General features: G+C 47.8%; 92 protein-coding genes and 1 riboswitch (1 of these 93 running past the window's edge). Of the genes, 76 read left to right on the forward strand and 16 right to left on the reverse strand.

The features are described from left to right. Positions 1-470: the end of a VanW family protein gene (locus AC0YNZ_RS14520; protein ID WP_475827264.1), read on the forward strand. The gene continues 472 nt to the left of window position 1, outside the view; only the last 470 of its 942 coding nucleotides appear in the window; the start codon falls outside the window, past its left edge; the stop codon is at positions 468-470. A 120-nt stretch (positions 471-590) separates the two neighbouring features. Here AC0YNZ_RS14520 and AC0YNZ_RS14525 read toward each other — a convergent pair whose 3' ends face one another. Then, positions 591-1,043, reverse strand: coding sequence for a helix-turn-helix domain-containing protein (locus tag AC0YNZ_RS14525; protein WP_475827265.1), 453 nt, complete (start codon positions 1,041-1,043; stop codon positions 591-593). A 685-nt stretch (positions 1,044-1,728) separates the two neighbouring features. Between AC0YNZ_RS14525 and AC0YNZ_RS14530 the strand changes: the two genes are divergently transcribed. From AC0YNZ_RS14530 to AC0YNZ_RS14610, 17 genes are all read left to right on the forward strand, one after another. Beyond that, positions 1,729-2,016 (forward strand): HesB/YadR/YfhF family protein, encoded by a 288-nt coding sequence (locus AC0YNZ_RS14530; RefSeq protein WP_475827266.1) that lies wholly within the window; start codon positions 1,729-1,731, stop codon positions 2,014-2,016. A gap of 234 nt (positions 2,017-2,250) precedes the next feature. Further along, positions 2,251-3,033: a formate/nitrite transporter family protein gene (locus AC0YNZ_RS14535; RefSeq protein WP_475827267.1), complete on the forward strand. Its 783-nt coding sequence runs from the start codon at positions 2,251-2,253 to the stop codon at positions 3,031-3,033. A 2-nt stretch (positions 3,034-3,035) separates the two neighbouring features. Next, on the forward strand, positions 3,036-3,950 hold the full coding sequence (locus tag AC0YNZ_RS14540; RefSeq protein ID WP_475827268.1) for an L-lactate dehydrogenase: 915 nt from the start codon (positions 3,036-3,038) through the stop codon (positions 3,948-3,950). A 111-nt stretch (positions 3,951-4,061) separates the two neighbouring features. Next, complete coding sequence (locus tag AC0YNZ_RS14545; protein WP_475827269.1) at positions 4,062-4,595, forward strand: DoxX family protein; 534 nt, start codon at positions 4,062-4,064, stop codon at positions 4,593-4,595. Between the two features lie 235 nt (positions 4,596-4,830). After that, complete coding sequence (locus AC0YNZ_RS14550; protein WP_475827363.1) at positions 4,831-5,733, forward strand: LysR family transcriptional regulator; 903 nt, start codon at positions 4,831-4,833, stop codon at positions 5,731-5,733. A 1,405-nt stretch (positions 5,734-7,138) separates the two neighbouring features. After that, a complete protein-coding gene (locus AC0YNZ_RS14555; protein WP_475827270.1) occupies positions 7,139-7,975 on the forward strand; it encodes a transporter substrate-binding domain-containing protein in 837 nt (278 codons plus the stop codon). A gap of 26 nt (positions 7,976-8,001) precedes the next feature. Further along, positions 8,002-8,790: an amino acid ABC transporter permease gene (locus tag AC0YNZ_RS14560; RefSeq protein ID WP_475827364.1), complete on the forward strand. Its 789-nt coding sequence runs from the start codon at positions 8,002-8,004 to the stop codon at positions 8,788-8,790. Further along, positions 8,780-9,490 carry an amino acid ABC transporter permease gene (locus AC0YNZ_RS14565; protein ID WP_475827271.1) on the forward strand — a complete coding sequence of 237 codons (711 nt, stop codon included), beginning with the start codon at positions 8,780-8,782 and terminating at the stop codon, positions 9,488-9,490. The genes AC0YNZ_RS14560 and AC0YNZ_RS14565 overlap by 11 nt, the downstream gene beginning before the upstream one ends. After that, the gene (locus tag AC0YNZ_RS14570) at positions 9,487-10,239 is read left to right on the forward strand and encodes an amino acid ABC transporter ATP-binding protein (RefSeq protein ID WP_475827272.1); all 753 of its coding nucleotides are present in this window, start codon (positions 9,487-9,489) and stop codon (positions 10,237-10,239) included. The genes AC0YNZ_RS14565 and AC0YNZ_RS14570 overlap by 4 nt, the downstream gene beginning before the upstream one ends. Positions 10,240-10,260: 21 nt before the next feature. Then, positions 10,261-11,271 (forward strand): LLM class flavin-dependent oxidoreductase, encoded by a 1,011-nt coding sequence (locus AC0YNZ_RS14575; protein WP_475827273.1) that lies wholly within the window; start codon positions 10,261-10,263, stop codon positions 11,269-11,271. Then, entirely contained in the window at positions 11,268-12,458 is a 1,191-nt protein-coding gene (locus tag AC0YNZ_RS14580) for an amidohydrolase (RefSeq protein WP_475827274.1), read from the forward strand. Before AC0YNZ_RS14575 ends, AC0YNZ_RS14580 begins: the two co-directional genes overlap by 4 nt. Before the next feature lie 4 nt (positions 12,459-12,462). After that, positions 12,463-13,578, forward strand: a complete 1,116-nt coding sequence (gene solA, locus AC0YNZ_RS14585) for an N-methyl-L-tryptophan oxidase (RefSeq protein ID WP_475827365.1) — start codon at positions 12,463-12,465, stop codon at positions 13,576-13,578. 37 nt (positions 13,579-13,615) lie between these two features. Continuing rightward, positions 13,616-14,110, forward strand: a complete 495-nt coding sequence (locus AC0YNZ_RS14590) for a DinB family protein (protein ID WP_475827275.1) — start codon at positions 13,616-13,618, stop codon at positions 14,108-14,110. 39 nt (positions 14,111-14,149) lie between these two features. Next, on the forward strand, positions 14,150-14,683 hold the full coding sequence (locus AC0YNZ_RS14595) for a GNAT family N-acetyltransferase (RefSeq protein ID WP_475827276.1): 534 nt from the start codon (positions 14,150-14,152) through the stop codon (positions 14,681-14,683). Positions 14,684-14,736: 53 nt separating this feature from the next. Continuing rightward, positions 14,737-16,071, forward strand: a complete 1,335-nt coding sequence (locus tag AC0YNZ_RS14600) for an LLM class flavin-dependent oxidoreductase (RefSeq protein ID WP_475827277.1) — start codon at positions 14,737-14,739, stop codon at positions 16,069-16,071. A gap of 94 nt (positions 16,072-16,165) precedes the next feature. After that, positions 16,166-16,381, forward strand: coding sequence for a helix-turn-helix domain-containing protein (locus AC0YNZ_RS14605; protein ID WP_475827278.1), 216 nt, complete (start codon positions 16,166-16,168; stop codon positions 16,379-16,381). A gap of 151 nt (positions 16,382-16,532) precedes the next feature. Further along, the gene (locus AC0YNZ_RS14610) at positions 16,533-16,820 is read left to right on the forward strand and encodes a 4a-hydroxytetrahydrobiopterin dehydratase (RefSeq protein ID WP_475827279.1); all 288 of its coding nucleotides are present in this window, start codon (positions 16,533-16,535) and stop codon (positions 16,818-16,820) included. 123 nt (positions 16,821-16,943) lie between these two features. Here AC0YNZ_RS14610 and AC0YNZ_RS14615 read toward each other — a convergent pair whose 3' ends face one another. The 4 genes from AC0YNZ_RS14615 to AC0YNZ_RS14630 form a co-directional block, all read right to left on the reverse strand. Continuing rightward, positions 16,944-17,075 carry a DUF6254 family protein gene (locus tag AC0YNZ_RS14615; protein ID WP_220038994.1) on the reverse strand — a complete coding sequence of 44 codons (132 nt, stop codon included), beginning with the start codon at positions 17,073-17,075 and terminating at the stop codon, positions 16,944-16,946. 115 nt (positions 17,076-17,190) lie between these two features. Beyond that, on the reverse strand, positions 17,191-18,045 hold the full coding sequence (locus AC0YNZ_RS14620; RefSeq protein WP_475827280.1) for an SDR family oxidoreductase: 855 nt from the start codon (positions 18,043-18,045) through the stop codon (positions 17,191-17,193). Continuing rightward, positions 18,042-19,133, reverse strand: coding sequence for a mannonate dehydratase (gene uxuA / locus AC0YNZ_RS14625; protein WP_475827281.1), 1,092 nt, complete (start codon positions 19,131-19,133; stop codon positions 18,042-18,044). Before uxuA ends, AC0YNZ_RS14620 begins: the two co-directional genes overlap by 4 nt. A gap of 20 nt (positions 19,134-19,153) precedes the next feature. Further along, complete coding sequence (locus tag AC0YNZ_RS14630) at positions 19,154-19,840, reverse strand: GntR family transcriptional regulator (RefSeq protein WP_475827282.1); 687 nt, start codon at positions 19,838-19,840, stop codon at positions 19,154-19,156. 276 nt (positions 19,841-20,116) lie between these two features. Between AC0YNZ_RS14630 and AC0YNZ_RS14635 the strand changes: the two genes are divergently transcribed. From AC0YNZ_RS14635 to AC0YNZ_RS14650, 4 genes are all read left to right on the forward strand, one after another. Beyond that, complete coding sequence (locus tag AC0YNZ_RS14635; RefSeq protein ID WP_475827283.1) at positions 20,117-21,436, forward strand: ABC transporter substrate-binding protein; 1,320 nt, start codon at positions 20,117-20,119, stop codon at positions 21,434-21,436. Between the two features lie 4 nt (positions 21,437-21,440). After that, the gene (locus AC0YNZ_RS14640; RefSeq protein ID WP_475827284.1) at positions 21,441-23,228 is read left to right on the forward strand and encodes a sensor histidine kinase; all 1,788 of its coding nucleotides are present in this window, start codon (positions 21,441-21,443) and stop codon (positions 23,226-23,228) included. Continuing rightward, the gene (locus tag AC0YNZ_RS14645) at positions 23,203-24,819 is read left to right on the forward strand and encodes a response regulator transcription factor (RefSeq protein ID WP_475827285.1); all 1,617 of its coding nucleotides are present in this window, start codon (positions 23,203-23,205) and stop codon (positions 24,817-24,819) included. Before AC0YNZ_RS14640 ends, AC0YNZ_RS14645 begins: the two co-directional genes overlap by 26 nt. A 77-nt stretch (positions 24,820-24,896) precedes the next feature. Continuing rightward, positions 24,897-26,243 carry a GntP family permease gene (locus tag AC0YNZ_RS14650; RefSeq protein ID WP_475827286.1) on the forward strand — a complete coding sequence of 449 codons (1,347 nt, stop codon included), beginning with the start codon at positions 24,897-24,899 and terminating at the stop codon, positions 26,241-26,243. A gap of 384 nt (positions 26,244-26,627) precedes the next feature. Here the strand turns inward: AC0YNZ_RS14650 and AC0YNZ_RS14655 are convergent, their stop codons facing one another. Beyond that, positions 26,628-27,479, reverse strand: coding sequence for an alpha/beta fold hydrolase (locus AC0YNZ_RS14655; RefSeq protein ID WP_475827287.1), 852 nt, complete (start codon positions 27,477-27,479; stop codon positions 26,628-26,630). Between the two features lie 216 nt (positions 27,480-27,695). Between AC0YNZ_RS14655 and AC0YNZ_RS14660 the strand changes: the two genes are divergently transcribed. The 6 genes from AC0YNZ_RS14660 (at position 27,696) to AC0YNZ_RS14685 (ending at position 31,194) form a co-directional block, all read left to right on the forward strand. After that, the gene (locus tag AC0YNZ_RS14660) at positions 27,696-27,860 is read left to right on the forward strand and encodes a DUF1328 domain-containing protein (protein ID WP_475827288.1); all 165 of its coding nucleotides are present in this window, start codon (positions 27,696-27,698) and stop codon (positions 27,858-27,860) included. A 98-nt stretch (positions 27,861-27,958) separates the two neighbouring features. Continuing rightward, on the forward strand, positions 27,959-28,357 hold the full coding sequence (locus AC0YNZ_RS14665) for a YflT domain-containing protein (RefSeq protein WP_475827289.1): 399 nt from the start codon (positions 27,959-27,961) through the stop codon (positions 28,355-28,357). A gap of 150 nt (positions 28,358-28,507) precedes the next feature. Beyond that, complete coding sequence (locus AC0YNZ_RS14670; RefSeq protein ID WP_475827290.1) at positions 28,508-29,644, forward strand: PP2C family protein-serine/threonine phosphatase; 1,137 nt, start codon at positions 28,508-28,510, stop codon at positions 29,642-29,644. Positions 29,645-29,738: 94 nt separating this feature from the next. Further along, on the forward strand, positions 29,739-30,350 hold the full coding sequence (locus AC0YNZ_RS14675) for a hypothetical protein (RefSeq protein WP_475827291.1): 612 nt from the start codon (positions 29,739-29,741) through the stop codon (positions 30,348-30,350). A gap of 77 nt (positions 30,351-30,427) precedes the next feature. Continuing rightward, positions 30,428-30,760 carry an STAS domain-containing protein gene (locus tag AC0YNZ_RS14680; RefSeq protein ID WP_475827292.1) on the forward strand — a complete coding sequence of 111 codons (333 nt, stop codon included), beginning with the start codon at positions 30,428-30,430 and terminating at the stop codon, positions 30,758-30,760. After that, the gene (locus AC0YNZ_RS14685; RefSeq protein ID WP_475827293.1) at positions 30,757-31,194 is read left to right on the forward strand and encodes an ATP-binding protein; all 438 of its coding nucleotides are present in this window, start codon (positions 30,757-30,759) and stop codon (positions 31,192-31,194) included. The genes AC0YNZ_RS14680 and AC0YNZ_RS14685 overlap by 4 nt, the downstream gene beginning before the upstream one ends. Before the next feature lie 64 nt (positions 31,195-31,258). Here AC0YNZ_RS14685 and AC0YNZ_RS14690 read toward each other — a convergent pair whose 3' ends face one another. Next, positions 31,259-32,149, reverse strand: a complete 891-nt coding sequence (locus AC0YNZ_RS14690; protein ID WP_475827294.1) for a CheR family methyltransferase — start codon at positions 32,147-32,149, stop codon at positions 31,259-31,261. Next, complete coding sequence (locus tag AC0YNZ_RS14695) at positions 32,122-34,872, reverse strand: ATP-binding protein (RefSeq protein WP_475827295.1); 2,751 nt, start codon at positions 34,870-34,872, stop codon at positions 32,122-32,124. The genes AC0YNZ_RS14690 and AC0YNZ_RS14695 overlap by 28 nt, the downstream gene beginning before the upstream one ends. Positions 34,873-35,026: 154 nt before the next feature. On the opposite strand from AC0YNZ_RS14695, the gene AC0YNZ_RS14700 reads away from it, so the two are divergent. Genes AC0YNZ_RS14700 through AC0YNZ_RS14710 form a run of 3 tightly spaced genes read left to right on the forward strand, consistent with a single transcriptional unit; the run spans position 35,027 to position 36,722 of the window. Then, positions 35,027-35,464 (forward strand): DUF948 domain-containing protein, encoded by a 438-nt coding sequence (locus tag AC0YNZ_RS14700; RefSeq protein ID WP_475827296.1) that lies wholly within the window; start codon positions 35,027-35,029, stop codon positions 35,462-35,464. Positions 35,465-35,502: 38 nt separating this feature from the next. Next, a complete protein-coding gene (rsbW, locus tag AC0YNZ_RS14705; RefSeq protein ID WP_475827297.1) occupies positions 35,503-35,943 on the forward strand; it encodes an anti-sigma B factor RsbW in 441 nt (146 codons plus the stop codon). After that, positions 35,940-36,722: a sigma-70 family RNA polymerase sigma factor gene (locus AC0YNZ_RS14710; protein WP_475827298.1), complete on the forward strand. Its 783-nt coding sequence runs from the start codon at positions 35,940-35,942 to the stop codon at positions 36,720-36,722. Before rsbW ends, AC0YNZ_RS14710 begins: the two co-directional genes overlap by 4 nt. Positions 36,723-36,794: 72 nt before the next feature. Here AC0YNZ_RS14710 and AC0YNZ_RS14715 read toward each other — a convergent pair whose 3' ends face one another. After that, the gene (locus tag AC0YNZ_RS14715) at positions 36,795-36,974 is read right to left on the reverse strand and encodes a hypothetical protein (RefSeq protein WP_475827299.1); all 180 of its coding nucleotides are present in this window, start codon (positions 36,972-36,974) and stop codon (positions 36,795-36,797) included. Next, the gene (locus AC0YNZ_RS14720; RefSeq protein WP_475827300.1) at positions 36,949-37,305 is read right to left on the reverse strand and encodes a YtxH domain-containing protein; all 357 of its coding nucleotides are present in this window, start codon (positions 37,303-37,305) and stop codon (positions 36,949-36,951) included. Before AC0YNZ_RS14720 ends, AC0YNZ_RS14715 begins: the two co-directional genes overlap by 26 nt. A 298-nt stretch (positions 37,306-37,603) precedes the next feature. Then, positions 37,604-37,701, forward strand: a riboswitch (guanidine-I (ykkC/yxkD leader). Between the two features lie 81 nt (positions 37,702-37,782). On the opposite strand from AC0YNZ_RS14720, the gene AC0YNZ_RS14725 reads away from it, so the two are divergent. From AC0YNZ_RS14725 to AC0YNZ_RS14810, 18 genes are all read left to right on the forward strand, one after another. After that, positions 37,783-39,096 carry an APC family permease gene (locus AC0YNZ_RS14725; protein ID WP_475827301.1) on the forward strand — a complete coding sequence of 438 codons (1,314 nt, stop codon included), beginning with the start codon at positions 37,783-37,785 and terminating at the stop codon, positions 39,094-39,096. A gap of 223 nt (positions 39,097-39,319) precedes the next feature. Next, the gene (locus tag AC0YNZ_RS14730; RefSeq protein WP_475827302.1) at positions 39,320-39,949 is read left to right on the forward strand and encodes a nitroreductase family protein; all 630 of its coding nucleotides are present in this window, start codon (positions 39,320-39,322) and stop codon (positions 39,947-39,949) included. A gap of 61 nt (positions 39,950-40,010) precedes the next feature. Further along, positions 40,011-40,196: a YezD family protein gene (locus AC0YNZ_RS14735; protein WP_475827303.1), complete on the forward strand. Its 186-nt coding sequence runs from the start codon at positions 40,011-40,013 to the stop codon at positions 40,194-40,196. Positions 40,197-40,207: 11 nt separating this feature from the next. Continuing rightward, entirely contained in the window at positions 40,208-40,516 is a 309-nt protein-coding gene (locus AC0YNZ_RS14740; RefSeq protein WP_475827304.1) for a hypothetical protein, read from the forward strand. 179 nt (positions 40,517-40,695) lie between these two features. Further along, positions 40,696-41,664: an aldo/keto reductase gene (locus tag AC0YNZ_RS14745; protein ID WP_475827305.1), complete on the forward strand. Its 969-nt coding sequence runs from the start codon at positions 40,696-40,698 to the stop codon at positions 41,662-41,664. Positions 41,665-41,780: 116 nt separating this feature from the next. Next, positions 41,781-42,890 carry an ABC transporter ATP-binding protein gene (locus AC0YNZ_RS14750; RefSeq protein WP_475827306.1) on the forward strand — a complete coding sequence of 370 codons (1,110 nt, stop codon included), beginning with the start codon at positions 41,781-41,783 and terminating at the stop codon, positions 42,888-42,890. Between the two features lie 36 nt (positions 42,891-42,926). Continuing rightward, positions 42,927-45,884, forward strand: a complete 2,958-nt coding sequence (locus tag AC0YNZ_RS14755) for an extracellular solute-binding protein (protein ID WP_475827307.1) — start codon at positions 42,927-42,929, stop codon at positions 45,882-45,884. Next, positions 45,874-46,770: a carbohydrate ABC transporter permease gene (locus AC0YNZ_RS14760; RefSeq protein WP_110771218.1), complete on the forward strand. Its 897-nt coding sequence runs from the start codon at positions 45,874-45,876 to the stop codon at positions 46,768-46,770. Before AC0YNZ_RS14755 ends, AC0YNZ_RS14760 begins: the two co-directional genes overlap by 11 nt. A 57-nt stretch (positions 46,771-46,827) precedes the next feature. Further along, a complete protein-coding gene (locus AC0YNZ_RS14765; RefSeq protein WP_475827308.1) occupies positions 46,828-47,622 on the forward strand; it encodes a carbohydrate ABC transporter permease in 795 nt (264 codons plus the stop codon). 16 nt (positions 47,623-47,638) lie between these two features. Further along, complete coding sequence (locus AC0YNZ_RS14770) at positions 47,639-49,786, forward strand: YIP1 family protein (RefSeq protein WP_475827309.1); 2,148 nt, start codon at positions 47,639-47,641, stop codon at positions 49,784-49,786. Beyond that, positions 49,783-52,053, forward strand: coding sequence for a DUF5696 domain-containing protein (locus AC0YNZ_RS14775; protein WP_475827310.1), 2,271 nt, complete (start codon positions 49,783-49,785; stop codon positions 52,051-52,053). Before AC0YNZ_RS14770 ends, AC0YNZ_RS14775 begins: the two co-directional genes overlap by 4 nt. Beyond that, a complete protein-coding gene (locus AC0YNZ_RS14780) occupies positions 52,050-52,916 on the forward strand; it encodes a carbohydrate ABC transporter permease (protein WP_475827311.1) in 867 nt (288 codons plus the stop codon). Before AC0YNZ_RS14775 ends, AC0YNZ_RS14780 begins: the two co-directional genes overlap by 4 nt. A 22-nt stretch (positions 52,917-52,938) precedes the next feature. Continuing rightward, entirely contained in the window at positions 52,939-53,913 is a 975-nt protein-coding gene (locus AC0YNZ_RS14785) for a carbohydrate ABC transporter permease (protein WP_475827312.1), read from the forward strand. A gap of 175 nt (positions 53,914-54,088) precedes the next feature. Next, complete coding sequence (locus tag AC0YNZ_RS14790; RefSeq protein WP_475827313.1) at positions 54,089-55,423, forward strand: LLM class flavin-dependent oxidoreductase; 1,335 nt, start codon at positions 54,089-54,091, stop codon at positions 55,421-55,423. After that, the gene (locus AC0YNZ_RS14795) at positions 55,423-56,739 is read left to right on the forward strand and encodes an LLM class flavin-dependent oxidoreductase (RefSeq protein ID WP_475827314.1); all 1,317 of its coding nucleotides are present in this window, start codon (positions 55,423-55,425) and stop codon (positions 56,737-56,739) included. Before AC0YNZ_RS14790 ends, AC0YNZ_RS14795 begins: the two co-directional genes overlap by 1 nt. 40 nt (positions 56,740-56,779) lie before the next feature. Then, positions 56,780-58,141: an ABC transporter substrate-binding protein gene (locus AC0YNZ_RS14800; protein WP_475827315.1), complete on the forward strand. Its 1,362-nt coding sequence runs from the start codon at positions 56,780-56,782 to the stop codon at positions 58,139-58,141. Positions 58,142-58,161: 20 nt separating this feature from the next. Next, positions 58,162-59,484 (forward strand): LLM class flavin-dependent oxidoreductase, encoded by a 1,323-nt coding sequence (locus AC0YNZ_RS14805; protein WP_475827316.1) that lies wholly within the window; start codon positions 58,162-58,164, stop codon positions 59,482-59,484. Positions 59,485-59,498: 14 nt separating this feature from the next. After that, positions 59,499-60,893 (forward strand): ABC transporter substrate-binding protein, encoded by a 1,395-nt coding sequence (locus AC0YNZ_RS14810; RefSeq protein ID WP_475827317.1) that lies wholly within the window; start codon positions 59,499-59,501, stop codon positions 60,891-60,893. 56 nt (positions 60,894-60,949) lie between these two features. Here the strand turns inward: AC0YNZ_RS14810 and AC0YNZ_RS14815 are convergent, their stop codons facing one another. Then, positions 60,950-62,107 (reverse strand): NAD(P)-binding domain-containing protein, encoded by a 1,158-nt coding sequence (locus AC0YNZ_RS14815; protein WP_475827318.1) that lies wholly within the window; start codon positions 62,105-62,107, stop codon positions 60,950-60,952. A gap of 235 nt (positions 62,108-62,342) precedes the next feature. Between AC0YNZ_RS14815 and nfsA the strand changes: the two genes are divergently transcribed. From nfsA to cysK, 8 genes are all read left to right on the forward strand, one after another. Continuing rightward, positions 62,343-63,095: an oxygen-insensitive NADPH nitroreductase gene (gene nfsA, locus AC0YNZ_RS14820; protein ID WP_475827319.1), complete on the forward strand. Its 753-nt coding sequence runs from the start codon at positions 62,343-62,345 to the stop codon at positions 63,093-63,095. A 171-nt stretch (positions 63,096-63,266) separates the two neighbouring features. Next, positions 63,267-64,634 (forward strand): LLM class flavin-dependent oxidoreductase, encoded by a 1,368-nt coding sequence (locus AC0YNZ_RS14825; protein ID WP_475827320.1) that lies wholly within the window; start codon positions 63,267-63,269, stop codon positions 64,632-64,634. 65 nt (positions 64,635-64,699) lie between these two features. Further along, complete coding sequence (locus AC0YNZ_RS14830) at positions 64,700-65,674, forward strand: aldo/keto reductase family protein (protein ID WP_475827321.1); 975 nt, start codon at positions 64,700-64,702, stop codon at positions 65,672-65,674. A gap of 176 nt (positions 65,675-65,850) precedes the next feature. Beyond that, positions 65,851-66,441: a PadR family transcriptional regulator gene (locus AC0YNZ_RS14835; protein ID WP_475827322.1), complete on the forward strand. Its 591-nt coding sequence runs from the start codon at positions 65,851-65,853 to the stop codon at positions 66,439-66,441. After that, positions 66,438-68,264: an ABC transporter ATP-binding protein gene (locus AC0YNZ_RS14840; protein WP_475827323.1), complete on the forward strand. Its 1,827-nt coding sequence runs from the start codon at positions 66,438-66,440 to the stop codon at positions 68,262-68,264. Before AC0YNZ_RS14835 ends, AC0YNZ_RS14840 begins: the two co-directional genes overlap by 4 nt. Positions 68,265-68,294: 30 nt before the next feature. Beyond that, on the forward strand, positions 68,295-70,058 hold the full coding sequence (locus AC0YNZ_RS14845; RefSeq protein WP_475827324.1) for an ABC transporter ATP-binding protein: 1,764 nt from the start codon (positions 68,295-68,297) through the stop codon (positions 70,056-70,058). Further along, positions 70,033-71,916 (forward strand): ABC transporter ATP-binding protein, encoded by a 1,884-nt coding sequence (locus tag AC0YNZ_RS14850; RefSeq protein WP_475827325.1) that lies wholly within the window; start codon positions 70,033-70,035, stop codon positions 71,914-71,916. Before AC0YNZ_RS14845 ends, AC0YNZ_RS14850 begins: the two co-directional genes overlap by 26 nt. Positions 71,917-71,988: 72 nt before the next feature. After that, positions 71,989-72,933, forward strand: a complete 945-nt coding sequence (cysK, locus tag AC0YNZ_RS14855; protein WP_475827326.1) for a cysteine synthase A — start codon at positions 71,989-71,991, stop codon at positions 72,931-72,933. A gap of 147 nt (positions 72,934-73,080) precedes the next feature. On the opposite strand, the gene AC0YNZ_RS14860 is transcribed toward cysK, so the two are convergent. After that, the gene (locus AC0YNZ_RS14860) at positions 73,081-74,028 is read right to left on the reverse strand and encodes an IS3 family transposase (RefSeq protein ID WP_475827366.1); all 948 of its coding nucleotides are present in this window, start codon (positions 74,026-74,028) and stop codon (positions 73,081-73,083) included. Continuing rightward, the gene (locus AC0YNZ_RS14865; RefSeq protein ID WP_475827327.1) at positions 73,977-74,405 is read right to left on the reverse strand and encodes an HTH domain-containing protein; all 429 of its coding nucleotides are present in this window, start codon (positions 74,403-74,405) and stop codon (positions 73,977-73,979) included. The genes AC0YNZ_RS14860 and AC0YNZ_RS14865 overlap by 52 nt, the downstream gene beginning before the upstream one ends. A gap of 644 nt (positions 74,406-75,049) precedes the next feature. On the opposite strand from AC0YNZ_RS14865, the gene AC0YNZ_RS14870 reads away from it, so the two are divergent. Together AC0YNZ_RS14870 and AC0YNZ_RS14875 are read left to right on the forward strand one after the other, a co-directional pair. Beyond that, a complete protein-coding gene (locus AC0YNZ_RS14870) occupies positions 75,050-75,982 on the forward strand; it encodes an AEC family transporter (protein WP_475827328.1) in 933 nt (310 codons plus the stop codon). A 223-nt stretch (positions 75,983-76,205) separates the two neighbouring features. Further along, positions 76,206-76,472, forward strand: a complete 267-nt coding sequence (locus AC0YNZ_RS14875) for a hypothetical protein (protein WP_475827329.1) — start codon at positions 76,206-76,208, stop codon at positions 76,470-76,472. A 102-nt stretch (positions 76,473-76,574) separates the two neighbouring features. On the opposite strand, the gene AC0YNZ_RS14880 is transcribed toward AC0YNZ_RS14875, so the two are convergent. Next, positions 76,575-76,730 (reverse strand): hypothetical protein, encoded by a 156-nt coding sequence (locus tag AC0YNZ_RS14880; RefSeq protein WP_475827330.1) that lies wholly within the window; start codon positions 76,728-76,730, stop codon positions 76,575-76,577. 247 nt (positions 76,731-76,977) lie between these two features. On the opposite strand from AC0YNZ_RS14880, the gene AC0YNZ_RS14885 reads away from it, so the two are divergent. The 6 genes from AC0YNZ_RS14885 to AC0YNZ_RS14910 all read left to right on the forward strand — a co-directional run bounded on the left by AC0YNZ_RS14885 (position 76,978) and on the right by AC0YNZ_RS14910 (position 83,340). Further along, entirely contained in the window at positions 76,978-77,454 is a 477-nt protein-coding gene (locus AC0YNZ_RS14885) for a UPF0158 family protein (protein WP_475827331.1), read from the forward strand. A gap of 46 nt (positions 77,455-77,500) precedes the next feature. Further along, entirely contained in the window at positions 77,501-78,118 is a 618-nt protein-coding gene (locus AC0YNZ_RS14890; RefSeq protein ID WP_475827332.1) for an NUDIX hydrolase, read from the forward strand. Positions 78,119-78,328: 210 nt separating this feature from the next. Further along, positions 78,329-79,009 carry a serine/threonine protein kinase gene (locus tag AC0YNZ_RS14895; RefSeq protein WP_475827333.1) on the forward strand — a complete coding sequence of 227 codons (681 nt, stop codon included), beginning with the start codon at positions 78,329-78,331 and terminating at the stop codon, positions 79,007-79,009. 600 nt (positions 79,010-79,609) lie between these two features. Next, entirely contained in the window at positions 79,610-81,691 is a 2,082-nt protein-coding gene (locus tag AC0YNZ_RS14900; RefSeq protein ID WP_475827334.1) for a hypothetical protein, read from the forward strand. Between the two features lie 306 nt (positions 81,692-81,997). Further along, positions 81,998-82,507 (forward strand): GNAT family N-acetyltransferase, encoded by a 510-nt coding sequence (locus AC0YNZ_RS14905; protein WP_475827335.1) that lies wholly within the window; start codon positions 81,998-82,000, stop codon positions 82,505-82,507. 188 nt (positions 82,508-82,695) lie between these two features. Next, positions 82,696-83,340: a formylglycine-generating enzyme family protein gene (locus tag AC0YNZ_RS14910; RefSeq protein WP_475827367.1), complete on the forward strand. Its 645-nt coding sequence runs from the start codon at positions 82,696-82,698 to the stop codon at positions 83,338-83,340. Positions 83,341-83,514: 174 nt separating this feature from the next. On the opposite strand, the gene AC0YNZ_RS14915 is transcribed toward AC0YNZ_RS14910, so the two are convergent. After that, positions 83,515-83,832, reverse strand: coding sequence for a hypothetical protein (locus AC0YNZ_RS14915; RefSeq protein WP_475827336.1), 318 nt, complete (start codon positions 83,830-83,832; stop codon positions 83,515-83,517). Positions 83,833-84,126: 294 nt separating this feature from the next. Here AC0YNZ_RS14915 and AC0YNZ_RS14920 point away from each other — a divergent pair, with 294 nt between their 5' ends. The 6 genes from AC0YNZ_RS14920 (at position 84,127) to AC0YNZ_RS14945 (ending at position 88,140) form a co-directional block, all read left to right on the forward strand. Beyond that, positions 84,127-84,666, forward strand: coding sequence for a histidine phosphatase family protein (locus AC0YNZ_RS14920; protein WP_475827337.1), 540 nt, complete (start codon positions 84,127-84,129; stop codon positions 84,664-84,666). Positions 84,667-85,001: 335 nt separating this feature from the next. Beyond that, positions 85,002-85,433, forward strand: a complete 432-nt coding sequence (locus AC0YNZ_RS14925) for a GNAT family N-acetyltransferase (RefSeq protein WP_475827338.1) — start codon at positions 85,002-85,004, stop codon at positions 85,431-85,433. A 248-nt stretch (positions 85,434-85,681) separates the two neighbouring features. Then, positions 85,682-86,215 carry a hypothetical protein gene (locus tag AC0YNZ_RS14930; RefSeq protein WP_475827339.1) on the forward strand — a complete coding sequence of 178 codons (534 nt, stop codon included), beginning with the start codon at positions 85,682-85,684 and terminating at the stop codon, positions 86,213-86,215. A 193-nt stretch (positions 86,216-86,408) separates the two neighbouring features. Beyond that, entirely contained in the window at positions 86,409-86,861 is a 453-nt protein-coding gene (locus AC0YNZ_RS14935; RefSeq protein WP_475827340.1) for an oxidoreductase, read from the forward strand. 249 nt (positions 86,862-87,110) lie between these two features. Beyond that, the gene (locus tag AC0YNZ_RS14940) at positions 87,111-87,521 is read left to right on the forward strand and encodes a GNAT family N-acetyltransferase (protein WP_475827341.1); all 411 of its coding nucleotides are present in this window, start codon (positions 87,111-87,113) and stop codon (positions 87,519-87,521) included. Positions 87,522-87,669: 148 nt separating this feature from the next. Next, positions 87,670-88,140: a DUF3888 domain-containing protein gene (locus tag AC0YNZ_RS14945; protein WP_475827342.1), complete on the forward strand. Its 471-nt coding sequence runs from the start codon at positions 87,670-87,672 to the stop codon at positions 88,138-88,140. A 185-nt stretch (positions 88,141-88,325) separates the two neighbouring features. On the opposite strand, the gene AC0YNZ_RS14950 is transcribed toward AC0YNZ_RS14945, so the two are convergent. Next, positions 88,326-88,619, reverse strand: coding sequence for a Dabb family protein (locus AC0YNZ_RS14950; RefSeq protein WP_475827343.1), 294 nt, complete (start codon positions 88,617-88,619; stop codon positions 88,326-88,328). Between the two features lie 229 nt (positions 88,620-88,848). On the opposite strand from AC0YNZ_RS14950, the gene AC0YNZ_RS14955 reads away from it, so the two are divergent. The 5 genes from AC0YNZ_RS14955 to AC0YNZ_RS14975 all read left to right on the forward strand — a co-directional run. Continuing rightward, positions 88,849-89,385 carry a DinB family protein gene (locus AC0YNZ_RS14955; RefSeq protein ID WP_475827344.1) on the forward strand — a complete coding sequence of 179 codons (537 nt, stop codon included), beginning with the start codon at positions 88,849-88,851 and terminating at the stop codon, positions 89,383-89,385. A gap of 112 nt (positions 89,386-89,497) precedes the next feature. After that, the gene (locus AC0YNZ_RS14960) at positions 89,498-90,208 is read left to right on the forward strand and encodes a hypothetical protein (RefSeq protein WP_475827345.1); all 711 of its coding nucleotides are present in this window, start codon (positions 89,498-89,500) and stop codon (positions 90,206-90,208) included. A 452-nt stretch (positions 90,209-90,660) separates the two neighbouring features. Beyond that, entirely contained in the window at positions 90,661-91,722 is a 1,062-nt protein-coding gene (locus tag AC0YNZ_RS14965) for an S-layer homology domain-containing protein (protein ID WP_475827346.1), read from the forward strand. Positions 91,723-92,090: 368 nt separating this feature from the next. Further along, a complete protein-coding gene (locus tag AC0YNZ_RS14970; RefSeq protein WP_475827368.1) occupies positions 92,091-92,666 on the forward strand; it encodes an HAD-IIIA family hydrolase in 576 nt (191 codons plus the stop codon). 134 nt (positions 92,667-92,800) lie between these two features. Next, on the forward strand, positions 92,801-93,386 hold a 586-nt coding region (locus tag AC0YNZ_RS14975), incomplete at its 3' end, for a transposase (protein WP_475827347.1).

Below are 93,386 nucleotides of genomic sequence, written 5' to 3' on the forward strand. Positions count from 1 at the left end.
CGATCAACAATACCGTCGTGTTTCCCGGAGAGCGGTTTTCATTCAATCAGGTTGTCGGAAAGCGTACGAAGGAAAAGGGTTATCTCCGTGCTCCGGTTATCGTCAGAGGGGAGATGTCGGAGGATATCGGCGGTGGCATATGCCAAATATCGTCGACGCTCTTCAATGCCGTAGATCGTGCCGGTCTGAAAATAATCGAGCGCTATTCCCATAGCCGGAATGTCAAATATGTGCCGCCCGGGCGTGATGCGACCGTAAGCTGGTATGGCCCCGATTTTGTATTCCAAAATAAATACAACCAGCCGATTCTAATCCGGGCCTATGCGCATGGCGGACAGGTGAGCATCGTCATTTGCTCTTCCGACGACATTAATGAGAAAACCAGACAAGTACCGAGCGCCTCGAAAAAACTTCCGGAGGAAGTGAAGCTGGAGATGGATGCCGGCGGCTTGAAGCGGAAACACAATTAAGGAATGGAAGCAAACCGGCTGGGCGGGTTTGCTTTTTTTGCTGTTTTTTGAATGCTGGGCATGTTCAGTAGTTTGTTCTTTAAAGAACTTGGACCTCTGTCATCTAGCTCCACTGCACCCTTATTCAAGTAATTTTATGGAAAAATAAATCTGAAAACGCTCATCCCCGTTATCCAGCGTAGCCCCCGTAAGTTGCTTGATTTTGTTGATTCTGTAGAACAAAGTATTGCGATGAATATTAAGGACCTTCTCGGCCTCATTCGGGGAATCTGTGTAATACAGATAAGGCTTCAACGTCTCTACGAAAACCGTTCCATGAATTCGGTCCTCTTCTCTTAGTTTCATAACAGCCGGATGGCAGAAATCAGAAATATCTCTCTGGGAAATAATCAGCTCCGTAAGAAAACTCAACATATACTTTTCATACAAACAAAAGTCCAGACGGTTTCTTTGAGCATATTCGCCCGCTTTCAGAGCCTGCGCATAATACTTCCTGTTTTCGGACAATTTCGTGAAAGGCAGGCTGATTCCTGCAAATAACTCGTTAACGTGCAAATATTCAATAAACTCCACATTTGATTTTTCCAGAATAGAAGCTCTGATGGCATTATCCATAAAAACAACTAGTCCGGTCTTGTGGGAATACGTCAAACAGGCCGGAAATTTTATCAGAATCAACCTGTTGCTAAATCAGGAACACAACGAATATAAAGAAATCAAGCTGCTTGATTTCAAGTCCATTGGCGGCGATATTGTTCAGTTGCGTTATTCGCTAAATCCTGCATAAGCCTCACAAGGAAAGCGTGATCCATGAAATGATGCTCAGCGAAAAAATATAGACCTGAAAGAAACGGCTGATCATATGCAATTCATTCTAATTGTTCTCGACATTGCTAATAAGCAGACTTCCAAGGATTTGAAGCTTCCTGAATTTTTCATTGATCAGGCTATAGAACACGATAGCAAACTGTATTAGAGGAAATAGTAATTAACACTGGGAATGTTGATAGAAGTATCTGAAGCTCTTATCGGTTATATATCAATCATTATGCGAAGCGGATCGAAAATAAGCAGATTTAAACAGAGGAAGACCACAATGCGGCATAACTGCCCGTATAGTGGTCTTTTTTTACACTCCGGATGGAAAAGGCATTCATAGAGACTAGCTTATTCACGTAAGTTTATAATTGAAGGGTTGACACCTTCAAGCTTATTCGTAATGATGGAATTAAGTATGCAGTGGGAGGAGATGACCGCGATGAAATTAGTGGTGGAGCAGTCAGCAGCGCGTTGGTATAAGACGGAAATGGGTCTTTCCGACGGAGAATTCATTCGCATTTATGTCCGTTTGGGCGGATGCGGCAGCGTTCATCCGGGTCTTTCGCTTGGCGTCGTTAAAGATGAGCCAAGGAGCATTGGCCTAAGCGTGAACGAGGAGGGCGTTACTTTTTATATAGAAGAAGATAATTTGTGGTATCTGGACAATAAGACGCTTCGGATCTCATTTGACGAGAAGTATGAAGAAATTCAAATGACTGTAGCGTAACAAAAACTTATGCCAAGAAATAGTTACCCCAAAAAACAAGGGCTGTGTTCGCACCCTTGTTTTTTTATGTTCATTTGCAAAAAAAATCGGGGAACCTCCCTATATATCTCGCGGCTTTCACGTAAAAACCCTGAAATATAGTTCAGGGAGTTCCCCGACATACAAATGGAAAATAACCCCTTAGAATAAAGGTATGGCAATGGAAATTGCACGAAACTTTAGGAGGCAATCAAGGTGGAGCATGCTCCTTTGAGAAGGGTCGAACAGCTTGCTTTGAAGAAGCAAAAGGTGTTTCTTACAAGCAAGCTGAGGTATATATTGCGAGCGATGCTGGCCAGTATGTTTATCGGGTTCGGCGTAATCGTAGCATTCAAGACAGGCAGCTTCTTCTATGTCACGCATAGTCCGCTCACCTATCCGATGGCGGCGATCACGTTCGGAGCAGCGATTGTTCTGATAGTCTACGGCGGAGGAGACCTGTTTACCGGCAATACTTTTTACTATACCTTCACCGCGCTCCGTGGCAAAATGCGCTGGGCTAACGTGTTGAAGCTATGGTGCGCGAGCTACGCGGGTAATTTTCTAGGGGCAGTAGCTTTCGCACTGCTAATCTGGGCAACCGGATTGTTCAAGGATGCATCGGTTAACGGATTTTTGCTCAGCGTTGTTGAGAAGAAGCTTCACGCTCCGGTAATGGAATTGTTTTTCCGTGGACTGCTTTGCAACTGGCTCGTCTGCTTGGCATTTTTCGTTCCGATGTCGCTGCGGGGAGATGGTCCGAAGCTGTTCGCCATGATGCTGTTCGTGTTCTGTTTCTTCATCTCCGGCTATGAGCACAGCATAGCTAATCTTTGCACCTTCGCGATTGCGCTCGTCCTGCACCATCCGGGCACGATTTCGGTTGGAGGCATGATTCATAATCTGCTGCCGGTGACGCTCGGTAATTTATTTGGCGGTTCGATCCTTATGGGAGTTATGTATTATTTCGTAAATAAACCATTTGAAGAGGTGGAATAACAATGAAAAAAACAAAGGTTGTCGTTATTGGCGTAGGTGCGGTGGGGTCTACAACAGCATACACGCTGCTGCTTCGCAGCCGGATGGATGAACTTGTGCTTATAGATGCGAATGCGGGCAAAGCCGTCGGGGACGTGCTCGATATGAATCACGGGCTGCCGTTTCTGGGACAGACCAAGGTTTGGGCTGGCACCTACGAGGACTGCAAGGATGCGGATATCGTTATCATTACCGCCGGAGCGGCGCAGAAGCCCGGAGAGCCCCGATTAAATCTATTGAAGCGTAATGTTGCAATTTATGAAAGCATCGTCTCGGAAGTGTTGAAATACAATGAAGACGGCATTCTGCTGATTGCGACGAATCCGGTAGATATTATGAGCTATTTTTGCTGGCAAAAGTCGGGTTGGCCGGCCCGTCGCGTCATCGGCTCCGGCACGCTGCTAGACAGCGCTCGTTTCCGTTACCTCATTGGCGAGCGGCTGCAGCTGGACCCGAGAAGCGTCCATGCTCATATTATCGGGGAGCATGGCGATTCCGAGCTGCCGGTATGGAGCCTGGCCAATGTGGCAGGTTCGCCACTAACGCTCAGCGAGGAAGAAAAATCGGATATATTCGCACATACGAGAGATGCGGCTTATGAAATCATTGAAGCGAAGGGCGCGACTTATTATGCGATTGCCCTTGCATTAGACCGGGTCGTAACGGCGATTCTGCGCAATGAGTCGGCTGTGCTCAATGTGTCTACGCTAGTCGAGCAGTACCACGGTTTATCCGGTGTGTATATGGGCGTTCCTTGTGTCGTCGACCGACAAGGGGTGAGAGAAGTGCTGGATATTCCGATTACGGAGGAAGAAAGGGCCTTGCTGCATCGCTCGGCGAGCAAGCTGCAGGAGCTTATTGAAACGATCTCGGTATAAGAAGAGAAATAGAAAAGGCATATCGATTATGCTGTATTGTGAATTAGACCGCATACTAGCGGTCGTGCAGGCGGATAGTGAGGACCGATCATAGCAAAGGAGCTGATCGTCATGGCAATCAGATGGCTAAGCGAAAACAAATATGCAGCCGGATTTCTGCTTTTGCTGCGCGTATACTTGGGCTGGCAATGGTTGAGCGCGGGATGGCATAAGCTGGGAGGCTTCGATGCCAGCGGATTTTTGAAGGGAGCTATCGGCAGCCCGGTGGTGGATAGAGGAACGAATGAGTTAGTATATCCGACGTTTACCGCGTTTCTTGAGCATTTTGCGCTGCCGAATGCAAAAGTAATTAATGTAATCATCCCGTTTGGCGAAATTTTGGTGGGAATAGGGCTCATCCTTGGTGCGCTTACGACAACCGCCGCTTTCTTTGGTCTATTGATGAACTTCATGTTTATGTTTGCAGGCACCGTATCGACCAACCCATGGCTCATGCTGATCGGAATGCTCATATTCGCGGCTGGGGCGAACGCGGGGAAATTCGGCTGTGATTTCCTTGTACTGCCTTATCTGCGCAAGCTTCTTCTGAGATTCAGAGGCGATAACGGCAGCGGCCAAATAAGCAATAAGTCGTTACCGCGCTAAAGCTGATGAGTGAAATGAGCTGCATATCAATCGAGGTTCATAACGATAGAAACAGATATATAAGGATTGAATTCGTAATAGGTTGAAGCCGTGGGTGAACGATGTTCATTCAACGGCTTTTTTTGTTTCAGCGATTTCCGAGCAGCCTTTATTGACAGCTGGCCTTTCGTTTGTTATTTTAAATTAATATATTCATACTGGTTTAGTTGGTATTGAAGGAGCGGGGGTGTTTCAAATCAATATTGAAAATATCGAGGCGTTCGTCTACGTCATACATTGCGGAAGTTTTAATAAAGCGGCTGACGCGCTTTATTTGTCCCAGCCTTCTGTAACGGCACGGATTAAGTCGCTTGAGCAGGAGCTCGACTGCAAGCTGTTCGACCGGCAGGGGAAGCAGGTCCAAATTACAGAGGATGGCAAACGGTTTTTGCCGTATGCGCAGCAGCTGCTGCTCATTTACCAGAAGGGTAAGCTGCATATCAATCAGAAGAAGTCGCTTCCGAATGAAATCCGAATCGGCTGTACCGTATCGGTCTCCAATTATATCATTCCCGACCTGCTGCCCCGGTTAAAGCAGAAGTTTCCGAATACTCATTATAAGTTCGTCACAAGCACTACGGATGAGATTATGAATAAGGTGCTTAGCCAGGAAGTCGATATTGGCTTTGTCCGCAATGTGAATCATCCCAGTCTGCAATCGGTCAAGTTTTATGAAGACCCGATCCGGCTTTATGTATATGACGGGCATCCTTTTTTAACGTTGGAGAACCTGACGATCGAAGCGATCGCTGAGCAGCCGCTCGTATTTTTTGAATGCGGCTCCTTGGATTGGCTTCGTATTCATCGTATTTTCGAGCATCTGGATATACCGCCCAATATTCAAATCCAAACGGATAATTCCGAAATGGCTAAGAAGCTCGTTATTCAGAAGGCGGGTATCGGTTTTCTTCCGGGCTTGTGCGCCCAGCAGGAAATGCATGCCGGCAAGCTTTATCCGATTCTCGTGCCCGAGACAGAAGGCATTTCCTTGCAAACCAATCTCATCTCGCATCATGGCGAGCATCTTGAATTGCTTGATGCGATTACGGATATTGGCAAGCAATTAGCTGATGCGAAGCTGAGCTTATCGGCAATTTGAAAGCTGCAATAGAAAAGCTCTATTATCCGATGAGCGGCTGCCATGATACATTTATTTTGTCAGTAAAGCCGATTGGAATAGTGTGATTATGCATGTTCGTCCGCTGCTCTTTCTGAAGCAGCGGACTTTTTTATTGTTTAAGCGAAAAATAATAGGCGGAAGCGGCTGCTGAACAATATGCGCGCCTAATCGGCATCGATCTTTATTTTGACTGTGATATCGGCTGCGTTCTAAGGCATCGGTGAAGGGGAGCCGTGCGTTAAGTCGGTTTAGTCGAACTAATTCAAGCTGTCGCTTGAAATGAGGTCGATTAGTTTGATTTTGTGCAGCTAAATGACGCTTTTTGAGGGGAAGGTTCGAAAAGGCGAGATTAAGCATCCAAAATCGAACTAATGAGCAGACTGCGGCGTGAACTCAGCATTTAAGCAGCTAAAATCTTCCTAGTGGTTGGAGTTAAGCACCCAGTCAAAGGCATGGATGAGAAGGGGGAGTCGTGCGTTAAGTCGGTTTAGTCGAACTAATTCAAGCTGTCGCTTGAAATGAGGTCGATTAGTTTGATTTTGTGCAGCTAAATGACGCTTTTTGAGGGGGAGGTTCGAAAAGGCGAGAATAAGCATCCAAAATCGAACTAATGAGCAGACTGCGGCGTGAACTCAGCAATTAAGCAGCTAAAATCTTCCTAGTGGTTGGAGTTATGCACCCAGTCAAAGGCATGGATGAGAAGGGGGAGTCGTGCGTTAAGTCGGTTTAGTCGAACTAATTCAAGCTGTCGCTTGAAATGAGGCCAATTAGTTTGATTTTGTGCAGCTAAATGACGCTTTTTGAGGGGAAGGTTCGAAAAGGCGAGAATAAGCATCCAAAATCGAACTAATGAGCAGACTGCGGCGTGAACTCAGCAATTAAGCAGCTAAAATCTTCCTAGTGGTTGGAGTTATGCACCCAGTCAAAGGCATGGATGAGAAGGGGGAGTCGTGCGTTAAGTCGGTTCAGTCGAACTAATTCAAGCTGTCGCTTGAAATGAGGTCGATTAGTTTGATTTTGTGCAGCTAAATGACGCTTTTTGAGGGGAACGTTCGAAAAGGCGAGATTAAGCATCCAAAATCGAACTAATGAGCAGACTGTGGCGTGAACTCAGCATTTAAGCAGCATAAATCGAACTAATGGTTGGAGTGAAGCACCCAGTAAAAGGCATGGATGAGAAGGGAGCCAGGCGTTTAAGTCGGCTAGGTCGTTTTTGTGCTCGCGGACAATCGTTCAATCGGACAATTCAATTGACTTATAGAAGATCTCTATATGATATTGACGAAGGTTATCGTCAGGTGGTAAAGTGAATCCATTGCTAATCCTTACTTAACAGGTAGGAATTATAAGAATTTAAACACTTAATTATTTGGGGGAAATCAAAATGAAAAAATTATTCATTACATCCATCGCACTAATCCTTACTCTCACGCTTGCAGGCTGCGGCAGCAGCAAGAACAATGCCGGCGCTAATACGGAAGCGGCAAGCGGTGAAGCCTCTAATGCAGTAAAGAAGATCGTCGTAGGGACAGGGACGCAATTTCCTAACGTTTGCTTTATTGACGAGAACGGTAAGCTGACCGGCTTCGATGTAGAGCTTGTAAGAGAAATCGATAAACGACTTGCCGATTACGAGTTTGATATCCAAACGCTTGAATTTACGAACCTGCTTCTAAGCTTGGAAACGAAAAAAATCGATCTGGTCGCTCATGAGATGGAGAAGAACCCGGAACGCGAACAGAAATACTTGTTCAACACGGAGCCGTATGCGCACTGGAGAAACAAAATTATCGTAGCGAAGGACAATGATTCGATTCAATCGTTGGATGATCTGAAAGGCAAAAAAGTGCTGACGACAGCAACGAGCGCACAATCGACGATTCTTGAAAATTACAACAAAGAAAACGGCAACGCGATTGAAATCGTGTACCAAAACGGCGGCGCAAACGATTCTGTAGCGCAAGTAACATCCGGGCGCGTAGACGCATTCCTGGCAGCAGACTTCACGCTTTCGCTTATCGATCCGAAGAAAGAGCTTAAATCGGTAGGTCCGGCACTTAGCGAAGCGGACATCTTGTTCATGTTCCGTAAGGATGATCCTGAAGAGAAGAAGCTTTCCGATGCAGTCGATGGAGCGATTAAAGAGCTTAAAGCAGACGGTACGCTTGCTAAACTAAGCTCACAATGGCTGGGCAATGACTTTACTTCCGAAGAAAAATAATCGCGGTGAAAGGTGAGATGGCTAAGGTGGGAGAACCATTTGATATCAGTTATGTGTTCGAGTATCTAGTAAAGCTGCTGCCTACCTTGAAAATCACTCTTCTCATTGTGGTGAGTTCGATCGTAATCGGGCTGGGCGTCGGGTTTATCGTCGCCCTTCCCCAGCTTTATAAGATTCCGGTTCTAAGAAGGTTTTCGCAGGTTTACCTTTCTTTTTTTAGAGGCACTCCAGTTTTAATTCAGCTTTTTTTGTTCTATTACGGTCTTCCCGAGATATTGAAGCTTGTTAACGTGGATGTTGCTAAAGTGCCGGCTTTGTATTTTGTAATCCTTACTTATGCCTTGCACAGCGGAGCATATATGGCGGAAATGATCCGCGCTGCTGTCGGCGCAGTGGATCGCGGACAGGTCGAGGCTGCTTATGCGGTAGGCATGACGGGATTTCAAGCCTTCACGAGAATCGTGCTTCCGCAAGCGATGGCCATTTCGGTCCCGGTATTCGCCAACCTGGTTATCGCTAATTTGAAGGATACGTCGCTCGCCTTTTCGTTAGGCATTATGGAATTGACGGGCAAGTCGCAGACGCTAGCTGTCATGTCCAGACATTTTGTTGAAACGTATATTTCACTGGCTATTATCTACTTTATGATTAGCTTCGGACTAGAGAAGCTGTTTCATCTTATCGAACGCAAGCTATTGAAGCACGAGAGCCGCATAGTATCAGAAGAGAAAGAGACTCGCGTGAAAAAAGCTAAGACAAGGCGGTTCGCAGTAGGGCTGGGCTTTATTAGAGGGGGAAGGGAAAATGAAGCTTGATTTTGCATTCATATGGACGGCGTTTCTTCAGCTGCTAACCGCAGTCCCGACGGCTTTGGCGATAACGGCCGTTTCCGTTTTCTGCGGACTCCTGATCGGAACGGCCGTTGCTGTCATAAGGCTGTATAAGGTTCCTGTCCTGCACCCTATCGCTGCATCGTATGTCACCTTTATTCGCGGAACTCCCATGTTAACGCATTTATTGCTCATTTATTTCGGATTGCCGATTTTGGTTGACGCTATTGCTGAAGCATTCGGATTATCGTTCCGATCGGTCTCCATTCCAATGATCGGTTTCGCATATGTATCCTTTTCCATTACGGCGGGCGCTTATATGTCGGAGGTAGTGAGATCAGGCTTGCTGGCCGTCAACCGCGGACAAATCGAAGCGGCCTATGCTATCGGAATGACAACTTCGCAGGCGATGAGAAGAATCGTGCTGCCTCAAGCATTTGCGGCAAGCCTGCCTAACTTATCGAACAGTGTTATCGGCATGCTGCACGGGTCGACGCTGGCCTTTACGGTGTCGGTCGTGGAAATTAACGCGAAGGCGCAAATCGTTGCGACAACGAACTGGAAGTTTTTCGAGGCTTACCTCGCAGCTGCTATTATTTTCTGGGCAATAACCTTTATGATCGAGCGGCTGACCGCGTTAGCCGAGAAGCGCTTTAACCTTTACAACCGAGGCGGTGTTTCATGATTAAGCTGACACAGATTAGAAAGAGTTTTGGGCGCAATGAGGTGCTGAAAGGAATAGACCTTACTGTTGAGAAGGGCGAGGTAGTAGCCATACTCGGGCCAAGCGGCTCGGGCAAAACGACGCTGCTGCGCTGCATCAACTATTTGGAAAAACCGAATGACGGTCAAATCTCTATCGGCGATTTCAACGTGAATTGCAAGCGTCCCGATAAAAAAGACATTCATACACTTCGCGGGAAAACAGCGATGGTGTTCCAGCAATATAATTTATTCCGGCACAAGACAGCGCTTGAGAATGTGATGGAGGGCCTCATTGTCGTCAAGAAACTGCCGAAGGATGAGGCTCGCCAAAAAAGCGTCGAGCTGCTGGAGAAGGTTGGGCTCGGAAGCAAGCTTGATGCGTATCCAAGCGAGCTTTCTGGCGGGCAGCAGCAGCGCGTCGGCATCGCCCGCGCCCTTGCGCTTAATCCGGAGGTCATTCTGTTTGATGAACCAACATCGGCGCTCGATCCGGAGCTCGTTGGCGAGGTGCTCGGCGTTATCCGCAAAATCGCAAAGGAAGGCATTACGATGATTATCGTAACGCATGAAATGAGCTTCGCTCAGGATGTTGCCAGCCACGTTGTGTTTATGGATGGGGGCGTCATTGTTGAAGAAGGCAAGCCGAGCGAAATTTTTAATGATCCAAAAGAAGAAAGAACGAAGCAATTTTTGAAGCGGATCACACCTGAAGGTGTCTATTCCATCTAACCGATAGAGGAGTGAAACCATATGTCACTTAAAATTGGCATTCTGGATCAAAGTATTATTTTTCCCGGGCAGACAGCTGCGGAAGCGCTAGGCAATACAGTCAAGCTGGCACAGCTGGCGGAAACGCTGGGGTTCGAGCGCTTCTGGGTATCGGAGCATCATGATTCGCCAGGCATGGCGGGATCCTCGCCAGAGGTGCTAATCGCTTATTTGCTGGCTCAAACGAAATCGATACGGATTGGTTCAGGCGGCGTCATGCTTCAGCACTACAGCCCTTATAAAGTAGCGGAAAATTTCAACGTGCTTGCTTCATTGGCGCCGGGAAGGGTTGAGCTGGGCATAGGCCGCGCGCCGGGCGGTCTGCCGCGGTCCACGAAAGCTTTGCAGAAGGGCGTAGCGGAAGCCGCTACCTTGGATGAGAAGCTAACGGAGCTTGAGCAGCTGCTCCATGCGCCGGCAGGCATAGAGCATCCGCTTGCGGGCCTCGAAGCGAGCCCGCTGCCGAAGCAGCCTGCCGACATTTATTTGCTCGGCACCAGCGTTACGAGTGCGGAGCTCGCTGCGGAGAAAGGTTATCCGTATGCTTTCGCCCTATTCATTAACAACGATCCGGATACGGCTCGCAAAGCACTCGATACGTACCGGAATAATTTTAATCGCTCGCTTGGCGGAGAGCCGAAGACGATACTCGCTCTGTCCGTTATTGCTTCGGATTCAGAGGAGGAAGCGAATGCGTTAGCGGGACATTTCAAGAATGTGAGAGTAACGCTTGCAAGCGGCAAGACGGTCAATGTCGGATCGCTTGAGCAAGCTGAGGAATTCGCCAGACAAGCGGGCGAGACCTACACGGCTGAAGAAAGAGAGGCGGATATTACGAGAGGCACGAAGGAAACGGTTCGCAAACGGCTGCTAGAAATACAAGAGCAATACGGTGTGGATGAGTTCGTATTTACGACGATCATACCTGATTTCGCCAAACGCATTCGTTCCTTTGAGCTTCTCAAGGAAGCCTTTGAAGGAGAATTAGTATGAGCGGGTTCCCGGTTGAAACGATTGAACAGCAACTAGTAGCGATCAGGCGTCAGCTGCATGAGAATCCGGAGCTGTCCCACGAGGAGTTCGAGACGACGGCTTCCATACGCGGTTGGCTGACGGAGGCTGGCATTCGGATTGTCGATTATGGACTCAAAACCGGCGTAATCGCTGAGGTTGGAGGTTTTAACGGCGGACCGGTCGTTGCGGTTCGTGCCGATATAGACGCCCTGCCGATCCAGGAGGAGACGGGGCTTCCGTTTGCTTCTAAAATTGCCGGCAGGATGCATGCTTGCGGCCATGATTTTCATACCGCTTCGATTCTCGGAACAGCCTTCCTTCTGAAGAAACGGGAGCAGGAGCTGCAAGGAACGGTGAGGTTTCTATTCCAACCCGCCGAAGAGAAGGCAAAGGGTGCGGGGCAGCTCATCGCAAGCGGAGCGCTGAAAGGCGTGAACGCGGTGTTCGGCATGCATAACAAGCCTGACCTGCCAGTCGGAACGATCGGCATCAAGAGCGGTCCGATCATGGCGGCAGCCGACGGCTTCGCCGTGGAGGTCGAAGGCCGCGGCAGTCATGCAGCAGTGCCTGAGGCCGGCAATGATCCGATTGTAACGTCGGCTCATATCATTACGGCGCTGCAATCGATCGTCAGCCGCAGCGTAAGCGCGCTTGACAGCGCAGTCGTCAGTGTGACAAGGCTGCACGCGGGAACGGCATGGAATATCATTCCGGAGAAGGCGGTATTCGACGGGACGCTGCGCACATTTGACGAGCATGTCCGCACCACGGTTCGCGAGCGCTTCGAACAGGTCGTGAACGGTGTAGCTTCGGCTTTCGCGACTAAGGCGCAAGTAAAATGGATTGAAGGGCCGCCGGCAGTCGTGAATGATCAGAAATGGGCCGATCAAGCCGCGTTAACGGCTGAGGCTCTCGGTTTGACTGTTGTTCAGCCGGCGCCTTCCCCGGCAGGGGAGGATTTCGCCTTCTATTTGAAGGAGACGGAAGGGCTGTTCGTATTTTTTGGAACGGACGGTCCGCAGGAATGGCATCACCCTGCATTCGATTTGGATGAGAAGGCTTTGCCAATCGCTGCTTTGTTCTTTGCTACGCTTGCGGCTGACGCTTTGAGCAAGCTGGCGGAGGAGAGCTTGCCGGGAGGACGACCACATTCCGAAATCATATGATGTCATCGTCGTCGGAGCCGGCTCGATGGGCATGAGCGCAGGTTATGAGCTGGCGGCACGCGGGGCAAAGACATTGCTCATTGATGCCTTCGATCCACCGCACAGCATGGGAAGCCATCATGGCGAGCCGCGGCTCATCCGGCATGCTTATCATGGCGGCGATACGTATGTGAAGCTGGCGCTGCGGGCGGATGAACGGTGGCTTCAATTAGAGAACGCAACCGGCCAGAAGCTGCTGGAGCGGTCAGGCGTTCTGAACATCGCGGACACGAGCTTCTATAATTATGAAGTCAGGCTTGATGATGCCGTGGCGAACGGCGTTCATGTCGAATTGCTGCGCGCGGCAGAGATCAACCGCCGATTTCCGGGTGTGCAGCTCCAAGATTCCTTTCAAGGTATGTTTGAGCCGAATGCAGGCTACTTATATAGCGAGAAATGCGTAGCTGCTTATAAGCAGCAGGCACTGGCTGCTGGTGCAGAGCTGCTCGTGAACAGCTTCGTTACCGGTATTCAAGCGAATCCTGTAAGCGTAACGGTGCATACGAAAGAGGCAAATTTTACGGCTCCGCAAATCATCATTACTGTCGGTGCCTGGTTCAAAATGCTTTCGGATCACGTATCGCTTCCGATTCGTGCGGTCCGCAAGGTGGTAGGGTGGTTTGAAACGGGCTCGCCGGCTTTCGATGCCGGCATCTTTCCCGGTTTTACATGGGGCGGAGCGGCAGGCGTATATTACGGCTTTCCGAGCATCGGAGGCGCAGGCATCAAAATAGGCCGTCATGATACGGGGGGAGAATGGTCTCCCGGCGACAAGATCGCACCGTTTGGCGCTTATCCGGAAGACGAGGAAGATCTTCGCCGCGCCCTCGATGCTTTTGTTCCCGGCGCTGCAGGCAGGCTGCTGCATAGCGCGGTATGCAAATACGAGCTCACGCCCGATGAGAACTTCATTATTGATGCCCATCCGGAGCATGCCAATGTGCTGCTCGCCGGTGGCTTCTCCGGTCACGGTTTTAAATTCGCAAGCGCCGTTGGTGAAATTTTGGCCGATAAAATCGAAAAGAAGGAGACGGGCTATGATCTGAGCTTATTCGAAATTAGCCGTTTCCCTAAGTCATAAGGACAATCCATTTTGCTATTCATAAGGGGGAGCTTATATGAGCCAGTCGACTGTCGATGTTCAAGCGTATTTACAAGCGTATGATCAAATTGAGCAGGAAATTAACGGATTATCGGATGAACAGCTGAAATGGAAGGCAGCTCCCGAGTCGTGGAGCGTGACAGAGGTGCTCGCCCATCTCGTTGATCACAGCATCGTCGTATCCTTCCGCATCCGTGAAATATTGTCCGGCTCTGAGGTAAGGCTGCCAGCCTTTAACCAAGATGCTTGGGTGTCCGGCCAGAAGGCAAATGAGGGCGATGCGAAGGATATTCTTATTGCCGCCCGGGCTTTGGTGCAGTATAACAGCCTGCTGTTTAACCGCCTGACGGAGGAAGAATGGAGTAAGACCGGCATTAATTTTAAAGGCCAGCCGGTTGCGATAACCGCTATTGTGACTGCCTTTGTCGCTCACGTTCAAGTTCATTTAGCACAAATTCGCCGGATTAAGCAGGGTGAAGCAGGCTCGCTTAACTCCAGCTGCACCATTTAGAGCAATTGATATCAATTTTGGGAGAGCGGGTGGAGGAGCATGTCAGGTAAAGCAGTAATCATCCGCAATGCCGAGCTTGCGGATCGCGATGCGACCCGGGAAGTGCTGATGGATGCTTATGGTCAATACGAGCAAGTGCTTCCGGAGCGGCTTTGGAATCAGTATAAAGAAAGCATCCTGGCATCCGTTGACGGCGCGGTCACAAAGGCACGGCTAGTCGCGGTGCTGAATGGCGAGGTAGTGGGAAGTGTCTTCCTGTTCGATTCTTCTGAAGCTGCGTATGGATTGCCTGATCTTCATATCCATTCGCCGATCATTCGTCTGCTTGCTGTATCGAAGAATGCACGCGGCTATGGCGTTGCGACGGAGCTCATACGCGCCAGCGCAAAGCTGGCAAGGGACTTAGGCGCAGAAACGCTGCATCTCCATACATCCGATATGATGGATTCAGCCGTTAGGCTGTATGAGCGGCTCGGCTTCGAGCGGGCATTCGATAAGGATCTTATGAACGGAGAGACGCTCGTGAAGAGCTATCGGCTTCAATTGAGGGAAGCGGCGCTATTGCAGGTGTGACGTTCTGAAACTAATAAAGTTATAACCATATGTTATTTGGGAGGTTGTTTGTAATGGCGAACCGCAAACAAATTAAGTTTGGCGCATTGATTCATGGTGTAGGAGGCAACGTGTCGGCTTGGCGGCATCCTGAGGTTCCCGCTGATGCGAGCGTAAACTTTCAATTTTATAAGCAGCAGGCACAGACGGCTGAAGCAGGTAAATTCGATCTCGTCTTTATCGCTGACGGGCTGTACATTAACGAGAAATCGATTCCGCATTTCTTAAATCGATTTGAGCCGCTTACGATTTTGTCCGCCTTGGCGGCTGTTACATCAAAAATCGGACTAGTCGGAACGTTGTCGAGCTCCTACAGCGAGCCGTTTACCGTTGCGAGACAGTTCGGATCGTTAGATCATATTAGCGGCGGCCGCGGAGGATGGAATGTGGTTACATCCCCGCTTGAGGGGTCGGCGAGCAATTTTAGCAAAACCGGTCACCCGACGCATGATGAGCGCTACAAAATCGCAGAAGAGTATTTGGAAGTGACGCGCGGATTATGGGATTCATGGGAGGACGATGCTTTTATAAGAGACAAAGAAACGGGCGTGTTTTTCGATCCGTCGAAGCTGCACCGTCTAGATCATAAAGGAGAATATTTCTCCGTTCAAGGCCCGCTTAATATCGCCCGTTCGAAGCAAGGTCATCCGGTTATTTTCCAGGCGGGCTCGTCCGAGAGCGGCAAGAAACTGGCGGGCAAGGCGGCAGATGCCGTCTTTACCGGTCACGAAAGCATTGAAGAAGCGAAAGCCTTCTATAAGGATGTTAAGGATCGGGCGGTAGCGGAAGGCCGTTCGGCAGATGATATCGTTATTCTTCCCGGCATCGGGCCGATTATTGGACGTACGGAAGAGGAGGCTGAGCGTAAATATCAAGAGCTGGCCGGGCTGGTTACGATAGAGAATGCCTTAAACTACTTGGGCCGTTTCTTCGAGCATCATGATTTCTCTCAATATCCGCTGGATGAACCGTTCCCGGAACTTGGCGATCTTGGGCATAACAGCTTCCGCAGCGGCACGGACAAAATCAAGAAAGCGGCGAAGGACAACCATTTGACGCTTCGCCAGGTTGCGCTCCAATCGGCTACGCCGCGCGGTCAGTTTGTCGGCACGCCGGAGAAGGTTGCGGATCTTATTCAACAATGGCATGAGGAAGGTGCGGCAGACGGCTTCATTATACATTCGTCCATTCCGAGCGGCCTGAACGATTTTGTTGATTTGGTCGTTCCTATTCTTCAGGAGCGCGGCATTTACCGTACAGAATATGAATCCGATACGCTCCGCGGCAACTTGGGTCTGCCGATTCCGGCTAATCGCTATACGAAAGAGAGAGTTAGCTCAAGCAGCTAATCGAACGGACACACTCCGGTAATGGATGTTCATAGAAAAAGGCCGGCCTGGTTAAACTAGTGTTGTACGTTCTACTATTGGAGGGTGCAGTACGATGAAAATAGAGCTTGGTCACTGTTTGCTCGAGCAGCGCTTGGCAGAAAGCGGCATGTCGAAGGAGCAGCTGGCGGCAGCGCTGCTCATTAGACCAGAGCGGATAGGCGATTATATCGATAACAAGCGAATCATGCCTCTCAAAGCAGCGATCGCCATAGCCGACACGATCGAATGTAATGTGCGCGACCTCTATGAGCTGCGTTCACTCCCTTAAAAAAAGAAGGGGTCTCAGAAGCGGAACCGCTGCCGGGACCCCTTTCTTTCATTTAATAACGTCTCCGCGAAACGTATCTTGGCCGCTCTGCTGTAGGCGACTATTGTATAATAGAGTTTAACAGTATGAAAAAGCGGAGGGAGTAAATCGAATGAAGCTTACTGAAGAGCAAATCGAAGTGAGGCTGGCTGCAAGCGGCGGATGGAAACGGGAGGATGGCAAGTGGATCGTCAAGAAATACCGGTTCCGCACCTTTTTAAACGGCATCGACTTTGTAAATCTTGTAGCGCAGGCTTCCGAGCAGCTTAATCACCACCCCTTTATATCCATCGATTACAAAATGGTAACGCTCCGCATGACGACTTGGTATGACGGCGGACTCACGGAACTGGATTTCACGGCTGCGGCGGCGTTTGACCGCGCATATGCGCGTGAATGAGATGGTGAAGGGAAGAGCGGGCGAATGTTCTCGTAAAGATCTGCTAATAAACAAAACCTCCATTCCGGGCATTCGCGCGGGTTGGAGGTTTTGCTTGTCCATTCAAAGAAAAGCCTGAGCTTATTATTCTTGTTTGGATTTAGAGCTCTCGCCTTCTTGGCTTAACTCTTCGAGCGACTTCACTTTGCCATGCGGCTGCTGCGTATGCTTTCGCTGGTGCCAAGCATTTTCACGGCGGTTTTTGGACGATGTCATTGCGATTCCTCCTCCTTTCCTCCTGTAGGGTGGCATAATGCTGCCCAACTCATACGGAGGAGAAAACGGAATTTGAGGAGGAGAACGAAAGAGCGATTGATCGGCAGTTCCCGCTTTAAACGCCCGAGTAAGCTAAAAACCCGCCGTCAACGGGAATCGTCGTTCCCGTGACGAAGCCGGCGGTTGTCTCGTCGGCGAGCCAAAGCAATGCGCCTAACAAATCCTCCGGCTTGCCGAAGCGGCGCATCGGGGTGTGCGAAATGATTTTGCCCGAACGCTCGGTCAATGATCCGTCTTCATGCAATAGCAGCTTGCGGTTCTGCTCCGTTAGGAAAAAGCCGGGGGCGATCGCGTTAACGCGAATGCCGGCCTCAGCAAGGTGAACGGCCAGCCACTGCGTGAAGTTGACGATCGCCGCTTTGGCCGCGCTGTAGGCAGGAACCTTTGTCATCGGCGACGGAGCGCTCATGGAAGAAATATTAATGATGACTGCGCCTTGCTTGCCAAGCATTTGCTCCGCAAATATTTGAGTAGGAATAAGCGTGCCGACAAAGTTGAGATCCATGACGCTGCGGAACCCGTCAACGCTTAAGTTAAACAGCGTCGTCGTATTGTCGGCGTTCAGATGCTCGGGCTTAAAGGTTTCATTCGTCGTATTCGCACTCGGATGATTGCCGCCTGCGCCATTGATCAAAATATCGCAGCGGCCGAGCTGTTCGAGCACGGCTGCGCCGGCTGCTCTGGTGCTTTCCGTGCTTGTCACGTCGCAAGCAACGGCAATCGCTATTCCGCCGGCAGCTTTAATCTCCGCGGCTACAGCCGCACCCTTCTCCGCCGTGCGATTGAGTATCGCGACCTTAACGCCTTGGCGGGCCAGCTCAAGCGCCATTACGCGGCACAGCACACCGGCGCCGCCGGTTATGACGGCTACCTTGCCAACAAGCGATTCATGCTTCGGAAGCTGTGTCATCGCTGCGCCACCCGCTCTCTAGAGGGAGCCGCCGCAAGCTGATAAGCATCCCAAAGCCCCCATAAGTACATAATGCCGAGAGCGCGATCGTAAAGGCCGTACCCCGGTCTGCACTGCTCATCCCAAATATGGCGGCCGTGGTCGGGTCTTGCATAGCCCGTAAAGCCGATCTCATGATAAGCGCGTACGATTCCGGCGATATCGACTGTACCGTCCTGCGTCCGGTGGGAGGTCTCGATAAAGTCTCCGTTTTCGTAAACGCGAACGTTACGGATATGCGCGAACGGAATGCGATCCGCAAACTCATGGATCATTGCAACAATATCATTGCTCGGGTTCGCGCCAAGCGAGCCGCTGCAGAGCGTGATGCCGTTATACGGGCTGTCGTACAGCTTTAAAAACGTTCTGAAGTTTTCCTGACTGTTCATGATGCGCGGTAAACCGAACACTGACCACGGCGGATCATCCGGATGAATGGCCATTCGGATGCCGCAGCGGGCAGCTACAGGAATAATTTCATTTAGAAAATAACGAAGATTTTCCCACAAATGCTCTTCCGTTACGCCCTGATAAGCCTCAAACAGCCTTGTCAAATGCTGAAGCCGCTCCGGCTCCCAGCCGGGCATCGTGAGCGCCGAGTTTGCATTAATCTCCTTGACCAATTGGAACGGGTCGGCATTTGCAATCCGGCTATTGTCATAAAATAACGCCGTTGCGCCGTTGCCCATCGGCTTGTGCAGATCGGTGCGCAGCCAGTCGAAGATCGGCATGAAGTTGTAGCAGATCACTTTGACTCCGGCGCTGGCCAGCTTCTCGATCGTCCTCTTATAATTTTCGATGTACACATCGCGAGAGGGCAGGCCAAGCTTAATATCCTCATGTACGTTAACGCTTTCAACGACATCGATATGCAGGCCGGCTTGCTCCGCTTGCCGCTTTACCTCCAAAATCCGTTCCAGCGGCCATTCCTCTCCAGCCGCCACGTCATGCAGCGACCAGACGATGCCGTCCGTGCCTGGAATTTGCTTAATATAGCTAAGGGGAACGGTATCGTTTCCCTCGCCGAACCATCTGAATGTCATTTGCATATGAATCGTTCCTCCCGTTATTATTTGTAATAATTGGGGTACTTTACCCTCAGCTGCGCTTGGTCGGCTATATTCAGTGAAAGATGCTCGGTCATCAGCCGATCGGCGGCTGCGCCATCCTGCGCCTTTACCGCATCGGCCATTAAGCGGTGCTGCTCATAAAGATGCTCCCAGTTGTGATCGTCCACGAGACTCAGCATGCGGCTTCGGTTCAAGTGGGCGTTCATTTGCTTCATGATCGACCAGGTATTGCTCTTGCTGCAGCCGTCGAACAAAATGCGGTGGAAAGCCTCATCAAGCTCGAACATGCTTTTGTCATCCTTCATGCGGACGCACTCTCGCTGCTGCTCAAGGTTCATCTCTAGCTGCAAGAGCGCTTGCTCCGGAAAATGCGCACAAGCGAGCAGAATGACAGCTCTCTCCAGCTGTTCCCGCATAAAACGGGCTTCTTCAACGAGTGCGGTATCGATTAAAGAAACGAACGTGCCGCGCTGCGGAAGCACCTGAACCAGTCCTTCCTGAGCAAGCCGCAGGAAGCTTTCTCTTACGGGCGTACGGCTGACCTTGAATAAAAGAGCGGTTTCATTTTCCGATAGAGGTGTTCCAGGCGGCAGTTCAAGCTTCAATATTTGTTCTCTTAGCTGCATATAGACTGCATCCCTGGTGGAAACGGGCTGCGGGCGTAGATTGAAATCATTGAAATCCATGCGCTCATTCCTTTCGGCTTCTTACTGCCATACTACCATACAAGTTCATTTGTGTGAAGATGGAGAAAGCCCTTCAATGATCCTTAAAGTTTTGAAAGGATAGGCTATTGATTTTAATATTGTAGGGCAGACTGGTTGTGACCGCGATGAAAGTGATGATGTACAAGTCGATATTTGCTTTACTATTGGTTATCGATGTTTAGAATTAGTTATATCGGAAAGACATGAGTTTGAGTAATCTTAATAGTATCGGATCGCGATAAGGAGGACAGTTCTATGAAGCGATTTCGCAGCCTGTGGATGCTTACGGGAATCTGGACTCTATTGGTTTCCGTTTTGGCGTCGGGTTGTACAGGCATCTCACATTCCGGGTATAACCGGAGGGAGTCGCCGCAGCCGTTTCAAGGCAAAACCATTACACTGGTAACGGCTAATCATCCTTGGGCGGATGCGATCAAGCCGCTCCTGCCCGAATTTGAAGCCGAAACGGGCGTAAACGTGATCATTCAAGGTTTTTTCGAGGACCAGTTGACCCAGAAGCTCACTTTGCAGCTGACAACCGGATCGGAAACGCCGGATGTATTTATGTATCGTCCCCTTCAGGAAGGGAAACTTTTTTATAAAAACGGTTGGCTGGAGCCGCTCGATAACTATGTTCAAAAGGAAGCCAATTACGATTACAACGATTTTTCAGGTGAAGCAATCCGTTCTGCAACCGTTGATGGAAAGCTTGCCGGTATTCCGGTCATTATGGAGCAGGGAATCTTGTACTACCGGAAAGATCTTTTGCAGAAGGCTGGAATTCCGGTGCCGGCTACGATTGACGAACTTGTATCCGCAGCCAGGAAATTGCATGATCCGGAGAATGGGGTTTACGGCTTTATCGCAAGGGGCGGGCGTTCCCCACTGGTCACGCAGGTTTCGTCCTTTCTATATTCCGAAGGCGGTGATTTCACCAAAGGGCAGAAAGCGACCATCAATACGCCGGAAGCGATGAGAGCGTTCACCATTTACGGAAGCCTGCTGAGAGATTACGGGCCTCCGGGAGCGATTAACATGTCTTGGCCGCAAGCGAGCGCTCTTTTTGCCGAGGGCAAGGCCGCCTTTTATACAGATGCGAATTCGATTTATAGAAGCGCAAGCGATCCGGCTCGTTCAACGGTCTCCGAGCAAATCGGATATGCTTCTTTTCCAGCCGGCAGAAGCGGATCGCGAACTTACAATATCACATCCTGGGGACTGGCCATGAATCCGAGAGCCGCCGATAAAGCAGCGGCGTGGGCATTTATCCGCTGGGCGACAAGTAAAGAGATTGTGCTCCAAACGCAGCGCAAAGGCAACCCGGGTGCGCGTCATTCGGTTTGGAACATGTCCGAGGGTACGGCGGGGTTCCCGAAGGAGATGGTTGAGGTAATCAAAAAATACGGCGTTGGCGGTGTAGACCATGACCGTCCTACAGTTATCAATGTAGCGGAGGCCCGGGAAACGGTCGGAGAAATCGTTCAACGCGTAATGATGGGTGATCCCAATCTTCAGCAGGCGGCGGACAGAGCGAACGCCGCACTGCAAGCGATATTGGATAAAGAAGCAGAATGAGAAGGTGATCGTCATACGTTACAGGCTATCGATATTCGGCAAGATTATTATGACGATCATTCTGCTGCTTATCCCCGTCCTGTTCTTGTACAGCTACTCCAACCGGATTGCGGGCAGTGTAATAGAGGAGCAGCTCCGCTCATCCAATTTGAATGAATTGTCATTTTTTTTGAACCGGATGGATTCGAACATTGAGAACTTGTCTTTATTTCCCGTTATTTTAAGCTACGACCCGCATATTCGGGATTTTATCGGGGGAACCGGCGAGGCGGCAGGCAACCTGTTGAAGGCGCAATCCCGCTTAACGGAGAAATTGAGCCTACAGAGCGTATCCAGCAGCTGGACCAATGATTTGACAATTGCAATCCCTGCGAGCAAGAAGGTGCTGTCCTCTAATATTTATATTAACGGTATTGGGGAGTGGAAGTGGGATGGCCCCATCCGGAAGGAATGGTTATACGAAGAGGATCATTCCCGTGGATTTCCGGTTGGTACTTTTATCCGGGAGACTAGCGAACCCGCCAATGCGGCAGCGGTCTTGCAAGCCGATGCGGTATTCCAGGTCCGTTTCCCGGTGGAGACCATTACCGACCTGCTCGACATTTACCGGAAGGACAAGCACAGCGATCCATTCCTGTATCATCCGGATTACCGGCCGATTAGGAACAGCACGCCTGACATGCTGATCGAAGAACCGATTATACAAAATGTGCTGAATAAGTCCTTGGCGGATGCAGGTCAGGAAACGGTTGTAATCGACAATCAATCGTTTTTGGTCAGTTATGTGAAATCACGGCAACTAGGCTGGTATTTGGTCGATTATGTTCCTGTCCAAAGGATATTGTCTCCCATTACATCGGCGCGCAACTGGTTCTACGGTTCAATCGCCTTTCTGCTTATGATCGGTTTATTCGCTTCATTCCTGCTTTACCGTAACGTCCAGATTCCGATCCAAAACATGATCCGAGGCGTGAAGCGTATGAGCAGAGGGGATTTATCCTCGCGTATTGATTATAAAGCAAAGAACGAGTTTGATGATTTAATCCGGCATTACAATGAAATGGCCGGCCGGATTCAAGTCTTGATCGAGGATGTTTATACGGAGAAGCTGCGGTCGCGCGAGGCAACGCTAAAGCAGCTGCAGTCGCAGATAAACCCGCATTTTCTGTATAATTCGCTGTTCTTTGTCATCAATTCCGCTATGTTGGAGGATCGCGATGCGGTAATCGCAATGGCCGAAAATTTGGCCGAGTATTATCGTTACAGTGCCAGGGTTGAGAACCAGCAGGTTACCCTTCGGGATGAACTCGATTTGGTACGTCACTACCTGAATATTCATCATTTGAGGATGCAGCGTCTTACGTTCACGATAACCGTTCCGGAAGAGATGATGGATGAGCCCGTTCCGCGCCTCCTTCTTCAGCCATTAGTGGAGAATGCCATCGTTCACGGTATTGAGCATCGGGTGGAGGGCGGCGCCATTACCATCACGGGCGAGCAGAATGACAGGTGGAACCGGATCATCATAGCCGATAATGGTTCGGGGCTTACTGAGGCCGGGCTCCGCCAGCTGGCGATTCAACTTAATGAACCGATGACCGATGAGCTCGGATGCGGGACGTGGAACGTGCACCGGCGTTTACAATATCAATTTGGAGAGGGCTCGGGATTAACGTTCAGGCATGCGCCAGGCGGAGGGCTGGCGGCCGTTCTGACATGGAACCGGACAAGCGGCTCTGCGAAACCGAGGCTGGAGGAGGGAGACGATGACTCAACTATTGATCGTGGATGACGAGGCTCATGTGGTTGATCGTTTCTCCACCACGATTGACTGGAAGGCCGTTGGCGTTGAGCAGGTTTTCAAGGCATATTCCGGTCTCGAAGCGCTCACGCTCCTCAGGCAATTTTCCATCGATATCGTCATCACCGATATTAAAATGCCAGGCATGACGGGCTTGCAATTGATCGCGGAGGTCCGTCGGCTCTGGCCCAAAACAAAGTGCATATTATTGTCCGGGTACTCGGATTTCAATTACGCCAAAGAGGCCATTCTGTACCAGACCGAGGATTACCTGCTGAAGCCGGTAAAGGAAGAGGATTTGCTGACCGCAGTCAAGCGGGTTCTGGCCAAGCTGGAATTGGAATGGGAGGAAGTCATATCCAATCAGAAGCTGACCTATACGTTTAAGGAAAATCTTCCTTTGTTGAGGGCGAATTTGCTCCTTGAGCTGCTTCAGGGCCGAAGATGGGAGACATCCGCTCTTCAGAACAAAATGAAGATGCTGGAGCTTTCCGATTTCGAATGGCAATCCTGTTCGCTGATGGTGGTACGATTGGATGAGCTTTTTCTCCAGTATGATCTGCAAGATCTATCCTGGAAGGAATATGCAATCAGCAATATGGTCGAAGAGTTGTTTGGCGGGCGATATGCGATCTGGTATGCCAAGGATGCTCTTGATTATCTTGTTTTTGCGATGACAACAAAACAGGAGGCGGCCGAGGAGAACGACACGGTCTGGTTCGAGCGTATGGCGGCTGCACTGCAAACGGCGGTTGGTACGTATTTGAAGGGCAGAATCTCCGTCATGGTCTGTCATGACGGGCGGTTTCCGGGTGATCTTGCAGCGCTTTACAGCCGTTCAATTGGAGCATTCCGTAAACGGATCGGAAATGAACGGGAGCTATTTATGCGGCTGGAGGACGATCTTTCGGAGAAGGGGATCGAGTCGCTGAAAAGCCTCTACGAACCGCCTGCGCTCATCCATTTGCTGGAGGCGGCGAGGTGGGATGACATCACAGAGAAACTCCGGCTGATCTTTGACGACATGGAGGATATCCAATCCGGTTCGCAGGAGCATCTCCTTGAGATCTATTTCACACTCGCTTCCGCCTATTCGTATATTGCGCACAAAAACGGAAGGCAATTATCGGAATTGCTCGGAGATGAGTACGAGAAAATGACGGAAGGCCTCCCTTTTCGTTCCGTGAACCAGCTCCGCGAATGGTCGCTTCGGACGCTGCACAGAATCCGCGAGGACATGGACCGAGAGACGAAGGATTCAAGGACAACCTTGATCCGGGAAATCCAAGCTTTTATTGAACAAAACGTCCAGCAGGATGTTTCCTTGCAAGCGGTCGCCGATCATGTGCATCTTCATCCGGTGTATGTTTCGAAGGTGTATAAGCTGGAAACTGCTGAAAATTTAAGTGACTATGTGCAGCTTGTGCGCATGAACAAGGCGGAATATCTTCTCAAGCACAGCGCGGACAAAATTTATGAAATCGCTGCAAGCCTAGGCTATCAGCGTCCGCATTCCTTTAACCATGCTTTCAAAAAAAAATTCGGCATGACCCCTCAAGAATACAGAGACCGATTCTCTTAAGACCATTTTGCATAGCGGTATGGGGCTGTAACAGCCGATACCTGCAATTTATTCATACTATTTAGGGAGGTTTACTTATGTTATTATTAATCGTTTTAGCGGCCATTGTGGTACTGCTGCTTTTGATTACGGTTGCGAAGATGAATCCTTTTGTCGCCCTCATCGTGACGGCGATCGGCACCGGTATTGCGGCCGGTATGCCGTTATTCACTACCGAGGATCATCCGGGCATTATCGATTCGATTAAAACGGGCATGGGCAATACGCTGGGCTTCCTGGCCATCGTGCTTGCGCTTGGCACCATGCTGGGTAAAATGATGGCGGAATCCGGAGGCGCGGAGCGCATAGCCCGGACTCTAATCCGCCTGTTCGGCGAAAAAAATGTCCATTGGGCCATGATGTGCGTCGCTTTCCTCGTCGGCATTCCGGTGTTTTTCCAAGTCGGCTTCGTTCTGCTCATTCCGCTTGTATTTACGATAGCCAAACAAACTGGCGTATCGCTTGTTAAAATCGGCGTGCCGCTTGTCGCCGGCTTGTCGGTCGTACATGGACTTGTTCCTCCTCATCCGGCTGCAATGGCGGCAGTAAACATTTTTAACGCGGATGTTGGAACAACGATTTTATATTCCCTTATTGTAGGGCTTCCTACCGCGATTATTGCAGGACCGTTGTACGGAAATTGGATCGGCAGCCGGATTCACAAGTCCGTTCCTAAGGAAATGGGCGAACAGCTGACGGATACGGGGGAAACCAAAAGTCTGCCTGGCTTCTTCAACACGTTGATTACCATTCTAGTGCCTGTTTTTCTCATGCTTATCTCCACAATCGCGGAGTTGGTGCTGGTTAAAGACACAATCCTGTTCCAGACATTCAAATTTATCGGCGACCCTATCGTCGCGCTGCTTATCGCTACTATCTATTCCTTCTTCAGTCTCGGATTCTTCCGCGGCATGAGCCGTGAATCGATTCTCAAATTTACGAACGATTGCCTGGCGCCTACGGCTACGATCCTGCTCGTTATCGGTGCCGGCGGCGCATTTAACCGGGTGCTGCTCGATTCGGGCATCGGCGATTATATCGCGGAGATTGCCACTGCTTCACATATATCGCCGATCCTTCTCGGTTGGGGAATCGCGGCTATGATCCGTGTCGCGACTGGCTCGGCCACCGTCTCGATGATGACGGCAGCAGGTATTGTCGCTCCAATCGCGGCCGTTGTGCCGGGTGTAAATGTCGAGCTGCTTGTTCTGGCTACCGGCGCCGGTTCGCTCATTTTGTCCCATGTGAACGACTCCGGGTTCTGGCTCATTAAGGAATACTTCGGGATGACTGTCAAGGAGACGCTTATGACATGGACGGCCTTGGAGACGATCATTTCTGTCGCCGCGCTCGTGTTTATCCTTGTGTTGAACATGTTTGTTTAATTGAAGGAATCATTTCGGACGAACTGTAGGGGCTGTCTCTCAGGTCTTTGGACCTTTTGAGACAGCCCCGTTTTTTGTTCGATTTCACAAAACTAAATCGCGCTCGTGGTGAGAATACGGCGGATTAGCTCTATTTTGCAAACGTAATCGGTCATTTTTAGAAGCTGCTTTCCAATTACCGCTGTTTAATTAGGCAAAATCAAACTAAAGCGCAGTTTTCGGATAACGATCTGCAAATAGTTTCATAAAATCGAATTAAACTGCCGGGCGATGAACGATGCTTAGTCCTGGTAGTTAAAAGAGCCCCTGCAGCCATTGGCTTCTGAGCCCCCTTTAACGGTGTAAAGAAACGATTTATGTTCAAACGGTTAATCTGGTTTTTCCTCAAGTTCTCGTTTTCTCCCGCTCGAGCAGCGTCTGCAAATAGGTGGATATAACCCTTGCAAGCTGATCGGATACTTCGACAAGGCTCATATGCGCGACATCCTCAAAGGTCGTTTCCATTATATGAGGATATTTGTATGTCGTTTCAGGCTGGTCCCGGCCCGTTACCGAGAAGGTGTCATCCGGCTTAATGACGGCATCCTCCGCGCCTGCTACAAGCAATACGGGAAATTTCGCTTCGGCCAGCACATGGCTGCGGTCAGGGCGCATCATCATCCCTTCCAATGCAGCAATTGCAGCATTCGCTTCCATCTGCTGACCGACTCCGATCAGCTCATGTACCTCATCGCGCATTTCCCCAAGCTTCCCGTCCGGAAACAATTCCGGAATGATGCTGTAAAGATACTTCGTTATCCCTTTTTCACGAATGTATGCTATATCCGCTAACCGTTTTTCGATGGCTTCCGCCGTATCCGCGAGCGCCGTGGAATGGATGAGGCCGAAGCCGGCGAGCTTATCCGGGTATTTCTCCGCGAAGGCAGCCGTTACATAACCGCCCAAGGAATGGCCGAACATGACGACCTTCCTGGTCCCGAGTGCATCCAAGAGTGCTTTGATATCCTCCGCCATTGTTTCCATGGTGTAGGGTCCTTCGGGAGCCGTGGTGCCGCCGTGGCCGCGAAGGTCCGGGATAATGACCCGGTATTCGTCACTTAGTATCGGACATATTTTTTGCCAGTACAGAGATGAGCCGCAAAAGCCGTGGAGCAGCACAATTACATTCCCATTACTGCTGCCACATTCTTCATAGACTAAATCGATGCCATTAACGTGAATACGCTGCTTTTCCATCGATCATCACCAGCCTTTTCTTAATTCAATTTGTTTGGTGTTGTCTCTTAACCTATTCTCCGGCTTCTGAAACATATAAAAATCTGGTTGAATATTCCTTCATTAATAGCTCCGATTTCGACTGCCGGACTTGAAAAAACACTGTTTCAATGGGGACGGGGCTGGTTAATAACATGTCAAGTTAACAAAAACAGTTAGGAAGGAAGGGGGATTCCAATGCTAGGATGGGCATTTTTATTTTTCATCTTTGCCATCGTCGCAGGCATATTCGGCTTTCTAGGAATTGCTTCCGCATTAGCTGGAATAGCAAAAGTATTGTTTGTCATATTCATCATTCTCTTTATTGTATCTCTCATCGTCGGCCGAAGACGGGTCAGTTAACTTCGCTAAGGGAGGTGTAGGTCCAGTTAGCAAGGCAGAGCAATATCAGCAACTGCTTATTGAGTAGGACAAAAACATGAAAATGAGGAGGAATTACAATGATTAATCTATCGCATACAAAGGTGCACACGGTAAATAATGTTGTTGAGGTTAAGGAGCAGGTGTATAGGTTCCAAATGGATGGTTATGTGAAGGACAAAATTTTTGTGCTGACGCATGATAAGGACCGGACAAAACGGATTGTGGACAATACGGAAGCAGAAAAAATCGGCATCGCGGAGGAAGGCTTCGGAACGGCAATCGCAAATATTTTTCGCTCGAACGGTGAAGAGCTGCGGGCGAAGATGAGATCGCTCGGCATTTCCGAGGAAGACTCGCAGCGTCTCGAGCGCGAGATGGACGAGGATAAGATTTTGGTCATCGCATGGGGAGGCAAGGAGTATTCAGGCGAAGAATTCGACCCTGCCGTATACTACTATCCTCATTACGCCGTATAGGAGCTCTGTCCTTAAATTCACACGATGCATGCCAAGGCCTATCCGCGAGGGTGGGCCTTTTAATAATTATCTAACTGTTAAAAAGTTGACTCTACTTACCGATACGCTCAAAATATGAGTAGTAGTTACTGGAGCAAAAGGAGCCTTCTTATGAGTATTATAATCGTGGACGATAATGCGACGAATCAGCTTATTATTAAAGCCATTTTAAATAAAGCGGGCTATGAGGATCTGAAAGCCGCGTCTTCAGCGATAGAGCTTTACAGCCTGCTCGATATAGAGTCTGACTCGGCTGCCGAAACTAATGTGGATTTGATTTTGATGGATATGATGATGCCTGAAATCGACGGCTTAGAGGCGTGCAAAACGATTTTGCAGGTTGAGCGCTATAAGGATGTTCCGATCATATTTGTTACTGCGCTGGGCGATTCCAGCAAAATGGCGGAAGCGCTTGATGCCGGCGCCAGCGATTATGTTATGAAGCCGATCAATAAAATGGAGCTGCTGGCGCGGATTCGTTCAGCATTAAGGCTGAAGCGGGAAATCGATTGGCACAAAGAGAGAGACAAGCAGGTGAAGTTTAAGCTGGAGCTTGCCAAAAAAGTGCAAAGGAATGTATTAAGCCAGCCGATTAATGATGAGAATATTGCTATCAGCGCGGTTTATCAGCCTTCCTCCGAGCTTGCGGGCGATTTTTATGCGTGGTACCGGATTGACGAAAGCCGTTACGGCGTTATTTTGCTCGATATGATGGGGCACGGCATTGCTTCTTCGCTCGTATGCATGTACATATCATCGGTGCTGAAGGATACGATTACGCGGATTACCAAGCCCGATCTCGTTATGCAGGAGCTTAACCGGTATATGAACCAGCTGTACAAGAAGGAAGAACTTCTTAATTACTATTTTACCGCTATTTATTTAGTCGTGGATACGGATAAACGGACCGTCGAATACGTTAATGCCGGACATCCTCCGGGCAGGGCGCTGATTGGCGACCAGGTAACACTGCTTACGGAGGGCTGCTGCGCGGTCGGTTTGTTTGAAACCATCGAAATCAGTCAAGGAATGATTTCATACGAGGATCATATGAAGATTGTTCTCTATACCGATGGATTAAGCGAATCTATGGGCGATAATGGGGAGGACAAGCTGAATCTGTTAGTTGAGCAGCTAAGCGGCAGCGAAAGCATTGAGCCTGCGGCGATCGTCCGTGATTTTATATCCGGGCAAAACAGCGACAATCAGAAGGATGATATATGCTTGGTTATGATTGCCGCGAAGTAATATGGCGCATTCTGTTTCAACGGGCCGGGAACGGTTTATATATACCTATAACCAAAAAAGGAAGAAGGACATTCCCGCATAGGAGGGAGAACATATGAAGAATATTATTTTAATCGGCTGTTTGATCGGAGGCATCTTCGCTTTTTCGGGAGAGCTCGGACATGAAACCGTCAGGTATTCCCAGGCGACTGATTCAAGCCCGGCTAAGGCGGAAGTACCTGCCGAGGCAGTGAGTAAAATAATAACCTCTTCTATGTTTCCTTCGACAGTAACAGAGGATAGCTATGATGCAGAAGCAAGTGCTGCTGAAGCGGCGAAACCGGATTTTAAGCTGCAAACGGTAAACGGCCTATCGCTTTATGATACCCCAAGTACCGTTGCCCGGAAGCTCGGAGAGCCTAAGAGGATTACAGCGGACCCGCATTTAAAGGAATTGCTGATTTATCAATACCCGAATATGAATGTCGTCTTTAGCGATGGAATCGTTAATTCGGTTGAAATTGCGGAGGGCTCCAAAACGCTGCTGCTCGATGGCGTTGAAATTCCAGCTACGGTTGAGGCCGTAAAGGGAGCGCTGGGACAGCCCGATTACATGACGGAGGATGGTATCGTGTTCGAGCGAAATGAAGCCTTGCTGAAGCTTTTTATCGATAAGGATACAAAAAAGCTAACAGCCATTCATTACTTCTACAGCTTCTCCATGTAAGGAGCTGCTTGTACATCTTGTACAAAGAGAAGGTTCTTGATACTATTTACTAAACAAACGCGAGCGGAGTGAATTGAATGAAGACTGAGCCATTTCAAGTCGTGCTGGAAGAGACGCAGGAGCAATTTGTTCTTTATGTGAGCGGAGAGCTCGATTTATCCGTGGTGCCGCAGATGCGGGCAGCCTTAGTACCGGTAATGAACCGGACGGATAAAGCATTGATTCTTAATCTTAAACAATTAAAATATATCGACAGTACTGGTATCGGCATTATCGTTTCATTGTTGAAGCTTCGCGATGAGCTGAAGGCGCCGTTTTTCGTTCGCGAAATTCCGTCTGCCATTCAACGCCTGTTTGATTTGACAGGCATATCCAGATACTTAACCGAAGGGACAGAGGCTCAAGCATGAATGCCATTCGTTTACAAATCCCGGCCCATGCAGACTATATCGATCTGGTCAGAATTTGTCTATTTGGAATCGCCTCGAAGATGAGCTACGCCTTTGAAGAAATTGAAGATATAAAGGTAGCTGTTTCGGAGGCATGCAATAATGCAGTTATCCATGGCGCTAAAGGCGCTGATCAGGATGTAATTGACATTTGCTTTGAAACGGGCGATGCAGGCCTCACTATAAAAGTGAAAAACAGCGGGCCGACGATACTCGTTCCGGATGCGCTGGAAGAGGCTGCGCCGCTGCCTGATGCTGACGTAAGCGGGCTCCGCGTCGGCGGTCTGGGCATTTACATGATGCAGGCGCTGATGGACGAGGTTGAGGTTAACGCATCGGAGAGCGGAACGGAAGTTGTGCTGACGAAGTATTTGAATGTAATAGCAGGGCAGTAGGCCGATAGTTGCTGAAGCAAAAGAGGAAATGACGATGATGTCATTTCCTCTTTTGCTTTTACCACTAGCTGCACAACTTGCGGAAAATACGCTCCGGCGTATTAAAGTCCTCGTATTTCGCCTTGTAGGAGGAGAGTAACGATTCCATGCTTCCGAGTCCCAAGAAACCTTGGTGAGCCAGGCTTTCAAAAAATAAATCATGCACGCGGCTCTGCAGGTCAGCGTCAAAATAAATAAGGACATTCCGGCATAAAATGACGTGGAATTCATTAAACGATCGGTCCGTCGCCAAATTGTGCTGCGCAAACACCATGCTTTCTTTGATATAAGGATGGAATCGAGCATACGCATGATCGGTCGTATAGTAGGAAGAGAACTCCTTGGCACCGCCCGACTGCATGTAATATTTCGTGAAGGACTGCATCCGTTTGAGCGGAAACCTGCCTTGCTTCGCGATCTCGATCACATGCTCGTTCATGTCCGTAGCGTAAAGCTTCGCCTTATCCAGCAAGCCTTCCTCATGCAGCAGAATAGCCATGGAGTAAACTTCTTCTCCAGTCGCGCAGCCTGCGTGCCAAATCCGAATTTCAGGAAGATGCCGCAGCAGAGGTATAACGTGCTTGCGGAATGCAGCGAAGAAGCTGGGATCGCGAAACATCTCGGATACTTTAATCGAAAAATCATTCAGCAAATGATCGATAAACCCCGGTTCATGCAGCACCTTCTCAAGAAGCGAGGTAATCGTCGGCAAGCCTTCGAGATTCATGCGGTGATAAATCCGCCTGCGGAGCGATGAACGCAAGTAATTTCGGAAATCGAAACCGTAGACGTTGTAAATGCCGTCCAGCAGCAAATTGATTTCAATGTGTTCCAGCTGGTCCTGCGCTACCTTGTCATCATTCACATCGGCCTCATTCCACTGACTGCTCAATTGTTCACCTGCTTTGTCAACCATACCCGCATAAGCGAGAAGAGCTGATCCATATTAAGAGGTTTGCTAATATAATCAGACGCGCCAGCTTCCAAACATTTCTCGCGGTCGCTCCGCATTGCTTTGGCCGTAAGAGCAATAATCGGCGTATCCTGCATAGCGGTATCCAGACGCATCGCTTTCATCGTTTCGAAGCCATCCATAATCGGCATCATAATATCCATGAGCACGAGATCGAAATCGGATCGTTGTTTTATGATTTCCAGGCATTGTTTCCCATTGCTTGCGACCGTCACGTTAATCGCCTTGCTCTCAAGCGCTTTGACAAGCGAGTATACGTTTCTTGCGTCGTCCTCGACAAGCAGAACGTTTGTCCCTTTAAATAGGGAGTCTTCATATTCCGAAGAGGAGATAGCCGCCCGATCGGCAACGCCGGGTTCTGCCGGTACGCCCGAAGGCGCTGCGGCTGCTGCTACTTCCTGGTCAACCGATACGAGCTGCTCTCTTTCCATATTCGGCAGGCTTGGCAAGAAGAGCGTAAATTGGCTGCCCTTCTGCGGCGTGCTTTCCAGCACGATCCGCCCGCCCAGCAGCCTCGTAAACTCATTGCAAATCGATAAGCCGAGTCCCGTTCCGCCGTATTGACGGTTCGTTTCGCCGTCCACCTGCTGGAAGGCTTCGAAAATAAGCTTCTGCTTATTCTGCGGAATGCCTATGCCGGTATCGGTTACTGAAATCGCTAATACCGCTTTATCCGTGTGGGCAGGGATATATTTTTTTACACTGAGCGGGTCAGCGTTTTGAACGGTGAGCGTGACGGAGCCTTGCTCCGTAAATTTAAAGGCATTGGATAATAGGTTTTTCAAAATTTGCTGCAGCCTCTGACCGTCAGTATGCAGCACCGGAGGGACATCAGCATCCATTCTAATATGGAACGAGATGCCTTTCTTCTCCGCCACAGGGTTAAAGAGTTGCTTCATATGCTCTGGAATTTCGGAAACATTCACCTCATCCATCGTCAAGATAACCTTTCCGGCCTCAATTTTGGATAAATCAAGAATGTCATCAATAAGCGCCAGCAAGTCATTTCCGGATGTATGAATAACTTTGGCATACGCTTCTTCCTCCGAATTCAATGTTTTGTTTTCATTCTCCGCAAGAAGCTGGGACAAAATTAAAATGCTGTTTAACGGTGTGCGAAGCTCGTGCGACATATTAGCCAAGAAATTGGTTTTATATTGCGAGCTTTTCTTTAGCTGCCCGGAATACGCTTCAAGCTCTTCCTTCGCTTTTTGCAGCTCCTTCGTTTTCTGCTCGGCGAACAGATTTTGCTCCTCCAGATGTTCGGTGGTCATGCGCATTTCCTCTTGCTGCATCTGGAGCTCCTCCGACTGTGTTTGCAGCTCCTCGGTTTGCGCCTGCAGCTCCTCTGTTAATACTTGTGATTCGCTTAGCAGCCTCTCGACCTCCATGCGGCCGGCCACATTGTTGATCGCAACGCCAAAGTGGCTCTCGATTTGCTCCATCAGCTTCAAATGCTGGGAGGTAAAGGACTCGACGGAAGCAAATTCAACGACAGCGGCCACATTGCCTTCAAATTCGACTGGTACGATCAGGATGCTCTTTGGCGGCAGCTGTCCAAGTCCCGACGTAATGCTAATCGGTTGGTCAGGAGCCGTATTCAATAGAAACGTACGGTTATCCAGCGCGGCTTGACCGATCAGGCCTTCGCCAAGACGGAAGCTTGCGCTGCCTGTCTCGTCGCCATAGGCTGCATAGGAAGCGATTTTGACAAGCTTCTGCTGCGCTCCGGCACCTTGGCGTATATAGAATAATCCATAAGCTGCGTTAAGCATCGGAGCCAGCTTACCCAGGAAGGACTCCGCTAACGTTGTCATATCATTGATGCCTTGATTCATGGTCGCGACCTCGGCGACCTTCGTTTGAATCCAATTTTGGTCGTTTACATGATCAAGCAATTTGTTCGTTGCCTCCGCGAGGTCCTTGATTTCATCGCGGGTCCGCACTTCGATGCGGGTCGATAAATCCCCGCCGGAGGACGCGATATCCGTTATCGTTTTGACGACCTGCTTGATCGTTTTTGCGATAGATCCGGAAACGAAGGAGACGATCATAAAGGCTGCGGCCGAGACGAGAAGCACTAACAGATAGAGGCTTACGATCAAAATATTATTACTATTTTCCAACAGCAATATTTTGTTTTTGGTTGCTTGAATTTCTTTTTCTCGCATGCCTTCGATCTTTTCGCGCAGCTTGTCGATATCCTGCTTTCCTTTGTCATCATTGAAGAAATCGATGATTCGCCCCGTCTCGTTTGCTTTTCTTAATGCAATCGTAGGCTCGCCTGCCGTGTTGATCCAATTCTCGATGGTCAGCTTTACTTCCTCAAGATCCTGGCGTGTATCCGGGTCATTGGACAGATACTGGTACAAAATATTGTAATTGGCCAGCCACTCCGCTTTGCCTTTAATATAAGGCTCCAAGTAAGCCTCGTTGCCAGTAATAATAAAACCCCGCTGACTCGTCTCCATGCTTATCGCATTGTATCTGATAGTCGTGATGAGATTATGAATTTCAATGTCGCGGGTGGTGATCGTATCCATCTCCTCTTGCAGCGAAGAGATTCTTTGACTGACGACAATGATTGAAGCGCCCAGGCAGCAAATGATGAGAAAGTAGCCGATTAAAATTTTAGCACGAATGTTAAAGTTTATATTTTGCAGCATCGTTCTCTCCTTTTATAGCGTAAGTTGAGTTCAATAGATTCCCCCTATTATAGCATGAATGCCGCATCTGACGATTTTGTTCCTTCTATTAATAAAGCGAGTATATACTGTTTCAAATGAAGCGATAGCGGGTAACTTATGAAAAAAGGAAGTGATGAAAACGATGGAACTGCTCATGCAAATCAGTATGGCTGTTATAGCGATTGCTTTCCTGGTTCTCTTGTACTCTATCATTCAGACGTTAAAAATTTTACGGGGGGCGCTTGCTGAGATGCAGCAAACGTTAAGCTCGCTCCGAACAGAGGTTACACAAATTAGCGCCGAGGTGAAGGAGGCCGTTCATCATACGAATGCGATGACGCTCGATGTGCGAACGAAGCTAAGCTCATTAGACGTTTTATTCGCCTCAGTCAATGATCTTGGACATGCCCTTCATGCGTTTACCGGAGCAGCCAAGGAATCAGCCGCAAGCGTAGTAGCCACTATAAAAGGCGAGAGAAATAAGCCTGCCGGAGAGCCCGGGATGCTAAGTACAATCTATGACGGCGTTATTTCCACCATAAGAATTTGGAATAAAGTCAAAAAAATATGAGTTACAATAGGAACATACAAGAGAGGATAGAAGAGACTATGAACTCATTCATTCGTTTAACGATTCCGGCGCGGGCGGAGTATATCGATATGGTTAGGCTTGCATTATTTGGCATTGCGAATAAAGCAGGCTTCTCCTATGAGGAAATTGAAGATATGAAGGTAGCCGTAACGGAAGCCTGCACCAACGTTGTGCTCCATGCTTACAGCGATGGGCAGCCAGGTTTAGTAGACGTCATTTTCGAGCTTGAGAAAGAAGAGATATCTATCCGGATAAAGGACGAGGGCACCAGCTTTCAATATGAGCCGTCCAAGGGCAAGCCCGTCTCTCTTCACGATAAAGAGCTTAGCGAAGTGACTGCAGGCGGGCTGGGCCTATTTATGATGCATGCTCTAATGGATAAAGTTGAAGTGCTTTCGGAAAGAGGTACAGAGGTGATTCTCACCAAGCTAATTGGTAGGAAAGAGGAGATGGCATGAACGCAAATTCATCCTGCCTGGATCCAGAAGAAACGATTGAAAAAATAAAAATATATCAGGAAACGAACTGCAACGATACCGCCACGGTATTGTTGCAGCATTTTGAACCGATCGTGAAGATGGCAGCCGCTAAAATGTCCCGAAGCCGTCCCGATCTCTATGAGGATCTGTATCAGGTCGGTCAGCTTTCCATGCTTCGCTTATTTAAGCAGTACGACAGCTCACGGGAAATTCCGTTTGAGGGCTATGCGATGAAAAGCATTATCGGCCACCTGAAAAACTATTTGCGCGATAAGTCTTGGTATATCCAGGTACCGAGGCGAATCAAAGAGAAGGGCCTGCTCATTCAGCAGGCGATCGACCACCTGACGGTAAAGCTGGGATATTCGCCGAAAATGGAAGAGATCGCTGTTCATCTCGGCCTCTCGGTAGAGGAAACGATCGAAGTGCTGTCCTGCCGGGAATCCTATCATTACGTATCGCTTGATACACCGTTATCCAGCGAAGGGGAAAGCGCAGCGACTATTGGCGATCTCATAGGCTCGGACAAGGATGATTATCAGAACGTTGATAATCGTCTGGATCTGGAGGAAGCGCTGGATCAATTGAAGGAAGAGGAGAAGAAGGTGCTGCTGCTCGCCTATCATAACGGTCAATCCCAGCGGGATATTGCCGATCAGCTGGGCGTATCGCAGATGAGCGTTTCCCGTATACAGAAGCGGGCGATTGAGAAACTGAAGCTGTTGTTAATAGAGAAACGCCAGGATTTCAGCACGTAAAGCATCCTGTAATGAAAAACACTCTTTCCATCTTGATAATGGAAAGAGTGTTTTTGGTTTACGCTTGTTTCGTTATTGAACAGGATCGGGAATCATACCGCTTTCGATAACTTCCGCATTCGTTTCCATCTGCTCCATATCCGCGCCGAGCTTAATCATTTCCGCTTCTGTAGGCGCCATGGAATTTATTGTTGTTTTTGTTGCTTCGAAGCGGGACTTCTGCGCTTTATCTCCCGGTAGCAGCAAGATCATCCTTGATCTCCTCCTTCGCGGATGAGAGGGAATCCAAGACATGCTGGTTGGATTTTTTGGCGTGATCCGCCAGATCACCGGCTTCCTCTTTGATGCTGCTGGCAAGATCCTTTGTGTTTTGTCCGACGTTTGCTGCGAATTCTTTTGTATTGTGTCCCACTGTAGCGGCAATGTCCTTCGTTTTCTCGCTGATGGCTTTGAACTTGTTCGAGAGCTCCTCCCGAAGGTTCGCGCCTGTTTTTGGGGCGAAAAGCAGAGCCGAAATGGCACCGATAGCACCTCCTACAATTGCGCCTATCAGTACGCCGTTACTAGAGTTTTCTCGTGACATTGGTCATCTCTCCTCGTTTTTTATTCGCTGATCGTGGCGATCAACGTTTGCTGCATTTCTTAGTATTATGTAAACGCCAATCGTTTTTTTGAAACACAAAATAGAGAAAATCTATTGATAAGAAACGGTACTTATTATGATGCTTGGATAATCTCCTACAGCGGGAAAATTTATGTACTAAACAATATCTTTAAATATAGAACAATCTATGTTATATTATTTAACATGTGAAATAAATCGATGTATAATGTTCGGATTTTCGATAATTTTGTAAGAGAATCTATCATTAAATCGCAAATCAGAAGTTTTCTAGGGTTCCGCGGACGAGCGTTCGGTCTGGACCGAGAGGAAACGCACAGCGATCTGTGTTCACGGAGGGATAAAAGCCCGGGAGGTTGTCTAACGACGATGCCTCCCGGGCTTTTTATGTTCTAAAAATGAATAAAAGATCAAATAACGAAGCAGAGGGTGCAGCAGATGGAAGAGAAAGTGACGTATCGTAAAACATTAACCTTGTTTCAGGTTGTGGCGTTAGGCTTGGCGTGGATGTCCCCGATGATTTATTTTACCGTTTACGGCATTGCTTATGAAGGCTCGCATGGATGGATGACGGGCTCGTACAGCGTGGCGGCGGCAGCTATTCTATTAACGGCTTTCAGCTACATCGTCATGTCCAAAAGATTCTCATCCTCCGCCTCCGCTTATACGTATGTCAAAAAGGCGATCCATCCCTATGCCGGCTTCTTAGTCGGATGGGTCGTGCTGCTCGAATATATATTTTCTCCCGTCATCGCTTGCTTAACGTTTGGCCTTTACATGCATGCCCAGTTTCCGGATGTTCCGGCTTCGGTATGGATTATCGCTATCAATCTCATTTTTGCGGCCGTCAACATCGTAGGCATTAAATTCTCAGCCGGCATCAGCAAAATATTCGTGGTTGTTCAAATATTGTTTATTGCGGTGTTTTGCTTTTATTTGCTAAAGGGCCTGGCAGGGGGTGCTGCTTCGGTTGCCGTTCAGCCGCTGCTGTCTCACGGGGAATGGGGAATCTCCACGATTCTGACAGGCGCCTCGATCGTTTGCTTCTCCTTCCTTGGCTTTGACACCGTTACGACATTGGCGGATGAGACGATCAATGCCCATAAGACGATACCTCGCGCGATCATGCTGATCGTTCTTAGCGCAGCGGTTATGTATATCTCCGTTTCCGTTCTGACGAAGCTTGTTTTTCCGAGTCTCGTGTTCTCGAATGCCGATGCGGCAGGTTTTGAGCTTATGAAGCTGGCTGGTGGCGCCGGTCTTCAATCGCTCTTCATTTCGGTGCTTATATTGGCCGTATTTACGCAAGGGGTTATTGCTGTGACGAGCGCTTCCAGGCTGCTGCATGTCATGGGCGCAGACTCGACGCTGCCGCGGCGTTTTTTCGGCAAGCTGCACCCGAAATACAAAACACCCGTTAACAGTATTGTCGTTGTGTGCGTGATCTCAATGCTCGCGTTGGTTCTAAGCTTGGAAACCGCGATTAAATTCGTCAGCCTCGGCGCGTTAACGGCATTCGTGTTCGTGAACGGCGCGGTTATCGCACAGCTGTACATAAAAGAGAAGCGCAGATCCTTCAAACAGACGATTGCCTACCTCATCATTCCGCTTTGCGGCGCTTGTTTTGTCGGTTGGCTGTTAACGCTGCTGGATCGAACCGCCTTAATGATGGGCTTGTGCTGGCTGTTCTTCGGAATCGCTTATCATTTGTACCGCACGAAACCGGCGCCCGCTGCTATTTTGCAAAAATGATTAGAAGGATAAGTGTTGACGAACGGAAAACAACATGTTAAATTAAATTTATCCTATTGAATTAGTCGGATATAAAAAGGTTGCAGCGGAAGTACTGCATTCCAAATGCTGTCGTTTACTGTAATTCGCGCTCACTAGAAAACTGGAGGCGCATGAGAGCCGAATGCCGAATCGGTTGTTGTGCGTCTTCTTTTATTTTTTATAGAAGAGGAGGCGATGAAGGATGGGTCATACAGGTTTGCATGCAAACACTCAGTCACTTGAGGGGAATTACAGCACAGAGGTTGCCGAGGCTCGAAGGCCGGATTATCCGGTACACCCGCTTATTTTGAACCGTTGGTCGCCGCGTTCCTATTCGGAGCAGCCCGTTAGCGAAGAGCAGCTCTATACGATTTTGGAAGCTGCAAGATGGGCGCCTTCATCTAGCAACCTGCAGCCATGGAGATTTTATGTTGCAAGGGAAAAGGAGGAACATGAGCGATTCCGTCAATTTATTAGGCCGAACAACCGGCTGTGGACGGATCAGGCGCCTGTGCTGCTGCTGCTCGCATCAGCAGCAGTTAAAGAAAATGGTGATCCAAACGTGTCGCATGCCTTCGATACAGGGGCGGCGTGGGCGACTTTGGCGCTGCAAGCAAGACTGCTCGGTCTATCTACGCGGGCGGTCGGAGGCTTCGATCGTACTATAGCCCGCGAGATATTGGCAGTACCGGAGCATATTGCGCTTCATGCCGTCGTCGCGCTGGGCTATCGCGGCAATCTCGACAATCTAGAGGAATCGTTCCGCGAGAAGGAGCGTCCGAACGGGCGCCGTTCGTTAGCAGAAAGCATATTGGAAATCAAAATTAACTAAGCAGCGGCTCGTTTACGTGTAAAACCGGTTTGTTACACATAAAACTTTGGAGAGGATGTTGATGATGTCCCGAACGGTAGAGGTTGCTGACGAATGGTTAAGAAGAATTAAGGAGCAATTGGCAGGGGTTCAATACGGCATTGTTCAAATTACGGTTCATAACGGCCAAATTGTGCAAATCGATCGGACAGAACGAAGCCGATTCGATACGGTAAAGTCCCCCTCCCCTGTTAAGCGGCAGAGATAATGAGGTGACGGATGAAAAATAAATTGAATTCAAGCTTATATGAATGGCCTGATCTGGCCTTTCATCATTATTGCTTGCACATGTACCGGCTGAATCGCGGGACTTATAATACGATCGATCAATGGCTGTACGACAACGGCTATCCTGAAATCAAAAGCAGACGGAAGATGATCATCCGTTTTTTGGACTTGATGGCGCAGTCGCAAGCAGACGAAGGGCGAAAGTTTCTGTCCTTTGGAAAAGGGAATTTGATTGTGGAATTGAGCCAATTTACAGCCGAGTACGACACGCGTGTAAGGAGCAAATTGGCCGCATATTAAACAAAGAGCACTTTCGTACAGTTGGCTGTTGACATACGGCAGCGGCAGGCTTAAAATTAAAAATTAATTATTCCTATTTGAATACTTGTAATTATCGACCGGATAACCGGAGACATGTTCAGCACGATGTCTCCGGTTATTTTGTTTACACTTTGATCGATCACGGGAGGAAAATGAAAATGGAATATCGTAAATTGGGAAGAACGGGACTAAAGGTATCCGAGGTAAGTCTGGGTACGATGGCGTTTGGCCGGTGGATTGACGAACAGGCTTCGGCAACGATTTTGGATTTAGCGCTTGATAACGGCATTAATCTCGTTGACACTGCGAACGTGTACGGGGCAGGGGAGTCCGAACGTATTCTCGGCAATTTGCTAAAGGAGCGGCGTCAGCAAATCGTTCTCGCGACAAAGGTTCACGGCCGCGTAGGCGAGGGCGTCAATGATTCCGGGCAGAGCCGGTATCATATTTTCAAGGCGGTTGAAGACAGCTTGAAGCGGTTGAAAACGGACTACCTCGACCTGTACCAGGTACACCGCTTCGATCCGAACACTCCGCTTGATGAAACGCTGCGGGCTTTAGACGATCTGGTTCGTCAAGGGAAGGTAAGATACATAGGGGCTTCCAATTTCGCCGCCTGGCAGCTGGCGAAGGCTCATGGAGTAAGCGCTCTGCACAGCCTGCATCGCTTTGAAAGCCTGCAGCCGGAATACAGCTTGATCTCGCGTGAAATTGAGAAGGAAATAATCCCATTCGTACAATCGGAGAATGTCGGCGTTATCGTCTACAGTCCGCTTGGAAGAGGAATTCTCTCTGGCAAGTACCGCGCCGGAGAAGCGCCTCCGGAAGGCTCGCGCCTGGCGGCTGGCGAACAACGGCTGGAGGAGCTTTTGAAGAAAAATGCGATTCAGCTGGCAGAGGCAATCCGGCCATTGGCAGAAGAACGCGGCCTGACACAGGCGCAATACGCTTTGTCGTGGGTGCTGAGCCGTCCGGGAATTACATCGGCCATTTTGGGCGCTTCCAAACCGGAACATATTACGGAAGCGGCAAAGAGCTGGCATGAAAGATTGAGCGCGGAAGAGCTGGCGAGGGTAGACGAAGTGACGTCAAACCTGCAATTGGCGAAAGAAACGGTTCTGAGCTAATCGGCTGATCATTCAACTGCATACATTCTACCGTATCAATGGAGGATATCAGAGCACCGCGTGATATCCTCCTTTTGTTTTTTTTTGGACATAAAGACTTGAGGGGAGGCCGTATGGTGGCGGGAGTTACAATTAAACATTTATATAAGCGCTACGGCAAAGACAAGCACGCGGTCGTGCAGGACTTCCAGCTGGAAATTAAGGATAAGGAGTTCATTGTGTTCGTAGGGCCTTCCGGCTGCGGGAAGTCGACGACGCTAAGAATGATTGCCGGTCTTGAGGATATATCCGAGGGTGAAATTTATATTGGGGATCAACTGGTCAACAAGCTTCCTCCTAAGGACAGAGATATTTCGATGGTTTTCCAAAACTATGCGCTTTACCCGAATTTGAGCGTTTATGAGAATATTGCATTTGGTCTAAGGATGCGGAAGCTGCCGAAGCACGAGATCGATTTGGCCGTGAAAAACGCAAGCAGGATTTTGGAGATCGAGCCTTACCTGAACCGCAAGCCGAAGGAGTTGTCGGGTGGACAACGTCAGCGGGTGGCTCTGGGCAGAGCAATCGTACGTGATCCGAAGCTGTTTTTGATGGATGAGCCGCTGTCTAATTTGGACGCGAAACTCAGAGTAACGATGAGAATGGAAATAACGAAGCTGCACAAAAAATTAGGCACGACCTTTATATTCGTTACGCATGACCAGGTCGAAGCGATGACGATGGCCGATCGTATCGTTGTCATGAAGGGCGGCATCATTCAGCAGTGCGATACGCCGGAAGCCGTTTACTCCAAACCGTCGAATACGTTTGTTGCGAGTTTTATCGGCTCTCCCCAAATCAACTTCATCAACGGCCGCATCCAGGAAAATCCGCAAGGAAGATTGGAGTTTCATACGAATCGCTTCCACCTGAAAATTAATGAAGCGATGGAGGACATTTTGCGCAAAAATAACCAAGTAAACAAGTCGGTTATATTAGGGATTAGGCCGGAAAACGTTAAACTCGAAGGTTTATTTTCGGAGACGATTATTACCGGAATCTACCGCGATAACGAGCTAATGGGCGCGGATCGTTTTCTTTATTTGGACATTGGGCAGGAGAAGCCGCTGATCGCCCGCGTGGACCCGGATAACCGTTTTGCCGAAAATGAGAAAGTGAAAGTTGAGCTGGATGTATCGAAGGCTCACTTTTTCCATAAGGATACGGGAGCAAGATTTACAGACTGATCGGATTTCTGCGAAGGAGGGAGGCGGCTTCTCGTTATGAATAAGAAACGGAAATGGCTTGTGTATGGCGGAAGTATAATGATTGCGGCATTTCTGCTCTCGTCTGGAGCGGCAGTAAGCACGGTATCCGGCGAGAAAACCGAGACCGTCAATTATGATGGGCTCGTCACAACATTTGATTATGAGGTTGATCCTTATTTTAGCGAGGCACTGGAGAAGTGGCAGGCGCAGGGGCTGAAAAACGCAACCGCATCGATACAGGTGGAGGGGGCGAAGCCGTCAAGGGTGTCGAATGATCAGGAAATTAAAACCGGCGGGTATGAGGGAAAATCGAATGTGCTGCTTTGGAATACGAGCGATACGGGCTGGGTCGAATATAAAGTTGACGTTGCAGAGAGTGCGCTGTATGAAATCCATGTATCTTATAACCCGTTAAAGGATGCCGGGAGTAAGGGACCGGTTAGGTGGGAGGTGACTATAGACGGTCAGAGGCCGTTTAGGGAAGCCTCCTCCATATCGTTATACCGCACCTGGGAGGATGTTCATCCTATTCTGAAAAACTCGGATGGCGATGAGATCCGTCCCCGCTCGCTTGACGTTTCGGGCTGGAGCGAAAAGCCGTTAATCGATTCGGGAGGAGCATATGCGCAGCCTTTGCAATGGCAGTTCACACAAGGAACGCATACCATTCGTTTGCAGGGCTATGATCCGGTTGCGATTGAGAAAATTGAACTCCTGCCAAGCGACACGATTCCGTCGTATGAGGAGGTTGCAGCTCAAAATGCCAATGTGCCTGCCATTGACGGAGACGTGTTGACGCTTCAGGCGGAGGATTTTACTTCCAAGAACGATACGGCGATTAAGCTGTATTCGGATAAGAACTCCCGCACCTTACCCCGTTATAAAGGGAGAATTATTTACAACACAGTAGGCGGACAGCGCTGGCTGGAGCAGAATCAGGAAATTACATGGTCGTTTGAAGTGCCGGAGACCGGATTGTATAAAATAGGATTTCGCGCTTTGCAAAACACGATCGCGCAGAAAACGTCCTATCGGGCCGTTCGGATCGACGGCGAAGTGCCGTTTAAGGAGTTTCAGGCTTATGGTTTTCGTTATTCAACGGGCTGGAGAGGAACAGTTTTGCAGGATGCAAGCAAACAGCCGTATTTGCTAAAGCTTGATAAGGGGAAGCATACGTTGTCGCTCGCGGTTACGCAGTCTCCTGTTAAATCGATAATCGTCGATGTGGAGAAGCTGATCGCCCATCTGGATGCGATCGATTGGGATTTGCGCAACATTACGGGGGCCAGCACGAAAAAGGCGATAGACCGCAACCGTTCCTGGAATATGGATCAAGACTTTCCTGGTCTGACAGACCGGATGGCGTTGGCGGCAGACGTTATGGTTTCATTGTCTAAGCGGGTTGTAGCAGCTAACGGAAACAAGGATTCGATTAGTCAAGGACTCGATACTTCAGCGAAGGATTTGCGGGCATTGCTCCGCAAGCCGGAGGAAATTCCTTATCAGGTTGAAGAGATATCCTCGATGAGAGAGAAATTCGGAACGTTCATCGACACGCTGCTGAAGCAATCGCTGCAGCTGGATGAGATTTATATCATTCCGGAAAAGGCTGATGATCCTAAGATGGAAGCGGCTTTTTTTAGCCGTGTTTGGGGCGGGGCTGAAAATTTTATCTACTCGTTCGACGCAAGGGACAGCCTGAAAGAGCTGGATGATACGAAGCTGAATATTTGGGTACAGCGGGGAAGGGATTATGTCGATCAGCTGCAGCAGTTGGCCGATGAGTCGTTCACGCCGGAGACAGGCATAGAGGTGAAGGTTAATTTGCTGCCGAATCCGGAGCTGCTGCTTATGTCTAACGCAGCGGGCGTTCAGCCCGATATCGCGCTCGGCTTGACGCAGGATTTGCCGGTCGATTACGCCATTCGCGGCACGCTGCAGGATTTGAGCGAGTTTGAGGATTTTAATCAGCTTTATCCTAAATTTAGTCCCGGCTCATGGCTGCCGCTTCATTACGACGGCGGTTATTACGGCGTACCGGAAACGCAGTCGTTTCAGGTTCTTTACTATAGAAAGGATATTTTGCAGCGCTTAGGCCTTGAAATTCCCCAGACCTGGGAGGATGTATATGATTTGCTGCCTACGCTGCAACAAAATTTCATGAACTTCTATGTGAACCCGAAGGAATTTACTCACTTCTTCTATCAAAACGGAGTGGACTTTTATGAGCCGGGAGGCGTGAAGTCGGGGCTGGATACGCCGGAGGCGTACCGCGCGTTCAAGCAGTGGACGGATTTATTCAATACGTACGCTGTGGAGCGGGAGGTGCCCAGCTTCTATCAGCATTTCCGCAGCGGAACGATGCCTATCGGCATATCTGATTACAACATGTATGTGCAGCTGTCGGCGGCAGCGCCGGAGCTGAACGGCCGCTGGGGAATTGCGCTTATTCCCGGCACGAAGCAAGCGGACGGAACGATAAGCCGCTGGGCTGGAGGCGGACAGCGAACGGGCGTTATTTTCGATAAGTCGGGCAAAAAGAATGAGGCATGGCAGTTTCTGAAATGGTGGCTCTCTGCCGAGGTGCAGGAGCAATACGGCTCCGATCTGGAGGCTGTGAACGGCGTTGCTTTCCGCTGGAATACGTCTAACGTGGAGGCTTTCGCCAATCTTCCGTGGAAAAAGGAGGATGCGGAAATCATTTTGAACCAGTGGAAATGGTACAAGGATATTCCAAACGTGCCGGGGGGGTATTTCCTTGAGCGCGAAACGAATAATGCATGGATCAGATCGGTTGTAAAAACGGCGAATTATATGTCCTCGTTAGAGCAAGCCGTTAGGGACATCAATCGGGAGCTGCTGAGGAAGCAGCAGGAATTCGGCTTTGTCGATGAACGGGGCAATCAGGTTAAAAAATTGGACATTCCAATTGTCGATCAGCCTTGGGAAGGGATTGATCGTTATGTGGAGTAAGCTGTGGTCATTTCGGATTTCGTACTTATTTATTGCGCCTTTCGTCATTTGCTTTGCTTTGTTTATTGTCATTCCTATATTGGCTGCGGTCGGCTTAAGCTTCACCTATTACAACGGGATCGAGCCTCCGCGATTTATCGGCTGGAGTAACTTTCAGTATTTGATTGCACAGGATTTGCTGTTTTTGAAATACGCGCTGCCGAACACCTTTAAGTTTGCCGTTATTGTCGGCCCCGGCGGCTATGCGGCTGCCTTCCTGCTCGCATGGCTCATTTCGCGGCTGCGCGGCAGCTACCGCAAATGGGTTGCGCTCGCCATGTATACGCCATCCCTTACCGTAGGGATAGCCATGACCATTATATGGCTCCCCCTGCTTTCGGGCGATAGAATCGGTTATTTGAACAGCTTCCTCTTAAAACTCGGACTAATCGACGTTCCGAAGCTATGGGTAACGAGTCCTGATTATCTCATGAACTCGATGATCGTCGTAACGTTGTGGTCGAGCATGGGCGTGGGCTTTCTGGCGATGCTCGCAGGCATTCTCAATGTGGATGCGACTTTGTACGAAGCGGGGAGAATCGACGGGATCAAAAATAATTTACAGGAGCTATGGTATATTACGATTCCGTCCATGAAGCCGCAAATGCTGTTCGGCGCCGTAATGGCGATCGTTACGACCTTTAAGACGGGGTCCATCGGCGTTGAGCTGTCCGGCCAAAACCCGACGCCGGAATATGCCGGCCATTTGATCGTTAACCATATTAACGACTATGGCCTTATCCGCTTTGAAATGGGCTATGCGGCGGCGGTTTCCGTGTTTCTTCTTATATTAATGTATTTTGCGAACAAGCTGAGCTGGGGATTGTTCGGTTCGAAGGAGGAATAACATCTGAAACAGTCGGGCCTTGCTGCAAAAATTAGCTTTAACGTCATCATGCTTGTGATGTCTATCGTTATGATCCTGCCTATCATTTATATTTTTAATCATGCATTCAAGCCTTATCATGAACTATTTATATATCCGCCGAAGTTTTTCGTGCAGGAGCCGAACCTTCAGAACTTTGTTGAGTTATTTTGGGTAACCTCAAATTCGGTCGTTCCGGTATCGCGTTATTTGTTCAACAGCTTGTTTATCTCGGCTGCGAGCGTTATTGGCATAACGGCGGTGAGCGCGCTCTGCGCCTATCCGCTCTCCAAGCATCCTTTTCCAGGGCGTAAATTCATCTTTGCCACCATTATTCTCATGCTGATGTTTACGCCGGAGGTCATTCAGATTCCAAGGTATCTGGTCGTCAGCCATTTAGGGATTATGAATACGTATTGGGGCCATCTGCTGCCCGTGCTTGCGCTGCCTGTAGCCGTCTTCCTGCTTAAGCAGTTCGTGGATCAGATTCCGGATTCGCTGCTGGAAGCGTCAAGAATTGACGGCGCGAATGAGTTCATCGTATTTGCCCGCATCGTCATACCGATGTGTATGCCGGCAATCGCGACGGTCGCCATTCTGGCGTTTCAAAACTCATGGGGCAACTTGGAGACGTCGATGCTGTTCATGCAGGACGATGAAATGAAAAACTTTCCGTTCTTCTTGTCTACGTTGACGAATAATCTTGCGAACAACGTTGCCCGTCAAGGCGCGGCTGCGGTAGCGGCGCTCATTATGCTCGTTCCGAATTTAATTTTTTTTATTATTCTTCAAAGCAAGGTCATTTCTACAATGGCGCATTCGGGTATTAAGTAAACAGGGGGGAAATCGTTTGAAGAACAGGAGGCTGCGGATTCGTCCGGTCATCATGGTCCTGATTACGGCGATTTACATAGCGTGGCCCGGCTTTCAGGCTTCAGCCTCGCAGTTACCGTACGAAACCTACTATAAGGATGGATTCGGACAACTGGTGAAGACGCAAGCGGCTTATATTCCCGCCGGTATCATCGGTACGAATGTGGTAATTGCGAAAGCAGGCCAATCCGCTGGTGCCCCGGAAAAGCTGCAGTTAAATCAGCCTAAGGATATATTTGTGGATGAGAAGGATCACATTTATATTGCGGACACAGGTAACAACCGCATCGTTCATTTGGATGAGCAGGGACATTATATTCGTGAAATCAAGGTGAGTGAAAGTCCGCTTAAGAAGCCGAGCGGGTTGTACGTCGACAAGTCAGGAGAAATTTACGTTGCGGATACGGGTAACAATCGGGTCGTTCGGCTTGATCCGGACGGCAGGCTGCTGAAAGCGTTTGGGCGTCCCGAATCCAGCTATTTGCCGGCGGCATTCAAATACGATCCGGTCAATCTTATCGTAGATAAGCGCGGCTTTATTTATGTAACGACGCTCGGCGCATATCAAGGCTTGGTGCAGCTTGACCCTGAAGGAAATTTCATAAGCTTCTTTGGTCCGAATAAGGTAGCTTTTTCTTTGTTCGATGCGTTCAAACGATTTTTCTATACGCGGGAGATGTATCAAAGAGAGCTGAAGAAGCTTCCGGGCGCCATTGCCAATTCGACGATAGATAATAACGGCTTTATTTACACCGTAACGAAGGAAATTCAGACGGACCAGGTCAAAAAGCTTAATATTGCCGGCTTGGATCAACTGAAAGGCAAGGGAGAGTTTGCAGCGCTGCAGCCGGTTCGGTCCTACGGCGAGTTTTTTCATTATTTTCAGCGCGGCATTAGCCCGCAGTTAAATGATATCACGGTCGATTCCGCCGGCAACATGACGGTTATCGATTCGGTATGGAATATTATTAGCCAATATGATCTTAACGGTAATCTGCTGTTCTTCTGGGGAGGAGATGTCATTACGGCTACCTCGAAAACAGGGGTCGTTAAAACGCCGGCAGCGATTGCCGGCAATTCGAAAGGCGAGCTGCTCGTGCTCGACAGCGTCAACAATTTGATACAAGTGCTCCGGTTATCGGAGTTTGGCAGCTTGGTCCATGAGGCAAATCAATTGACACAGGAGGGCAGATACGAGCAAAGCGAGCCTTTGTGGAGCGAGGTTCATCGTTTGAATGCCCAGTACACGCCGGCCTTGATCGGTCTGGCGAAGGCCGCCTATAAGAAAGAGGATTACGCGAGAGCGGAGAAGCTCTTTTATCAGGCGGGCGTCGTCGGCGGTTATTCCGAATCCTTTTGGCAAAACCGGCTGAAATGGTTCCAAAGCCACTTTGGCTTATTGATGAATATTGCGCTTGCGCTCGGCCTCGCCTATCTGTTATGGAATGCTTTTGCCAGAAAGCTTCGCTTAAAACGCAAGTGGAGCGCTAAGCCCCGCGAGAAGAATCTGCTCATCGAACAGCTGAAGCATGTGTTCTATTTAATCAAACATCCGGTTGACGGTTTCTATGCGATTCGGTATGAGAACAAGGCGGGCTTCGTTAGCAGTCTGATCCTGTTTGGATTAGCGGCAGCATCTTATGGATATATGCAGGCCGGCACCAGCTTCATATTCAATCCTGCTGTGCATGTCGGCATAGACTTATTGCCGATTGCGGTCCAATTCGTAGGGATATGGCTCGGCTGGGTCGTTTCCAACTATTTGATCAGCTCGCTGCTTAGAGGCGAGGGAAGGTTCCGGGACGTGTTTTACAGCAGCTCCTACGCCTTATTTCCGATTATTCTCATAGGAATACCAGTAACATTATTGTCGAATGTGTTGACCTTGAACGAGCTTGCCATCTTCCATTTCTTGAAGCTGTTTATTGTCTTATGGGTCGCTTTGCTGTTTATTTGGATGGTTCAGGGGATACATAACTACACCTTTATCGAAGCTGTTTTCATTATTGTCTTATCGCTGCTGGCGCTCACCATTATTGTCATTTTAATCTTCATCTTAATAAGTCTAAGCATAGAACTGGTTAACTTTATTAATTCCTTGTACCAGGAGGTGATCATCCGATGACGGTCCGCAAAATTAACTATACGCTTATCGCAAAGCTGGCGCTCATAACCGTTTTGCTGGCCTTGATAGGATGGCTGGCTCTAGTGGTAGGAGGGGCATGGGGCAAACCGTCTGCCGAAGCTGCCAATGTTACGGGCCTGTTCGATGCAAAGGGCGCAAGTCCGTACAAGGCCGGCTTGCCGGCGGAAGGAAGCTTTGAACAACTTGCAGAGTCAGACACGCTAAAGCTGCTCGCGGATAAAACGACGGCCCATTTCCAGGTGATTAACAAATCGACGGGCAAGGTATGGCGTTCTTATCCGGATCCGCAATATTGGAAGGACGAGACGGTGCCGAACACTTGGAAAAATAATTTGTCTTCGCCGGTCATGGTTGAATATGTCAATGCGAAAAACTATAAATCATCCTCGGTAACGGCGGGATTAATCGAAAACCAAGGCTATTTGGAAAATTTCCAAGTTACCGAAACCGGCTTTACCGTTACCTTTACGCTGCCGAAGGCGGAGTTCAAAATTCCGGTCGAGGTGAGTCTGCATAAGGATTACGTAGAGACGAGGATCGTTGATTCGGGCATTGTAGAGGGCGCTTTGAGCCTATTGAATGTAAAGCTGTATCCCTTGTTCGGAGCACAGCCGTCAGTCGGCCAGGAGGGTTATATTGTACTGCCTGACGGCTCCGGCTCGCTGATCAACTTCGCGCAGGATCGGATTATGCCGCAGCTGACCTATAACGAAAGCGTGTATGGGCAAGATTTATCCTACTACAACGAGAATACGGGCAGACAGCGAATCGCGATGCCGGTCTACGGAATAAAGTCCGGCGATCAGGCCTTCGTTGCGATCATCTCGCAGGGGGAAGCGTTCGCGAACGTTTACGCCGCGCCTTCAGGCGCGGTGGGCCGCTCGAACTGGGCGACGACCGAATGGCAGTACCGCAAGCGGTTTTTCCAAAGCGTAAGCAAAAGCACGGGGGAAGGCTTCTACACCTACAGCGGCGACAAGTTTATTGCAGATGCCCGCGCGACACGTTATTATCCGCTTCCTCCGGAGAAAAGCGATTATGCGGGGATGGCAGAGGTTTATCGGAACTATTTAATAGATGAACAGGGCGTGAAGCCGCTGGAAGCGCCGAAAAAGGACATTCCGCTGTACGTTGATATTGTAGGCGCGGACATCGAGAAGGGACTTTTTGCGGACTCGTATTTAAAAGCGACGACGACGGCAGAAGCGTCAGAACTCGTTCGCCATATTTATGACCTCGGCATCGAGCATCTGCAGGTTAATTTCTCGGGCTGGCAGCAGGACGGCTACAGCACGCATGGCGGCTATTTCCCTGTAGATAAGCGGTTAGGCGGGAACAGCGGAATGAAGAGCTTCATTTCCTTCGCCCATTCCTTGAATATTCCCGTCTACTTGACGGCGAACTATACGCTCAATACGAATGGCGATGACCGGTTTTGGTGGAGGCGCGACGGCCTGCGCAATTTAGCGGGCACGGTGCTGGAGGAACGGAGAAATGCCGATCAGGATGCCGGAACGTTTGTCAGCCCCAGGTTTTATGAGAAGGTTGTCGCGGCCGATTTGAACGATTATAAGAGCTTAGGCGCAGACGGCATTTATTACGAGGACGGAATCGGCCAGCAGGTGAATACCGATTTCAACAGCCGGTATCACGCAAGCCGGGCAGACGTTGCCTTGGTGCAGCGCACGATTCTGAGAAAATCCAAGGAAACGCTCGGCTCGGTCGCAGCGAATAACGTGAACTTCTATGCGCTTGATCAGGTTGATCACGTCCACCGGTTAACGGACGATTATTCGTATGATGTATTCATCAGCGAACAAATTCCTTTTGCCCAAATGGTTCTTCACGGCTTGCGTACGTATACGCTGGAATGGTCGAATTTGCGCAACGAATTCGGCGATGGATTTTTGCGGAGCATCGAGTATGGGGCATATCCGGCTTATGTGCTTAGCGGAGATAAGGCGGCTGATTTGAAAAAGTCGTATTCCTTATGGTATTACAGCTTGAATTATAAGGATTGGATCGATGATTTAAAGGATGAATACGAGAGAACGAACGAAGCTTTGGCAGCAGTGCAGGACCAGTATATAACGGCCCATCGTACGCTCGCTCCCGGCGTGAAGGAAACGGTGTACGGCAGCGATTACCTTATTATCGTCAATTATAATCAGACGGATTACAGCAAGGACGGCGTATTCGTTCCGGCAAAAGACTTCGTGGTCATTAAAGGAGGAACGAAGCTATGAAATGGAGCCGCAAGTTTGACAGCACGACGATCCGGAAGCTCGAGGGCTCGTTGTTTATTGCGCCGTGGGTGTTCGGCTTCCTCGTCTTCGTGGCGTTTCCGCTAGGCTACTCGCTGTACATGAGCTTTCATCAGGTCAAAATCACGGTAAACAGCGTCAATTATACGTTTATCGGACTAAACCATTATAGGGAGATACTGATCGCGAACGGGAGTCTGCTCTATGAAGAGCTGATTCCGTTTCTGAGGGAGTCGGCTATGATGATTCCGATCATCCTGGTCTTTTCTCTATTAGTCGCCATCTTGCTTAATCTGCGCTTTCCGGGCAGAACGCTGTTTCGGGTCATCTTCTTTCTACCCGTTATTTTCTCCTCCGGCCAAATTGTACAGGAGTTTATAGCTCAGGGCGAAGGCTCGCTCAGCATTATGGAAACGCTGCGGATCGACTATTATTTGCAGGAGTACGTACCGGGAGCGTGGGCAGCGCCGATTCAGAAGGTCATGAGCTCGTTCGTGCTCGTCCTCTGGTATTCGGGCGTTCAAATTTTGATCTTTCTTGCGGGCAGGCAGACGCTTCCGGCTTCGGTATATGAAGCTTCCCGCATCGATGGCTCGGGTCCGTGGAACACCTTTTGGAAAATAACGCTTCCGGGTCTTGTTCCTTACATTTTCTTGAATTTAATGTACACGGTTGTCGACTTGTTCACATTCCCTTCTAATCCGATCGTCAGCCGGGTGAATACGAGCAATTACGGCAGCTCCAGCGCGCTGGCATGGATTTATTTCTCTATTATTCTAACATTCGTGCTCTTGACCCTGTTTATTTACAGCCGGGTGGACAAATCGCTTTCAGGAAAACGATAAATAGGAAAGAGAGGCGAGCTTAATGAAAATTGTCAAAAGAGGCAGCGAGGCAGCGATAGCCCTTTATTCCGGCGAGAAGTTCCGCAAGAGCCTTACTTCGCTTAGATACCGGCTGCTTGGAGCGGAGATCGACAAGGGCCTGCTCTTTAAGCTGTTTGTATATGTCATCTTGATCAATGTCGCATTCATTTATATTAAGCCTATTCTATACATGGTGACGACGATGGTGAAGGATGCGAAAAATATTTTGGACCCGACTGTCATATGGGTGCCGAGAACGGTATTTCTCGGGCATCTCCAGCAAGCAAGCGAAATGCTGAATTATTCGAAGAGTTTTCTCATCAGCATCTCGCTCGCTTCCTCCGTTGCGGTGCTGCAGGTGTTTTCCTGCGCCGTTGCCGGATATGCGTTTGCGAGGCTTGATTTTCCGTTCAAGAAAGTATGGGGAGCCCTGCTTTTATTTACATTTATCATGCCGCCTCAAATTACGATTTTGCCGTCTATTATGCTTTTTAAGGAGTTCGGCTGGCTGAATACGTTTTTGCCGATGGTCGTGCCGGCTGCATTCGGTCACGGTCTGAAGGGGGCGATGTTCGTCATCATCTACCGCGCTTTTTATTCCACGCTTCCGAAGGAGCTGGACGAGGCGGCGCGCATGGATGGAGCGGGACCCTTCCGCATGTTTTTTCGCGTCATGTTTCCGATTTCAAGGTCGGCTACCGTTGTGGTGGTGTTATTCTCGTTCGTCTGGAACTGGAATGATTTTTATTTCCCGTCGCTGTTTATGTTTACGGCAGAAAACGTTCCCTTGTCGATCACACTGGCGAGGATGGCAGGCGAGATGAAGCTGGCCGAGGGAGCGGGCGAAATAACGGTATATGCCGAAGCGATCAAAATGGCGGCCTCCTTCCTCATCATTATGCCGCTGCTCGTCGTCTATCTGTTCGCGCAGCGATGGTTTATTGAAGGGGTTGAACGAACGGGCTTAGTGGAGTAAAACTTGAAAATAACCGTTGACAGAATCATTTCGAGATGATAAATTCATAGCACTTGCAACAAACCTTATAAAACATATTGTTTTACTTGGATATTATCGACCGGATAGCCGGAGATTGCCTTAGGGCAGCTCTGGCTATTTTTTTTACAAAGTCTCATAGGGGGGATATAAGCGCATGACCGTATCGGAACGAAAGCTTCACCTAAACGCGTTTCTGGCAGCGTCCGGCCACCATGAAGCCTCATGGCGTCATTCGGGCACCGAGCCGGAGCAAGGAGTGAATATTCAGCACTATTTGAAGCTAACCCGAATTGCCGAGAAGGGCTTGCTCGACTCTGTTTTTCTGGCCGACGGCTATTGGGCGAATGCGGGAACGCTTGAGCCGTTTACGCTGTTGTCCGCATTAGCGGCAGCAACCAAGCATATCGGGCTTATTGCCACAGTTGAAACGACCTATAACGAACCGTTCCATGTCGCGCGAAAGTTTGCTTCTTTGGATCATATCAGCAAAGGCCGGGCGGGTTGGAATATTGTGACCGGAGCCGGACCGGCTGCGGAGCAGTTCAGCAGGGTGCAGCATCCGGAGCATCACGAGCGCTATGAATCGGCTGAGGAATTTGTAGAGATCGTTAAGCGGCTGTGGGATAGCTGGGAGGATGACGCGGTACGCAATGACAAGATAAACGGCGTCCTAATTGATGAAGCCAAGGTTCATACGATCGACTTTGCAGGGAAGCATTACGCTGTAAAGGGGCCGCTCAATATTGCGCGGCCGCCGCAGGGCTATCCGGTGCTTGTTCAGGCAGGCTCCTCGGAGACAGGCAAGGATTTCGCCGCAAAGCTGGCGGAGGTGATCTTCACCGCACAGCTCACGATTGGAGAGGCGCAGGCTTTTTATAAAGACGTCAAATCCCGTCTGGCAAAATTCGGCCGCACACCCGATCAGCTGAAAATATTGCCGGGATTAAGTCCGATTTTGGCAAATACGGAGGCAGAGGCTAGAGATATCGAGAATGAATTGTTCGACCTCATCGATCACGAGGGAGCGGTTAAGCGTCTTTCCGACCGCCTCGGAATCGACTTATCTAATCATTCTCTTGATGACTTTGTAAGCCTGGACGGCGCGCAGTCTACGGATCAGGTCAATGGCATGAAGAGCAGGCATCAGCTCATCCTGGATTTGATCGAACGGGAGCGGCCGACGCTAAGGCAATTAGTTAACCGCCTGGCGGGAGCGAGAGGTCATTTCACCTTCACGGGCACGCCGCTGCAGCTGGCCGATGTGATCGAGACCTGGTTTCGCAGCGGCGCTGCCGACGGCTTCAACGTGATGCCCCAAATTTATCCGAGCGGCCTGGAGCGTTTCGTAGACCAGGTCATTCCGGAGCTGCAAAATCGCGGCTTGTTCCGCACTTCCTATGAAGAGCAAACGCTGCGGGGCAATCTGGCGCTTGCGCGTCCGGCGAACGCCGGCCGCTTCCATAAAGCTGACAAAGAGGTGTATTTATAATGAGTGAAACAAATCGCAAGGTTCATTTGAATGTATTTTTAAGAGCAACGGGACATCATGCCGGCGCTTGGCGTCATAACGACTCCCATCCGGAGCTGGAGCTCGACATTGATTACTTAGGCCATCTGGCGAGAATTGCCGAGCGCGGCAAACTCGATTCCGTATTTCTCGCGGACGGCTATGCAGGTGGCGGAAGCAAGCTGGAGCCGTTTACGCTGCTATCGGCATTAGCCTCCGTAACCGAGCATATCGGCTTGATCGCAACGGTGGGAACGGTGTATAACGATCCTTTCCATGTAGCAAGACAATTTGCTTCATTGGATCATATTAGCGGCGGCAGGGCAGGCTGGAACATCGTTACAGGCGCCGGCTCAGCCGCTCATAATTTCAGCAGAGACGAACATCCCGAGCATGCCGAACGCTATGAGACGGGCGAGGAATTCGTCGAAGTCGTGAAGCAGCTGTGGGACAGCTGGGAGGACGACGCTCTCATCTTCGATAAAAAGGGCGGCAAATTAGTAGATCCGAACAAGGTGCATGAGATCAACTTCAAAGGCCATACCTATTCGGTGAAGGGGCCGCTTAACATTCCCCGTCCGCCTCAGGGCTATCCGGTGCTCGTGCAGGCCGGCTCCTCCGAGCAAGGCAAGGAACTCGCCGCCAAAACGGCGGAAGTTATTTTCACCGCGCAGCAGACCTTCGATGCGGGCCGCGAGTTTTACAGCGATGTGAAATCGCGTTTGGCCAAATACGGAAGAACCGCTGACCAGCTCGTTATATTGCCGGGTCTGGCTCCGATCGTAGCCGATACGGAAGCGGAGGCGCGCGACATTGAGGAGGAGCTGCATGCGTTCGTAGATACGAAGCGGGCGCTTGAGAGCTTATCCGAGAGATTCACCGTTAATCTGAACGACTATCCGCTTGATGCTCCAGTGCCGCTCGATAAGGCAAAGCCTGCAGAGGAGTTTAACGGGATCCGCAGCAGGCAGGAGGTTATTCTCGACGCGGCGCGCAGAGAAAATTTCACGATTCGCCAGCTGCTTTACCGCAGCAATGGCGGACATGGTCATATTACGTTTACGGGCTCTGTCCTACAGACGGCTGATCTGATCGAGAAATGGTTCAAAAACCATGCGGCCGACGGCTTTAACGTTCTGCCGCAGCTGTTCCCGACGGGTCTTGAGACCTTTGTCGATAAGGTCATTCCCGAATTGCAAAACCGCGGGCTATTCCGCACCGAGTACGAGGGCACGACTTTGCGCGAGAGCCTTGGCCTGGGACGGCCGGCCAATACGCGTCATTTTCAGCAAATTTAAATTTATCCGTTATTAATTTACAGAAATGAGAGGGTATACGATGAAGAGACTAGGGTCTGTTATTACAATATTAATGATATTAGCTTTGGTTGCTGCTGGTTGCGGAGGCGGCAATGCCCCAGCGAACAAGAACGCAGCGGCGGATGCCGGGAGCGGGGCAGCGGAGAAAGCCGACTTCAAAAAGCTCGGCGATGAGCCGCTTACGCTGACGCTGTATAATACGGGAGCGACATTTACGGACGTCGAGTTTGAGGCGATGATTGCGGGCCCGATCCATGCGAAGTATCCGAATGTGACGATCGAACGGATTACGCCTGCCGCTACAACGACGGTAGAAGAAGTGTTGTCCACGCATGTCCCGGATATTTTATTCGGCAGCGTGTCGCAGAAAGTGCTGCGCACAGGGGCTTACGAGGATTTGCGCGAGCTGATCAAGAGACATCATTTTGACGAAAGCCGCCTCAAACCTATTGCTTACAACTACATTAAGGAGATTACGAAGGGCAAAGGGGACGCCGTACTCGCGCTTCCGTTTAACGTAAACCAGCATGTGCTTTATTACAATAAGGATATTTTTGATAAATTCGGTGTGCCTTACCCGACAGAAAAGCAGCTTACATGGGATGAAGCGGTTGAGCTTGGAGCGAAGCTGACAAGAACCGAAAATGGCGTTAACTATATCGGTCTTGTTGTAGATAACCTGACCGGATTAGGCAAATCGCTCGGCTTGCCGTATCTGGACCGCGAGACGGGCCAGGCGGCGCTGGATACGCCGGAATGGCGGCGGGTGTTCGAACTCCAGAAGAAAATTTTGGAGACGCCGGGCTACGTTACGCCGGACGGCACGTGGAACTGGACGCGCGACCACTTCATGAAGGATCAGAACATCGCGATGCGCGCCGCTTGGCTGGCAAACATGGTTGGTCCTTTGGAGGAGCTGCGCCAGCAGGGAGTGGAGTTCAACTGGGACATTACCCAGGTTCCTAACTTTAGCGATCAGTTGGGTAAAACGAGAGAAGCGCAAATCCATGCCATTGCCATTAACAGCCAAAGCAAGCACAAGGATGAAGCGTTCCAGGTTCTTGCGGAAATCTTATCGGACGAAGGCCAACGCATTATTGCGAAAAACGGCCGTATCCCGGCTGTCATTAATCCGGATCTTCAAAAGGACTATGGTGCGGATATACCGGTGCTTCAAGGGAAATCGGTACAAAACGTATTCCTCGGTGAGCCTATACAAGAACACTACATTCACCCTTATGAATCGGAAATCAGCGTGAGGCTGAGAGAAGCGACAGAGGATCTGGCGATTAACGGGCTTGATGTGAACTCGGCTATCCGCAAAGCGACGGATGCGATCAACAAGGATGTAGAGACGCTAAAAACAACGATTGGCCAATAAGTTTGGAGAGGGGATAAAAGATGAGTCATTCGCAGCGTAAGTTGAATCTCAATGCCTTTTTGTTCGGAACCGGCCACCATGAGGCGTCATGGCGGCTTCCGGAGGCCGAGCCGGACCGCAATCTCGACTTTAAGCATGTGCTGCAAATCGTGCAGACGGCGGAGCGGGGATTAATGGATTCCGTGTTTTTGGCAGACGGATATTCCGGCCGCTCCAATAAGCTGGAGCCCTTCACGGAGCTGGCTGCGCTTGCGAGCAGGACGAAGCATATCGGCCTGATCGCTACTGTCGGCACGACCTATAATGAGCCGTTTCACGTTGCGCGCAAATTTGCATCCCTGGATCACATTAGCAAAGGGAGAGCGGGCTGGAACATCGTGACGGGCGCCGGATCGGCAGCGCATAATTTCGGCAGAGATGAGCATCCGGATCATGCGCTCCGCTATGAAGAAGCGGATGAGTTTGTGGAGGTTGCCAAGCAGCTGTGGGACAGCTGGGAGGATGAGGCGGTCATTAACGATAAGGCGGCGGGTACCCGTATCGTGAAGGATAAAGTCCATACGATCGATTACAAGGGAAAATATTATTCGGTGAAGGGCCCGCTTAACATTGCCCGTCCGCCGCAGGGCTATCCGGTGCTCGTGCAAGCGGGCTCCTCGGAGAGCGGCAAGGAATTTGCGGCTAAGGTAGCGGAAGTTATTTTCACCGCTCATCAGAGCATTGAAAGCGCGCAGGCCTTCTACCAGGATGTCAAATCAAGGCTGCCGAAATACGGCAGAACAGCTGACCAGCTGAAGATTTTGCCGGGCATTAGTCCGATTCTTGCCGACACGGTGGAAGAGGCGCGGGAAATCGAGAACGAATTGTTCGAGTATGTGAATAAAGACGGCGCGGTTAAACGATTGTCGGAGCGGTTGGGGCTTGATTTGTCGGATTATCCGCTCGATAAGCCGCTTTCACTGGATGGCGTAAGGGAAACGGAGGATGTGAACGGCAATAAGAGCCGGCATCAGCTCATATTGGATCTCGTTCGCCATGAGCACTTGACGTTGAAGCAACTTATAAACCGGTTGGCGGGAGCTAGGGGGCATTTTACGTTTACCGGTACGCCCCTTCAGCTTGCAGACGTAATCGAAACGTGGTTTCTTAACGGAGCCGCCGACGGATTTAACGTCATGCCGCAAATTTATCCGAGCGGACTGGAGCAATTCGTAGATAAGGTCATTCCGGAGCTGCAAAACCGCGGCTTGTTCCGGACGGAATATGAGGGAGCATCCCTGCGCGAGCGTCTTGGCTTGAAAAGACCTGCCAATGTCCGCTTCGAGACTAAAGCTATTTTATAGGAGAGAAATTACACATGAAGAAGCTTACTATGGGCATTACTATTCTACTTCTATTCGCTATTTTGACTGCTTGCGCAAGTACAGGTAATGCGCCGGGAAGCAATAATGATAATAAAGCGAACAACAAGCAAGAAACGTCAACTGCTGCGCCGTCTGAAACGGAAAATGGGGATTTCAAAAAGCTCGGCGACGAGCCTCTGACTTTAACGTTCTTTAATACGAGCGGTACTTTTCCTGACGTAGAGTTTAATACGCTGATTGCGGACCCAATTAAGAAGAAGTATCCGAATGTGACGATTGAACGGATAACGCCGGCAGCGACGACGACGAATGAAGAGGTGCTGTCCACGCATGTTCCGGACATTATTTATTCTTCCTCTTCCTCCCATCAGCGTATTATTCGTACGGGCGCCTATGAGGATTTGAGAGAGCTGATCAAGCGGCATCATTTTGATGTAAGCCGGATCAAACCGATTTTGTATGACTACATCAAGGAAATTACGAAGGATAAGGGCGGCGAGATTTATGCGATCCCGTTCAATGCCAATCAGCATGTTCTCTATTATAATAAGGATATTTTCGATAAGTTCGGCGTTCCATATCCGACCGATAAGCAGCTTACCTGGGATGAGGTGCTGGAAATTGCCGCGAAGCTGACCCGTACCGAGAATGGCGTGAATTACATCGGATTATCGGTCGACAACCTGACAGGCTTAGCGAAGGGTCTAGGTTTACCTTACGTAGACCGCGAGACAGGCAAAGCGGCGCTCGATACGCCTGACTGGCTGCGCGTGTTCGAGCTTAACAAACGAATTTTTGAAATCCCAGGATATGTGACTCCGGACAATACGTGGAACTGGGGACGCGATCAGTTCATGAAGGATCAGGTCGTTGCCATGCGTGTTACCTGGCTGGCCAACATGGTCGGTCCTCTTGAGGAACTGCGCCAGCAGGGCGTCGATTTTAACTGGGATATCGCGCCGGCTCCTAATTTCAGCGATCAGCTGGGCAAAACAAGAGAGGCGCAAATCCATTCGCTATCTGTAAATAGCCAGAGCAAGCATAAGGACGAGGCTTTCCAAGTCATTGCTGAAATTTTGTCCGATGAGGGTCAAGCGATTCTGGCTAGAAACGGTCGCGTTCCGGCTATTATAAATCCGGAGCTGGAGAAGCAATATGGACTCGACATTCCTGTGCTGCAGGGCAAATCCGTGCAAAACGTATTTGTCGGCGAGCCGCTGCAGGAGCACTACATCCATCCGTATGAGCTCGAAATCTCGGCAAGGCTTACCGAGGCCGCTGAGGATTTAGCCATTAACGGGCTTGACGTAAACTCCGCGATCCGGAAGGCGACCGAAGCGATTAATAAAGATGTCGAAACGTTAAGAACGACGTTAGGCGACAAGTAGCCCGCAAAACAAAGCAAAGGGACAGCGATTACTGCGGTCCCTTTGCTTTGTGCTGTTTAAGGCCGGTAAGGCCCCTGCTCCTGTACTGATTTCGTATTTTGAATGATGTGCGGAATAATAGACCTGCAGGCTTGGCGCAAGCCGGCAATAAAACCGAAGGCGGGCCCGTGGGTATGCGCTGCAAGAGGGCCGGCAAAATAAAGCCCGGGCACGCTGCTTTCAAATTGGGCGCCGAGCAGAGGGAATGGCGAGAACTTATCCTTTTCTCTTTCTATCGCCTGCAAAAGGTAAGGCGGCAGAAAGGGCACCTGATCGAGGCTGATCCGGTAGCCTGTGGCGGCAATGACGTGATCGACCAGGCGGGTTTGTTTGCTGCTAAGAGTAAGCAGCGCTTTGCCGTCGCTCGTAACCTCAGCCCGCTCAATGGCAGCGCTGCCGGTTAAGGGAAGCTTGCCCTCTACGAATGGCCGTAAAAACGGAGCGACACTTCCTTGCCGCGGTGTATGCCATCTTTCTTGCTTGAGCTCGGGAGGGAGGCGGTAGAACTGCTCGGCCGAATCGATGAGCTTTTGACCGGACGCCGAATTGTCATCGCTGGCGAATTGGACGGCTTCCCGCCTGAAGAGCAGCTCGGCCTCGCTTCCGGCCATATGAAGCAGCGCCGCGGCTTCCCATGCGCTTTGTCCGCTTCCGATCACGGCTACTTTTTTACCTGTAAACCGGTTGAATTCGGTAAGTCCAAAGGTATGGGAGAGAAGCTGGGGAGACAGCGGAGATAATTCGGAGGGGATGTAGCTGTAGTGCTGTAAGCCGGTGGCGACGATCACATGCTTAGACTGATAATGATTGCCCTCATTCGTTGTCACGCGGAAGCCTTTGGACGAATAATCAAGCTGCGCCGCCAGCTCGGGCGTAAACGCGACACCGGCTTGCTTAGCGAACCAGAAGGCGTATTCGACAAACGCAGGACGGGGAAACGGAGATTTCAGCTCTACTCCCGTCTCGCTGCTAAAGCGTTCAATCGTGAGCGCGTCCAGCTTATCGGAGAAGCTGATGTAACGGGGATTGGTGCGAATAAACATGTTTTGCGGCATTTGATCCTTCCAGAAATGCATGGGTTTTCCTAGCAATACGTAGGACAGCCTGCTGGCGGCTGCATGAGCGGCGAGCGAGATGCCGTAAGGTCCTGCGCCGATAATTATTAGATCAACCAATGTCTTCTCCTCCAAACGAATGGCTTTCTGATTTATACCGAGAATTATACTTGGATTAATGAGGATTACAACGCTTGACAAAAAAAAGATTACATGATAAATTTTCTATGTTATTTTTCATATTAAATTCCTTGGAATAATCGGAATTCGATCTACCGGACGGCCGGAGACAACATTTAACTGTGTCTCCGGTTTTTTTTTGTTGAAAGCTAAATAAAGTACAGGAGGATTAACAATGAACGAAGTAATCGATTTATTGAAAAAACACCGTTCGATTCGTAAATATAAGCCGGAGCCGGTTCCAGAGTCCCATTTGGAGCAAATTTTATTGGCTGCCCAAGCAGCCTCAACCTCCTCGAACATTCAAGCTTACAGCGTAGTGGCTGTCACAGACCCGGAGCGGAAGCGGAAATTCGCAGAACTAGCGGGAAATCAGCAGCATATCATTGAAAGTCCCGTCTTTCTCGTATGGTGCGCCGATTTGAAAAAAGTTAGCATTGCGGCGAATTTGCATGAGGATGTGGAGCTTCACCAAAACGTTGAGTTGTTTCTTCTCGGTACGATCGATGCCACTTTGGCTGCGCAAAACGCGACAATTGCCGCGGAGTCGCTTGGCTATGGGATGGTCTATATCGGAGGAATCCGGAACAATCCGCAAGGCGTTACCGATTTGCTGGAGCTGCCGCCACTCGTATATCCGGTATTCGGCATGTGCGTAGGCGTTCCGGATCAAGAGCCCGATATACGTCCCCGATTGCCGCTTGCGGCTGTTTATCACAAGGAAGTGTACAGGGAGGAAGGGCTGGAGAGCGAAATAAAAGCTTATGACGACATCACGCGCGTATACTACGCGACCCGCAAGGGCGGCGGCAAAGGCGGAGAGCAGGAAACGAAATGGTCGCGCGAAATGCTGAGAAGGTTTAAAGCGAACCGGCTTCGTGGCCATCTCCATGATTTCCTCGTTGGCCAAGGCTTTCGATTAAAATAGGCGTGTAACCTTCAATTTGACCCATTGACATTGTGAAAGCAGCGTATTACTATTAATTCATAGTATTCAACTAAACATTATTGGAATTAAATACGACCGGACCACCGGAGATTTAGCTTTTTTAAGCTAGGTCTCCTTTTTTATGATCTGAATGAAAATGAGGGTTGATAAATGAGTGATGCAAAACGGGACAAGAAAGCACATTTTAACGTATTTTTACGGGGCGCAGGGCATCATTCAGCAGCTTGGAAGCATCCGGATTCAAGCCCGAAGGAAGATTTGGATTTGGATTATTATGCTAACATTGCAAAAATTGCGGAAAGAGGGCTGTTCGATTCCTTGTTCACAGCGGACAACTATTCCGGTCTCGGCAGGAGGCTGGAGCCGTTCACGCTCCTCTCCGGCCTGGCTGCGCTAACGAAGCATGTCGGTCTAATTGCTACAGTCAGCACAACGTACAATGATCCGTTTCATGTGGCGCGGAAGTTCGCCTCGCTGGACCACATCAGCAAGGGCAGAGCGGCATGGAACATCGTAACGGGCCATTCGCAGGCCGATGCCGAAAACTTCAATAAACCCGAGCATCCCGAAGTGACGAAGCGTTATGAGATTGGCGACGAATTCGTCGAAGTAACGAAGCAGCTGTGGGACAGTTGGGAAGAGGATGCGCTTATCTATGACAGAGAGACGGAGGTCACGTTAGATACGAGCAAGGTGCACGAGATTAACTTTAAGGGCAAGTACCACTCCGTGAAGGGTCCGCTCAACATTCCCCGTCCGCCGCAGGGCTATCCCGTACTGGTTCAAGCCGGATCCTCGGAAAGCGGCAAGGAGCTGGCAGCCAAAACGGCGGAGGTGATCTTCACAGCTCAGCAAACGTTAGGGGCTGCGCAAGCGTTTTATGCGGATGTAAAGGCGAGATTGCAAAAGTATGGGCGATCGCCGCATCAGCTGCTCATTATGCCCGGGCTCAGCCCCATCGCAGCCGATACGGAGGCGGAAGCGCGGGATATCGAGGACGAGTTTAATGCGTTGTTGAATCCGAAGCAGGCGCTGAAGCGGTTGTCGAACTATTTTACGGTCGACCTGTCGGAGTATCCGCTCGATAGTCTTGTTCCGATTGACAAGGCAAAGCCTTATGGAACGATTACGACCGGCATCACAAGCCGTCAGGAGGTCGTGGTTGATGCTGCCAAGCGCGACAAAATGACGATCCGTCAGTTTCTTGCCCGCAGCGCTGCTGCTCACGGACATGTATCGTTTACCGGCTCCGTGATCCAAACAGCGGATTTCATCGAAAGCTGGATTAGAAATAACGGCGCTGACGGCTTTAACATTTTGCCTCATATCTATTACAGCGGCTTAGAAACCTTCGTGGATAAGGTTATTCCCGAGCTGCAAAACCGCGGACTCTTCCGTACGGCATATGAAGGCAAGACACTCCGGGAAAATTTGGGGCTGGCAAAGCCGGAAAACACACATAAAGCCATTTGGGCTTTAGGCAGAGAAACTGAAAAGCTGAAATCGCAAAACGGTTAACGGGTGCGAATCGGCGGCGGGGAAAGTAAGCGAAATATTTATGAAAATTAGAGGAGGCTATCATAATGTCAGTTAAATATCGGAATTTGGGTGCAAGCGGCCTTAAGGTCAGCGAAATCAGTCTTGGAAGCTGGCTGACCTACGGAGGTTATGTGGAACGAGAAAACGCGGTGAAGTCGATTCAGAAGGCATATGAGTTGGGCATTAATTTCTTTGACACGGCTAACGTATACGCGAAGGGCGAGGCAGAGAAGGTAGTTGGAGAAACTCTCCGGGCCTATCCCCGTGAATCTTACGTGCTCGCAACGAAGGTTTATGGCAAAATCGGCGACGGACCGAATGACCGCGGCCTATCCCGCAAGCATGTCATCGAATCGGCGAACGCAAGCCTGAAGCGTCTTGGAGCCGAATATGTGGATGTTTTCTACAGCCACCGCTTTGATACCGAGACGCCGCTGGAAGAAACGCTTCGCGCCTTCGAGGACTTGGTCAGGCAGGGCAAGGTTCATTATGTAGGCGTCAGCGAATGGACTGCGGCGCAAATTACCGAAGCCTTTGCGATAGCCGATAAGTATTTGTTAGACCGGATCGTCGTTAACCAACCGATCTATAATTTGTTCGAGCGCTATATCGAGAAGGAGATTATACCGCTCGGCATCAAAAAAGGCTTCGGCCAGGTTGTGTTCTCGCCTCTTGCGCAAGGGCTGCTCACGGGCAAATACGGGACGAATCATCAGGTGCCTGACGAATCCCGCGCGGCGAAGCATGAAAACTTTAAAAATAAAATTACAGAGGAGAAGCTGGCGAAGGTTGAGCAGTTGAAGGGGATCGCCTCCGAGCTGGATATTACGGTCGGCCAGCTGGCTCTCGCTTGGATTTTGCGTCAGCCTAACGTATCCAGCGCTTTGGTCGGCGCGAGCCGTCCGGAGCAGGTTGAAGAAAACGTGAAGGCGTCGGGCATCGTGCTTGACGAACATACGCTAGAACGTATCTCGGCTGTTATCGATAATGATCCTGTTGCTTCCAGAGGAAGTTTCTAATTCATTTGGCCATGATCAGACAAAATCCAGTAAAGTACGATTATTTACTGGATTTTTTCATGGAAAAAAATCCGGCTGCGAGCGATGTGGATTTCGTAACAAGTATTGCCAATTAACGATATATCGTATAGTATTTAAAGTAATACGATATATCGTTAACGGAGGAGAAGACGGAAATGAAAGATGAATGGCAGCCAGAGGAACGATTGTTTTTGCATCATGCCAATGAAAGGGAAGCTTACGGTTCAGGCAGACGGTATTTCAGCCGCGGCGGGGTGAAATATGCTTTGCTGGAGCTGCTTGAGCAGGAAAGTATGCATGGCTATCAAATGATGAAGGCGCTTGAGGATCAATCGGGAGGCACTTACAAACCGAGTGCCGGCTCGATATATCCTACCCTGCAAATGCTGCGCGATCAGGGACTGGTGGAATCCTCCAAGCAGGATGGCAAGAAAATATTTGAAATTACGGATAACGGCCGCGCTTATTTGCTTGAAGAGAAGGAAGCTGCCGTTAACGGGTCCGATCGCCGGGATCAAGGCTGGGTTGAGGAGGATGGCGCCCCATGTGACCGGAACAAGCCGAACCGCCGGTTAACTCCGGCCGGCAAAGAGCTGCTGCATTTGCTGAAGGCGGCAGAACGAGCCGTCGTGAACGATGGGAGTAAGGCTGTTCAATTGCGGACCATACTAGGCAGTCTGCGCCTCTCGCTTCGCCAAATCGCGGCGGATGCGGAAAGCGGCGGCAAAGAGGGTGAACAGACATGAGAGACAATTACAATTCCGCCCCTATGTTTAGGCAGGGCGGCGGCATGAGGCGGTTTGGAACCGGAGAGAAGGCGAAGCCCGCCAGCATATACGGCATGTTCGCGCAAATATATGCCCATGCGCGAATGCAATTGCCTTCGCTGATCGCTGCCGTTGCTTGCGTTATCGCGATTTCGCTGCTGGAGTTCATCGTTCCGCAATTAACCCGTTATACGATAGACCACATTATTCCGGATAAGCTATTTAGCAAGCTGCTTCTCATTGGCGGCGGGGTATTGGGCGCGGCATTAGCGCTGGGCGCCCTGCGCTATACCAGTACCTCCCTCATGGCCTCTGTTGGCCAAAAAGTGCTTTATAATCTTCGCAATGATCTGTACCGGCATATGCAAAGTTTGGACGTTTCTTTCTTTGACCGCAATCGTACCGGCGATCTGATGTCCCGGGTCACGAACGATGTAAGTATTCTTCAGCAAATGATCTCCTCCAGCATGATGCAATTATTTACCGATTTCTTCACCTTTACGGCTATCGCGGTTTATATGCTTTGGATTGATTGGAAGCTAACGCTGCTTCTGCTCGCAACCTTCCCGTTTATGATTTTGACGACCAAAATATTCGGCAAAAGAATGCGCTCCTCGTTCCGGACCGTACAGGAGTCCGTTGCCGATGTCAGCGACCATTTGCAAAACACGCTGACCGGCATTCGGCTTATCAAAGCGTTTACCGCCGAGACCTACGAGTCGGACCGGTTCTCCGAGCGCACCCAGCGGAATATGGATGCGAATATTCAGGTGACCCGCTTGCGGGCCGCTTATGAGCCTATTATTGATTTTCTAAATTTTCTCGGCCTCGCTATCGTGCTTGTATTCGGCGCATGGCTGGCGATGAAGGATCAGATGACGGTTGGCACAATCGTTGCTTTTATCGCTTACCTGCGGCTGCTGCAAAATCCGGTCCGTCATTTTAGCCGGATTATGAATACGATTCAGCAATCGGCTGCTGCCTACGAACGAATTATGGAGGTATTGAACACGAAGGCGGAAATCGTCGAGAAGAAGGGAGCGGTTAAGCTGCCGCCGGTGCGCGGGCATATCGTTTTTAATCATATTGATTTTGCTTATTCCGGCGATTCAGCCGTTTTGAACGCTTTTCATTTGGAGCTGGAGGCGGGCAAGGTGACCGCGCTTGTCGGATCATCGGGCTCGGGCAAAACGACAATTGCTCATCTTATTGCTAGATTTTATGATCCTCAGGCGGGAGAAATAACGATTGACGGTTATTCGCTTAAAGATATTACGTTAGCCTCGCTCAGAGAGCAAATCGGAATCGTGTCGCAGGATATTGTGTTGTTCAACGGAACGATAGGGGAGAACATCCGTTACGGCAATCATCAGGCGACGGACGAGGAGGTCGTTGCTGCAGCTAATGCGGCGAATGCGGCCGGCTTTATCGATTCGTTCCCGCAGGGCTATGAAACGCAAATCGGCGAGCGCGGAGTGAAGCTGTCCGGCGGGCAGAAGCAGCGGCTTTCCATTGCAAGGGCGATTTTGAAAAATCCCCGGGTCATTATCCTTGATGAGGCTACGGCTTCACTCGACACCGAGTCGGAGCAATACATTCAAGATGCTTTGGCGCAATTGCTGCAGGGCCGTACCTGCCTTGTTATTGCCCATCGCTTATCGACGATTCAGCAGGCGGATCAGATTTATGTGCTGGAGCAAGGCCAGATCGTAGAGAACGGAACGCATGATGAGCTGCTAAACCTTCAAGGGCGCTACAGTCAGCTTTATGAATTGCAATTTCCGCAAACGGATGTATCGTAAAACATTCTTTTACTAGGAAGTGGTCGTTTTTTGAAATCAAAAAGAATATTGACAGATTTTTTTCGGAAAACGTGGTATGTGTACCTGTTATCGATCTTTTTCCATTTGATTTCTAACTTGATTAACGTTTTTTATCCGAAGGTATTGGGGCAGTTTACGGATAAGCTGCAAATCGGCGGCTTAACAGGCAAGCTGATTGTGGACTACAGCTTATTGCTGCTGTTAATAGGCGTTGGTCATGTGCTGTTTAACGGCTTAGCGATGTATTTGGTTATGTATGTGGGAAGAAAGTTTGAATTTCTCGTTCGAAGAGGGCTTTTCAAGCATTTTACACAAATGAGCGAAAGGTTCTATTCAAAAAATGGCGTCGGCAAGCTGCTCAGTTATTTTATGAATGACGTGACTGCGGTTCGGGAGTCGATCTCTATGGGAGTCAACTCGACAGCGAACGCATCGATGCTGCTCATAGCGGCTGTTACGATGATGCTTGTCAGCCACATTCCATATTATTTGATTTTGGCTTCCGTATTTCCACTCCTGCTAATCCCTGTAATCGTCGTATATTTGGGGCCGATTATTAGAAAGAGGTCGCTTGAGGTGCAGGAAGCGCTCGGCACGATGACGGAAACGGCGGAGGAGCAGTTTGGCGGCATTCGGGTAACGAAGAAATTTGCGGTGGAAAATATTATGAACGAGCGTTTTGGCAAAACAGTGGATCAAATCCGGCACAATCAATTGCGGCTGGTACGCGTTTCGTCCTTTTTTCAGGCGTTGATTCCGTTTCTTGGTGCGATCGCTTTGATCATTGCGCTTGCCTTTGGCGGCTATTTGACGATTATGAAGCAGATTACGCTTGGCAATTTCGTCGCTTTAACGCTCTACATTCGCATGCTGATGAATCCGCTCCAACAAATCGGCAATGTCATTAACTCGATTCAGCGCTCGCGTGCTTCTCTGGAGCGATTGAATGGTTTGCTAGCCCAGCGGTCGGATATTGAAGAGCTGGAAGATGCTAAAGCTGTAAACCTGATTGATGCGGGTATCACGATCCGGAATTTGTCGTTCGCGTACGATCAAGCTGATGGTGCTGTGCTCAAAGACATCAACCTGAGCGTTAAGCCGGGATCGACGCTCGGTATAATCGGCCGTACCGGCAGCGGGAAGACGACGCTCATGAAGCTGCTGCTCCGTATGTACGATCCGCCGCCTGGAACGGTTTGGTACGGGAAGACGGACGTGAGAGAGATGACGATGGAAAGTCTGCGGAACCAGATTGCCTATGTCCCCCAGGACGGCTTTCTGTTCAGCACGACGATCAGAGAAAATATCGCTTTCTCCGATCGCGGGCGGGAGCTTGAATCGGTAGAGGCTGCCGCAAAGTCTGCTCAAATTTACAATAATATCGTCGATTTGCCCAATAAGTTTGAAACGCGGCTGGGCGAGCGCGGCTTAACCTTATCCGGCGGCCAGCGTCAGCGTACCAGCTTAGCCCGCGGAATGATGAAGGATGCTCCGATTATGATTCTCGACGATAGCGTCAGCGCAGTAGACGCCGTGACGGAGAAGGATATTATTGAAGCGATCCAAACCGAAAGAAACAACAAAACGACAATCATTATTGCGCACCGCATCAGTGCGATCAAGCACGCCGATGAAATCATTGTGCTCGATGACGGCGTGATTGTGCAGCGGGGCACGCATACGGAGCTGCTCGAGCAGCAAGGACTCTATGCGACACTTCATGCCATACAGGAGGAGGGGAGTCAACATGCGACCGGCACAAGCCATTCATAATTGGCAGGCGGATCAGAAGGCTGATCCTAACCTGCCGGAACAGAAGCCGGAATATGTATCGGCCTTTCGCACGCTTTCCAGCTACGCGAGACCGCATCTTTGGGCGTTTATCTTGGTATTCTGCTGTACGCTAATCGCGATCCTTTCGGATTTGCTGCAGCCTTTTTTAATGAAGATCGCGATCGATGACAATTTGCTGTCCGGCAAAAACGATTATAAAGGGCTGCTTACGATTTGCGCCGTTTATTTGGGATTATCTTTATCCAGCCTGTTATTTACGTATTTGCAAAACAATTTGCTCCAAAATATCGGGCAAAGCATCGTGTCGCGCATACGGAAACAGCTGTTTGGCCATATTTTGAAGCAATCCATGCGCTATTTCGACCGCATGTCGAGCGGCAGTCTCATCACTCACGTCTCGAGCGACACAGAGGCGCTGAACCAGTTTTTTAATCAGGTGCTGCTGAGTCTGTTCAGGGATGGGCTGACGCTAATCTTTATCATCGTCATGATGTTTCAGCTCGATACGAGATTGGCGCTCTATTGTCTTATTTTGCTGCCGATTATATGGGGTATCGCAATTGCCTTCCGCTCCTTTATGAGAACAACCTATCAGCTCGCCAGAACGAGACTGTCCCGTCTGGTCGCTTTTGTCGCCGAGAACCTGTCGGGGATGAACCTGGTTCAGGTGTTCCATCAACAGAAGGAGCAGGAGAAGCAGTTCGACGAGCGCAACGGCTTGTATTTTAAAGCTAATATTCGGGAAATCCGGACGAATGTCATATTTGGCCGCACCTTTGATATATTGAGCAATTTATCGATTGCGTTCGTTACATGGGTCGGCGGGAACGCCGTGCTCGGCCAGCATCTTGAATTCGGCGTCTTGTATGCGTTCATTACGTATATCCGCCAGTTTTTTCAACCGATTAATACGATTACGCAGCAGTGGAATACGCTGCAGTCCGCAACTGTCGCCATTACAAGAATTTGGAGCGTGTTCGCGAATAAGCCGGATGTTACGGATCGCGAGCTGGAGCCCGTGGATTTGCAAAAGCCGGAAACGGATGATGAAGCGGATGAACGCCAGGCTTCGCTGCCCGGCTTTAGCTTGGATTCGGTGAAGGGCCGTATCGACTTTGACCGTATTTCCTTCTCCTACGAGGAAGGTATACCAATAATACGCGATTTGGATTTGCATATTAACTCCGGCGAGCTCATTGGCGTCGTAGGAACGACCGGGGCGGGCAAAAGCTCGTTAATCAGCCTGCTGTGCCGATTTTATGATGTGAAGGAAGGAAGCATCCGGATCGATGAGACGGATGTGAGAGATATCCCGCAAGCGACACTGCACCGTTTAGTCGGGCTGGTGCAGCAGGAGCCATATCTTTATTCCGGAAGCATAATTGAAAACGTAAGAATGTTCGACAGCTCGATTTCGCGCGAGGAGGTCATTCGCGCCTGCGAGTTTGTCGGGGCGGATACGGTTATTAAGAAGCTGAGAAACGGCTATGATACCAAGCTGTCAGAGCGTGGCAGCGGTCTATCTGCAGGCGAGCGTCAGTTGATCTCTTTTGCGAGAATTATCGTCTTTAAGCCTAAGGTGCTTATATTGGATGAGGCGAGCGCCAATTTGGATTCTCATACGGAGCAATTGATTCAGAATGCTCTCCACGTCGTCTCGCAGGACAGGACGACGATCGTCATTGCTCATCGTTTGTCTACCATTATGCAGGCGGACCGCATTATTGTAATGAGCCGCGGCGAAATCGTGGAGCAGGGCAATCATCAGCAGCTGCTTGAACATGACGGGCATTATAAAGAGCTGTATGAGCATTCGCAAGGCAATATCGCGGTGTAATCGGCAGTAGTTACGATTTACCGATTTCGGCACATGCCGCAGGGCATTTCATCATAATAGGAGGTAGATAAGATGAGTCTCGTAGTCAACAATATTACCGATTTGATAGGAAGCACGCCCTTGGTGCGATTAAACAAGACGGTGCCGGACGGCAGCGCGGAAATTTACTTGAAGCTGGAGTTTTTTAATCCGGGCAGCAGCGTAAAGGATAGAATTGCGATCAGCATCATTGAAGAGGCGGAGCGCGAAGGGAAGCTGAAGCCGGGCGATACGATTATTGAAGCGACAAGCGGCAATACAGGCATCGGCATCGCCTTGGTTGCGGCGGCCAGAGGCTATAAAGCGATACTGGTTATGCCGGAAACGATGAGCTTGGAGCGACGTAATCTGCTGAGGGCTTATGGCGCGGAAATCGTGCTTACGCCAGGAGCTGAAGGTATGAAGGGCGCGATTCGGGTAGCGCAGGAGCTGCAGGCGAAGCATCCTGATTATTTTCCGGCGCTGCAATTCGATAACCCGGCCAACGTGAAAATCCACCGGGAAACGACCGGGCCGGAAATTATAAGAGCGATTGAATCGCTGGACGGCAAGCTCGACGGCTTCGTCGCGGGCGTCGGTACCGGCGGCACGATCACAGGCGCGGGCGAAGTTTTGCGGGATCGCTTCCCGGATATTCAAATTGCAGCCGTTGAGCCGGCTTCATCCCCCGTTCTGTCTGGAGGGGCGCCGGGCCTGCACAAAATTCAAGGTATCGGAGCAGGTTTTGTGCCTTCGATTCTGGATACGAAAATTTATGATGAAATTATTCAGGTCAGCAATGAGCATGCTTTCGAAACGGCAAGAAGAGTGGCCAAGGAGGAAGGCATTCTAGGCGGTATATCTTCCGGAGCAGCCATCTACGCAGCGATTCAACTCGCTCAGAGGCTGGGTGCGGGCAAGCGCGTTGTTGCTGTTATTCCGAGTAACGGCGAGCGTTATTTGTCGACTGTGCTATATCAGCAGGAACAGCAGCTGTAGAGGCGTGAACGGTCTGAGGGGGCTGTCGCCAAAGTAGTAACTTGCTCGAGAGACAGCTCGCTTCGATCAGCAATGATACGAATAGATGAAGAAATGGCGGTGCAGGGGGGAACTGTAACCCCATTTAAGGACACTAAATAAAAAGTGTTAAGCAGAAAGTAGATGGCTCCTGTATTCGTCAGGAGTCATCTTTTTTAATCCCCATTGAGAGCGAGATGTGTTGTACATTAGGATGTATTCGTTAACTCTTTGACGAAGCTTATCTATGGTTTGGCAGTCCTCATAATCCAACTCATCTTTCATATGACCAAAGAAGGACTCCATGGGCGCGTTATCCCAGCAGTTACCCTTGCGAGACATGGATTGTGTGAATCCTGCATTCTTTACTTTCTGTTGAAACACAGGATGAGTGTAGTGCACACCTTGGTCTGAGTGAAGGATCGCTTCAGGATGAATGTTGTAATCTGAATTTGTTAAGAGCAGCTCTAATGTCTTTTCTGTAATACTGAGTTCCAATGAGGTGGATAAAACATGTGCAGGTATTTGCTTCGTCGCTCCATCCTTCACGCAGGAGAGGTACGCCCATTGACCATACCTCATATATGTTATATCGGTTAGTAACACCTTGCCTGGTTCCCCTTGATTAAACTTACGATCCAAGTGGTTCGGACACGTCTTGTGCTCTTGTGAAGCTTTAGCTATCTTACGGTATGGATTAGCCTGTCGTACTTTCGCAACTAAGTTATACTTGCGCATCAATCTACGAAATTTCTTATGATTCATGATAACATCATTTTCACGCTCCAGATGCATTTTAATCCTAAGGGCTCCCACCTTGCTGTTGTGCGAAATGAAATGCCCCTTTATGAGCTCGTAGTCCGACTCATCCTGATATTCACGTTCTTGCCTGTAAGGTTCTGCTTTTACCCAACGGTAGTATCCACTCCGGCTTACCCCAGCGAGGGTGCATAGATACCCTGTTAAACCCTTCATATTGGAATTGCGAATAGTAGCCTCAATGACTGCAAAGGCTTCTGCAGGCGTTAGCTTTTGCGCTTCACCTGCCTTTCTAGAGCTTCGAGCTTTTTTAAGAATTCATTCTCTATTTCTAGCAGCTTTATTTTAGCCTCAGCACGTTTAAGCTTCTCTTCTGTGGTTAGCTCCTTAGAAGAGGGCCTGCCCGTGCTATTTTTGCCTCTGCGATCCATTAATAATCCCTCCTCTCCATAAGCTCTGTACGATCTCCACCAACGTTCTAGAGAGGCTCTAGGATTTCTTGTCCCAACTATTGTGGTTTCGAATCCACCAGCAATGAATATCTGCATAGGTGTGATGCCACTCATGTATGCCTTTACTGCGTACTGTTTAAACTCAGGGCTATAAGTGATTGCTTTCTCTGAAACGTGCACGACATTGGGATTTGATTCAAGTATTTTAATCTGAATTGGTGTAAAACATTTGCGTTTAGACATGATGAAAGTTATACCCCGCTCTATTTAGTATGTTAATTAAAGCACAAAAACCCGTGAAATAGACACTTTTTTCAAAGTGTCCATTCCACGGGTTACAGTTCAGTCCTGTAACGCCATTTCTTCATTTCGAACGATTGCTGCTTTCTTAAGCAAATGATAGGCAAGCGAAAGCCGCCCGGCCTCAAGACTGTTCAAAGCTCATTCCGGGATGGCTGGTGTATGCGGCCGATTCGACAATGTAAAACGTGATTTAGTTTCTTTTCATAAAACTAAATCGCGCTCGGTGTGCGAGTAGGGCGGATTAGCTCTATTTTACGAACGTAATCGGTCCATATTTAGATGCTGCTCTCCCAATACGCTATATAATTAGGCAAAATCAAACTAAAACGCTGTTATCGGATAACGATCTGCAAATAGTTTCAGAAAATCGAATTACACCGTCGGGGGATGTACGATGATAGGCCTGGTAGCGAAAAGAGCCCCTGCAGTCATTTGCATTCTGAAAGAGTCTTTTTTTGCTTATAATATGACGGCAAAACGTTTGCTTGCTTAATTGAGCACAAACCTATTAAAATTAGTGGAGCGAATCAAAAAGGTCATCCCGGATCATTCACAATTTATAATAGAAAGAAGCAGATGCAGCAATGAATATTTTCTTCCATATTTTACTGACGAATGTGCTGCCGATGGCTATTATGATAGCTCTTGGCATTATGATCCAAAGAGCTTTTCAGCTTGACATCAAGACGCTGTCCAAATTGAATTTTTATTTGTTTTCACCGGCCATTATGTTTGATTTGCTGTACAATACGGCGATCTCAGCTTCGCTAATCGGTAAAATTATGTTCTTCTTAGTGTTGTTTATGGTGGCGCAATATATCATTGTCGAAGTGGCCATACGAATAAGAGGATATAGTCCGGGCATGAAAAGCGCGATGCGGAACAGCGTGCTGTTCTACAATAGCGCAAACTATGGCATCCCGCTCAACCAGCTCGCTTTTGCGGGAAACGAGAAGACGCTGGCCATACAGATCATCATTATGATGATGCAATCGCTCGTGCCGAATACGTACGGCATTTACAATGTGAATGCGCACAAAGCCGATATGCGTGCCATCTGGCGAACGATTCTTTCGATGCCGGTTATTTATGTCATCCCGGTTGCTCTGCTCTTAAGAAACCTCCATGTCACCATTCCTCAGTTTGTAGCTACGCCGGTCGACTATTTATCGAGTGCATTCATTGGAACGGCGCTTATAACGCTCGGTGTTCAGCTTGGCAATATGGAGTGGAAAATCAAACGGTCCCTTCTAATTGATGTAAGTTTGTCGGCTATGCTGAGGCTCGTTGCCGGACCGCTGCTGGCATGGCTGATCGTCTGGCTCATGGGACTGGATAAATTGACGGCAGCGGCATTGATCGTATCCTCGGCCGTGCCGACCTCTCTCAGCAGCGTGCTGCTTGCGGTGGAATTCGATAACGAGTCGGAATTCGCCTCGCAGTCTGTGTTCGTTTCTACCATTTTAAGCATCATAACAGTTACGGCTGTTATTTTCTTTTTAAAGCTTGATGTATAATGCTTCCATAGTTAGCGCCCTTCTTCGATTTGAATTCGAAGAAGGGCTTTTTTGTGGCTTAATGGATCAGAGAAAATAAAGGATTAGTCTATGATGTGGCATTCAGTTAACGGGACACAAGAGCTCGATGAGCAGCTATACAAAGGCAGACTGCCGGCAAACGACATCCTTGCTATGCTCTAATATATGGTAAAATGGAGATGTTGAAAATAAGGAGGTAACGATGAAAAAACATTTTTTTCGAGCTGTCGCTTTAGGACTAACATTTGTAATTATTTTTTATGCTTTTCAGATTCTTCAAGGGATGTATCATACAGCGAAATTTGTTCCGGAAATTGTTGAGTCATACGAATCAGTTGATTATCTGCAGCATAAAGTTTCATTTGGAGATCAATCAAGCTCAATTTGGAGAACGGTAAAAATGCCGGGATTGTTGCTGCTTGGAATAGCGGTTTATTATACAGTGAGGATATTGAGAAGGAAGAAATAGTTTAATAGCCTGAGGAATCGGAATTCCGCTAACGGGGAAACATTAGTTCAATAGTAAGAGGCTGCCATACGGGCAGCCTTGCTTAATTGAAGGACTATTTAATTAGATATTGCTAAGTTCACCAGATTGGTTCTTGTTTTCTTTACTTGACTGCTCCGTATCGTCAATTATAAAGCCTGTCCGCTCATGAGCAGTGGTATCTTCATAAGCTGTTTTTTGATCATCATCAGTTTCAACAACTATTTTATTGTTTGGCATTATTATCCACCCCCTTATTGTTAGGAGTAGCATTTCCACTTGATTTTTAATTTATCCATTCATTGAAATTTATGTTTGGAATAACAAGTTTCCTGATCTAAAACGTTAAAGCCAACCTCATTCCGCTAACGGGTAACAATAGTTGAGGAGGAGTTGCATTTTTAAAAAGCAGCTCCTCTTTGATTTATTCCGGTAATTTGAATAAACTATATTGGAGAAGGAATTTCAATGAAAGGACAGATGTGGAATGAAGAGAAAAGCAGCGGTTAAATTAGATGATCTAATTACTGAAATTGAAATTCAAATGGACGAGACCCTTACATATATTAACACCCAGACAGGAGAAGTTATAACATTATCGAGAGAAGAGATGAGAGCGGCAGAAGATGAAGATCCACTTGAAAATTATCCGGATTGGCAGAGAGAGAACATTGAACAAGCAATAAATATTATAGAGGATGAAGACGAGATTTATCTCGATTTCACATTAAGAAACGAGTACCATGAGTATGAAATAATAGAAGATTTTATCGGGACATTAAGCGAAGCAGAGGTTCGAGAAGAATTGTTTGGAGCTATTCAAGGAAGAGGGGCATTTAGAAGATTTAAAGACGGAATCATTGAACATGACGTCGAAAAACAATGGTATAAATTCAAAGAAAAAAAGATAAAGGAATTAGTTATTGCATGGTGTGAAGATAAGGATCTTGTAATTGTGGAATAAAGTATTATTGAATTTATAGAACTAATTGAGACGGAGGAAATAAATTTTGGAGATTAAGTGGTTGGAATGGGCGAAACAAATACAGGCAATAGCCCAGATAGGGCTGACGTATACAAAAGATCCGTATGATATCGAAAGATATGACGACCTTAGACAAATAAGCATAGATATTCTTTCTAACTATACATTAATTGAAAAGCAACAACTTAAACTTTCTTTTGCAAATGAGACGGGATATGCCACACCAAAGGTTGATATACGTGGTGTTGTTTTTAATAATAACAAAATACTTATGGTAAGAGAAAAAATTGACGGAGCATGGGCACTACCAGGGGGTTGGGCGGATATTGGACATTCACCTACCGAAGTTGCTGTAAAAGAGATTAAGGAGGAATCGGGATTTGCGGTTACTCCAGTTCGGCTTCTAGCCGTTTTGGATAAAAAAAATCATGATCATCCACCTGAACCTTATCATATATACAAGTTTTTTATAGAATGTAAAATTGTTGGCGGCGAAGCTAAGACTGGCTTAGAAACAAGCGAAGTGGATTTTTTTGACGAACATGCTTTGCCTGATCTTTCACTGGAAAGAAACACATTGAAACAGATTAAACTTATGTTTGAGTTTTTACGTGAGCCAGAGAAGAAAGTCATTATCGATTGACAAGCAAAATAACAAAACAATTTTTTAGGTCATTAAGCAAACTGGTAACGAGAGTTCAATAAACAGCAGGAAAAGGCAGTCGGTCATTCGGCTGCCTTTTCTTAACTTATGCTACCGTGCTGATTTGTGCATTGCTGGCTAAGTATGGATTAAAATAGGGAAATGGATCCGTCGGCGAAAATAATGCCAAAACAACAAGGAGAAGATGTTATGATTTCAGATTGGAAACAAGCTGAGGAAGCATTGAGGGATATTGAGGTCGTTGGTCATGAAAACAATAAGCCTGTTTCCGTCATCGGTTTTGCAGAAGATTTGCGTTGCATCGGGATCGGAACGGATGCCGCGGTCTTTTATTACCCGAGCACCCCTAATTACGCATATAAAGTGTATTCCGCTCAGGCATTAGACAAAAAGGAAGTGGAAGCAGGTATATACAAACGCTTAAAAGGATCGCAGTATTTCCCCCGATGTTATGGAGCCGGACCTAACTATTTGGTTTTAAGTTTTGAACAAGGAGTTACCTTATATGATTGTCTTCTACAAGGTGTCCGTGTTCCAGAGCAAGTGATCCAAGACGTTGAGGAGGCCCGCGAGTTTGTCCGAAGTCAGGGGCTGAACCCAAGGGATATTCATCTAAAAAATGTTCTTTTGCAAGAGGGGAGAGGGAAAGTTCTAGATGTATCGGAGTATATCAAGGAAGGAAACGATAGTCGATGGGAACACTTGGTATGGACATACAAACATGTTTATCCTCTGATATGCGATGTACAGGTACCTTTATGGATCTTGGAAACCATTACGAACTGGTATAACCGGATAGATACGGCAAGTTTTGGAATAGAGGACTTCTCTAAACGAGTGAGTCGGCTTTTCTTTGGGGAACGCAAATGAATGGCGATCTCACACATTACCCCTCCTAAAACGCTGCCTATTCAGCTAGGCAGCTTAACTTATATTCAACCGTTTCGTTGTACGAGTTTTGGCTTATTCGCAGGATTTCAAAGAAAGCACGGAGTACCGGATATATTCAACCAAATGGCACTGACCTATTCCCCTCTATTCCCGTGCGCCTTCATGTTGCCGAAGTCTAACACGGAGTTCCCCTTCTTGTCTTTCACCCCATACCAACCGGGCGAAATCCTGCGTATAAACGAGCATTCGTGAGAAAATCATATCGTATCGAGGGAGTTTAATAACACACATGATGAGCAGGCATAGCGGTGACCTGCTCATTTTATTATGCTAACGGGCTGGTTAGTATTAAGAAACTCAACTTTCGCAGAGCGAAAGTTGAGTTTTTTCTTAATATTAAAAATGGCTAATTTTTCAAAATAAAAAGGATATCTATAATTGTGTAAGCGTACACATACATAAACGACACGGTTCTCACGGTTAATCTAATGCGCCAGTGAGGTAATTTGTATGTAAACGCTTTACAGGATTGATTAACCGTCTCAACAATGTCGATGACTAATAAGTTGGAGGTCAATTATGAGTAAATGGTACAGATGTTATCGAGGCAATGCTTTTAAACTATTTCTAGCAATTCTGCTGGTATCGTCATTCATCCCTGCCGGAGGAGCCCTCGCGGAAGGAACGCAGCTTAAAACCGGAAACTACTATTACAGCCCTGCCCCGGATGCAGGCAATATTCCCGACAAAGGGGCAACCGGCTTGGTATCGTCAGAGGGGGGCATACTTTTTGACGGCTTAACGACGACCTATGCCGGATGGATGGGAAGCGCGACCGCCAAAGGAACGGTGCAGGTGGTGTTTGACTTGTTGAAGGACTATCCGCTGGACAGTATAAACATCATATTGAATTCACCCAACAGCTTTTGGGGGTTTAATCAATTTACGGTCAAATACCGCCCCGAGGCTGAGACGGATTATTACTATATTGCCGGCAAGCATGTAAAATCAGGAACCGCCTTGAACTATTCAGTCAACATCCCGATGAACAACAAGACGGCAAGGTTTATTGTTATCGATATTAAGCGGTCGCACTCCTTTCAGCATATCCCGCTTTCGGAAGTGCAAATTTATAAAGGCGCAGGCGATGAAGGGCAGAATCCGGCTCCTGCTTTTACCGCAGAGCAGATGCAGGCTGAGCTTAAGAAAGACGCTTTAATGGCGGATAAATACGGACAGTGGATTTATGAAACGTGGACGGGAAAGGTTGCAACTGACGCGCAATTGAAGCAGGAATATGCGAATGAGGCGAAAGCGCTGGAGAAAGTTATGCTGAACCGAAGCAAATATGATCAGTACGGCGGGATTAAAAGCGGAGGATTGTACCAATACACCGGATTTTTCCGGCTTGAACAAATTGATAATAAATGGTGGTTTATTACGCCGGACGGCTATAAATTCATTTTAAAGGGCGTGGATGCGGCAAGCATATGGGAGTGGGGTTACGGAACGCCGTATAGGAAAACGGACGGCACTCCCCGGAAAGTGTTCGAGGAGCTTCCCGATCCGAGTGTTTATGCTCCCGCTTACGCCAATGACTTAAATGGCGAAAGAGTCAGCTTCGTCATCGCCAACGTCATGAAAAAATACGGCAGCAACTATGAGTCGAAGTGGGAGGAAATCACCAAGAAGCGGTTGATCAATTGGGGCTTTAATGCCTTTAGCAAGTGGACCAGACCTAACAATGTCACGTTTCCCTATATAGAGGTTCTGCAAGATCCGTCAACTTTGAAAAGGATTCAATGGACTTACGATGTGTTCGATCCGCAGGCTGAATCCATTATCGACAACTCCGTAAGCGCACAGCTTCAAAAGGCGAGGAATGACCGGTGGCTGATTGGCTACACTTACGATAACGAGGCCGGATGGACGACCGATATTGTAAAAGAGGTTTTGAATTATGATTCGACCTCTGCGGCGAAGGGCGCCTTTGTGGATTTTCTTGCGCCAAGATATAACAATGACATTGCCGCCGTCAACCAGCTTCTTGGCACGAGCGCCGAATCATTTGACGCATTAAAGAATACTCCGATTGCAATCGCAAAAGTTCCGGCTGCGGATGTATCGGACTATATCAAGCTGGCATCCAAAACGTACTTCTCGACGATCCGTAATATTATCGAAAAATATGACAAGAACCATTTGTTCTTAGGCTCTTCTATCGTTCCCACCTGGCGAACCAGTCTGGATTGGGATTCGGCCGCCATGGAATTTGTAGATGCTTTTTCCGTAGATAATTATACGAATGATCCGGGCTGGCTTGCCAGATATGAAGCTTTCGGAAAACCGCTGTTGAATCTGGAATATACATTTAGCACAAGCGAGCGAGGGTTATCGCCTATCAATGCGGCTACAAGCACAGCCGGCATAGCGGACAGAGGATCGGCTTACAAAGCTTTTATCGAGAGCCAAACGGCACATCCGCTGTATGTCGGATCAGGCTGGTTTACGTACTATGATCAAGCGGTTACAGGGCGAAAAGACAGCGAGAATTTCAATACAGGCCTGGTAAACCAGCAGGATCAGCCCTATACGGATATGGTCAATATCATGAAGACCGTCAATGAAGGGCTGGAAACGATCCATGTGAACGGGGGCTAAACCCGGCTCCTACGAAATTAAATTACAAAAGTAATCTTTGGTATAAACATTCCTGCAGGGCCTAGATTTGGCCTTTGTTAAAGGAGCGCCTCCTCGGTATGATGGTTTTGTGCACGGGTGAACCCAATACCATCAAGGAGGCGCTCTTACTATGAAGTTTATGGCAGATTTGTATAATAGCAATCGAAAAGAAATCTAGCTGCCGCAAATTCTCGTGATGAAAACATAACAGGTCAGTATTATTGATCATTCATTGTAAAATTTTTTATATTAAATACGACTAATGGCGAAAGAAGGAAATACATAATGATAGCTATATATAAGGTCGAATATGATCAGAAATCGGCTTTAAGGAATCTCTTAGAGCTCTATAAATATGACTTCAGTGAGTTTGATCCTGAAGATATTAATGAAAACGGCTTATATGATTATATGTATCTGGATCATTATTGGACTGAAGAAGGCAGGCATCCATTTTTTATTCGAGTAGATGGAAAACTGGCAGGATTTGCTTTAGTAAGAGAGCTGGGTACTAACGAACATAACCAATTCATTTATTGTTTGGCTGAGTTCTTTGTAATGAAAAAATATAGAAAACTTGGGGTAGGTCAACAAGCAGCTTATGAATTATTTAATGAATTCAGCGGTATTTGGAAAGTTGCTCAAATTGAAACTAATAAGCCAGCTCAAATCTTTTGGAGAAAGACAATTGGAAAATATACAAACAACAACTTTCAGGAGGTTCGAGAGGATGACTGGGAAGGGCCTATACAAACATTTTCAACTGAAGTCAGTACATTAAACTCCCTCGGGTAAGATAGCTTAATAATAATGCAGGGAGCCTGTATCATCACTTGATGTTACAGGCTTCTTTTGAGGTGAAAATGTTCTTGCATATTTTTGTATTGATTTAACGGCGCTAATTATGGTTAAATTTGTAAAATAAAGATCATTAGGAGGAAGGTAGAGTGTCCAATGAAATAAAGAGTTATATTGACTATCCAATGGTAAAAATTCCAGGGGGAGAAATAGAATTAAGAGACGATAGAATAAAAAGCAAATGGAAAGCTGAAATAAGACCGTTTCTTCTTGCCCGGTATCCTGTAACTATGGAACTATACTATGCTATTACAAATAAATCATCTAATTCGTTTGACGGAGATCTAAAACCGGTTGTGAATATTTCTTGGAATGATGCAATTTCTTTCTGTAATCTCCTTTCACAGAAAGCTGGACTGAAGGAGTGTTATTCTATAAGTAATGATGGTGAAACTATTATTTGTGATTGGGAATCAGACGGCTATCGGCTTCCTTCAGAAGCAGAGTGGCAATATGCATGTAAAGCAGGGACGACTGGTTATAGATACGGAGAGCTTGATAAGATTGCCTGGTATAATGAAAATTCAGGAAGCAAAATACATGAAGCAGGAAGAAAGGAACCGAATGCATGGGGGCTGTATGATATGTTAGGAAATGTTTGGGAGTGGTGTTGGGATTTATATGACGAACAAGTATACGGGTCCTACCGAATTTTTCGAGGAGGCAGCTGGGCTGAAGAGGCCAGGGGTTGTGGGGCTTCATGTCGTCGTCGTAGTCATCCGTCATTTTGTATAGATGACCTTGGATTTCGTCTGGCCCAGTCTTATTAACTTCTACGATCAAGCCAGCCTTTGAGGTTTTACAACTCAAGTTGTTATGCTATTAGGAAACTAAAGGAAGCAGGTTCATAACCTACTCCCTTTACCTGAATACCTGATATCCTGACTGTGAAAAACTATTGAGCGGGTTCAAACAGTAGTAAAAGACAGACGCTTATATTGCATTTAATCCTCCTCAAGTTCACGCGCATCCTTAAACATTAAGATTACCGCTGTTATGAATAAGACTGCGGTCGTTACGCAGCATTCTGCGTAAGTTATGCCAAGACCGAACCACAGTTCGAGGACGGCGTAGAGTCCCGCCGCTGAGCCCGCGAATATGCCGATGCACGCGAATAGTAACGCGATGATTACGAACATGTAGCCGCCAGCGTTTGGTTTGTACAATATTTTCTTTTCCGGATTTAGAAATAACGAGATCCGCTCCATAATCGCCAGAAGCGCGCGTGACTTGTATATTTTTTTTCTTTTATTTGGTGACAAATTTATCTCCCCCTAATATCTTGTTATATTCTTTGTCGGAACTTGGACTGGTTAAGTTAAGGCCTGAAGAGATTCCATTAATGAAATTTGCATTCCCAGCTCGTTTGCGAGTATGGAAATGGAACAGCACATAGCAAAAGTCCTGACGAGGTTGAAGAGGTATTTTATTTTGGTTGTCTTGTGACGAAATTGTAAATTATCCCAATCCACCTCCGTGGACAAAGGAAAGCATAATAAGGGCGGAGAATCAACGGAAGGTAATGAACATTATTTTTATGAAAACGGAGGGTAATTTTGAATATCTACATAGTAAGACACTGTAAGGCGGAAGGACAATCACCAAGTGCGGATCTTACCGACGATGGTTATTTACAAGCTGGGAGACTCGCTGAATTTCTGCATGATAAAAATATCGGAAGCATTATTTCGAGCCCTTATCTCAGGGCACTCAAATCCATTTCTCCATTAGAGGAGAAATTGCAGATTAAAGTAATGACCGATGATCGATTGTCAGAAAGAATATTATGCGGGGAAAATAATCCTAACTGGCTTGAAATGCTTCGTAATACATTTGCCGACCTTGAGTTGTGTTACGAGGGCGGCGAATCAAGTATCGCCGCGATGAATCGTGCATTATCTGTTATTAACGATGTGAAAAATTGTGGGCTCAACAATGTAGTTATCGTTACTCACGGAAACTTAATGTCCTTGCTGTTAAAGTATTATGAAAACAAATTCGGTTTTGAGGAGTGGCAATTATTATCCAATCCTGATGTCTACCATTTACATTTTGCAGGTATATCACCGATTATAAAGAGAGTCTGGGCCGGTTGAGTTTCAATAGGTTATTGTGTACATTACGGGAAACGAGAGTTATGTAGTCTTTCTCAACTATCAGGCAGATGTTTAAAAGGGATTGTTTCGAAGGAACGAAGTGGAATAAGTTAGTTACAAAGCTTCCGATTTTTGTTAACCATGTTTTAGATGGGACGATTGATGAATTGTACAAGTGATTATGCTAAACGAGGGACGGGTAACTATAGCTTAATAAACATCAGGGAAGGCTGCTGACACCAATTGGATCGGCAGCCCTCTCTGCTATCGGGGGAGTTATCCAACATATAATACATGTGTTAGATTGTAAGATTCATTATAAAGGTGGGGTTTCATTGATTAGAGATGCAAGAATAAAGGACTCGATTGAAATAGCGAGATTATGCTCACAACTTGGCTATGAAGTTTCAGAAAATGAAGTTTTACAACGGTTGGAGAAATTATTATTAAATGATGATAATGCAATCTATGTTATGGAGATAAATAGTAACGAAATTTCTGGCTGGGTTCATGTTCATGGAAGACATTTAATCGAGGTACATTCATTCGCAGAAATTGGCGGGCTGGTAGTAGATAATTGTTATCGTCGGAAAGGTGTTGGAGAAAAATTAATGCGAAGATGTGAAGAATGGGCTAGAAAAAAAGGATTTCAAGAGGTGCGATTAAGGTCTGGCGGACAGAGAAAAGACGCTCACGAATTTTATAAAAGTATTGGTTACAAAAATATTAAGTGGCAAGAGGTTTTTTCGTTAAATCTTAATGAATAAAAAAACCAAATGCGTATACTTAATTGATTTCATGAATCGAGGAGAATGTTTATGTTTTCATATCGGTCGTTACAACCAGGTGATCTTGAAACTCTCTACAGCAATGGATCGGCAGCCTTCTCCGCTAATGGATAGTTTAGTGGAAAATGATACATGTATTCAGTAAGAAAGTTAACATGCTAAAGTAAAGAACTGAATCGCTGAGCATCAAAAAACTCATAAGCATACCGCTTCGAGAAGAGGTACATATGTTAACAAAACGAAATGGGATAATTATTTTGTTTTTAATGATTATTGGATTGGCTGTATGGCAGAACTATCAATTGCGTATGGAACAAAAAACAGCCAAGGAACACGTTACAAGAACAGCGTATACCGCAGTTCATTATTTAAAAAGTGCTGCAGCGGCATTCGAAAACATCAATAAAAAAAATCAATGGGACGACCTAAAAACACGAAGAAATCAGCAAATCTCTTTGTCATATGCTTTTCAGAGTCTCTCAGATGCCAATAATTCTTGGCAGGATTATGTTACCCTTATTTCGAATTATTCCAGGCAGAATATCAATGATGTTTTTTTCAGTTTCTCCGATTGGTTTGTAAAGGCAATTAATATTCTTAGTAAAGAAGGAGCTCTAACTGCCGAAGAAAAAGTTATTCTTTCAGAATTAAGCCAAGTGATTTCAAAGGTGGATTTGCCACAGAATTGGAATGATTTCAACGGGATATCTGTTGTGTTTGAACGGCTCACAATGGAGTGGAAGAGCATAGATATCGGCTGAAAAACTAAAGAAGCCAGTCATGACTTAGCAATAGTTTATTAAGCTAACTGGTACGATAGTGGGGGAGCTTGCAGCGATGCAGCTCCTCTTTTTTCATTGAAGTAACTGGCAGGATACGATAATGCACCAGGTCAAAAAATAGTGTTATAATTTTGGGTAGAAATATTAGTTTGTCCAATAAGTGGGGGGTAGAATGATAATAATAAATCACTTAGACACTAAACTCTCAAGCCGATATGAGGAGCTTGACTCAAACCAAGCTGGGAATAAGAATACTCAATTTGCTGACATTATTGTTGATGGCAAATCGATATACAATAGATTCCGGAAATATGACATGGTCCCCGCTTTTGGCTGGGGCACTAGTGATAATCAACGGCAAATGATTGATTATTTTCTTTTAAGGCAACCCCACGAATATTTGTACTTTAGGTATCCCATTTTAGTCTGTCCTTTGTGTGGAGATGAGGAATGTGGATTTATTTCAGTTAAGATTGATAAAGAGGGGGATATTGTCATCTGGAGAGATTTTATATTAGAAGGTGAGAATAAAAAAATAGACATAGGCCCTTTCTATTTTAATTGGGATAATTATTCCACGGCAATTAACAATACCTATGGCCTTACTGACGATAATTCTAATTAATCATTGAGCTCCCATGGAAGAACGCAATTACTTCCATAATCTGCGGTGTCGCGTGAGCGGCATGGATGGCTAACGGGAAACGATAGTTGAACACCGAAAGGGCTACCGCGTGATAGCCCTTCGTTATAAACGGGCAGATTAGCGTGATACTTCAAAAGGAAATGAATAAGGTTGAAACGAATATAGATCACATAAATTACAATGTATGAGATGGGGATGCCTATGAGTGTTATTGTAAGAGACTGCACTATGGAAGACATTGGCGATATCGCTTTCTTAATGGGCGAATTAGGCTACCCAACAAGCTATGAGGATATGAAAGGACGCTTCAAAAATATCTCTTCTGATTTAAGCTATTGTACATTGCTTGCAGAAGTCAAAGGTAAAGTTGTTGGGATGGTTGGTCTACAAAAGTCCTTCATTTATGAGAAAACTGGCATCAATGTGCGTATCGTTGCCATGGTGGTACAAAGTGATTTTAGAGGTAAAGGGATTGGAAAACACTTGCTTTCAGAAGCTGAGAATTGGGCAATGAATCAAGGGGCAGTATCAATGTCTCTCAATAGTGGTAATCGTTCAGAACGAGAAGCAGCTCACCTATTTTACCAACGATTTGGGTTTACTCCAAAAAGCACTGGCTTTATCAAAATCATCGTATGAGCCGTTGAATTTTAACGAGGAACAATAGTTGAGCATGACACATCGATGAGCAGGCGCTGCAGAAGCTTGCTTATTTTATTAAAATTACGGGTAGGATAAAAAATGGATTCTAGGGAAAAATACCCCCAAACTATGGGGGGTACTTTTCGTGAAAAAAATATTGATTTTAATATTGCTTATCTGCTGTCCAATGAGTGGTATAAATAATAATATCGTTGGAGCAAATGAAAAACTGATATCAAAAAGTACTAATGACAAACCTAAAGAGTCAAAAGAATTAATGTTTCAAGACATGCTAATGCTATTTCTTTTGCCACACATAGAAAAGAAAATGGATGAGACATACTCAAACAAATTGAATTACTCACCAGAGGTTTATCCTTATTTTGTGAATGTTACAAATGTGCAACGGGTAAATGGATTCAGAGGATTTCATTTTTTTATAACTCTTGAAGTGGTTCCAACAGTTGGTCCACATATTCCCGTCGGTAAGGATAGTCTTACATTCGATATATCTCCTATGAACCCTAATAATGTAAAGTTAATAACCTGGAAGCACTTAAAAGACCCGCAGAAGGTTGATTTTCCACCAAACTGGATGGACGTTCTGAAAGAATAAGTGGATCGTTTATCATTCAACTAAACCGAGGGACGGGTACATTAGTTAAGTAATACTCCGCTCATGTTAATGATTCGCGACCGTCGGTTCAAGGCTTGCGCCGACGGTCGCATGCGCGAATAAAACCTAACTTGCAATCAAATAAAACAGCGAACGCCTCGCAAAGCGCATCGCTGTTTTTTTTATTACACTTCGATATTGGCCGCGATGCTATCTTCCCGGCCATACTCGCGGATGAGCGCTGCTACCGCTTGGTGATGCGGATTCGGGCCGTAAGCCTCTAGCGCTGCCTTGTCTTCGAATCGGACGCGAAGCACGAGCTGGTAGCCCTTGTTGTTGTCCGAGAAATTATTTCCTGCGTTCACTTCAACGACACCAGACAAGTGCTGCTTCAGCGCCTTAAATCGCTCCACGATTTCCTGCAGCTGTGCGTGGGTCGTTTGCTCACCGAATTTCACGAGAATAATGCGATCGATCATGTAAAGATCCCCTCTTTCCTCAACATCTATAACTTTAAGCACTATAGCATGAAACGGGCAAGCTTTACCAGTTCGTCGTGACACTACTCAACATCTTGTTGCGTCATAATTCGGCGAGGTATAAGTAACGGGCAGATTAACTTAATACTTGTAACTAATCGAATATATTTGTTATTGTATAAACATGCAACTAATCAAATATTTATACATATAAAATTAGGAGGTAAGTATGGCATTGAAATTGAACTCATTGGCTCTAAGCGAAATGAATAAACAGTTAATAAGAATTGAAACATGTATAAACTTCTTGTCAGAAGAACAGATTTGGTACAACCTTAAACCAAACATGAATAGCATCGGTAACTTATGTCTACATTTGGCAGGAAATGAATATCAACACTTTGTCAGCGGTATAGGTAACATGCCTTTTAATCGAACAAGATCAAGAGAATTTACTGAAAACAATGTAATGTCTGGAAAAGATTTGTTACAACTACTTAAAGAAGTAAGGCGACAATCATCTAGAATAATCTTAGGGCTCACGGAATCTGATCTACAAAGAAATGTAACAATACATTATTCAATCGATGATTGGAACAAAATGGTCGTACGTCCTACATTTGAAACGGAATCTCAATATTCAAGGGATATTGAAACAATGCTAGTTCATGTTTGTGAGTATTATAGTTATCATGCTGGTCAAATTGTTTTAATAACAAAATTATTGAATGATAATCAGGACAATATTACTGGTACATATCATTAAGGTTAACAGGTACGATAGCTGAATAGAGACACAGAAGGCAGATTGTCGCAACAATACACTCCATGTGAACGTCTGTTAATTGCTTACAAATGAGGGATGAGGGGGTGTCTATATGAGAATAAAAATGACACTAATTGTAATCTTGTTACTGCTGATCACCGCTTGTGGATCTAAGAGCCAATACAATGCTAAAGATTGCCCCGATGCAGAAATTGACTACATTGACGCTTTAATGTGGAATGACATGAAATACCAATATATTGGAGATGAGTCTTATTCAAATGAAGTATCAAAGGTCGGGAAGGGTAAGGAAGTTGGCGAGATTGTCTACACTTTATCAGACAACGCATGCATGGGATATAAAATGAAAAATGGAGATGCAACTTTCCTGCCTAAAGGTACGAAGGTCTATGAAGTGGATGGCTATAAATCTACTTTTAGACTTGTCGCTGGGGAGAAATTGTATCAATCGAATGATAACCCAAAAGCTAAAACCGTTTCAGATGTCTATGATATTCAAGGTAAAGTCTCCAAAATAAGCTTTGAGAGCACGAACGACGGCCACCATATTTCGGATTTTACCGAAGAAGTGGAGAAGGAATTTATAGAAGAATACCTTGCATTGGAGTATGTGGGTTTTGATGTAATATACAAAAGAGGTAAAGGACTTGGTGACAAAGGCAAGGAATTTCTGCGTATTCATTTGGATGATGGCACATCGTTCCGAATTAGTTATTGGACTGAGGAGAATCTTATAAGCCCTGGAGCAGTTGGAACGGACAGATTAAAAACAATAACACTAGAGCAGGGTAGTACCGATTAGGTTAAACGTTAACGGGTACGACAGTGGAGGAGCTTGCGAAGGCAACTCTTCTTTGTTTATTGAAGTAACGGACAGGTTAGTATGGTAAATATTTCTCTGAATATCTTCATTGTGATACTCTGCTAAGAGTAAATTGGCTTGATAAAGAATGGATTCAGGAAGAAATATCGAACAGAACTTCAATTACATCCTAAATCAATTTTTAAGAAGGAATGACTGGCTGAACAAACATCGCTCTTCTATAAAGCAACTGTTTGAGAATTACTTACTTTGATCCTTGTTTTGTCCATGCAAAGTAGTTATTCTCTCAACTAACGGGTTCGATAGTTCAATCAGATCAAGGAGCAGACCGCCGCGGCAGCTATTAGTTCCTTGATTTTCCACTAGAATAAGTTTCCGTACTTTGATATCCTCAAAGAGGAAATTTTTCCAACCAGGAGAGGAGCATCAAAATGAAAAATGTTTATTTTCGCAGTACGATCATCTTACTTTTATCCATGCTTCTGATATACCCTCTTCAGTCCGTTCAGGTAAAGGCCGCTGAACTTGCTTCTTTGGATATGTACTTTCCGACGGACATAGAAGAACACTGGGCTCATTACGAGCTGGACAACTTTGTAAACGCAGATTTGCTGCGGGGTTATGTGGATCAAGAAGGATATGTAACGGTAAAGCCAAACAATCCGATAAGCCGCGCGGAGTTTGTTTCGATTCTGGTTCGCGCATTAGGCCTGACAAGCGATGCGTCCGGAACGGCCTTCGCTGACGTCGAGCAAGGAAAATGGTACTTCGATTCGATTCGCGTTGCCAGCTCCCTTGGTATCGTTAACGGAATTAGCGCAACAAAATTCGGGCCAAACCAACTGATCAAACGCGGCGAGATCGCTGCAATGGTCGTTAGAGCCTTTTCTTCCTCTGTACAGTTTGAAGGAGAAACGAAGCTATTTACGGATGTACCCGACTATTTTGCTAAAGAATCCATTTTAAAAGCAAGTCAAGCCGGTATCGTGCGCGGAGCCAGTGAAACGCTGTTTAAGCCTTTCGCCAATGCGACACGGGCTGAAGCCGTTGTCATGCTGCAGCGTGCGCTAGATTTGCAAAAAAGCGCATTGCCTGAAGACGATTTGCTCACAGCTGCCGTTTTAGGTGTGGAGGAACAGGAAAATCAAACTATTAAAGATAAAACCTATGATCAGTTGGATGACGTATATGCGCAATTTCATACGGGTTATCAATTGGCGTTAAGCAATTCCTTTACTGAAGATCTGATTGCGCATATCAACCAAGGATATGAGATTGAATTTGAGAAAATAAGTGAACAAACGCTGACGGTTGTCGATAAAACAGATCGATTTGCCGTAGTTGAGTCGAAAGGCGGCAGCTACAAAGTAACGACCACGAAAAATAATGAGGCAACCACAGATACAGGGGCAACCGACGGCATATACTTATTGAAGAAAATGGATGACAACAGCTGGAAAATCTACATGTATTATCAGGATGAGCAGCAATAAACGAGCAACACGTTTGATAGATTTCATGTAAAAAGGGAGTGTGAACGGTTAACGTTCACGCTCCCTTTTTCATTTTAGCTGCTTACAAAGACTCTTAAGATATCATCTCCCTGTCGGATTAAAAGAAAAAATATGTTGTAGGAACTTCCATCCGACTCTAGAGCTAACAGGAGAACAATCGAAAGTGCAGAAGAGTATTCTTGATGTGTATGTGAAGTACTTATTAAATGTTCGTCCTGAGAGAGTAGAGAAAATTGACGATGAGCCACTGATTAAAGAATACCTCCAAAAATTGAAGGGAATGAGAGGGGAACGTTAATTGAGAATTGAACTGGCAGGATAGTATGACGAATTGGCGAATTCTAATTATGGTTGTACTATGTTTAGGGGGAATTATTTTGCAGGCAATTCAAGCTGTTTTTGTGGATCGTGATGGAACCATAGGCGGGACTGGGCATTTCATTCATCCTCGCGACTTTGAGTTGTTTCCTTCCTCTTTAGAAGCATTACACTTATTGAAAGAACATAGGATTAAAATATTTGCTCTTACCAATCAGCACAACATTGCCAAGGGCCTTGCAACTGAAATAGATTTTACTCAACAATTTGAAACATATGGCTTCGATGCGGCGTATATATGTCCTCATGAGCCAGAGGAAGGCTGTGAGTGCCATAAACCACGGCCTGGCTTGCTTCTAAAAGCTGCAAATGAACATGGACTTGATCTGAGCTGTTGTGCTGTAATTGGTGACGTGGGTTCAACAGATATGCTAGCGGCAGCCGCAGTAGGAGCAAAAAGAGTCCTTGTAGAGACTGGCTGGGGTAAGCAGTCTTTGGAAAAATATCGTCACAAGTGGTATGATCAAGCATCTCCCGATTTTGTTGCAAAGGACCTTTTAGACGCAGTGAGATGGTTAGTTGGAAGCCATAACAAACAAGAATAAGTAACGCGTTATAAGCTAACGGGAGTTCAATAAAACAGCGACAGTCTAGGATAATGTTTTCTCGTCTGATATGCTCCCCATACGGTAGACAGGTGAAATAATAAAAAGCCTGCTACTGTGAGGGGAGCTTTTTCATGTCTAGAGGAAAATATACTGCTTTGGAGAAACTCGCCATTCTCGAAGAAGTATCGAATGGGGAAATTGGTTTTTTGGCAGCTGCGAAGAAATATGGGATTAATAAGACGACTTTAATGAAATGGCAGCGTCGGTACAAGACGTATGGGTATGAAGGGCTTGAGCGCCGTACGCATCTTCAAAGCTATAGTGCTGAGCTTAAACTCCAAGCGGTGAAGGATTACCTTGAGGCGGGGTTGTCTCAGTATCAGATCATCGATAAATACAAGATTGCTAGTACGAGACAGCTTTTCAATTGGATTAACAAGTATAATGGTCATAGCAGTTTAAAAGCCTATAAAGGGGAAGCAAAAGCTATGACAAAGGGGCGCTCTACGACTTGGCAAGAACGGATCGAGATTGTCCAGTATTGCCTGACCAATCAACATGATTACCAAAAGACAGCGGGACAGTTTCAGGTCTCCTACCAGCAAGTATACCAATGGGTGAAGAAGTTCGAAGATGGCGGTCAGGATGCGTTAAAGGATGGCCGAGGGAGAAAGAAAGCCCCGGAAGAGTTAACGGAGGCCGATCAACAGAAACTCA

The organism is Paenibacillus sp. J2L1-98, from assembly GCF_056269405.1.

Coding starts and splice junctions, on each gene's coding strand:
- AC0YNZ_RS14955 (WP_475827344.1), top strand. CDS start 88,849: ATGGCATTGAAATTGAACTCATTGGCTCTAAGCGAAATGAATAAACAG.
- AC0YNZ_RS14765 (WP_475827308.1), top strand. CDS start 46,828: ATGTCTATCGTTATGATCCTGCCTATCATTTATATTTTTAATCATGCA.
- nfsA (WP_475827319.1), top strand. CDS start 62,343: ATGAACGAAGTAATCGATTTATTGAAAAAACACCGTTCGATTCGTAAA.
- AC0YNZ_RS14620 (WP_475827280.1), bottom strand. CDS start 18,045: ATGACACAGCTTCCGAAGCATGAATCGCTTGTTGGCAAGGTAGCCGTC.
- AC0YNZ_RS14870 (WP_475827328.1), top strand. CDS start 75,050: ATGAATATTTTCTTCCATATTTTACTGACGAATGTGCTGCCGATGGCT.
- AC0YNZ_RS14715 (WP_475827299.1), bottom strand. CDS start 36,974: ATGATCTTGCTGCTACCGGGAGATAAAGCGCAGAAGTCCCGCTTCGAA.
- AC0YNZ_RS14970 (WP_475827368.1), top strand. CDS start 92,091: ATGGTTGTACTATGTTTAGGGGGAATTATTTTGCAGGCAATTCAAGCT.
- AC0YNZ_RS14935 (WP_475827340.1), top strand. CDS start 86,409: ATGATAATAATAAATCACTTAGACACTAAACTCTCAAGCCGATATGAG.
- AC0YNZ_RS14840 (WP_475827323.1), top strand. CDS start 66,438: ATGAGAGACAATTACAATTCCGCCCCTATGTTTAGGCAGGGCGGCGGC.
- AC0YNZ_RS14690 (WP_475827294.1), bottom strand. CDS start 32,149: ATGGTTGACAAAGCAGGTGAACAATTGAGCAGTCAGTGGAATGAGGCC.
- AC0YNZ_RS14835 (WP_475827322.1), top strand. CDS start 65,851: ATGAAAGATGAATGGCAGCCAGAGGAACGATTGTTTTTGCATCATGCC.
- AC0YNZ_RS14775 (WP_475827310.1), top strand. CDS start 49,783: ATGACGGTCCGCAAAATTAACTATACGCTTATCGCAAAGCTGGCGCTC.
- cysK (WP_475827326.1), top strand. CDS start 71,989: ATGAGTCTCGTAGTCAACAATATTACCGATTTGATAGGAAGCACGCCC.
- AC0YNZ_RS14595 (WP_475827276.1), top strand. CDS start 14,150: ATGTCAGGTAAAGCAGTAATCATCCGCAATGCCGAGCTTGCGGATCGC.
- AC0YNZ_RS14540 (WP_475827268.1), top strand. CDS start 3,036: ATGAAAAAAACAAAGGTTGTCGTTATTGGCGTAGGTGCGGTGGGGTCT.
- AC0YNZ_RS14885 (WP_475827331.1), top strand. CDS start 76,978: ATGAAGAGAAAAGCAGCGGTTAAATTAGATGATCTAATTACTGAAATT.
- AC0YNZ_RS14825 (WP_475827320.1), top strand. CDS start 63,267: ATGAGTGATGCAAAACGGGACAAGAAAGCACATTTTAACGTATTTTTA.
- AC0YNZ_RS14710 (WP_475827298.1), top strand. CDS start 35,940: ATGAACGCAAATTCATCCTGCCTGGATCCAGAAGAAACGATTGAAAAA.
- AC0YNZ_RS14610 (WP_475827279.1), top strand. CDS start 16,533: ATGAAGCTTACTGAAGAGCAAATCGAAGTGAGGCTGGCTGCAAGCGGC.
- AC0YNZ_RS14830 (WP_475827321.1), top strand. CDS start 64,700: ATGTCAGTTAAATATCGGAATTTGGGTGCAAGCGGCCTTAAGGTCAGC.
- AC0YNZ_RS14660 (WP_475827288.1), top strand. CDS start 27,696: ATGCTAGGATGGGCATTTTTATTTTTCATCTTTGCCATCGTCGCAGGC.
- AC0YNZ_RS14800 (WP_475827315.1), top strand. CDS start 56,780: ATGAAGAGACTAGGGTCTGTTATTACAATATTAATGATATTAGCTTTG.
- AC0YNZ_RS14670 (WP_475827290.1), top strand. CDS start 28,508: ATGAGTATTATAATCGTGGACGATAATGCGACGAATCAGCTTATTATT.
- AC0YNZ_RS14580 (WP_475827274.1), top strand. CDS start 11,268: ATGAGCGGGTTCCCGGTTGAAACGATTGAACAGCAACTAGTAGCGATC.
- AC0YNZ_RS14665 (WP_475827289.1), top strand. CDS start 27,959: ATGATTAATCTATCGCATACAAAGGTGCACACGGTAAATAATGTTGTT.
- AC0YNZ_RS14635 (WP_475827283.1), top strand. CDS start 20,117: ATGAAGCGATTTCGCAGCCTGTGGATGCTTACGGGAATCTGGACTCTA.
- AC0YNZ_RS14645 (WP_475827285.1), top strand. CDS start 23,203: ATGACTCAACTATTGATCGTGGATGACGAGGCTCATGTGGTTGATCGT.
- AC0YNZ_RS14565 (WP_475827271.1), top strand. CDS start 8,780: ATGAAGCTTGATTTTGCATTCATATGGACGGCGTTTCTTCAGCTGCTA.
- AC0YNZ_RS14950 (WP_475827343.1), bottom strand. CDS start 88,619: ATGATCGATCGCATTATTCTCGTGAAATTCGGTGAGCAAACGACCCAC.
- AC0YNZ_RS14850 (WP_475827325.1), top strand. CDS start 70,033: ATGCGACCGGCACAAGCCATTCATAATTGGCAGGCGGATCAGAAGGCT.
- AC0YNZ_RS14810 (WP_475827317.1), top strand. CDS start 59,499: ATGAAGAAGCTTACTATGGGCATTACTATTCTACTTCTATTCGCTATT.
- AC0YNZ_RS14905 (WP_475827335.1), top strand. CDS start 81,998: ATGATAGCTATATATAAGGTCGAATATGATCAGAAATCGGCTTTAAGG.
- AC0YNZ_RS14880 (WP_475827330.1), bottom strand. CDS start 76,730: ATGCCAAACAATAAAATAGTTGTTGAAACTGATGATGATCAAAAAACA.
- AC0YNZ_RS14755 (WP_475827307.1), top strand. CDS start 42,927: ATGAATAAGAAACGGAAATGGCTTGTGTATGGCGGAAGTATAATGATT.
- uxuA (WP_475827281.1), bottom strand. CDS start 19,133: ATGCAAATGACATTCAGATGGTTCGGCGAGGGAAACGATACCGTTCCC.
- AC0YNZ_RS14675 (WP_475827291.1), top strand. CDS start 29,739: ATGAAGAATATTATTTTAATCGGCTGTTTGATCGGAGGCATCTTCGCT.
- AC0YNZ_RS14695 (WP_475827295.1), bottom strand. CDS start 34,872: ATGCTGCAAAATATAAACTTTAACATTCGTGCTAAAATTTTAATCGGC.
- AC0YNZ_RS14740 (WP_475827304.1), top strand. CDS start 40,208: ATGAAAAATAAATTGAATTCAAGCTTATATGAATGGCCTGATCTGGCC.
- AC0YNZ_RS14865 (WP_475827327.1), bottom strand. CDS start 74,405: ATGTCTAAACGCAAATGTTTTACACCAATTCAGATTAAAATACTTGAA.
- AC0YNZ_RS14555 (WP_475827270.1), top strand. CDS start 7,139: ATGAAAAAATTATTCATTACATCCATCGCACTAATCCTTACTCTCACG.
- AC0YNZ_RS14680 (WP_475827292.1), top strand. CDS start 30,428: ATGAAGACTGAGCCATTTCAAGTCGTGCTGGAAGAGACGCAGGAGCAA.
- AC0YNZ_RS14735 (WP_475827303.1), top strand. CDS start 40,011: ATGATGTCCCGAACGGTAGAGGTTGCTGACGAATGGTTAAGAAGAATT.
- AC0YNZ_RS14900 (WP_475827334.1), top strand. CDS start 79,610: ATGAGTAAATGGTACAGATGTTATCGAGGCAATGCTTTTAAACTATTT.
- AC0YNZ_RS14605 (WP_475827278.1), top strand. CDS start 16,166: ATGAAAATAGAGCTTGGTCACTGTTTGCTCGAGCAGCGCTTGGCAGAA.
- AC0YNZ_RS14590 (WP_475827275.1), top strand. CDS start 13,616: ATGAGCCAGTCGACTGTCGATGTTCAAGCGTATTTACAAGCGTATGAT.
- AC0YNZ_RS14630 (WP_475827282.1), bottom strand. CDS start 19,840: ATGGATTTCAATGATTTCAATCTACGCCCGCAGCCCGTTTCCACCAGG.
- AC0YNZ_RS14545 (WP_475827269.1), top strand. CDS start 4,062: ATGGCAATCAGATGGCTAAGCGAAAACAAATATGCAGCCGGATTTCTG.
- AC0YNZ_RS14895 (WP_475827333.1), top strand. CDS start 78,329: ATGATTTCAGATTGGAAACAAGCTGAGGAAGCATTGAGGGATATTGAG.
- rsbW (WP_475827297.1), top strand. CDS start 35,503: ATGAACTCATTCATTCGTTTAACGATTCCGGCGCGGGCGGAGTATATC.
- AC0YNZ_RS14780 (WP_475827311.1), top strand. CDS start 52,050: ATGAAATGGAGCCGCAAGTTTGACAGCACGACGATCCGGAAGCTCGAG.
- AC0YNZ_RS14725 (WP_475827301.1), top strand. CDS start 37,783: ATGGAAGAGAAAGTGACGTATCGTAAAACATTAACCTTGTTTCAGGTT.
- AC0YNZ_RS14965 (WP_475827346.1), top strand. CDS start 90,661: ATGAAAAATGTTTATTTTCGCAGTACGATCATCTTACTTTTATCCATG.
- AC0YNZ_RS14805 (WP_475827316.1), top strand. CDS start 58,162: ATGAGTCATTCGCAGCGTAAGTTGAATCTCAATGCCTTTTTGTTCGGA.
- AC0YNZ_RS14530 (WP_475827266.1), top strand. CDS start 1,729: ATGAAATTAGTGGTGGAGCAGTCAGCAGCGCGTTGGTATAAGACGGAA.
- AC0YNZ_RS14745 (WP_475827305.1), top strand. CDS start 40,696: ATGGAATATCGTAAATTGGGAAGAACGGGACTAAAGGTATCCGAGGTA.
- AC0YNZ_RS14730 (WP_475827302.1), top strand. CDS start 39,320: ATGGGTCATACAGGTTTGCATGCAAACACTCAGTCACTTGAGGGGAAT.
- AC0YNZ_RS14790 (WP_475827313.1), top strand. CDS start 54,089: ATGACCGTATCGGAACGAAAGCTTCACCTAAACGCGTTTCTGGCAGCG.
- AC0YNZ_RS14700 (WP_475827296.1), top strand. CDS start 35,027: ATGAAAACGATGGAACTGCTCATGCAAATCAGTATGGCTGTTATAGCG.
- AC0YNZ_RS14655 (WP_475827287.1), bottom strand. CDS start 27,479: ATGGAAAAGCAGCGTATTCACGTTAATGGCATCGATTTAGTCTATGAA.
- AC0YNZ_RS14785 (WP_475827312.1), top strand. CDS start 52,939: ATGAAAATTGTCAAAAGAGGCAGCGAGGCAGCGATAGCCCTTTATTCC.
- AC0YNZ_RS14960 (WP_475827345.1), top strand. CDS start 89,498: ATGAGAATAAAAATGACACTAATTGTAATCTTGTTACTGCTGATCACC.
- AC0YNZ_RS14685 (WP_475827293.1), top strand. CDS start 30,757: ATGAATGCCATTCGTTTACAAATCCCGGCCCATGCAGACTATATCGAT.
- AC0YNZ_RS14795 (WP_475827314.1), top strand. CDS start 55,423: ATGAGTGAAACAAATCGCAAGGTTCATTTGAATGTATTTTTAAGAGCA.
- AC0YNZ_RS14575 (WP_475827273.1), top strand. CDS start 10,261: ATGTCACTTAAAATTGGCATTCTGGATCAAAGTATTATTTTTCCCGGG.
- AC0YNZ_RS14910 (WP_475827367.1), top strand. CDS start 82,696: ATGGTAAAAATTCCAGGGGGAGAAATAGAATTAAGAGACGATAGAATA.
- AC0YNZ_RS14930 (WP_475827339.1), top strand. CDS start 85,682: ATGTTAACAAAACGAAATGGGATAATTATTTTGTTTTTAATGATTATT.
- AC0YNZ_RS14570 (WP_475827272.1), top strand. CDS start 9,487: ATGATTAAGCTGACACAGATTAGAAAGAGTTTTGGGCGCAATGAGGTG.
- AC0YNZ_RS14650 (WP_475827286.1), top strand. CDS start 24,897: ATGTTATTATTAATCGTTTTAGCGGCCATTGTGGTACTGCTGCTTTTG.
- AC0YNZ_RS14875 (WP_475827329.1), top strand. CDS start 76,206: ATGAAAAAACATTTTTTTCGAGCTGTCGCTTTAGGACTAACATTTGTA.
- AC0YNZ_RS14600 (WP_475827277.1), top strand. CDS start 14,737: ATGGCGAACCGCAAACAAATTAAGTTTGGCGCATTGATTCATGGTGTA.
- AC0YNZ_RS14720 (WP_475827300.1), bottom strand. CDS start 37,305: ATGTCACGAGAAAACTCTAGTAACGGCGTACTGATAGGCGCAATTGTA.
- AC0YNZ_RS14760 (WP_110771218.1), top strand. CDS start 45,874: ATGTGGAGTAAGCTGTGGTCATTTCGGATTTCGTACTTATTTATTGCG.
- AC0YNZ_RS14615 (WP_220038994.1), bottom strand. CDS start 17,075: ATGACATCGTCCAAAAACCGCCGTGAAAATGCTTGGCACCAGCGAAAG.
- AC0YNZ_RS14940 (WP_475827341.1), top strand. CDS start 87,111: ATGGAAGACATTGGCGATATCGCTTTCTTAATGGGCGAATTAGGCTAC.